98 protein-coding genes and 2 pseudogenes (2 of these 100 cut by a window edge) are annotated in these 115,343 nt (G+C 39.0%); 40 read left to right on the forward strand and 60 right to left on the reverse strand.

Going from position 1 to position 115,343, the window contains the following annotated elements; genetic code table 11:
• The 5 genes from PALI_RS08600 to PALI_RS08620 form a co-directional block, all read right to left on the reverse strand.
• Positions 1 to 168, reverse strand: the beginning of a protein-coding gene (locus PALI_RS08600; RefSeq protein ID WP_226894524.1) for an alpha-2-macroglobulin family protein. Its footprint begins 5,730 nt before the window's first position; the window shows 168 of its 5,898 coding nt (coding positions 1–168); it begins with the start codon at positions 166 to 168; its stop codon lies off the left edge, out of view.
• Between the two features lie 34 nt (positions 169 to 202).
• Positions 203 to 802 (reverse strand): DUF1287 domain-containing protein, encoded by a 600-nt coding sequence (locus tag PALI_RS08605; RefSeq protein ID WP_193155582.1) that lies wholly within the window; start codon positions 800 to 802, stop codon positions 203 to 205.
• A 45-nt stretch (positions 803 to 847) separates the two neighbouring features.
• Positions 848 to 1,321 (reverse strand): hypothetical protein, encoded by a 474-nt coding sequence (locus PALI_RS08610; RefSeq protein WP_193155583.1) that lies wholly within the window; start codon positions 1,319 to 1,321, stop codon positions 848 to 850.
• Between the two features lie 181 nt (positions 1,322 to 1,502).
• Positions 1,503 to 1,931, reverse strand: a complete 429-nt coding sequence (locus PALI_RS08615; protein ID WP_193155584.1) for a tetratricopeptide repeat protein — start codon at positions 1,929 to 1,931, stop codon at positions 1,503 to 1,505.
• Positions 1,932 to 2,145: 214 nt separating this feature from the next.
• On the reverse strand, positions 2,146 to 2,325 hold the full coding sequence (locus PALI_RS08620) for a hypothetical protein (protein ID WP_193155585.1): 180 nt from the start codon (positions 2,323 to 2,325) through the stop codon (positions 2,146 to 2,148).
• A 708-nt stretch (positions 2,326 to 3,033) separates the two neighbouring features.
• Here PALI_RS08620 and PALI_RS08625 point away from each other — a divergent pair.
• The 5 genes from PALI_RS08625 (at position 3,034) to PALI_RS08645 (ending at position 9,564) form a co-directional block, all read left to right on the forward strand.
• Positions 3,034 to 3,423 carry a YkgJ family cysteine cluster protein gene (locus PALI_RS08625; RefSeq protein ID WP_077538214.1) on the forward strand — a complete coding sequence of 130 codons (390 nt, stop codon included), beginning with the start codon at positions 3,034 to 3,036 and terminating at the stop codon, positions 3,421 to 3,423.
• 148 nt (positions 3,424 to 3,571) lie between these two features.
• Positions 3,572 to 5,062 (forward strand): SulP family inorganic anion transporter, encoded by a 1,491-nt coding sequence (locus PALI_RS08630; RefSeq protein WP_193155586.1) that lies wholly within the window; start codon positions 3,572 to 3,574, stop codon positions 5,060 to 5,062.
• A gap of 10 nt (positions 5,063 to 5,072) precedes the next feature.
• The gene (locus PALI_RS08635; RefSeq protein ID WP_193155587.1) at positions 5,073 to 5,924 is read left to right on the forward strand and encodes a universal stress protein; all 852 of its coding nucleotides are present in this window, start codon (positions 5,073 to 5,075) and stop codon (positions 5,922 to 5,924) included.
• A 430-nt stretch (positions 5,925 to 6,354) separates the two neighbouring features.
• Entirely contained in the window at positions 6,355 to 7,833 is a 1,479-nt protein-coding gene (locus tag PALI_RS08640) for a PAS domain-containing sensor histidine kinase (protein WP_193155588.1), read from the forward strand.
• Between the two features lie 27 nt (positions 7,834 to 7,860).
• Positions 7,861 to 9,564 carry a two-component system response regulator gene (locus PALI_RS08645; protein ID WP_193155589.1) on the forward strand — a complete coding sequence of 568 codons (1,704 nt, stop codon included), beginning with the start codon at positions 7,861 to 7,863 and terminating at the stop codon, positions 9,562 to 9,564.
• 55 nt (positions 9,565 to 9,619) lie between these two features.
• Here PALI_RS08645 and PALI_RS08650 read toward each other — a convergent pair whose 3' ends face one another.
• The 7 genes from PALI_RS08650 to PALI_RS08680 form a co-directional block, all read right to left on the reverse strand.
• Positions 9,620 to 10,060, reverse strand: a complete 441-nt coding sequence (locus tag PALI_RS08650; protein ID WP_193155590.1) for a response regulator — start codon at positions 10,058 to 10,060, stop codon at positions 9,620 to 9,622.
• Positions 10,057 to 11,511: a sensor histidine kinase gene (locus PALI_RS08655; RefSeq protein ID WP_193155591.1), complete on the reverse strand. Its 1,455-nt coding sequence runs from the start codon at positions 11,509 to 11,511 to the stop codon at positions 10,057 to 10,059. The genes PALI_RS08650 and PALI_RS08655 overlap by 4 nt, the downstream gene beginning before the upstream one ends.
• 492 nt (positions 11,512 to 12,003) lie before the next feature.
• On the reverse strand, positions 12,004 to 13,170 hold the full coding sequence (gene prpF, locus PALI_RS08660; RefSeq protein ID WP_193155592.1) for a 2-methylaconitate cis-trans isomerase PrpF: 1,167 nt from the start codon (positions 13,168 to 13,170) through the stop codon (positions 12,004 to 12,006).
• Positions 13,171 to 13,181: 11 nt separating this feature from the next.
• Positions 13,182 to 15,791, reverse strand: a complete 2,610-nt coding sequence (gene acnD, locus PALI_RS08665) for a Fe/S-dependent 2-methylisocitrate dehydratase AcnD (protein WP_193155593.1) — start codon at positions 15,789 to 15,791, stop codon at positions 13,182 to 13,184.
• A gap of 126 nt (positions 15,792 to 15,917) precedes the next feature.
• Positions 15,918 to 17,042: a bifunctional 2-methylcitrate synthase/citrate synthase gene (prpC, locus tag PALI_RS08670; RefSeq protein WP_193155594.1), complete on the reverse strand. Its 1,125-nt coding sequence runs from the start codon at positions 17,040 to 17,042 to the stop codon at positions 15,918 to 15,920.
• 48 nt (positions 17,043 to 17,090) lie between these two features.
• A complete protein-coding gene (prpB, locus tag PALI_RS08675) occupies positions 17,091 to 17,969 on the reverse strand; it encodes a methylisocitrate lyase (RefSeq protein ID WP_193155595.1) in 879 nt (292 codons plus the stop codon).
• 95 nt (positions 17,970 to 18,064) lie between these two features.
• Entirely contained in the window at positions 18,065 to 18,757 is a 693-nt protein-coding gene (locus tag PALI_RS08680; RefSeq protein ID WP_193155596.1) for a GntR family transcriptional regulator, read from the reverse strand.
• A 264-nt stretch (positions 18,758 to 19,021) separates the two neighbouring features.
• Here PALI_RS08680 and rsmF point away from each other — a divergent pair, with 264 nt between their 5' ends.
• Positions 19,022 to 20,473, forward strand: a complete 1,452-nt coding sequence (rsmF, locus tag PALI_RS08685) for a 16S rRNA (cytosine(1407)-C(5))-methyltransferase RsmF (protein WP_193155597.1) — start codon at positions 19,022 to 19,024, stop codon at positions 20,471 to 20,473.
• Between the two features lie 193 nt (positions 20,474 to 20,666).
• Here rsmF and PALI_RS08690 read toward each other — a convergent pair whose 3' ends face one another.
• From PALI_RS08690 to galU, 22 genes are all read right to left on the reverse strand, one after another.
• Positions 20,667 to 21,356 (reverse strand): VpsP family polysaccharide biosynthesis protein, encoded by a 690-nt coding sequence (locus tag PALI_RS08690; protein WP_193155907.1) that lies wholly within the window; start codon positions 21,354 to 21,356, stop codon positions 20,667 to 20,669.
• 19 nt (positions 21,357 to 21,375) lie between these two features.
• Positions 21,376 to 22,104 (reverse strand): tyrosine-protein phosphatase, encoded by a 729-nt coding sequence (locus PALI_RS08695; RefSeq protein ID WP_193155598.1) that lies wholly within the window; start codon positions 22,102 to 22,104, stop codon positions 21,376 to 21,378.
• A 3-nt stretch (positions 22,105 to 22,107) separates the two neighbouring features.
• Positions 22,108 to 24,321, reverse strand: coding sequence for a GumC family protein (locus PALI_RS08700; protein WP_193155599.1), 2,214 nt, complete (start codon positions 24,319 to 24,321; stop codon positions 22,108 to 22,110).
• Between the two features lie 23 nt (positions 24,322 to 24,344).
• Complete coding sequence (locus PALI_RS08705) at positions 24,345 to 24,866, reverse strand: polysaccharide biosynthesis/export family protein (protein WP_077538234.1); 522 nt, start codon at positions 24,864 to 24,866, stop codon at positions 24,345 to 24,347.
• On the reverse strand, positions 24,863 to 26,080 hold the full coding sequence (locus tag PALI_RS08710) for an outer membrane beta-barrel protein (RefSeq protein ID WP_193155600.1): 1,218 nt from the start codon (positions 26,078 to 26,080) through the stop codon (positions 24,863 to 24,865). Before PALI_RS08710 ends, PALI_RS08705 begins: the two co-directional genes overlap by 4 nt.
• Positions 26,064 to 27,467: an undecaprenyl-phosphate glucose phosphotransferase gene (locus PALI_RS08715; RefSeq protein ID WP_193155601.1), complete on the reverse strand. Its 1,404-nt coding sequence runs from the start codon at positions 27,465 to 27,467 to the stop codon at positions 26,064 to 26,066. The genes PALI_RS08710 and PALI_RS08715 overlap by 17 nt, the downstream gene beginning before the upstream one ends.
• A 161-nt stretch (positions 27,468 to 27,628) precedes the next feature.
• Complete coding sequence (locus PALI_RS08720; protein WP_193155602.1) at positions 27,629 to 28,027, reverse strand: 3-phosphoshikimate 1-carboxyvinyltransferase; 399 nt, start codon at positions 28,025 to 28,027, stop codon at positions 27,629 to 27,631.
• A gap of 103 nt (positions 28,028 to 28,130) precedes the next feature.
• The gene (locus PALI_RS08725; protein ID WP_193155603.1) at positions 28,131 to 30,332 is read right to left on the reverse strand and encodes a choice-of-anchor A family protein; all 2,202 of its coding nucleotides are present in this window, start codon (positions 30,330 to 30,332) and stop codon (positions 28,131 to 28,133) included.
• A gap of 535 nt (positions 30,333 to 30,867) precedes the next feature.
• Entirely contained in the window at positions 30,868 to 31,860 is a 993-nt protein-coding gene (locus PALI_RS08730; RefSeq protein ID WP_193155604.1) for an acyltransferase family protein, read from the reverse strand.
• Positions 31,861 to 31,971: 111 nt separating this feature from the next.
• Positions 31,972 to 33,114: a sugar-transfer associated ATP-grasp domain-containing protein gene (locus tag PALI_RS08735; protein WP_193155605.1), complete on the reverse strand. Its 1,143-nt coding sequence runs from the start codon at positions 33,112 to 33,114 to the stop codon at positions 31,972 to 31,974.
• Position 33,115: 1 nt separating this feature from the next.
• A complete protein-coding gene (locus tag PALI_RS08740) occupies positions 33,116 to 33,853 on the reverse strand; it encodes a WecB/TagA/CpsF family glycosyltransferase (RefSeq protein WP_193155606.1) in 738 nt (245 codons plus the stop codon).
• Positions 33,854 to 33,899: 46 nt separating this feature from the next.
• Complete coding sequence (locus tag PALI_RS08745) at positions 33,900 to 35,069, reverse strand: glycoside hydrolase family protein (RefSeq protein WP_193155607.1); 1,170 nt, start codon at positions 35,067 to 35,069, stop codon at positions 33,900 to 33,902.
• Positions 35,066 to 36,118, reverse strand: a complete 1,053-nt coding sequence (locus tag PALI_RS08750; protein WP_193155608.1) for a glycosyltransferase family 4 protein — start codon at positions 36,116 to 36,118, stop codon at positions 35,066 to 35,068. The genes PALI_RS08745 and PALI_RS08750 overlap by 4 nt, the downstream gene beginning before the upstream one ends.
• Before the next feature lies 1 nt (position 36,119).
• Positions 36,120 to 37,259: a sugar-transfer associated ATP-grasp domain-containing protein gene (locus tag PALI_RS08755; RefSeq protein ID WP_193155609.1), complete on the reverse strand. Its 1,140-nt coding sequence runs from the start codon at positions 37,257 to 37,259 to the stop codon at positions 36,120 to 36,122.
• An 11-nt stretch (positions 37,260 to 37,270) separates the two neighbouring features.
• Complete coding sequence (locus PALI_RS08760) at positions 37,271 to 38,605, reverse strand: phenylacetate--CoA ligase family protein (RefSeq protein ID WP_193155610.1); 1,335 nt, start codon at positions 38,603 to 38,605, stop codon at positions 37,271 to 37,273.
• Positions 38,605 to 39,036, reverse strand: coding sequence for a serine O-acetyltransferase (locus tag PALI_RS08765; protein WP_077538244.1), 432 nt, complete (start codon positions 39,034 to 39,036; stop codon positions 38,605 to 38,607). The genes PALI_RS08760 and PALI_RS08765 overlap by 1 nt, the downstream gene beginning before the upstream one ends.
• Complete coding sequence (locus PALI_RS08770; RefSeq protein WP_226894525.1) at positions 39,033 to 40,235, reverse strand: VpsF family polysaccharide biosynthesis protein; 1,203 nt, start codon at positions 40,233 to 40,235, stop codon at positions 39,033 to 39,035. The genes PALI_RS08765 and PALI_RS08770 overlap by 4 nt, the downstream gene beginning before the upstream one ends.
• Positions 40,232 to 41,644: a lipopolysaccharide biosynthesis protein gene (locus PALI_RS08775; RefSeq protein WP_193155611.1), complete on the reverse strand. Its 1,413-nt coding sequence runs from the start codon at positions 41,642 to 41,644 to the stop codon at positions 40,232 to 40,234. The genes PALI_RS08770 and PALI_RS08775 overlap by 4 nt, the downstream gene beginning before the upstream one ends.
• Positions 41,637 to 42,794, reverse strand: coding sequence for a VpsD family glycosyltransferase (locus PALI_RS08780; protein WP_193155612.1), 1,158 nt, complete (start codon positions 42,792 to 42,794; stop codon positions 41,637 to 41,639). The genes PALI_RS08775 and PALI_RS08780 overlap by 8 nt, the downstream gene beginning before the upstream one ends.
• A 118-nt stretch (positions 42,795 to 42,912) precedes the next feature.
• Positions 42,913 to 44,163, reverse strand: coding sequence for a UDP-N-acetyl-D-mannosamine dehydrogenase (wecC, locus tag PALI_RS08785; protein ID WP_138584086.1), 1,251 nt, complete (start codon positions 44,161 to 44,163; stop codon positions 42,913 to 42,915).
• A 36-nt stretch (positions 44,164 to 44,199) separates the two neighbouring features.
• Positions 44,200 to 45,333, reverse strand: a complete 1,134-nt coding sequence (gene wecB / locus PALI_RS08790; protein WP_182701338.1) for a non-hydrolyzing UDP-N-acetylglucosamine 2-epimerase — start codon at positions 45,331 to 45,333, stop codon at positions 44,200 to 44,202.
• Positions 45,334 to 45,367: 34 nt separating this feature from the next.
• The gene (gene galU / locus PALI_RS08795; RefSeq protein ID WP_193155613.1) at positions 45,368 to 46,270 is read right to left on the reverse strand and encodes a UTP--glucose-1-phosphate uridylyltransferase GalU; all 903 of its coding nucleotides are present in this window, start codon (positions 46,268 to 46,270) and stop codon (positions 45,368 to 45,370) included.
• 259 nt (positions 46,271 to 46,529) lie between these two features.
• On the opposite strand from galU, the gene PALI_RS08800 reads away from it, so the two are divergent.
• The 4 genes from PALI_RS08800 (at position 46,530) to PALI_RS08815 (ending at position 51,161) form a co-directional block, all read left to right on the forward strand.
• On the forward strand, positions 46,530 to 47,228 hold the full coding sequence (locus PALI_RS08800) for a transglutaminase-like cysteine peptidase (protein ID WP_077538252.1): 699 nt from the start codon (positions 46,530 to 46,532) through the stop codon (positions 47,226 to 47,228).
• Positions 47,212 to 49,218 carry a bifunctional diguanylate cyclase/phosphodiesterase gene (locus PALI_RS08805; protein WP_193155614.1) on the forward strand — a complete coding sequence of 669 codons (2,007 nt, stop codon included), beginning with the start codon at positions 47,212 to 47,214 and terminating at the stop codon, positions 49,216 to 49,218. The genes PALI_RS08800 and PALI_RS08805 overlap by 17 nt, the downstream gene beginning before the upstream one ends.
• 22 nt (positions 49,219 to 49,240) lie before the next feature.
• Positions 49,241 to 49,783 carry a hypothetical protein gene (locus tag PALI_RS08810; protein ID WP_193155615.1) on the forward strand — a complete coding sequence of 181 codons (543 nt, stop codon included), beginning with the start codon at positions 49,241 to 49,243 and terminating at the stop codon, positions 49,781 to 49,783.
• 61 nt (positions 49,784 to 49,844) lie between these two features.
• Positions 49,845 to 51,161: an O-antigen ligase family protein gene (locus PALI_RS08815; RefSeq protein WP_193155616.1), complete on the forward strand. Its 1,317-nt coding sequence runs from the start codon at positions 49,845 to 49,847 to the stop codon at positions 51,159 to 51,161.
• A gap of 677 nt (positions 51,162 to 51,838) precedes the next feature.
• Here PALI_RS08815 and PALI_RS08820 read toward each other — a convergent pair.
• From PALI_RS08820 to yceD, 14 genes are all read right to left on the reverse strand, one after another.
• Positions 51,839 to 53,698, reverse strand: coding sequence for an alkaline phosphatase D family protein (locus PALI_RS08820; RefSeq protein ID WP_193155617.1), 1,860 nt, complete (start codon positions 53,696 to 53,698; stop codon positions 51,839 to 51,841).
• A gap of 4 nt (positions 53,699 to 53,702) precedes the next feature.
• Positions 53,703 to 54,482 carry a TatD family hydrolase gene (locus PALI_RS08825; protein WP_193155618.1) on the reverse strand — a complete coding sequence of 260 codons (780 nt, stop codon included), beginning with the start codon at positions 54,480 to 54,482 and terminating at the stop codon, positions 53,703 to 53,705.
• Between the two features lie 17 nt (positions 54,483 to 54,499).
• The gene (locus PALI_RS08830; RefSeq protein ID WP_077538258.1) at positions 54,500 to 54,826 is read right to left on the reverse strand and encodes a PilZ domain-containing protein; all 327 of its coding nucleotides are present in this window, start codon (positions 54,824 to 54,826) and stop codon (positions 54,500 to 54,502) included.
• 12 nt (positions 54,827 to 54,838) lie between these two features.
• Positions 54,839 to 55,753, reverse strand: coding sequence for a DNA polymerase III subunit (locus PALI_RS08835; RefSeq protein WP_193155619.1), 915 nt, complete (start codon positions 55,751 to 55,753; stop codon positions 54,839 to 54,841).
• 1 nt (position 55,754) lies between these two features.
• Positions 55,755 to 56,381, reverse strand: a complete 627-nt coding sequence (tmk, locus tag PALI_RS08840; RefSeq protein WP_077538260.1) for a dTMP kinase — start codon at positions 56,379 to 56,381, stop codon at positions 55,755 to 55,757.
• 6 nt (positions 56,382 to 56,387) lie between these two features.
• Positions 56,388 to 57,374 carry an endolytic transglycosylase MltG gene (gene mltG, locus PALI_RS08845; protein WP_193155620.1) on the reverse strand — a complete coding sequence of 329 codons (987 nt, stop codon included), beginning with the start codon at positions 57,372 to 57,374 and terminating at the stop codon, positions 56,388 to 56,390.
• Positions 57,368 to 58,192, reverse strand: coding sequence for an aminodeoxychorismate lyase (pabC, locus tag PALI_RS08850; protein ID WP_193155621.1), 825 nt, complete (start codon positions 58,190 to 58,192; stop codon positions 57,368 to 57,370). The genes mltG and pabC overlap by 7 nt, the downstream gene beginning before the upstream one ends.
• A 58-nt stretch (positions 58,193 to 58,250) precedes the next feature.
• The gene (fabF, locus tag PALI_RS08855; protein WP_077538262.1) at positions 58,251 to 59,489 is read right to left on the reverse strand and encodes a beta-ketoacyl-ACP synthase II; all 1,239 of its coding nucleotides are present in this window, start codon (positions 59,487 to 59,489) and stop codon (positions 58,251 to 58,253) included.
• A 216-nt stretch (positions 59,490 to 59,705) separates the two neighbouring features.
• Positions 59,706 to 59,942, reverse strand: a complete 237-nt coding sequence (gene acpP / locus PALI_RS08860; protein ID WP_002962377.1) for an acyl carrier protein — start codon at positions 59,940 to 59,942, stop codon at positions 59,706 to 59,708.
• Between the two features lie 250 nt (positions 59,943 to 60,192).
• The gene (gene fabG / locus PALI_RS08865) at positions 60,193 to 60,939 is read right to left on the reverse strand and encodes a 3-oxoacyl-ACP reductase FabG (RefSeq protein WP_077538263.1); all 747 of its coding nucleotides are present in this window, start codon (positions 60,937 to 60,939) and stop codon (positions 60,193 to 60,195) included.
• Positions 60,940 to 60,950: 11 nt separating this feature from the next.
• Positions 60,951 to 61,877 carry an ACP S-malonyltransferase gene (gene fabD, locus PALI_RS08870; RefSeq protein WP_193155622.1) on the reverse strand — a complete coding sequence of 309 codons (927 nt, stop codon included), beginning with the start codon at positions 61,875 to 61,877 and terminating at the stop codon, positions 60,951 to 60,953.
• Between the two features lie 52 nt (positions 61,878 to 61,929).
• Positions 61,930 to 62,970 carry a phosphate acyltransferase PlsX gene (gene plsX, locus PALI_RS08875; RefSeq protein WP_077538265.1) on the reverse strand — a complete coding sequence of 347 codons (1,041 nt, stop codon included), beginning with the start codon at positions 62,968 to 62,970 and terminating at the stop codon, positions 61,930 to 61,932.
• A gap of 12 nt (positions 62,971 to 62,982) precedes the next feature.
• The gene (gene rpmF, locus PALI_RS08880) at positions 62,983 to 63,153 is read right to left on the reverse strand and encodes a 50S ribosomal protein L32 (protein WP_002962381.1); all 171 of its coding nucleotides are present in this window, start codon (positions 63,151 to 63,153) and stop codon (positions 62,983 to 62,985) included.
• A gap of 9 nt (positions 63,154 to 63,162) precedes the next feature.
• Complete coding sequence (gene yceD, locus PALI_RS08885; protein WP_077538266.1) at positions 63,163 to 63,687, reverse strand: 23S rRNA accumulation protein YceD; 525 nt, start codon at positions 63,685 to 63,687, stop codon at positions 63,163 to 63,165.
• Positions 63,688 to 63,818: 131 nt separating this feature from the next.
• Here yceD and PALI_RS08890 point away from each other — a divergent pair, with 131 nt between their 5' ends.
• The gene (locus PALI_RS08890; RefSeq protein WP_319025370.1) at positions 63,819 to 64,418 is read left to right on the forward strand and encodes a Maf family protein; all 600 of its coding nucleotides are present in this window, start codon (positions 63,819 to 63,821) and stop codon (positions 64,416 to 64,418) included.
• A 209-nt stretch (positions 64,419 to 64,627) separates the two neighbouring features.
• On the opposite strand, the pseudogene PALI_RS08895 reads toward PALI_RS08890, so the two are convergent.
• The 3 genes and pseudogenes from PALI_RS08895 to rluC all read right to left on the reverse strand — a co-directional run.
• A pseudogene (locus PALI_RS08895) lies at positions 64,628 to 64,991 on the reverse strand (HAD family hydrolase); the annotation flags it as partial.
• Positions 64,992 to 65,308: 317 nt separating this feature from the next.
• Positions 65,309 to 65,596, reverse strand: a pseudogene (locus PALI_RS08900) (HAD hydrolase-like protein); the annotation flags it as partial.
• Positions 65,593 to 66,552, reverse strand: coding sequence for a 23S rRNA pseudouridine(955/2504/2580) synthase RluC (rluC, locus tag PALI_RS08905; protein ID WP_077538268.1), 960 nt, complete (start codon positions 66,550 to 66,552; stop codon positions 65,593 to 65,595). The pseudogene PALI_RS08900 and the gene rluC, both read right to left, overlap by 4 nt.
• A gap of 768 nt (positions 66,553 to 67,320) precedes the next feature.
• On the opposite strand from rluC, the gene rne reads away from it, so the two are divergent.
• A complete protein-coding gene (gene rne / locus PALI_RS08910; protein WP_193155624.1) occupies positions 67,321 to 70,557 on the forward strand; it encodes a ribonuclease E in 3,237 nt (1,078 codons plus the stop codon).
• Between the two features lie 317 nt (positions 70,558 to 70,874).
• Here the strand turns inward: rne and yejK are convergent, their stop codons facing one another.
• Positions 70,875 to 71,891 (reverse strand): nucleoid-associated protein YejK, encoded by a 1,017-nt coding sequence (gene yejK / locus PALI_RS08915; protein WP_077538271.1) that lies wholly within the window; start codon positions 71,889 to 71,891, stop codon positions 70,875 to 70,877.
• Between the two features lie 62 nt (positions 71,892 to 71,953).
• Between yejK and PALI_RS08920 the strand changes: the two genes are divergently transcribed.
• From PALI_RS08920 to PALI_RS08975, 12 genes are all read left to right on the forward strand, one after another.
• Complete coding sequence (locus PALI_RS08920; protein WP_007375276.1) at positions 71,954 to 72,166, forward strand: YejL family protein; 213 nt, start codon at positions 71,954 to 71,956, stop codon at positions 72,164 to 72,166.
• A gap of 5 nt (positions 72,167 to 72,171) precedes the next feature.
• On the forward strand, positions 72,172 to 73,665 hold the full coding sequence (locus tag PALI_RS08925) for a DUF3413 domain-containing protein (protein WP_193155625.1): 1,494 nt from the start codon (positions 72,172 to 72,174) through the stop codon (positions 73,663 to 73,665).
• 100 nt (positions 73,666 to 73,765) lie between these two features.
• Positions 73,766 to 74,251, forward strand: coding sequence for a DUF4124 domain-containing protein (locus PALI_RS08930; protein ID WP_138586401.1), 486 nt, complete (start codon positions 73,766 to 73,768; stop codon positions 74,249 to 74,251).
• 105 nt (positions 74,252 to 74,356) lie between these two features.
• Positions 74,357 to 76,075, forward strand: a complete 1,719-nt coding sequence (aceK, locus tag PALI_RS08935; protein WP_077538274.1) for a bifunctional isocitrate dehydrogenase kinase/phosphatase — start codon at positions 74,357 to 74,359, stop codon at positions 76,073 to 76,075.
• A gap of 16 nt (positions 76,076 to 76,091) precedes the next feature.
• The gene (locus tag PALI_RS08940) at positions 76,092 to 77,030 is read left to right on the forward strand and encodes a LysR family transcriptional regulator (RefSeq protein ID WP_138586400.1); all 939 of its coding nucleotides are present in this window, start codon (positions 76,092 to 76,094) and stop codon (positions 77,028 to 77,030) included.
• Positions 77,031 to 77,204: 174 nt separating this feature from the next.
• Positions 77,205 to 77,648: a ferritin-like domain-containing protein gene (locus PALI_RS08945; RefSeq protein WP_193155626.1), complete on the forward strand. Its 444-nt coding sequence runs from the start codon at positions 77,205 to 77,207 to the stop codon at positions 77,646 to 77,648.
• Positions 77,649 to 78,199: 551 nt separating this feature from the next.
• A complete protein-coding gene (locus PALI_RS08950) occupies positions 78,200 to 81,019 on the forward strand; it encodes a TonB-dependent receptor (protein WP_193155627.1) in 2,820 nt (939 codons plus the stop codon).
• 45 nt (positions 81,020 to 81,064) lie between these two features.
• The gene (locus PALI_RS08955) at positions 81,065 to 82,375 is read left to right on the forward strand and encodes a DUF5690 family protein (protein ID WP_077538277.1); all 1,311 of its coding nucleotides are present in this window, start codon (positions 81,065 to 81,067) and stop codon (positions 82,373 to 82,375) included.
• Positions 82,376 to 82,383: 8 nt separating this feature from the next.
• Positions 82,384 to 83,193 (forward strand): phosphonoacetaldehyde hydrolase, encoded by an 810-nt coding sequence (gene phnX, locus PALI_RS08960; RefSeq protein WP_193155628.1) that lies wholly within the window; start codon positions 82,384 to 82,386, stop codon positions 83,191 to 83,193.
• Complete coding sequence (locus PALI_RS08965; protein WP_193155629.1) at positions 83,193 to 84,593, forward strand: FAD-dependent oxidoreductase; 1,401 nt, start codon at positions 83,193 to 83,195, stop codon at positions 84,591 to 84,593. The genes phnX and PALI_RS08965 overlap by 1 nt, the downstream gene beginning before the upstream one ends.
• A 6-nt stretch (positions 84,594 to 84,599) precedes the next feature.
• Positions 84,600 to 85,211 carry an HD domain-containing protein gene (locus PALI_RS08970; protein ID WP_193155630.1) on the forward strand — a complete coding sequence of 204 codons (612 nt, stop codon included), beginning with the start codon at positions 84,600 to 84,602 and terminating at the stop codon, positions 85,209 to 85,211.
• A 166-nt stretch (positions 85,212 to 85,377) separates the two neighbouring features.
• Positions 85,378 to 86,064 (forward strand): GntR family transcriptional regulator, encoded by a 687-nt coding sequence (locus PALI_RS08975; RefSeq protein WP_193155631.1) that lies wholly within the window; start codon positions 85,378 to 85,380, stop codon positions 86,062 to 86,064.
• 35 nt (positions 86,065 to 86,099) lie between these two features.
• Here PALI_RS08975 and phnW read toward each other — a convergent pair whose 3' ends face one another.
• The 4 genes from phnW to PALI_RS08995 form a co-directional block, all read right to left on the reverse strand.
• A complete protein-coding gene (gene phnW / locus PALI_RS08980) occupies positions 86,100 to 87,203 on the reverse strand; it encodes a 2-aminoethylphosphonate--pyruvate transaminase (RefSeq protein ID WP_193155632.1) in 1,104 nt (367 codons plus the stop codon).
• Positions 87,204 to 87,345: 142 nt separating this feature from the next.
• On the reverse strand, positions 87,346 to 90,381 hold the full coding sequence (locus tag PALI_RS08985; protein ID WP_193155633.1) for a TonB-dependent receptor plug domain-containing protein: 3,036 nt from the start codon (positions 90,379 to 90,381) through the stop codon (positions 87,346 to 87,348).
• A gap of 9 nt (positions 90,382 to 90,390) precedes the next feature.
• Complete coding sequence (locus tag PALI_RS08990; RefSeq protein WP_193155634.1) at positions 90,391 to 91,470, reverse strand: FecR family protein; 1,080 nt, start codon at positions 91,468 to 91,470, stop codon at positions 90,391 to 90,393.
• Positions 91,467 to 92,042, reverse strand: a complete 576-nt coding sequence (locus PALI_RS08995) for a sigma-70 family RNA polymerase sigma factor (protein WP_193155635.1) — start codon at positions 92,040 to 92,042, stop codon at positions 91,467 to 91,469. Before PALI_RS08995 ends, PALI_RS08990 begins: the two co-directional genes overlap by 4 nt.
• A gap of 107 nt (positions 92,043 to 92,149) precedes the next feature.
• Here PALI_RS08995 and PALI_RS09000 point away from each other — a divergent pair, with 107 nt between their 5' ends.
• Positions 92,150 to 92,659, forward strand: a complete 510-nt coding sequence (locus PALI_RS09000; RefSeq protein ID WP_138584892.1) for a DUF2937 family protein — start codon at positions 92,150 to 92,152, stop codon at positions 92,657 to 92,659.
• On the opposite strand, the gene PALI_RS09005 is transcribed toward PALI_RS09000, so the two are convergent.
• Positions 92,645 to 93,532, reverse strand: a complete 888-nt coding sequence (locus tag PALI_RS09005; protein WP_138584891.1) for a LysR family transcriptional regulator — start codon at positions 93,530 to 93,532, stop codon at positions 92,645 to 92,647. The genes PALI_RS09000 and PALI_RS09005 overlap by 15 nt on opposite strands.
• A 122-nt stretch (positions 93,533 to 93,654) precedes the next feature.
• Here PALI_RS09005 and PALI_RS09010 point away from each other — a divergent pair, with 122 nt between their 5' ends.
• From PALI_RS09010 to PALI_RS09050, 9 genes are all read left to right on the forward strand, one after another.
• Positions 93,655 to 94,305 (forward strand): peroxiredoxin-like family protein, encoded by a 651-nt coding sequence (locus tag PALI_RS09010; protein WP_193155636.1) that lies wholly within the window; start codon positions 93,655 to 93,657, stop codon positions 94,303 to 94,305.
• Positions 94,305 to 95,072, forward strand: a complete 768-nt coding sequence (locus PALI_RS09015; RefSeq protein WP_193155637.1) for a haloacid dehalogenase type II — start codon at positions 94,305 to 94,307, stop codon at positions 95,070 to 95,072. Before PALI_RS09010 ends, PALI_RS09015 begins: the two co-directional genes overlap by 1 nt.
• A gap of 220 nt (positions 95,073 to 95,292) precedes the next feature.
• Positions 95,293 to 95,901, forward strand: a complete 609-nt coding sequence (locus PALI_RS09020; protein WP_138586393.1) for a PilZ domain-containing protein — start codon at positions 95,293 to 95,295, stop codon at positions 95,899 to 95,901.
• A gap of 57 nt (positions 95,902 to 95,958) precedes the next feature.
• Positions 95,959 to 97,014: an agmatine deiminase family protein gene (locus PALI_RS09025; RefSeq protein WP_193155638.1), complete on the forward strand. Its 1,056-nt coding sequence runs from the start codon at positions 95,959 to 95,961 to the stop codon at positions 97,012 to 97,014.
• Complete coding sequence (locus PALI_RS09030) at positions 97,011 to 97,904, forward strand: carbon-nitrogen hydrolase (protein WP_138586395.1); 894 nt, start codon at positions 97,011 to 97,013, stop codon at positions 97,902 to 97,904. Before PALI_RS09025 ends, PALI_RS09030 begins: the two co-directional genes overlap by 4 nt.
• A gap of 71 nt (positions 97,905 to 97,975) precedes the next feature.
• Complete coding sequence (gene mfd / locus PALI_RS09035) at positions 97,976 to 101,449, forward strand: transcription-repair coupling factor (RefSeq protein WP_193155639.1); 3,474 nt, start codon at positions 97,976 to 97,978, stop codon at positions 101,447 to 101,449.
• Entirely contained in the window at positions 101,449 to 102,285 is an 837-nt protein-coding gene (locus PALI_RS09040) for a peptidoglycan binding protein CsiV (RefSeq protein WP_138586397.1), read from the forward strand. Before mfd ends, PALI_RS09040 begins: the two co-directional genes overlap by 1 nt.
• A 133-nt stretch (positions 102,286 to 102,418) precedes the next feature.
• Positions 102,419 to 102,670, forward strand: a complete 252-nt coding sequence (locus PALI_RS09045) for a DUF3862 domain-containing protein (RefSeq protein WP_193155640.1) — start codon at positions 102,419 to 102,421, stop codon at positions 102,668 to 102,670.
• A gap of 89 nt (positions 102,671 to 102,759) precedes the next feature.
• A complete protein-coding gene (locus PALI_RS09050; protein ID WP_077538070.1) occupies positions 102,760 to 103,644 on the forward strand; it encodes an IS982 family transposase in 885 nt (294 codons plus the stop codon).
• Between the two features lie 70 nt (positions 103,645 to 103,714).
• On the opposite strand, the gene PALI_RS09055 is transcribed toward PALI_RS09050, so the two are convergent.
• The 3 genes from PALI_RS09055 to PALI_RS09065 form a co-directional block, all read right to left on the reverse strand.
• Entirely contained in the window at positions 103,715 to 105,067 is a 1,353-nt protein-coding gene (locus tag PALI_RS09055) for a hypothetical protein (protein WP_077538295.1), read from the reverse strand.
• Positions 105,068 to 105,223: 156 nt separating this feature from the next.
• Positions 105,224 to 107,911, reverse strand: a complete 2,688-nt coding sequence (locus tag PALI_RS09060) for a TonB-dependent receptor (protein WP_193155641.1) — start codon at positions 107,909 to 107,911, stop codon at positions 105,224 to 105,226.
• A 988-nt stretch (positions 107,912 to 108,899) separates the two neighbouring features.
• Positions 108,900 to 109,325 carry a hypothetical protein gene (locus PALI_RS09065; protein ID WP_193155642.1) on the reverse strand — a complete coding sequence of 142 codons (426 nt, stop codon included), beginning with the start codon at positions 109,323 to 109,325 and terminating at the stop codon, positions 108,900 to 108,902.
• 342 nt (positions 109,326 to 109,667) lie between these two features.
• Between PALI_RS09065 and ccoN the strand changes: the two genes are divergently transcribed.
• The 6 genes from ccoN to PALI_RS09095 form a co-directional block, all read left to right on the forward strand.
• Positions 109,668 to 111,101 carry a cytochrome-c oxidase, cbb3-type subunit I gene (ccoN, locus tag PALI_RS09070; RefSeq protein WP_077538298.1) on the forward strand — a complete coding sequence of 478 codons (1,434 nt, stop codon included), beginning with the start codon at positions 109,668 to 109,670 and terminating at the stop codon, positions 111,099 to 111,101.
• A 12-nt stretch (positions 111,102 to 111,113) separates the two neighbouring features.
• A complete protein-coding gene (gene ccoO, locus PALI_RS09075; protein ID WP_077538299.1) occupies positions 111,114 to 111,788 on the forward strand; it encodes a cytochrome-c oxidase, cbb3-type subunit II in 675 nt (224 codons plus the stop codon).
• A gap of 6 nt (positions 111,789 to 111,794) precedes the next feature.
• Positions 111,795 to 111,980: a cbb3-type cytochrome oxidase subunit 3 gene (locus PALI_RS09080; protein WP_010554061.1), complete on the forward strand. Its 186-nt coding sequence runs from the start codon at positions 111,795 to 111,797 to the stop codon at positions 111,978 to 111,980.
• A complete protein-coding gene (gene ccoP / locus PALI_RS09085) occupies positions 111,977 to 113,011 on the forward strand; it encodes a cytochrome-c oxidase, cbb3-type subunit III (RefSeq protein ID WP_193155643.1) in 1,035 nt (344 codons plus the stop codon). Before PALI_RS09080 ends, ccoP begins: the two co-directional genes overlap by 4 nt.
• Positions 113,012 to 113,160: 149 nt before the next feature.
• A complete protein-coding gene (locus PALI_RS09090) occupies positions 113,161 to 113,652 on the forward strand; it encodes a FixH family protein (protein WP_182701394.1) in 492 nt (163 codons plus the stop codon).
• 8 nt (positions 113,653 to 113,660) lie between these two features.
• Positions 113,661 to 115,343, forward strand: the 5' portion of a protein-coding gene (locus PALI_RS09095; RefSeq protein WP_193155644.1) for a heavy metal translocating P-type ATPase. It continues 693 nt past the right edge of the window; only the first 1,683 of its 2,376 coding nucleotides appear in the window; its start codon is at positions 113,661 to 113,663; its stop codon lies beyond the right edge, outside the window.

Consider the following 115,343-nt stretch of genomic DNA (forward strand, 5'->3'; position numbering starts at 1 on the left):
TAAACTCGCATACGCTTTTACTTCAATATTTGTGCTATTTAGCCACCATGCTATTGCGCTAAACAGTCCCGCACCAAAGGTTCCAAAAAAGATGCTCATTAATACATTAGCTATTTTTGATGCGAAGTGACTCTTTTTTAAATAAGTCCCTTTATTGCTTTTATCCACTTGTTTATCCTTTGCTTTTGGGGCTGTAATCGCTTTAATCTTGTTTATATTGTTGTGGCACAAACCGATAATGACCGGTAATTTCATAATCAAAAAGCACATCGCTTTTTTCAGGGCCTCGCCCTATATTATGAACAATTAATGAGTTACCCGTGCCCTGCGCTTTGTCATTAACAACCATACCAATATGCGGTAGATTACCCGCTAACATCCACGTGACTATGTCGCCTGCTTTATAGTCCTGTGCCTTGTTTGAGTTACTTAAAACGTCTCCGTGGCGCTTAAAGTAAACTTGTAAATTTGGTACACGCCGATGATCGATATTTTTATCGGGCTTAGTTAAGCCCCAAATACGTTTTGAGGGATACAACGTAAAGTTTTTTATCATATCTTCATGAACAAGCTTTTGTAAATCAACACCTAATTGGCGATAAGCACGAATTATAACATCGGTACACACACCAATATTATCGGGTACATCACCGCCTGGGTAAGCGATTGAACGATAAGCCCCATCATACTTTACTTGATGCGTTGTTCTCTCTAGCAAAGCCGTCACTATATCATCATTAAATGAGGCTGCTTTAGCATTTACGCAAAATAAGGCAATTGAACACGCAATAAACCGTATCATATAAAAATCCTTTTGATATTAATTTACCGAACGGTGGATAATTAGCTAAAGAGTGCGAGCAACGTACTCAACCACGTTTAATTTTTCACGGCCATCAGTAAAATGCTCATCTAAGCTATATGCCATAATCTCAAGTGGTGCATCATAATAACCAGCACACTGAATTTCTGTAATATAACGGAGTATAAGCGCCTCTGCACCAAGATTATTCCACTGAGCCACATGAACAAGCTCATGAAAGTGCACCCTTAAGTTGTCGGCAACGTGTGAAAGCATATAATAAGTATTTTTATACGTTACGCCTGCTGCATCCATATCGATAAAGTCACCCAATCCCATTTCACGCAGTTCAGGAAAATCTGGTTTAGGTATTTTATCAACCACAACATAAAACGCATTTTTTAAAAATTCGGTAGGATAAAAACCTGCAAACTCACTGGCAAATTTGTCACAGCTAATTCTTTGGTCTTTATATTCTAGGTTTGTCTTATCAATCCATTGATCTATTTGATTTAACACGTTTAATCTCCATAATATTAACGTTATTCGTCTGCTGTATGGGAATTCTAGATTAAAACATACCTGATCTAGAAAACACCTTAGATACTTATCACTGCCATGCATACGTTGTTATTGCTAATTAGTTTAGAGCAACCACAACGCACACTGCTGCAACCTAAGCGCTAAAGCTAAACACGCCCTAGCCTTCTTCTTCAACCAATGATTCTAGTAAATCATGTATTTCAGCTTTGAGCTCTTTATCAGCAATTTTGTTCGCACTGACTTTAGCATCTTGCAAATTCTTAATTGCTTCGTCTTTTTGACCTAATTCAAGCTGTAACGTCGCCATTGAAAAAGCAACTGACGACATATGATCTTTATCGTTAATCGCAATCGACTTCTCTAGTGCCTTTTCGTAGCCTACGATGGCTTCTTCTAGCTCTTCGGTAAAATCAGCAAGGGTTTCCCATTGTACTGGGTGGTCTTTTGAGGTGTTTTCGTTTTCAATACAAATTGCTTTTAATTGCCCATAAAGTAGCTCGAATTTTTTTGTATCGTTTTTATTAGCTGCAGCCATTAACTCTTCAGCTAGGTCGTGTACCGCTTTGTAAACTTTAGTATTCATCATTACTCATCATCCTTTTTTGCCACTAAATAATGTACTCATACCATTTAGCACCAATGTGTTATGTCAGCCGTTATCAATATTTTAAACAACTGTTTTAAATAGTGTATCACTTAGCCCAATAATACATTAATAATGAGTAGCACGTAGAAGTTAAACACGACGCAGGCGAAATATTTATACATGAAATAGAATATTAGGACCTGTTAAGACTGAGCTATGCGTTAAATAAACTCGTAAGCCAATCAACCGTAAAAATAGTCGTAAAAATTTTTAGTCCAACCACCGCTAAAAACAGTAAAATAAGCAGAGCTTTAACCTTGTTACTTTTTAGATTATTCCAATACAACATTCTTGTATTAAACTCTGTTTTTAATTTACTTATTGCGTCTTTCATGTTTACTCCCAGTACTGTAAATTCGACATGCATTTTCTTTTAGAGTAAACCATCGACTAAAAATCGTCCCTACAAAATAACGAATAAAGCGTAACAGCGTGTTTCGAACTCTCCATCATAACTAACCTGAACTCTGAATAATAAATCTATCTTGAGCAGCTATTTTCAGCGCTAACTGCGTTGAATTTATTTGCAATAGGCCCGCTATTGACGCGTAAATTCGCCTTGTTTTCACTGAAAATCTCTAGGGTCTGTTGACCTTTCAGGATTGAAATTTGTTCAATCTAGGGGCTATTTAATCGCGGCGCGAGGTTTGTAACCTAGTGGGCTAAGTAAAAACCGAGCCACAAAGAGTAAATAGTCCCTGGGCAGAACCCTTCGGGCAGCGCATGTTTGGCATTTGTGCTACGTTATCGCCTATTTATGGGGAATAACCACACTACATAGGCTCTGCCTTGCCAAAATACCAAACAGTCTGCTGCAAATTTAACCTCGAAAGATAAACAGGACCTAGCTAAAGAAAATAAATTTAAATATCATCATGATTTAATACGTTAGTAAATCTCTTAACCAGAGCTCAGGTTAACTAAATTGCGGCTCCTGTAAGTTTACAGAGTAATTATATACTCAACTAACATCTAAAAATAAATTCAATGCTACACTCATAGCTATTCTAAGCCCGTTAACAGCCAACTAAATTAGTCAATTATGAAACAATGTAATCAATGTGGTAAATGCTGTACTAAATACGGCGGTGGTGATTTAAGTGCATCAAAAGAAGAAATTGATTTATGGGAGCTTTTTAATCCTGAAATTTTTGAATACGTTAAAAACAACGAGATTTGGTTCGATCCAAAATCAGGGGTAAGATTAACCACATGCCCTTTTTTAGAACTTGCGCCTAAAAAAGACCCTCTCGCTAAAAATATGTACACATGCAGCATCTATCTCGACAGACCAGAAGATTGCCGTCATTACCCTAGCCTAATTTCCGAAATGATTCGCGATGAGTGCGAAATGATTGAGCCCATTGATATAAAAAACCAAACTAGAGCACAAATTAAACTCGATGTGCTAATGATCGACAGCCGTTCATAAAAATAGATAGCACCTATCTATAATACTATAAATCCAATCACTCCTGCTTCATTCAAGTAAGCATGATACGGTATCGCCCGCTACACTATATTTGCTCTGATTCTATACACACTCCCTTTATTTGGGGGAAACTAAGTAGGTTATTTATATGCTCGAACACATAAAAAGAGACTGGCTTTGTAATATTCGTGGCGATGTACTCGCTGGTATTGTTGTGGCGCTAGCCTTAATACCTGAAGCAATTGCCTTTTCTATTATTGCAGGCGTTGATCCAAAAGTTGGCTTATACGCCTCATTTTGCATCGCGGTCATTATTGCCTTTGTAGGCGGACGACCAGGCATGATATCGGCCGCAACCGGCGCAATGGCGCTATTAATGGTGACGCTGGTGAAAGATCATGGCCTGGAATACTTACTTGTTGCTACCTTACTCACCGGCGTACTACAAATATTTGCAGGCTTTTTAAAGCTCGGTGAATTAATGCGGTTTGTATCGCGATCTGTTGTAACAGGTTTTGTAAACGCATTGGCTATTTTAATATTTATGGCGCAATTACCTGAGCTTACTAATGTTACGTGGCATGTGTATGCAATGACGGCGGCGGGCTTAGGTATTATTTACCTCTTCCCACACATTCCAGCTATTGGTAAAATTATCCCCTCTCCTTTGGTCTGTATTGTTGTTATTACATTGGTTTCACTGTTTTTAGGGCTTGATATAAGAACCGTGGGCGACATGGGCGATTTACCCGACACTCTCCCTATATTTTTATGGCCAGATGTACCGCTAACACTTGAAACGCTGCAAATTGTTTTACCTTATTCAATTGGTCTTGCCGTTGTGGGCTTACTTGAGTCGATGATGACCGCAACTATTGTCGATGATTTAACCGATACAACGAGCGATCGTAATAAAGAGTGTAAAGGTCAAGGTATTGCAAACATTGGTGCCGGTTTATTTGGCGGTATGGCCGGTTGCGCTATGATTGGTCAATCAATTATTAATGTTAAGTCCGGCGGACGTGGGCGACTCTCAACTTTTATTGCCGGTTTGTTTTTAATTATCATGGTGGTATTTTTAGATGAATGGCTGCGCTTAATCCCTATGGCAGCATTAGTTGCGGTAATGATTATGGTATCGATTGGTACATTCTCGTGGGCATCGGTTAAAGATTTAAAAAAGACCCCCCTTTCGTCAAATGTCGTGATGATTTCCACCGTTATTGTGGTTGTTGCTACGCATAATTTAGCGATGGGTGTTTTAGTTGGCGTGTTGTTAGCTACGTTGTTTTTTGCCAATAAAATTGGCCGCTTTATGCTCGTTAAAACCAAGCATGATGAAAGCAGCGATCAAATAATCTATGAAGTCGTTGGCCAAGTGTTTTTTGCCTCCGCTGAGCAATTCATTGCGTCGTTCGATTTTAAAAATGCGGTTACTAACGTGATTATTGATTTAACCCATGCCCACTTTTGGGACATAACGGGGGTATCGTCTCTTGATAAAGTGGTTATTAAGTTTAGACGAGAAGGTGCAACGGTTAACATTATTGGGATGAATAGCGCAACCGAAACCGTTATCGATAAATTTGGTGTACATAACAACCCTGAAGAAGTTGAAAAACTACTTGGCGGACATTAAGGAACATGTAATGACTAAAATAATTACCTACGTGGATGGCTCAGCCGTAACTAAAAATGTAACTGAAGCCGCTATTTGGGCTTCAAAAAAGTTAAATAAACCCATTAGTTTTGTTCATACAATTGAAAAAAAACAGCAAACTAATATTGGCGACTACTCTGGTAGCATTGGCTTAGGTGCCCATTCAATTTTACTTGAAGAAATGACCAAGCTTGACGAGCAGCGCTGCAAAGTGAGTTTAAAAATGGCTGACGAATTATTGCACTTTGTAAGCGAGCATGCAAAATCGGCAGGTATCACCGATTTTGAATTAATTAAGCGCCACGGTGATTTACTCGATACCGTTATAGACTTTAAAGATGATACGCGCCTTATTGTTATTGGCCAAAATGGTGCGGGGCATAGTAATAGCCTAGCGGTACTTGGCTCACACATAGAAACTTTAGTGCGCAATGCAACCCACCCTATTTTGCTTATTCCTGAAACGTTTAAACAGCCTACGTCATTTATGATTGCTTACGATGGCCGTGAAACTGCCGATAAAGCGCTACAACAAGTAATTGATGGCGGCTTATTGCATGGCTTACATTGTCATTTAGTGAGTATTAAAAACAACGAAAAAGACCTTGAAGAAAAGTTTGTTAACGCGCAGTACACACTCACCAACATGGGTTTTAAGGTGTCTGCCAGCTTTTTAGAAGGCAATATTTTTGACTCGTTAATAAAGTACAAAGAGCAAAATAATGTAGGTTTAATTGTAATGGGCGCATTTGGACATTCTAAACTAAGGCAGTTTTTTGTAGGCAGTAACACCACCAAAATGCTTGAAAATAGCGATGTACCCATCGTAATTTTAAAATAATACATAAAGGGGGTTATCGTGTGCGGTTAAACTTGCAGTGCTGCCCCCCCCTGTACCAAAAAATATAACGAATAACCTGTAAAACAGATCGCTAATTTGATACCCAAATTACTATCTAAACGTTAATTTACGAAAAGTGAATTATTTCTGCATTATAAAAATAATCAACTACAATCAGTTAATGACTTGTTATGTGAAGTTTGGCGTAAGAAGATGATTTAACCGAAGTTATACTAAGGCCTGTTGACCTTTGAGGATTAAAATTTGCTCTATATAGGCTAAGTCTTACCTAAAGGCAAAGCAGACGGCTGCAAATGCAACCCCGAAAGATAAACAGGCACGAATGTAAAAATTATCCTTTGGTGCCGCAATTAGCTTTAAGCTTGAATGCTAAAAATCAATACGCCTTATTACATTTAAAGGAATTTAGATGCCTAATACAAAAAGCTATATTGAAATAACGCCATTATTAAATGACATGCAAAAGAGTCTTTTTTTTGATAGTGAGATTCAAAAAAGCTTAGATAATTTCATAGAGCTAGCTATTAAAATTTTTGACGCTACGGCATGCTCTATCCTAGCAAGCTCACTTCAGACCCCAATAGAATTATGCCAACATGGCCCAAAAATAACGTTAACGAAAGACGACTTTAAAAACAGTTCAAATACCACAGTAAATATAAACTCCAATATATTAAGAGTTGTTACGCCTATTAATTTGCCCTCACATGTTCAATTTGGCTGGATAGTATTTGAGCGTCACAGTGATATCGCCTTCACAGAAAAAGAAAAATCAATATTCTCTACGTTAAAAAATGGCTTAATAAATCAATTAGCTCAGCGACGTCGCCTACTTGAGGCAACGGATAATGTCGAACTTCAATTAATGATTTCCGAGCTAAATAAAGATTTAGTCTGCATAAAAGATGAACATTTTAAAATAGTGTATGCGAATGATGCATTTAAGAATATGTACCCTGAGAATATGCAAAACAACATCATCGACTGCACTACTGTTGAAAATTATGAAGATGAAAAAGCTAAAAATTTTTTAGCCCAAGACAAAATAGCTCTGCATTGCGGTTTTAGCCAAATAGTCGAAAACCTCTGTAGGCCAAACGGTTCAAGCTTTACCGCTGACACAGTCAAGCAGCGTTTTGAGAATAGATTAGGCAATTTATATATTCTTACGGTCAGTAAAGACATAACTGAGAAAGAGCAGTTAATCAATAAAATAGAAGCAGCACAGAGTGAACTCGATGAATTTACAAGTATTACTTCACATGACTTAAGATCGCCATTAAATGCAATAAAACGTTTACTAGAGTGGATTTCAGATGATTGCAAAGACTTGCTTCCCAAAGAGCACCTTGAGAACTTTCAGTTAGTCATAAATCGTACTAATAGAATGCAGGTGTTATTAGAAGATCTACTGAGCTATTCGCGGATAAATAGTTGTGATGGTACGCTGGCAAGTATATCTTTAGACGCTATCTACCTTGATATCAAAGAGCTATTGGACCTCCCAAAAACACTCACCGTTAATATTAACGCGAATAATCAATTAATAACCATACCTGTTATCCCTTTTAAAATCGTAATTTCAAATCTTATAAGTAATGCCGTTAAGCATAATGATAAAAAAAATCCTATTATTGATATTGCGTTACTCCCCGATGAAAATTACTACGTTATTGAAATAAAGGATAATGGTCCAGGAATAGAACCTAAATATTTTTCTCTCATTTTTAAATTATTTCAAACTTTACAATCTCGTGATGACGTAGAGGGCAGCGGTATTGGGCTGTGTATCGCAAAAAAGCATATTATGAATTACGGCGGCAAAATAGAAGTAACTTCTGATGGAAAACTTGGCAGTACATTTACTGTTTACTGGCCTAAAAAATGATTTCATTTAGGCCGTATTGAGGAATATATGTATATATTAATTGTTGATGACGACTTAGTAGATCGAAAATTAATAAAAAAAATGCTGATATCTGATGGTGCTCAACTTCATGACATTACTGAGGTAACGTGTGTGCTTGATGGCTTTCAAGCCATTGAAAAAACTTATTTTGATGTAATACTACTCGACTACAATATGCCTAAAGAAGACGGTATTGAAATGCTTATCGAAATGCGAGCAAAACCTAAACTTGGCAATACTGCAATTATTATGATCAGCTCCTCTGAAAACTCAAGCGTAGCAATTGAATGTATAGAGGCCGGAGCTCAAGACTTTTTACCAAAAGGTGATATAACGCGAAGTAGCTTAAATAAAGCACTTATATACGCAAAAAAACGTTTTGAGGCAGAGCAACGTATGCACGACAGCTACCTGGCTGTGAAACATATGGCAGAAAGAGATCAGCTTACGGGACTGTCTAACCGATACCATTTTGAAGAAGTTTTAAAAGTAATGATCGCGAATAATAAACGGACTAAAAACTGTGTTGCGCTGTTAGCTTTGGATTTAGATAACTTCAAAAATATAAACGACACGTTAGGGCACAACGTTGGCGATGAAATATTAGTACAAACGGTAACAAGAATAAATAATTGCCTACGACGCGATGAAGGTTTTGCTAGGCTCGGGGGAGATGAATTTGCCGTTATCATTGGCGGCATTTGTAACATCAATCAAATTGGTATGATCGCAAACAGAATACTAGCTAAAGTCTCTGAGCCTTTTGTATACAATGGTATAACTATTAACTGCAGTGTCAGTATTGGCAGCGCCGTATACCCAAATGACGCAATTGAATCACATGAATTACTAAAGTGTGCTGATATTGCTATGTATCGTTCAAAACAAAGCGGCAAAGGCAAAATCAGTTTTTACAAAGCGCAATATCAATACGAATTTAGCCGCCGCGTCGATATTCAAAATAGTATTAAACATAATCTAGAGAACAAGAGTTTTCGGCTATTCTATCAACCTGTTTTTTGTTCAAAAACTCAGAGAATATCAGGGGTTGAAGCGTTGATCCGTTGGCCCGACACCGAGATTAGTTATACCCCTGACGAGTTTATTCCTATCGCTGAAGAATGCCGACTTATAGAGCCCCTTGGCGAATGGATCATTTCTACGGCATTACAGCAGCTCTCAGATTGGCAACAAAATTTCCAAATACCATTAACGCTATCAATCAACATATCACCAGTGCAGTTACAAAAAAGCACGCTCTTAACGTATTTATTAACCACTATTGAAAAGAGCAATGTAAAATCAAGTAATGTAATACTTGAAATAACTGAAACCGCCTTTATGGAAGACAGCAAAGAGGTTATTGATATATTAACCACGCTTTCGAATAATGGCTTTAGAATTGCTTTGGATGATTTTGGCATGGGGTACTCATCTATATCTCACCTGATGTCCTACCCAATTGACATAGTAAAATTAGATAAAAGCATACAACCATTGGATGATAATAATGATAAACGATTAAAAATAATTGAAGGATTATCGCTCATGCTCAAAGCACTGGATTTTTCTGTTGTGGCTGAAGGTATTGAAACCCCAACGCAACATGCACTTTGCAACACATTGGGAATTGATTACTTACAAGGGTTTTTATTTGCAAGGCCGATGCCTGCACACGAAATCAGTCAGTTACTTAAAAAAGAAAAATAAATAAAACTTGGCAAGATTCGTTCCTAAACAGCTGAGTATTAAAGAAAATCCAACTTCAGATTAAATATTTACCAATAACAGCCTGTACTTTTTCTTTTAGATCTTCAGCTTGGAAATCCCCTTTGACTAAATAACCTTTAACAAAGTCATATGCCATGATGATCTCTTTTTCTTCTTTTCTTTCAGATGAGCTAAACATCATAACCACACAGGAGCTTATTTCTATTATTTTTCTCAGTTCAGCAAACTCTTCTAAAAATTGCATTCCGTTAACTCTTGGCATATTGATATCTAAAAAAATTAAAATAGGAGGAAAATCGCCTGGATATTCTTGTCTGTTAGCTTCATAATTTTCTAAAAATTCTAACGCTTCTTGTCCATCATTTTTCTCAAAAATAGTGAGTTCTAAATTAGCTTCTTTTAGTAGTCTTTTAAGGATATAGCGATCCACTTCGTTATCATCAATAATTAATATAGGTGGTTTCGGTTTTTTCATTTTAGTGTATCCATCGGTATTATTATTTTAAATGTAGTCCCTTTATCAGAACTTTGTAATGAAATTTCTCCGCCTAAGTACTCTACATGTTTTTTTACAAGTGCCATCCCAAGCCCTGATCCACTACTAGTTTCAACATGAAATCGTTTAAACATATCAAACACTTCACTCTGATGCTTCTTTGGTATTCCGATCCCGTTATCAGTTACAATAATAATAAGCTGTTGCAGCTCATCGTGTATATCACAGTTAACGAAGGGTGAAGCGTTATCTTTGTCGTAATATTTCAACCCGTTTGATATTAAGTTTTCAATAATTTGGGCAAAGCGCGCCTTTTCTGAGCTAATTGGTGTTGATAGATTAACACTGGTATTTAGAGTACATGGATTATCCTTCATCAACCAAGTTAACCGCTCTTTCATATCAATAAATATTTGCTCAAAATCAATAAAATCTTTTTCCTCATTGCCTATTTCGGCCTTGGCTAATAATAAAATATCAACAACCAGAGTTTCTAATTTTTCCATCTGCTGATAAATAATGCGTGCGTTATTGCTTGCTTCCTCAGTGTCCCCTGCTTTGATATCTTGAATTACAAATTGAGCCAACGATTTAGCGCCCGATAACGGTGATTTAAGATCATGAGATGCCCGATAAGCAAACTGTGCAAGCTCATCATTTGCTTGTTGGAGTGAGGCTGTCTGGCTATTTACAATCGCTTTTAGCTCAAGACTGCTCTCGATGTTTAAAATCTCACTTTTGATTCGGTGCCTTGCCGCAATGACTAGTGCTTTTAATTCTCCACTCGTCTTCCTATCAAGCTCATCATCCAAATTAGTATTATCTTCGGATTTGTTTAATAAAAGCTTGGTTAAATTGCGAATAGAGCTTGATATGGTACGCGATAAATAACTTATAAAAATAATATTAAAAAGAGATATGATTAAAACCAGTGGTATTAAAGTCATTAATATAAACGACACCGTCTTTCTGATTGGTTCCTCAAACACCTCCGAATGTTGATTAAAACCATCAAGTGCCGCACTCATACCGATTAAAAAATCGTCTTTATTAAGCCTGTCGTTTTTATACTGCTGAACAAGCAGTAATGCGCTATCAGCAATTTTAATGTCATCTTCGCAAATCGTTATTGCTTGATCGGTTTTAATTACTTTCATTATAATGCGATTCAAATGATTTATTTCATTTAAGCAATCAATAGGTTGCTGCTTAATTGCTAATATATCTGATTCTATGGCTTGTATATCTACAGGTAGATCGCTTTTTATTCTTTCAACTGATTTTGTTAACTGATTAACATACTTTAAATGAAGAAAATTAAGCTGATGAAACTTAGCCCCTTTCGCTATTTCAAAAGCAGAAAAAACCGTAATGCTTATTTCAAACGTAGTCAACAGCACAATTAGCATCAGCTTGTTAGAAATATTCATGAATTACTAAACCTATTTTAATTATTAGTCGATGGTTTACTGCTATGACATCATATTTATCATCGCTTTTTGGGGTCTGTTGGCCTTTACGGATTAAAACTTGTTCTGTCTAGGGTGAACCCAAAAAGCAGTACATGTTTGGCATATGTGCTGCGCTATCGCCAATTTATGGAAATCACACACCATAGGCGCTACTTTGTCTAAAAACTAAACATTTTGCTGTAAATTCAACACAGAAAGATAAACAGGCTCGAGTATTAGTTATAGCAGGCATTACTTTTTTTGCTAGGCGGGGTATTAATTTTAATACCATTCAAAATTAATACTTGTTCTATTCAAGGGCAATTTAATTGCGATGTGAAATGTGTAACCGAATAAACTCAGTTACTATTTCAGTACTATGCTAATGACTTATATATTCTTGTATGAATAAAGCAAGGCTTCAGCTGTTGCCTACATCCCTGTTAGCAACAAAAAGTAATGGCGTCTATATTATTCGGGTACTCTTGCAACTCCTTCCATTAATACCCGTGCACTGCGGCTCATACTTGCTTTAGTGACAAGCCAATTACCTGCACTGTTTTTAGCCTCAGCCCCTACTTTTAGCGTGCCCGACGGATGACCAAAGTTAACCTCACTTAATGCGCCGCCACCAGCGGCTATATTAACGAGTGTGCCTTCAATTGCTGCAGCTGTGCCAATAGCAACAGCAGCTGTGCCCATCATGGCATGGTGCAGTTTACCCATCGACATTGCGCGCACGAGTAAGTTAATGTTGGCAGCCTCAATAACTTTACCGCTAGACGCAGTGTAATCTAAAGGCGCTGCAACAAACGCAACTTTTGGCGTATGTTGGCGAGCTTGCGCTTCATTAATATCGGTGATTAAACCCATTTTAACGGCGCCATAAGCGCGAATGGTTTCGAGCTTTTCAAGCGCTGCAACATCGTTATTTATATCGTCTTGCAGCTCTGTGCCGGTATAGCCAATATCTGCGGCGTTAATAAATACAGTAGGAATACCTGCGTTTATCATCGTGGCTTTTAAAGTACCAACACCCGGTACTTTTAAGTCATCAACTACGTTACCTGTTGGAAATAGCGCGCCATCGCCATCAGCAGGGTCAATAAATTCAAGTTTTACTTCAGCTGCTGCAAAGGTAACGCCATCGAGCTCAAAGTCGCCGGTTTCTTGCACTTCGCCATTGGTTATAGGGACATGCACTAATATGCTTTTTTTAATATTAGCCTGCCACACGCGCACAATAGCAACACCGTTATTAGGTACTCTGCTTTTATCGACCAAACCATTACTAATGGCAAAAGCACCGACTGCTGACGTTAAATTACCGCAGTTACCGCTCCAATCTACAAAAGGTTTATCTATCGCCACTTGACCAAACAAGTAATCAACATCGTGATCGGCTTGCTCACTTTTACTTAAAATGACGGTTTTACTGGTACTTGATGTCGCACCGCCCATGCCATCTGTTTGCTTAGCATACGGATCGGGGCTGCCAATAACGCGCAGTAATAAATTATCGCGCGCCTCGCCTGCTACTTGAGCAGGCTTTGGCAAATCAGTTAAATTAAAAAATACACCTTTACTGGTGCCGCCACGCATATAGGTTGCAGGCACTTTAATTTGCGGTTTAAACATAATGCTTGCCCTTATGCAGATTGTGTTGCTTCTAAAAAGTCTTGTGCAAAGCGTTGTAACACACCACCAGCTGCGTAAATAGAAAGCTCTTCTTGGGTGTCGATACGGCACTTCATAGGTACGGTGAGTACTTCACCCTCTTTACGGGTAATACTTAAATTAACGGTGGCACCTGGTTTTAAATCACCCGCTACATCGTACGTTTCACTGCCATCTAGCTTGAGCGTTTTACGCGTTGTGCCCGCTTTAAATTCAAGCGGTAACACACCCATACCAATTAAGTTAGTACGGTGAATACGCTCAAAACCTTCAGCTGCTATTACTTCAACGCCTGCAAGTCTTACCCCTTTTGCCGCCCAATCACGCGACGAACCTTGACCGTAATCGGCACCGGCTACGATAATAAGCGGTTGCTTACGCTCCATGTAAGTTTCGATTGCTTCCCACATACGAGTATTAGTGCCTTGTGGCTCTATTCGCGCGTAAGAACCTTGTTTGACCTCACCGTTTTCATCAAGCACCATTTCATTAAGTAGTTTTGGGTTTGCAAAGGTTGCACGCTGCGCTGTTAAATGATCGCCTCGATGCGTTGCGTACGAGTTGTAATCTTCTTCTGGCACGTTCATTTTGGTCAGGTACTCGCCAGCAGCACTGCTTGCCATAATTGCGTTTGATGGCGATAAATGATCCGTTGTAATGTTATCACCAAGCACTGCAAGCGCACGCATACCGGTCATTGTGCGCTCACCCGCAAGTGCACCTTCCCAATAAGGCGGGCGACGAATGTACGTACTTTCTGGACGCCAGTCGTAGAGAGGATCGTTATCTTCACCGTAATCTACGGTTAAATTAAACATCGGCTCGTATACTTTTCTAAATTGCTCTGGCTTAACGCTTTGCTTAATTACTGCATCAATCTCTTCGTCAGACGGCCATAAATCTTTAAGCGTAATATCGTTGCCTTGTTGATCTTGCCCTAGTATCCCTTTTTCAATATCAAAGCGAATAGTACCTGCAATGGCGTACGCAACAACTAAAGGAGGTGACGCTAAAAATGCTTGCTTAGCATAAGGATGAATACGCCCATCAAAGTTACGATTGCCCGAAAGCACCGCTGTCGTGTATAAATCGCGATCGATGACTTCTTTTTGAATAACAGGGTCAAGGGCACCGCTCATGCCGTTACACGTTGTACACGCAAAACCAACAATGCCAAAGCCCAGTTGCTCAAGCTCTGTTAATAGGTTTGCATCTTCAAGGTATGATTGCACCGCTTTTGAGCCCGGTGCTAATGAAGTTTTAACCCAAGGTTTACGCATTAACCCCTTAGCATTTGCGTTACGGGCAAGCAGTGCTGCGGCAATTACATTGCGTGGATTACTGGTATTAGTACAGCTAGTAATAGCGGCAATAATACATGAGCCGTCTGGCATTAAGCCTTCTTCATTTTCAACAACGCCCGAAATACCTTCTTTAGCTAAATCGCTTGTCGACACACGGCGGTGCGGATTAGATGGACCGGCAATATTGCGCCCTACGCTTGATAAGTCAAACTTAAGTACACGCTCATATTTTGCGGTTTTTAAGCTATCGCTCCAAAGGCCTGCTGTTTTAGCGTAGTTTTCTACAAGGGCAATTTGTTCTTCTTCGCGACCGGTTAAACGCAAGTAATCTATTGTTTTATCATCGATATAAAACATAGCTGCAGTTGCGCCAAATTCAGGCGTCATGTTCGAAATAGTTGCTCTGTCACCAAGTGTAAGCGCGTCAGCACCTTCACCGTAAAACTCTAAATAAGTAGATACAACACGTTGCTCGCGTAAAAATTCAGTAATAGCCAACACAATATCGGTTGCGGTAATACCTGGTTGGCGCTTACCTGTTAGTTCAACACCGACAATATCAGGTAAGCGAATATAAGAAGCGCGGCCAAGCATTACGCTTTCAGCTTCAAGCCCACCTACGCCAACAGCAATAACGCCCAGCGCATCAACATGTGGCGTGTGGCTGTCGGTACCGACTAGTGTATCTGGGAAGGCAATGCCATCTCGGTTTTGAATAACCGGCGACATTTTTTCAAGATTAATTTGATGCATAATGCCGTTACCCGGTGGAATAACGTCAATATTTTTAAACGCAGTTTTTGTCCAGTTGATAAAGTGAAAGCGGTCGTCATTGCGTCTGTCTTCAATAGCGCGGTTTTTTTCAAATGCGTCAGGATCAAAACCGGCATGCTCTACCGCTAGTGAATGATCAACTATTAACTGTGTGGGTACCACTGGGTTCACTTTTGCCGGGTCGCCGCCTTTGGCTGCAATTGCATCACGAAGCCCTGCTAAATCAACAAGTGCTGTTTGCCCTAAAATATCGTGGCAGACCACACGCGCTGGATACCACGGAAAATCTAAGTCTTGTTTGCGCTCAATCAGCTGATTAAGTGCATCGGTTAACATGGCAGGATCGCATCGGCGTACTAGATTCTCGGCAAATACACGTGATGAATAAGGTAGCGTGGCGTATGCACCTGGCTTAATTGCATCTACGGCTTCTTGCGTATCGTAATAGTCGACGTTTGAGCCCGGTAGAGGTTTACGGTATTGGGTATTATTAATTATGGTCATAATAAATTCGCTAATTGGTGACGGTGTTTGCTCACAGCTAGCGTGTTTAATGAAAAGTTTGAGAAAAACTGCTCGCTAGTGGCTATGTGCAATAAAAAAGTGAGCACATGCGTGCTCACCCATTTTTTAACGTGACTCTATTGGTGTGTAACTACGTGCATCGGGCCCTGTATAATCGGCACTTGGGCGAATAATACGGTTGTTAGCACGTTGCTCTTTAACATGGGCAGTCCAACCCGTAACACGGCTCATTACAAATATTGGCGTAAATAATTTAGTTGGAATATCCATAAAATGATAAGCAGATGCATGAAAAAAATCGGCGTTACAAAACAGTTTTTTCTCGCGCCACATAATCTCTTCACAACGAACAGACACAGGATAAAGTACGGTATCGCCTACTTCATCGGCTAGTTTTTCAGACCATTTTTTAATGATCACATTACGTGGATCAGACTCACGATAAATAGCATGGCCAAAGCCCATAATTTTGTCTTTACGTGCAAGCATGCCCATGACTTCTTGTTCGGCATGTTCAGCGCTTGTGAAACCTTGGATCATATCCATAGCCGCTTCGTTAGCACCACCATGAAGTGGACCACGCAGCGTACCAATCGCACCAGTTACACAAGAGTGAATATCAGAGAGTGTTGATGCACACACACGACCCGTAAAGGTAGAGGCGTTAAATTCATGCTCTGCGTATAAAATTAGTGATACGTTCATCACTTGCGCAAATAACTCGCTAGGTGCTTTATCGTGTAACAGTGTTAAAAAGTGTGCGCCAACAGAGTCGTCATCTGTTTGTGTTTCTATGCGTACGCCGTCGTGTGTAAAGCGATACCAGTAGCAAATAATACTTGGGAACACAGCAACCATACGATCAATTGCATCGTTGGCTTGGCTAAAATCATTTTCCATTTCTAGGTTACCCAACATTGAGCAACCTGTGCGCATTACATCCATTGGATGCGCGTCTTTAGGAATATTTTCAAGCACTGTTTTAAGCGCATCTGGTAAGCCGCGTAAACTTTTTAGCTTTGCTTTATACTCGGCCAATTCGCTAGTTGTTGGTAACTCACCGCGTGAGAGTAAAAACGATACTTCTTCAAACTGCGCTTTTTCGGCAAGTTCGCTAATATCGTAACCACAATACGTTAAACCAGAACCACTTTGTCCAACAGTACACAATGCTGTTTGACCAGCCACTTGTCCGCGTAAACCCGCGCCGCCTAATGCTTTATCTACCATGATCTTCTCCTGTCTATAATTTGTGTGTGGTATCTATTTTAATAATTATTATTTGTCAGATTTTGATGAAAAAAGGGTATCGAGTGTGTTCTCGTACGTGTGGTAATCTAAAAAGTCGTAAAGCTCTGCGCGCGTTTGCATATTTTCAATTTGGCTTTGTTGCGAGCCTTCATTTAAAATTGCTGAATACACGTTTAGTGCCGCCTTGTTCATAGCTCTAAATGCACTGAGTGGGTAAAGCACCATTTCAACGCCTACATCGCTTAACTGCTCTTTGGTGTAAATAGGTGTTTGGCCAAACTCAGTAATATTTGCCAAAATTGGTACATTAATCGCTTTTGCAAATGCTTGATAATCAGCAAGATCGTGCACGGCTTCTGCAAAAATAGCATCAGCACCGGCTTCAACACAGGCAGCTGCACGGTCAATAGCGGCATTTAAACCTTCTTTTTGAAACGCATCGGTACGGGCCATAATGTAAAAATCGCTGTCGGTTTTTGCATCAACCGCCGCTTTAATGCGGTCAACCATCTCACCTTGGCTGACAATTTCTTTATTTGGGCGATGCCCGCAACGCTTTTGCGCTACTTGATCTTCTATATGAAACCCCGCCGCACCGGCTTTAGTCATTTCTTTTACTGTGCGTGCAATGTTAAACGCCCCACCCCAACCGGTATCGGCATCAACAAGTAGCGGTAAGTCGCTAGCCCCCGTAATACGACGAATATCTTCAAGCACGTTATCAAGGCTTGTCATACCTAAGTCAGGCATACCAAACGAGGCGTTTGCAACACCCGCACCTGAGAGGTAAATAGCTTGGTGGCCCATTTTTTCTGCCATCATCGCTGTGTAGGCATTAATAGTACCTACCACTTGTAACGGGCGATTATTAGTAATAGCGTGTTTAAATTTTAATCCTGCTGACATTACTTTCTCCTCACTTTGAACGGTTGCTACGTGGAGTAACTTATAGTTTTAATCTGTAATTATGACTGTTTAACTGTTTTACTTATTTTTTCGGCTTATGCTTTTTGCTTAGCTAATAAGTCGAATTTGGTTTGAATATTGGCTTGCGATGCACTGATGTGGCGCTTCATTAGCATTTCAGCGAGTTCGCCGTCGTGGTTTTCAATAGCGTTAATAATAGCTAAATGTTCATCAAACGCTTTTGATACACGCGGCCCCACCATGCCCATTTGTACGCGGTACATTCTTATTAGTTGATAAAGCTCATTACACAGTAAATGAATTAAATGCGCGTTTTTGCTGCCTTTAATAATACGGTAATGAAAATCTAAATCGCCGGCTTCTTGATAGTAAGACTCGCCCTCTTTAACACGTTGTGTTTGCAAGTGCTGATTAAGTAATTGCTTTAAGCCTTTTATCTCTTCGGGTTCCATATTGTCGGCAGCCAGCCTACATGCCAAACCTTCAAGTGAGCTGCGAACTTGATAAACTTCAATCAAACGCTCAGCGGTAAGGGCAACTACTCGGCAACCTACGTTAGCTTTACGCTCAACAAGGTAGCAACTCTCTAAGCGATTTAACGCTTCTCTAAGCGTTGCACGGCTTACACCATAACGCTTTGCAAGTTCAGGCTCTGATATTTTACTGCCTTGAACTATACTGCCTTCAACAATCTCACGGCGCATATCTACAAATACCTGATCTGATGCGGTAGTAATAGGCGCTTCGTTTAAAAATGTGTGTGTCATAAGTTATTTTTAGATTGTCGACAATTAATGCCGTTACTATGTGCTTATTAAAAAACCATGTCAACCCTTGAACCCAACAAAAAGACTAAAAAGCGCAACCATTGTCGACACTATTAATCTAAAGTCGTATAAAAATGCTTTTAAAATAGACTAAACCAGTAAAGTGTCGACACTGCAATAAAACTGATGTTACGTTTTTTAGCGCTGAAAATGCGTTATATAAATGCTATTATCGCCCTTTATTTTTATAGTATGAGCCAACGCGTGAACGCCAACACTTTTATTCCTGAGCACTTTATTGATGACGTAAAAACCTATTTACCAGCGCATCTAAACTTAGATGACTTTTTAAATGCGTGTCGCAGGCCACTCAGAAAATCTATCCGCGTTAATACATTAAAAATTAGCATTGAAGAATTTGTAGAACGTGCAACTGAAAAAAATTGGCTGCTAACCCCTATCCCTTGGTGCAGTAAAGGCTTTTGGTTAGAACGCCCAAGCGATGAAGAGCAAAATCTGGCCCTTGGTAATACTGACTTACATTTAAGTGGTGCAATGTACGTACAAGAAGCAAGTTCAATGTTGCCGCCTATTGCCTTAAAACAAAGTATTGAACTCACAGGCACTCAAAATAACACTGTACTTGATATGGCATCAGCACCAGGCTCTAAAACCTCACAGTTAGCTGCGCTTATGAATAACCAAGGCGTGCTTGTTGCAAACGAGCTTTCGTCATCTCGTTTAAAGGTACTTAGCGCAACACTCAAACGTATGGGGGTTGGTAACTGTGCGCTCTCGCACTTTGATGGCGTTATATTTGGCAACTACATGTTTGAATGCTTTGATAGCATATTGCTAGACGCACCCTGCTCTGGTGAAGGTACTGTGCGTAAAGACGCCGACGCACTTAAAAATTGGTCAATCGAATCAAATATCGAAATAGCCCAAGTACAAAAAGACTTAATCAAAAGCGCATTTTACGCATTAAAGCCAGGTGGCACCTTAGTGTACTCAACTTGTACACTTACTCCACTTGAAAACCAACAAGTGTGTGATTATTTACTCAGTGAATTTGGCGACTATATAGCGCCTGAGTCCCTAAGTGATTTATTTGAAGGTGCAAGTAAAGCAACAACAAGTGAAGGCTATTTGCATGTTTGGCCGCAAACCTTCGATAGCGAAGGCTTTTTTATTGCTAAATTTAAAAAGCACGCAAGTTGCGATAACCCAAATCAAACTGTTAAAAAAGGCGCGTTTCCGTTTAACGAGTTTGATAAAAAACAAAGCGTCGCGTTTATGCAGTCGCTTAAAAAACACTTTGGGTTAACTAATCTACCTGGCAACTTAATGCAGCGCGACAAAGAACTGTGGTTATTTCCACAAGGGTTTGAAGCCCTGCAAAATAAAATTAAGTACGCACGTTTAGGCATTCAGATTGGCATTATTCATAAAAATGGGGTGAGGCTAACACATGAGTTTGCAACTGTATTTGGCAATGAATGCAAAACTAATATTTACGCGTTAAATAACGAGCAAGCAAATGATTATTTTCAAGGTAAAGATATACGCTTAACTGAAGCAACTCAAACAATAGGTGAGGTGGTATTAACACTGTGCGGCTGCCCTATTGGGCTGGGTAAATGGCAAAAAAATAAGATTAAAAATTCATTACCACGAGATCTGGTACAAAATACACAATTAATCAGCTGGATTTAAAGTAATACTTTTTAATTAAATACAGTTATATCGAAAAATTAGTTATGCTTTATTGAGCAGCTTTACTACACTTTTAAGTACTTTCTTCTTCTCCCTAAAGAATCTAGAAAGTTTTTTTAGTTAACGCTAGACTCAAATTTGAGTCACTTTAAAGCCCAGAGTGCTTATAAGTCTCTGGGCATTTTTTTTGCTTTTATTTACAGTGTACTTTATACAGGTGGGCCGCTCTAACGTCTTCAAACGCATTACCAAATTGAAGTGACAAGCACAATGTAGGGAGTCTATTAACTTGTTTAGCTAAATTAAACACTTCAAAAAAATGGTATCCGTGTTTAACTGCCAAATTTAATTCAGCAACGTATAGCGCTTTAAACTTAGGCGATAAATTTGGCCAATTTATTAAAGCAAGTTGAATGATCCCTAAATGAACACTTAATTTATTTGGCCCAACGGACTTTGCTTGTTGAATATATTCATAAACACGTTCACTGGCCCCTTCTTGATAACTAACAACTTGCGCTAATGCAATCCATGTTTCAGCCCAGCTTTGCCTTAACTCAACTGACTTTAAAAGCGCTTGCTCAGCCTCTTTATAAATTTGCATATTATTGGCTTGCGTAGCTTCAGTTGAATCTTTAAAGGCATTAATAGTTAACATATTTATATGCGCACTTAACTGCCAATAATGTGGGTGCGAAGGTTCTAACTGAGTTGCCAAGGCAATAGCATGTTTTGCATCAGATAGCCGCGAGTAATCGGCTGGATCAGCAGTCATATGCTGCACAGTATTACGTGCACTGAAGTACCAAGAATTAGCACGCATACTCTGAACACTAAGATAAATGATGCATAAAGTAACCATAGCCAAAATAGCGGCTTGCATCGTCCGATTAAATTTAAAGTTAATCACTAAATAAAGACTCAGTTAAATGCCAAGGATTTGTTAAAAATAACTTAGTTGCTTTTTCAGAGCCAATTAAATCACTAACAATTTGCTTTGCATTACTTAATATTGGTGGCCTGCGCTTTACTGAATGTGCATCGGTTGCCACATATCTGACTAAATCGGCTTTAAGCATATCTTCGCAAATTTGCTTAGCTTTATCGCCCCAGTGCCCTTCTAGGCTTGATGCCGTTAATTGAAACTCACAACCGAGTTGTTTTAAATGTTCTATATAAAACGGTTTTTCTTGAATATCACGGTTACGCTCAGGATGAGGAATTATTACTTTAATATTTTGTTTTGCTAACCACGAAATAAACTTATCGTAACCTTGAGGTACATGCGAATGGGGTAACTCTAATAATAAATAGTTCACACCTTCAATGTGGCCAATAAAAGGGAGTTTATTCGCCATTATTAATGCCATAAGCTCTACATCTAAACGAACCTCAGCAGCGACTGCTAACTTAATCGTGATCCCCGCATTTATAGCATGCGTTTTTAAATTAGCGAGATCATCATATATATGAGAACTCGCATTATTAAAGCGCCCTAGATGAATGTGCGGGGTAGCTACCATATGCGTTATACCATCGCTTTGCGCTATTTTTAATAACGCTAAAGCTTCATCTAAATCTTTAGCGCCATCATCAATTCCTGGCAAAATATGAGAGTGTATATCAATCATAAGTTAGCTATCTTTTTGCTGTTGCTCTGGTTGTTGAGAGTAGTCATAGTAATCGTAGTAACCGTGGCTATGTTCATCTTTACTTTTGCTCATATCAACCTTGTTAAGAACAACGCCAGCAACGTGGGCTTTTACTTCAAACAAACGCTCAAGCCCTGCCGTAATAGGCTTAATACGTGTTATATCTGATTTAACAACATAGACTACCGAATCGACACTTTGTGCAATAACCAAAGCGTCACTTACTGCTTGAGTAGGCGGTGTATCGATAATAATATGATCGTACTTCGCTTTTAATACCGTTAATAAATCATCAAACCGTGAGTTAGAGAGTAATTCCAACGGATTACTCGGAATCTGACCACTTGGCATAATAGCAACACCTGACTTTTCATCCATGTGCACACACTCTGCAAACTGCTCTGTACCCATCATTAAATTACTTAAACCAGGATGAAAAACAGGAATATCAAAACGTTTTGCTAAGCTTGGTTTGCGTAAATCAGCATCAATCAATAATACTTTGCCCATCTGGGCAAGCGACATTGCTAAATTAGCAGATGTTGTTGTTTTACCTTCCCCTGGCGACGTTGAAGTAACAGCAATTACTTTATGCGCACGGTCTAAATGAGTAAGTAACAAGCTAGTACGGAATGTGCGTACCGATTCAGCGAAGCGTCTATAGTGATCTTCTAAATACGCATGGATCGGAAAGTAACTATTTTTAGGGATATTGACATGCGGAAGCAGTCCCAGCATGCGCTGCGCTAACTTACTTTCAACATCACTTTTTGTTTTAATCGTATCGTTGAGTGCATCAAATATAAAACTCATTACTACTGCAAAGCCAAAACTTGCAACAAATGCTAATATAACAATTAGTTTTTTATTTGGTTTACTGGGATCTTTAGGTGCATAAGCACGGTCAGTAAAACGGGCTGCCGCTGAACTAAAGTCACTCGTTACTTCCGTTTCTTTAGAGCGCGATAAAAAAGTATTGAAAATATTACGATTCGTTTCTACTTCACGCTTAAGCTGATTGTACTGCGTTTCTTTGCGGGTAATATCTTGATATTCGGCACGAATTTTTGCTAAATCGCGTTCAAGCGCGTTTACTGTGCGGGTAGTCCTGTTAAGCTCTTTTTCAATGCCCGTAATAAGGCCTTTAATTTGCTTATTTAAATTAGCTTTAACCGTCGCAAGCTCAGCCTTTGCTGATATCATTTTAGGGTGTTTTACACCATAAACTTCAGCAAGCTCACTTACTTTTCGCTCAACTAAAACAACCTCACGTTTTACATCTTGTACTACGCGGTGTGATGTAATTTCAGGCATACTACCTAAAAGCTCAATATTATCGTTACCGTATTCATTGATAACGCGATTAATACTTTCTAAGTTATTTTTTGTGGCACGTGTTTCTACCAACTGCTTAGACATTTGTTCAAGTTCTTGCGTTACCAGCCCCGCAATACCTTCAATATCAACAAGTTTTTGTTCTTCTCGATAAGCTTGTAAGCGCACTTCAGAGCTATCTAATTGAATACGCAGCTCTGATAAGCGCGTATTTAACCAGCTCGATGCCTGCTGAGTAATGCCCATTTTAGCGCGCATTTGGCTTTCAATATAAACTTCACCCACGGTATTGGCGACAAGTGCTGCAAGTTTAGGATCGCTCGACTCAAAACTAACTCTAACTAGCTGAGTTTTATTTATTGGCGACACACTGAGTCTTGACTTAAAGCTAGCAAGCAAATCAAGCATCTTTCTTTGAGCTTGTTCCTCAGGTGAAAGAAGCACTGTTTCTTTTTTATTTAAAAAAGGTAGGACACTTTTAAGCGAACTTTTAAGCTCACCTAACACAGAGGGTTTTGCAATAAAGTCTGTGTGTGACTGTAAGTCCAACTTAGTTATTACTTCACGTGCAATACTATTTGATTTAATAACCTCAAATTGCGTTAGGTAATATTCTTTTTTTGTGGAGTCTAAGCCGTAAATTTCATCAAAGCTAACTGCTTTGGTCTGCTCTGCCTCAATTAATAATGTAGCAGTTGCCGTATACTTAGGTATTAAAGTTAAAGTAACCATAATAGTCAAAAGCGTAACAACTGTCGCAAAACCTAAAATACGCCATTTAGCGCGTTTAATAACATTAAGGTATGCACCTAAATCAATAACTTCATCGTTATTGCTAGGCTTATCGGATATATGATTCATTTTGTAATTGCCTTTAAACTGCTTTAAAACAAGCGTTGTTCTATTTTTATGGTATCGCCCGCTGCAATTTGGCTATTCAAGCTGCCTTTTTGTTGCTGCTCTTTCGTTTGTTCTTTAAAAATGTATATTTTATCAACCGAAGCACGCTCAGTTAAGCCTCCGGCTAACGCAATTGCTTGGTTAACCGTCATAGCAGGTTGATAAGGGTAGGCACCAGGTTCTTTTACTTCGCCATGAATATAAAAAGGTCGATACTCTATTACCTGTGCGTATACATTAGGGGTAACTAAATAATCAGGATGTAAACCGTCACTTATTACGTTTTCAACTTGCGAAGGATTCAAGCCAACCAGTTTAACTTTACCCAAAAATGGGTAGTTAATTTCACCGCTATTACCTAACAAAGCCGTTACATCTAAATCGGGTTGACCAAATACTTTAATTTCTACTTTATCGCCAGGGCCAATAATGTAACTTTGTGAGTTTTGCGCGTAACAACTAAAGCTAAAAATTAAAAGACTAAAAATCAGTAATTTAAAATTCATTTATTAGCCTTCAACGCAAAGGTAAAGTTAATACCTACAACAACACGATCAAACTCGATTGTGCTTTGTGTTGAATTACGGTCTATAAAATCAACATAACTAGAAACCATACCAAAACTGCTCACTAAATAGTTTAATCCTAAACGTGCATTTTTAGTTTTGTCTTTACGGTTAATACTGCCTGTGTATTGCTCATCAATATAGCTTAAACCCACTAACGAACTAAGGTGTTCACTCCAGTTGTGATTCCAGTTAGCACCGTAAACACTTTCTCTAATGTAATCGCCTTGAACAAGAGGATCTTTAGCAGCACGGCTAGTCGCAAGTTGTAGTGTAGAATAAGTTAATGGCTGCCAAGTAAGCGCGGCTTCCCAGCTTAAACCACTAAAGTTTTGACGACGGTTAGATGCGAAATCTTTATTTTGGTAACCTACTTTAAACGATCCCATAGTCACCGCTGTGGCATCCCATTCCATACCCAACAATACTTTTACATCATTAGAATCACGTGATATACCATTTATTTGTATTGCATCGTATCGGTAGTTTTCTTGTTTTACTTCTAGAAAAGCGCGCGTTGCAGCTTTAGTATCATAATAGCCAATAACACCAATTAAAGATTTATCGTAATCACGAAACTGCGATACAGATCTAAAATTTTGATATTTTTTATTGTAAAAGCCAGTAATTAAAGCAATTTGTGCTTTAGAACTCATTGCGCCGTATTCATAACGCATTGCAATATCTTGCTGCTGATAATTCACTAACTCATTAACAGTATTACCTAAGCCTTCGGTTAAGCCACTGCCTCGTGGTTCGTACAACCAATCAGCGTTACCGGTAACATCTAAACGATGCTTACTTGTGAATTCTTTATGTACCAAAGCACCTACATTAACTTGAGTAAAGTTATCAATTGTATCTTTATTATGGAACGACGTACTGCTGCCTAAATCAAGCTTATAGCTATCAGGGCCATCATCAATTAAAGCACTTATTTTAGGTGCAATACTCCAAATCAATCTTGATTCTGAGTTATCTGGGGTACTAAAAAAGTTGTCGTTACTGCGTAAACCCGTTTGTAGTGTAGGCGTAATTTCTGCACCGTCTTTTGTCATAAAGCTGCCTGGCTTTATATTTGCTAAAGCGGGTGTTGATACAACCACACTTAAAGCAACAAGTAATGGAGTAATTGTATTAGTAGGCATTTTCATTCTTAAATCCCTTAAAAATTGTCATAAATATTATTTTAATATCAAACCATAACGACCAGTGCTTAATATAATGCAAATCAAACTCTACTCGTTTAGTCATTTTATCTAATGTATCTGTTTCACCACGCCAGCCATTAATTTGCGCCCAGCCTGTAATCCCAGGTTTAGTTTTATGTCTAAACATATAAAATTCGACCTTTTTTCGATACTCTTCGTTGTGTGCGACAGCATGAGGCCGAGGGCCTACAATCGACATATCGCCTTTAATCACGTTTATAAACTGTGGTAATTCATCAAGGCTAGTCCGGCGTAAAAAAGCACCTAACTTAGTTATTCGCACATCGTTTTTTGTCGCTTGCGTAACAACATCGCTATTTTCGGTCACCGTCATGGAGCGAAATTTCCAAACTTTTATCTTTCTACCATCAAGCCCATAGCGATCTTGCTTAAAGATAATAGGCCCTTTTGATGTTAGTTTTATTGCGGCTGCTATTGCGAGCAAAACGGGTGTAATTAACGTCAATATAATAGCCGATACAACCACATCCTCAGTGCGCTTAATAAACTCGTGAGCACCAATACACGGTGACTCAAACACACTTAACGTATCTACCGCACCTACATGTTCAATACGCGCATGAATAAGGTTCGACAATAAAAAATCGGGGATAACATGGACGTCAACCGTTGTATCGCCTAACTGTAATAATATGTCAGCGATGCGCCTTTCAGCTTTTAGTGGCAAGGCAATGTATAAAATATCAATTTTACCTTCACGTGCTGCATCAACCGCTTGTTGTATAGCGCCCTCAACGTCATGCGATGCTAATTTACTAAATAAGCGCTCAGGTTTACGATCATCAAAAAAGCCTAAAAATTTAAAACCTAGTTCTTCATTTTTAATGATTTCTTCATGTAAATAAGCGGCTGACTCAGTTGCCCCTACAATTGCTACATTGCGTAAATTAAGTCCTAGCTTGCGGCGATTTCGCTTGTATAAATGCACCGTAAGACGCCACGCATATAAAAAAGTGAAGCTCAATAAAAACCATATCCCTAACCCTAAACGAGAAAGCGAATCGGTAAATTTAAATATAAACGATATAAAAAACAGCACAGCAAAAGCAATAAGCAATGAAGCCCAAGCGCACATTACCATGGTTTTAAACTTACCCGCACGCCAAGAGCGATACGTGGCAAACAGCTCTGCGCTGTATAAAAAACTCAGGGCAACACATAATACCGAGATAATATAAAAAGGAGACAACTGAAAACCGTATATTAAAGCAGCGCATTGAAAAGCTAAAAACAGCGCAAAAATATCAAATAGCCTGTAAAAATTGGCATCAGAAGAGCCCGAAGGTTTAAATGTCCTTGAAGATGTCATTTTGCTAATCCTTGTAGCGATCTAATTGAAGTTAATTCAGCTAACTAAATTTCAGGGCATAATATAGTATTAGTGACTTTTATACAACACTCCATAGACAAGTGTCCTAACAAATAAGTACTACAAAATACATTAACAATTGCAAAAAACAGGATTGTTATTTATTTAAATAAATTTTTAAACCAATCCCATACCCCAAACGAATATCCTTCAAATATATCAATCCCTAAAGCCGACTTAATCAGATACAGCGCCAAAATCACGGTTAAACTCGCGATTAAAATAAAAAAAGTAACAATTGATGCTTGTGCAATTTTTGCCATTTTTTGCTCTTTAGCACTGAGTCCTCGCCTATTTCTGCCAGCGAGTACAACAAAATAATATCTATACTTTAAAATTTTTATTACACCACGACAGTCAAGCGCGTGATTTCCCCATTGCCTTGCACCTATAGCCACTTTTAAATGAGTGAGTTGTTCATCAGAAAAACTATCTTGTATCGTTTCGGGCATACGCTCTAATAAACTTCTTACTGCGGGGTCAGATCTTAAATCAGACAAATACACACTCCATTAAATAACCTCTATAAAAATAAACATATGTTTTAGTTAAACAATAAAAAAGCCAATTATAAATAATTGGCTTTTTTCAACAACGCTTAGCTTATTTTATTGTGCTTGAGCGATAAGTATTGTTATTTAACCAACTTTGTTTTTCAACCGTTGGTATTTTACCATCTTGAGTCACATTCGTTTGATGGAATGAATGTTGATTCCAAATGCGCGTTGCATTTTTCCATGGTTTACTACTATCAGCAGCACCATAAACAGTTACACCATTATTAATGCTATAACGAGAATCATAATTGTTTGATACAACAACTAATTCTGCATTATCATCGCCCTCTAGGTCAACAACAATTGGGTATTCCCAAAGCGTGCCTGATGAGTTGTCTACAGATGATAAAACTGAACCATCAAGTCCGTTAAGTACTCTCACCTTGAAATGATCTTGCACTAATACTTCATCAATACCGTCACCATTAAAGTCAAAAGCACTTACTCCTACCTTACCACTCCAATCATCGTTATTAGAAACTGACCAAACAAGTTGACCCGTCTTATCATACATATCAACAGCTGTATATCCGGCGTGTACAATACCAATGTTGTCTTTACCTAAAAAGCTAGATACCGCTTGTGCACCACCGCCAGAATTTGATCCATTGCTTACTTGCCATTTAACATTACCATTATGTTCAAGTACTGCGAGCACTCCACCATTACTAATACTGCTAGGGTTACTAATAACTATTTCAGGGTCTAAATCATCATCTAAGTTAGCAATGGCACTAAACCACGTACTCCCTGGCGTGCCATATTGCCATAGCAGCGCTCCATTAGAATCATACAAACCGCCACCGGCTAGCACTTCTTGGGAATTATTATTATCAGCATCAAATGCTGTAGAAGCCGCAGACCAGTTAGTTGTATAAAGCAAACCCGTATCGTAATTAAACACATTTGAACCAGTTATAATTTCAACAATACCGTCATTATTTATATCACTTAGAGTGACAGCCCCTAAAGGCTTGCCAGACTTGTTAAGCTCTTTTTTAACTAGTCCGTTATTATCGATAATTTGCACTACTGCAGATGAATAATCGTTTAGAACCAGCTCAACAACACCGTCATTGTCTAAATCAGCGGCTGCAATTGAGTTACGTGAATCAGCAAACACCCCCCCTTTTTCATATGTCCACAGCTCAGAGCCATCAACACCACTTAGTGCACGTACTAAGCCTGGTTTGTTTGTATTATTTTTAAACGACGTAACCACCACATCAGCTATATCGCTCTCATTGATTAAACCGTCGTTATTATCATCATTAAGTTGAACAACAACCGGAGTCGCTATTACTTGGTTATATTCAGGCATAAACTCGCTTGAATTCCACTGCCATTTTTGCTGCATCGCAAATGGTTTAATTGTTTTTGCCATATCTGGCAGGTCACCAGTAAACTCATTACCTAACAGCGTCATTGAACCTTGAAAGCTTTTACCTATAACAGGCATAACGGCTGCACCGTAAAGAGCACTGATATCAGCATGAGGGGCTAAAACTACGCCTTCCCAGCGATTTCCTTTTATATTCAGGTCGTGCGCGTCAACAAAGTTAAAAACGGTTTTAGTTACATGGCTTTTAAGGCGAGCAAAACTTTTGCCTCTTACTAATAATGTTGAGTCACCACTTATATTAAAAATCATAGTAGCGCCAGCTGGCATACCTTGAACTTTAAATGTATGTGCTCTAGCAAATTGCTGTGCATCAATATTAAACACTTGCGTTGCAGAGGTACTATCGCCCTGTAGATACAGTCCGCCCCACTTCCATTGAACTGTGCCGGTTGAATCAAGCTGCGCAAGTTCAGTGCTTAAGTCTTTATAAAATGTTTCTTGTTCATCAAAGTTAAACGGGAGTGTAGCTTGATCTTGATTTGCATAAATACTTGAGCCACGTTCCATACCCCAGCGTACGCTCCAGTGTACATCTGTGCCACCGCCGGCAATCATGCTACCCACATATTGACGACCGATTCTAAATTCAATCCCCGTCTCACTAATTAAATAGTATTCACTCGGGTTAGAACGGCGATTGTAACCTACGCTATAGCCACCTTTAATACTTATGTCACCCGCTGCAATTGCACCATCAGCACGCCCTAAATACGACTTAAATTCTTCAAATACAAATGCAGAAAAATTATTAGCAACACCTAAGTCACCAGCCAACGTTGATGTACTCGCTAAAGTTAGTGCAATCATTGCACTCAATTTTTTATATTTTCTTAATGATTTAGTCATTTCTTCCCTCGAAAATGAAAAAGTGCATTATCCGGCACTAAAATTTTTAACCCTGCGCTTAATAAAAATTAAAAAGCCGCTTAACCTGTGCTGAAGATTATATATACAAATAAAATCAAAAGAAACACGAAATACAACAAAAGTACTGACTTTGTGTTAATAAAATGTTTATTTAATTTAAAATCAACTAGTTATAAAGTTTTAAATTCAAATTTAAATTTAAATAAAAAACAATGATAATTTCATCTCTGGGAACAAAGCACGAGTTAAAAACCAGCATCAAATAAAAAAGGATTATGTGGTTCAGTCGTAATAGTAAATTATATTAATGTAAATAATACGTAGAATGAGGCTACTTACTGATTTAATAATGCAGCACTATCTGAGGGGAATTGGATTAATAATAACTTGGAATATATTTTTTATTACGGCCTTTAAACTAAAGCTTATTTACGAATTTATAAATGGCAATACGTTGACAGAGTAAATATACAGAACGGTTCTACGCCATATAATAGATTAAACATTTTAGCTTCTACAAACCAATAGCGCTAGGGGCTCTTTTTTTCAAAAAATTAAAAACAAAAATGCAAATAACAATTGCAAGCAATGAATTAAAATAAGGTAAAACACTAAACATAACGGAAGTTGAGTCTAAGATCATTAGCTGAAATTTATTCAAAAATCGAAAAATAATTAAATGCAGTGGAAAAATAGCAATTGAAGATAAGGCTAAAAGCCGAGACGTAGGCGATGCTTTTAAAAGGCTACAAATTAAAAATAGTATAAAAATTCCCAAGCAAGAAATAAGCGGATATAAAAAAGGAATAACACCAAAGCTCAATTCACGCATATCAACACGACCATTCTGTAATGCGGCGATATAAAAAATAGGTAAAAGTATAAGTAAAAGAATCCAGACAAAGTATTTTTTACTCAACACAGTAGAATTTAATAAACCAGACTCTTTTGCTACTCTCCCCATCTGGAAAAAGAACAATCCTACCAATGCAGAATCAAAACACCAATAAAACCTTGTTTTTATAAGCCCTACATTAACTAACAAAAAAGACAGAATAACAGCTGAAATAATAAAGGCCGTTATTGGTTTCATCTTCGAAAAAATAATTATTTGCAAAACAGAGATAACTATTAAGCAAGGAAAAAACCACAACACCCCATTAATATGAAAACTATCAGCTTGGGCCGTTATTAAACGAGATAATGGATCAAACCAAGGCATATTACTCGCCTGCCCGCTACCGAAAAAGTGTAATGGTAGCCAAAAACAAAATGAAACAAAAAAGAAAAAACCAAATGGTATAATTAACCTGTGATTTAATTTAATTAATGCTTCTTTTATCGAGTACTGTCGAGAAGCTAAATAACCAGACATGAAAAAAAATAAAGGCATATGAAAAGAGTAGATAAGTATATAAATATTCTCATTTAACCAAGCTGCGTGGCCTAAAACAACAAGAATAATTCCTAGTGCTTTCATATGATCAATATAGTTTATACGTAACATTTCAGTATTCCTCAGAGCGGAGAGTGTAAATATTTGTTTTTAGATATAACCACTCTCGTCCTATATTATTCAAATATAAAATAAAACCACATTTATGGTTATCCTATAGCGCTATAGGTGTTGGTGGTTTATTGCATAATGTTTAAAATATTCAGTATTTTCAGAGTAACTAATTAACTCAGAGTAAAATAAATTGTTTTTACCAAAGGCTTGTGTACATGTTTGCTGAGCTAAAATATCGTAATCACCATTAACCTCTAATATTAGAGGACCATTTTCGATTAAAACAATATCCCAACCTAATGACCTAACATTTGGAAATTGCAAAGCTGCTTCTTTAACCATATTAATGATCTCGTCCCAATATGGAATCTCTAGGCCAGAAAAAGAAACACCTGTGTCAGGATGCTCTGAATATAAATTCTTACAATAGTCGATACCCTGTGAGCTTAAGGCTCCAGTTTGAATATTAACATTAACTCCTATTCCGCCTTGTTTACCAGACCAATTATCAACCTTACGACCATTTCTTCCAATTCGTAAATACGCTGAATTTATAATTACTTCGCCAGATTTTGCAAGCAGTGAATCTACTCTAATCGTATTTACAGCTTCAGGGTATAAACGGTGATTAAATGAATGCTGTTGTATTTTTTCTTCAATTAAATAACTGCCAGAATATTCAGAGAATAGCTTTTTAAGTAACTCTGTTGAGTCATAGGTATCTCCTGACACTTCAAACTTTTTGGCAATATTTGTATTTACATTTATTACATTTACTCCAGCACCCTGTTGCGAATCGATTACCGGTTTAATCACTATAGCATCAGCTGTAATGGCATTTAATATAACTTCAGCGTTCACGCTATTAAGCCCTTTATACTCATTTGTAAAAGCATTATGCGAAATAACATTAATTAACTTTGCAGTCGGTATGCCGGCATCGGCCATCAACTTATGAAATAAAAATTTATCATCTGCAAACACTGTATACCTACAATCGTTTATATAATCTTGTCTAAATTGAGCAAAAAGCAAACCAGTTGAATATAGCTTGACTTCATCTAAGCTTTTATTTTTTTTGTAGCCATCATATTTAAAATAGTTATGGGGCCAATATTTTATTGCTCGCGCTAATAAATAGAGCTCTTTAATTTGTTGTAATAGTGGTTTTCTTTCCTTGTCACGGAACATTTTAATTATAAATTCATTATAAAAATAAGTGACTCTACTTTTGTTAATAATATTGAACACATCAACTTCCTTTTTTAAATTTTTCACTTAGTAATAATATTATAAATTTAGTGTTCGTCACTAAATAACGTTTCCACATCCGACCTGGTTCTTGTATAACTCTGTATAGCCACTCTAAGCCTGCTTTTTGCATCCATAGCGGTGCGCGTTTAACTTTACCAGCGACTACATCAAACGTGCCACCTACGCCCATTACAAAGTCAACACCTAGTTTATCTTGCCATTTATTAATAAAATTTTCTTTTTTAGGGGATGTGATAGCAACAAACAACAACTTCGCGCCCGATTCTCTTATTTTAGTGACTACAGCCTCTTCATCTTCCCAAAAGTACCCGTCGTTATAACCTGCTATGGTTAAATCAGGATTGTGTGCTTTCACTTTACTTACTGTTTCACTTACAACCTCTTGTGTTGCGCCCAGTAAAAAAACAGGGAAGTTTCGTTTTGCGCTCATCGCTAATAGCTCATGAAATAAGTCAACGCCTGCAACGCGTTCTGGCACATCATGCCCTAAAAAACGTGCGCCAAAAACAACGCCCATACCATCAATATTAATTAAATCACACGCTTTAACCGACTCAGCTAAAACAGGATCTTTTTGCATGTTTACTATTTTTGCAACATTTACCACAACGTGTTGTAAAAACTCTTTTTTTTCTATTCTATTTTCGATAAAAGACACTGTTTCTTGCATTGTAGCAATGTCCATCGGGGCCTTTAAAAATTCGATGCGTTTCATTAATATAATCCATTCTTAAATAGTGCTTAGCTTAAACAGTTACGTGCTACTTGTTAGATTTATTGCGATTAAAAAAGGCAAATGAATAATATACCCATGCCTGAGTCCAACGCACATAATCTACTTTATTGGTGAAGTGTTTGTTTTTTTGATAAATAAAGCGCTGGTGTGTTGGTAAATACAAAGTTTCAATAGAGCGATTAATTATCTTTTCTGCCATTGCGAAATCTTCTGCTGTTTTACCTACTTTTAAAAGGGTAAAAATAGCTTGCGACACGCAGTGCATGTCTAGTGGATAGCGATTATTGTTGTAGTATTTAGCCGTACCATCTTCTTCAAAAAGATGCACTTTATAGTATTGTAAACCAAGGTCGATAGCCGTTTTAAATTCGTCTGTAACTAAAGCATCACTTAATAAAGTCAAGGCTTCTAGATTATATCCAGTATGAAAACCATCAATAAATTGGTGGTGGTGTCTTGCGCCGTAAACCCAAGACCCATCAGTGCCTTGTTCTGATACTGTTTGTCTAGCCGCACTAAGTGCTAGCTTTTTATACTCTTGATTATCTGTAAGTGCAGCGACTTTAGCCACCCAAGCAGCTCCCCAAAGATTAGCATTATGAACAAATGCAGTTTCACCCGGTATATAACCAAAAAACTGCCTCCCATCAAGCTCGGTGTATAAAGTTTTAACAATAAAATGCGCGCTATCGAGTGCCGGCTCGCTATATTTGGTTTTCCCTGTTATTTCACTTAATGCATATAGAGCCTGCGCTACATAAATAGTGGTAATAACATTTGGTTTACCTTTGGGAACAAAGAATGCGCGTGCATTCCAATCAAAATGATAACCCCAGCAGCTATGCTGCCATAATTCTCGATCACTTTGTTGAGTTAACAACCAGTCGGCTAGCTGTATTGCTTCATCTAAATATACTTGCTCATTCGTTGCTTTATAGTCTTCTAATAAGCCTAAAATAAATAAGCCAATCCCCTTCGGATTACGCTTTTTAGGTATACCAAATAAAGGACGTAAATTGATGGCTAAACGCTTATGTAATTGAATCCATGCAAGACCAAAAATGCCTTTTTTAAAACCTGGAAACCAATTGAAAAAGCGACTGTTTAATCCATCAAATGGATCTTGCCCTGCGTAGTCATGCTTTTTTGCTGCAGAAATTATTTTTTCAGCGATCAAATCAACTTGGTTATTCACTTTACGTTCTCGTTTATTAATTTTTGATAATAATTAGATAATGTTTCAGCCACTACGTCGTCTTTAAAGCATGCTAAAAATTTTAGCTTGGCCATTTCACCTAGTTGCTGTCGTTTATCTGTATTTTGTGCAAGTTCGCTAAGTGCTATAGCTATTTGCTCTATATTACCTGGTTGCACCAATAAACCTTGTACATCATCCGTTATAGCATCCTCTACAGCCCCAACCGGCGTAGTTACAACAGGTAAACCTACCGACATAGCTTCAAGAATGCTCATAGGTAATCCTTCTGCGTAGCTTGGTAAGACAACAACGTCAGTACGAGCTAATAAATCAAGCTTTTGCGTTTTGTTTATCCAACCTAAAAACTCTACTTTATTCAACACATCTAACTCTTCGCACAAACTAATTAAGCTATCCACATCACCATTACCTGCAATTAATAACCGTGCATTTTCATTTTTAGATATTGCAAAAGCGTGGATTAAATCTTTGATTCCTTTTCGTTCACTAAGCTCCCCCATAAACGTAAAGTTGCATGTAGTATGCTGTAATTTATTGAGCACTAATTCGGGAACAGGGTTATGTAAAATATCCCACTTTTCTCCTGTAGCGTTTTGCAATACATCTGTCCAATGGTTACCCAGACATAACCTGAGATCATAAAAGCTAAAAATATAATCTATATACCTTTTTTTTATACCGGATGCATTTTTATAATACGAATCTAAATTTGCTGCATGATTTTGGTAGATTATTGGTATTCTGAAGAGCTTTAACCAAAGTGCATAGTAACTTTTACGTAATACACTACCACCATGAATGTGAGCCACTTTATAATTATCAAAAATAAGTAAAAAAGGGAACGAAATAAAAGCGCACAGTGTGCTAACAAGCTTTTTAAATTTATTGCCAGGCTTATTTGTATAAAAATAATTTATATTATATTTTGAGTTTAAAAAATCATTCTTCATAAACGTGCTCACAACTGAGGCAACTCCCCCCTGCCCTTTACAACTAACACTTATGACTAATACTTTTTCTTTCATCCTACTTCCCTTTAAAATTATGAATGTTTTTTAAAAATTTTGGTTCACCACTTACAAAATAATCTTTTAACCCACCTACGCCAGCTTGCGTATGGTCAATGCCAAAAAGTGTGTTTGCTTCAATAATTTTAATACCATCTTCCGTTAGAGCAATATCCCAACCAACAAGGTTTATTTGCGTTAACTTTTGTGCTGTAATCAAAATTTGTTGCTTAACAACTTGCCAGTTAGGTATTTCTAAAAGGGAAAAGTCAAAGTAAGAATCGGGGTGTTTGTTATACCTTTCAATACCAAACTCATATGTGGCAAAAGGCCTGAGCCCTTTTCCTGTATTTAAATCAATCCCTATTAATAGTCCACCTGCAGAGCTATTATCTATTTCTCTTCCTGCTGTGCCCATTCTTAAAGTTGCGGCAATAAAATCAACACTACCATCATCATTTCTTACGGTAATTGCCCTTAAGGTATTCACACTATTGGAATAAACCGCATCTAAGTAAGAATGCTGCTCAATCGCTGCTTCAACTACATAGTCGCCACTTAAGGCCTGCAAATAGTTATAAGTTATCTTTTTATCGTTATATTCATAACCTTCACTTGTACGTTTCGCAATAATTATCCCTTTGCCACCTCTTCCCATAACCGGCTTGATAAACAATTTTTTGCAAGTCAAGGTATTAAACATTTGTCCAATTTTTTCTGAAGTTAGCTCTTCATTTTTAAATGAAGTCAGCTTGCCATCACTTTTCACCACTACAATATTTGATTGCTGTAAGCCGATATTATTGAACAATTTATTCATTGAAATTTTGTTTTCGATGAGGGGAATTACAGCCTTTACATTATCGTATTGAGGAAAAATCACTTTATAAAAATAATATGAAGGTATATATTTTTTCATTTCATCTAAAGTTAAATGACAATCTAAAGAGTAAAAATCATGGGTATAATATTGGGTTGGTATATAATCCCAATACTCTTTTAATTGCTTTAACTCATTTTTTATAACAGAGTCAGGCTTTTTATTTAATGCTGTTTTAAAACGTTTAAAATGCTGCTTCATACGATCATTTGTTAAATAATGATAATAAAAACGAATGTGATCTAAAACTTTGTGCTTTGTGTAAGAAATTAGGTTCATGGTTATCCCTATTATAATAAACAGATTGCTTGTCGTATTTTTCCATTTTTCGTTCTCGGGATAGACTTAACCTCTTGAATTTTAAATGAAATAGATTTACCAAGCCTTTCTTTAGCATTTTTAGTTAAAATTGAGCATTGCTCGTTATTAAATTTATTTTTGTCTGTAACTACCAAAATTGTAATTTCATTTTTCTTATCTTGAATAAACTGTGAGGCAATTAAACCATCAACACCTTTAGGTATGTGATTTAATATATGAACTTTCTGACCATCTTCAGCAATTAAATAATCTCCCATTCGCCCTTCAATAGAATCAATGATGGGAAATACACGCCCGCATGGACACGATGTTTCATCTGATAATAAAACGTGGTCGCCTGTTTTATAGCGTACTAAGGGGTAAAGAGAATTGTTAAAATTAGTACCGACAATTTCAGCTCTATCTCGTCCATTTTCAGCTTTCCCTGCAGGCAATAATTCTACGTGAGCGTAGTCTGTTAATATGTGATATCGGCCATGTTCACAACTGGCAATTGCAGCTACACGCTCAAATAACCCATACCAATCAAATACGGTGCATTTAAATCTTCTCTCGACTAATGCTTTGTCTTCTTTGCTAAGAGACTCTGACGAGGTAATGATTGACTTTAAAGTACCTTGATAATAGGTGTCATTACTCTCTAAATGCTTTGCCAGCGTAACAATAGACGATGGATACGCTTGAATCGCTTTGACCCCATAGTTTTGCATTGCATTTAAATAGCCATCTAGGTTTTTTTGTGCGAGATGAAATGAAGATAATAAAATCATATTTTCAAAATACGAGTAACGCCAAAAAGGGCCTTTTTTTTGCTCTTGTGGGACAATCATATCGCCGCGCAACCACGCTCGTTTGTCGTTATGCTCAATTCCAGCCCAGTGCATCATTCTATTTATAAAGGCTTGCTCAGTAATTACCGATTGCATATTTTGTGGAATAGATAATGGAGCGCCAGTCGTGCCACTGGTTGACCCTTTAACAACCACACCTGATTTATTAGGCGATAAAAACCTATCTTTATTGCTATTTACCTCAGCCTTATCAATGTAAGGAAACGTATTTATATCATCGGCAAAGCGTTGATAAAAAGCGATGTTACGTTGCGCTTCTGTTAGTACGTTTTTAAGGGTTTTACTTTGATATTGCTTTAGCGCCTCTGAGTCATAGTCATGGGCAATTAGCTCTTTGGTGAGCTGCTCACACTCTTTATTTTCTCTCAGTTTTTTGCGTATAAATGCTCTTGAACTTAATAAAATATTTTGAATAAAAACTGGGCTCAACTTATATACTTTGCTGGTAAACATTAATAATAATCCTTTGGATCAATGTCTGATTTGATGATTTTCCCGGGGATCCCAGCAACTACGCTATTATCTGGAACATTCTTAACTACAACGCAGTTGGCACCTATGACGCAGTTATTCCCTATTGTTATTTCACCTAAAATCTTTGCGCCTGTCGCAATAAAGCAATTATCGCCAATGACGGGGACATTTATCGATTTAGATTTCCCACCAATAGTAACATTTGAACCTATTACACAGTTTTTGCCGATCGTAGATCTTTTATGTATTACTACCCCAATTCCACCGTATGCGAATACAGTATTCGTGCCGATGCTAGTCTCAGAAAAAATAGCCGAGTTATGTATAAGCCGAATTAAAATATTGAAAACCTTGGGAAGCAAAGGGATCTTATGTCTGTGTAAATAATTACCTATGTGATAAAGCTTCATCTTTTATTCCCTATTGAATTATGAAGATACATTGCGCTAAATAAAAAAAGTAAGGCGGGAGTTTTAGTTGTTAGTGCATTATTTGTTAGTGACACCATAAAAAATATAATCAATGCTGCACATAAACTTATATTATCTTTACTTGCTAGCTTAAAAGGAAGCCTATAACAGCTCACTATGAGTAACAGCGTACTTATCAATCCAAAGCTGACAACCCAACCTATTAAATAATTTTCGATAACATCTATTTCAATATAAAACGCGATATTACTAATTAGCTCTTGTGATGCACCAAATATCCATTCTAGTGGGCTTAATTGCTCCAATATAATAAACACATCAAACCGCGCTTGTGCACTGCCATCAACGTGTAACTTACTTAAAATACGTGACCCTATAGGTGTAAAAATAATAATCAGCGAAGTAAAAATGACCGCGCAAAAAGTGAGAGCTTGTAACGCGGCAAATCGCATTTTTGTCATTTTAATACCCTTCGTTAAAAATGCAGGTATTTTGGGAGCGACGAGTATAAATGTGCCTAAAAGAAAAACCCCGACCGCGGCCCTGCCGCCAAAAGCAAACAAGGCTAAAAAAATCACTGTAAAATATAGCAAGGTAGGAAAACGAGTTTGGTTCATTAAAAGTGGCGCTAAAGCAGCCGTAATTAATGCATTATTTAATGGATGCGTTAACAGCGCCGTTGAACGAAAATGACTAAAGCTTGAAAAGCTTACATCAACTAAAGTTTTACCCAAAATAAACTCTAAAATAGCAATCACTGCGTTAATAAATAATAAGTACGCCAATAGTCGCAATAACTTTTTTTTATGTTCTGACTTTAGCTGACTTAGCAAATAAACGGCTAATAACGCAGCGACAATTGTATCAATTAAATAAGCCATTCCTGAGGTGCCAAATCTAAATAATCCATAAAATATCACCACAGAAATACTCAAGGTACTTACTAGCCAAGCACCTCTTAGCTCTTTGAGGTTTGCAAGCGGCTTATTGAGCCCTTTTTTAAGCGTTAACAGTCCAATACAAAAAAATAGAATATAGCTCGTGATATGTATTTTCCCTAAAGGGCTACCGCCATCAGAAACATACTGAATACCTAAATTTTCAAGTACATAACCACCAAAAATGAATGACAATAAAAAAACGCAAAACATTATTTTATAAATATTTTCACTTCTCATTTATTTAAAATCCATGTTTTACATTTTTTATAATTTAGTAGGGTAAGCACCAGTATAAATATGCATGCACCTATCATTACATCAAAAATAATATTTAAAATGGGTAAGTCAATTGAGATAAAATTATAAACACGAAGCTCAGGTAGCAAAATAGCCATACATACTGTTGAAAAAATAATTTTATATACTTGATTTGGTATAGGGTATTTATATCCTTTTTTAATAGACAACCATAACGCTACCCCGAATGAGACCAGACTTGCGCTTAAAAAAGCACTTGCTGCGCCTATCAAGCCATAAAGAGGGATCAAGGTAAGTAATAAGGAAAGATTAATTATTAAAGAAAAAACACTGATTCTTGGCAGATATTTAGTATTTAAAGAAAACTGTAAACCATGGTCGATATAATGCGCCTTTAAATTTATAACAAATACACCAGCGCACAAAATATAAATAATTGTAGGGCCTTGCGCCAAATACTCGTCACTTAATAATAGCTGAGTGATGGGCTCTGCCAAAATACAAAAACCAACTAAAGCAGGCATTGCAACACAAGTAAGTAAGGTTAAGTACTCGCCATGTGCTTTATAGAGCGCTGTTTTGTCGTTTATTTTCTTTGTTAGCTCAGGGTAACTTGGCAGTGCGACAACCATAAAAATAAGCGCACCAATACCAAGAAGAATATTTGATATAGCGGCGTAAATACCTGTTTGTGCTAAATCTAGGTAATCTGCGATAAAATATCGGTCTAAACGGCTTGATATTGCAGCAACTAAGCCGCTTGCCATTAGCGGTAAACCGTAAGCAAAAATAGCTTTAGCATCCACTGTTTTAAGCTTAGAGAAGCCTACACTTAAACGTTTAAAAACGCTGATACCCGCAACAACATAGCTAAAAGATAATGCGTATAGTGCAAGTAAAATATCAGTATGTATAAACAACAAAGCACCGGTGAATACAATCGACATTATCGATTGAGTTAGTACCGCTATCCTATATTGATTTAAACGTTCCATAACACGCGCTAATTCAAGATAAAATAAATACAATGCTTTAGTTAAAAAAAGCAAAAATGTCGCTATTGATGTATTAATACTTAATAGCTCTGTTAAGTGTAAACCTACAATAACTAACGCAAATGCAGGTAGTGTGCAACACAGTATTATTGAACACGCGATAGCAGCAAAATACGAATGTTGATCGCTACTTTTACTTGGGAGTAAACGCAGCATGCTTAAATTAATCCACTGAGCAGCAACGGCTCTGACAATTTCGACGGTAAGCAGCATTAATGCCAACATACCGTATTCTGTAGTGGTTAATAGCTTAGTGTGAATACTTATTAAAGCAAAAACACTGATTGCAGCAAAAACTTGCACTGGTGCATATTTTAGTAGTGCTTTAAACATCGGTTTGCTTATCTAAAATACTTGTATACAAATCTATATATTTTTGAGTAATACAGGCTGTGTTAAATTTACTCTCAAGTGTGGATTTAGAGGTAATTATATTGTGGCTGGTAAGCATATCTTGAATATCTTTAACAGTCAGCGAATCTGATAAATATAAAACGCCCATTCTTTCGAAAAAAACTTTTTCATCTTCAAGTATACCTACTTCAGTTGTAATAAGAGGTAGACCAACAGCTAACATTTCTAGAGGAACCAGCCCAAAAGTTTCTTCACTAGACGTGAAAATACCTAGATTAGCACTCTGGTACTGTTTAACTATTTCTACTTTATTCAACTTACCTAAAAAGTTTACCTTATTTTCTAGACCAAGAGTGCTAACCTGCTTTTTTAGCTGCTCTGTATAGACATTATCTGCAGCAGGCCCAATCACAGTAAGTGTGGCGTTAAAGCCAGCATCAACGAACCTACTCAATAGATTAATTGAATGCTCAACCTTTTTCCTAGGAGTTAATAGTGCACATGTAACAAGCTTTATGCTTTTTTGCTCATTTCTAATATAGTGAGCATTAAAATACGCTTGATCTATCGGGTTATGAATCACTTCAGACTCAAAGCCATCTTTTAGTAATGCGCGTTGTAATTGTTTGCCTACAACAACTACGTGATCGTTTCGTTTTTTTATGATTTGCGGAATAACTTTTTCATATAAAAAGTTATTAATTAAACCTACATTACGGCGGGCTATTTTTTTATAGCTATGAACTGTGACAATTGTGTTGCCATTGTAACCACTACCGATTAAAAGACTCCAAAGATGCGTATGAACTAAATTTGGTTTTAGCTTTTTTAACAGCTTTCGAATATGCCAATTTTGCCATACTATCCCAGGTATTTTAAAGCCTGTATGCTTGCTAGAACAAGGCAGCCAAATAAAATCGACATGCTCAGCTAGGCTAATAACTTCGCCTGTGTAAGGCGTTTTACTTTGCGGATCTAAACCAATAATAGTGTATTTAAACTCGGGGTTTACTTGGCTAACTAAATATTCTCCAAACATTTGACAAACACTGTCTACCCCACCGCAGTTTTCAGTGCCCCACTCATAAGCTGAGAGAGGCATAATTAGTACTATATGTTGCTTAGGCATAATAGTTATTCTTAATAAAACATACGGCTAAATTATTTAATAATGCTAAATGTAAGGTGTATAAAGCACCTTTACATACATCATTTTTAATCGATTTAAAGGTAATCATCTGAATCTCTTAAATTATACCGCGAGTATCAATGACAACTTTTGAAGCAAATTGCGTTTTATCCGCTGCTTTAAATTGTTTATGATCAACAAGCACGACAATAATATTTGCTTGCTCTAACGCTGAATCAAGAGAGGTAAGTTCGACACCTTTTGACGCTAATTTTTCAGGAAGCTCATGTATATTAGGCTCTACCGCTAATATTTTGCCAACATTTTTTGAAGCTAACTCTTGTACGATTTGAAGTGCTGGACTTTCGCGAAGATCGTCTATATCTGCTTTAAATGCTAAACCTAAGCATGCAATAACAGGACGTTTAAACTCATCGGCCGCTTTAGTTATTTTGCTAATAACATAATACGGTTTAGCGTCATTAGTCAGGCGCGCTTGCTTTATAATGTTGGCTTCATCTGGGCAACTGGCAACAATAAACCAAGGATCAACAGCGATGCAATGCCCGCCTACACCAGGACCTGGGTTTAAAATATTTACGCGAGGATGACGATTAGCTAACTTTACCAGTTCCCAAACATTAATTTTAAGTTTGTCACATATTACAGATAGCTCATTAGCAAATGCGATGTTTACATCACGAAATGAGTTTTCAGTTAGTTTTGCCATTTCGGCTGTTCTTGCATTAGTAACAATGCATTCACCACGTACAAAAAGTTCGTATAATTTTACGGCTTTTTCACTACATGCTTTGCTCATTCCACCAATTACACGGTCGTTTGAAACAAGCTCTTGTAATACATAACCTGGTAATACACGTTCAGGGCAATGTGCAATATTAATATCGGCGGCATCGCCTTTGTCTTGTGGGAATGTTAGATCTGGACGGGCTTCGCTTAACCACTGAGCTAGTTGTTCGGTTGCGCCTACTGGCGAAGTCGATTCTAAAATAACTAAATTGCCTTTTTCGAGCACTGGTGCAATAGTTTTTGCTGCTGACTCGATATAACTTAAGTCAGCTTTATGATCGCCACTTTCGCTATGTATAAATGGTGTAGGTACCGCCACCATAAACACATCTGCTTTTTCTGGTGTGGTCGTTGCACGTAAATTACCGGTAGACACAACCCCTCTTACGATTATATCTAGATCAGGTTCTACAATATGGATTTCACCTGCATTTATTGTGTCAACTGCTTTTTGGTTTACATCTAAACCAATAACGTTAACCCCTCTTGATGCAATTACGGCTGCTGTTGGTAATCCTATATATCCTAAACCGACTACTGATACTGTTTTAATCGTCATAATAAATCCTATATAAATAAGTCTGTAAAACGTCTATTACACGTTAAAGTGCTGTTTAATTTTTGAAATGATACGTTCACACGCTTTACCATCACCGTAAGGATTATGTGCGCGACTCATCGTTTCATAATCAGCTTGGTTTGTTAGTAAGTTTTTAACCTCATTAATAATGCGGTTTTTATCTGTTCCAACAAGTTTAACAGTGCCAGCAGCTACGGCCTCTGGGCGTTCGGTTGTGTCACGCATTACTAATACAGGTTTGCCTAAGCTTGGCGCTTCTTCTTGAACACCGCCGGAATCGGTTACAATTATGTGTGCTTTGCTCATAAGGTACACAAATGGTAAGTAGTCTTGAGGCTCGATAAGTTGTACGTTTTTAACATTTTTTAAGATACGGTTTACCGGTTCACGTACATTTGGGTTTAAATGCATTGGATAGAGAACTTGCGCTTCTGGGTGAGCTGTGGCTATTTCAGCAAGGGCTTCACAAATACGCTCAAATCCACCACCAAAACTTTCACGTCGGTGTCCGGTTACTAGAATTAGTTTTTTACTTTCATCTAATTCTGGAAATTTAGCTTGAAGAGTCTGAATTAATGTTTCGTCCGTTTTTACTTTATCAACTACTTGTAATAATGCGTCTATAACCGTGTTTCCGGTGACAATGATGTCATCAGCGTTTACGCCTTCGTTTAATAAATTTTGCTCGGAGGTATCTGTAGGCGCAAAGTGTAGTTTGGTAATTGCTCCCGTTAATTTACGGTTGCCTTCTTCAGGCCACGGAGATGCTAAATTGCCTGTACGTAATCCTGCTTCTACATGCCCGACAGGAATTTGTTGATAAAAGGCAGCTAGGCTTGCCGAAAGTGTTGTACTTGTATCGCCATGAACGAGAATTAAATCAGGCTTAAACTCTTCAAGTATTGGCTTTAAGCCTAAAAGAATATTTGTTGTTACGTCGTACAGGCTTTGCCCCGGTTTCATGATGTCTAAATCATATTCAGGGGTAATTTCAAATAAGTCTAACACCTGATCAAGCATTTCTCTGTGCTGCGCTGTTACGCATACTTTTGCTTCGATGCCTTCAGCTAATTTTAATGCTTTAACCAATGGTGCCATTTTAATAGCTTCAGGACGTGTACCAAAAATACTTAATACTTTAATAGCCATGTTATTCCTTAATTTTAACGAATTCATTGTTGTTTTAACTAATGCTTGCAGCCATTAAGCTTTTAACTTGTTTGGTAAATTCTTCACCCATAACGCTCGATTGCATTGCATACTCAACATTTGCAAGCATATAACCCAATTTTGAACCACAATCATGTGACTTACCTTTTAAGTGGTAAGCTTCTAATGGTTCTAGGTGGCGAAGTTGAAGTAGCGCATCAGTAAGTTGTATCTCATTACCAGCACCTGGGGGAGTATATTCGAGTAAATCCCAAATAGCTGGAGAGACTACGTAGCGACCTGTAATAGCTAAATTGCTAGGGGCATCGTCGCCAGTAGGTTTCTCTATCATATTTTTAATTATTGCGTTTTCACCAGGCATTATTGTTTTGCCAGCTAGATCAACAACACCATAATTATGGACTTGTTCAGTAGGCACTTTTTCAACCATTATTTGGTTATGGCCTGTTGTTTCAAAGCGAGTGATCATTTGCGCTAAATTATCAGTTTTTAGGTTCGACTTATATTGGTCTATAATCACGTCGGGTAATAAAATTGCGAATGGATTATTACCAACTATAGGACGAGCTTCTAAAATTGCGTGGCCTAATCCTAATGGAGCTGATTGACGAACAGATATAATAGTAACGCCCCTAGGGACTATTGATCGCACTTCATCTAATAAGCTTCGTTTTACACGCGCTTCTAACGTGGCCTCTAGTTCAAAACTAGTATCAAAGTGGTTCTCTATTGAATTTTTTGAAGCATGTGTAACAAGTATTATTTCTTTAATTCCAGCTTGTACGGCTTCATTTACAACATATTGAATTAAAGGTTTATCAACGAGGGGAAGCATTTCTTTAGGCGTTGCTTTTGTTGCTGGTAACATTCTTGTACCTAGGCCTGCAACTGGCAATACTGCTTTTAATACACTCACTTTAATTCCTTTTTAGTTACTTTAGGCAGTAAATAACTTAGGCCGCGTAAAAAGATAAATACTACCTACTTTACGAGCACCACAACCTTGTGGGCGTGCATTATACACAACACACTAATTCGCTCAATAAAAATAACACCCTTTACGATTGTTTTATGTTGCAAAAATGTTTCAGTGTTGAGTTTTAGCGCTTTTATGAACTACCTTTCTAAAACTAATGCTACTATAATGGCATCGTTTGCTTATTAGGGATTTGCTTGTGCGCTTTGGACTTTGCATTTTTATATTAGTGTCATTTTTGGCTTGCGCACAAGATATGCTTTTGTATTTACGCAACAGTGATATAATCGCCCTTGCTAAGCAACACTATGGTGAACAAGGCCATCGTCGTATACAACAATGGCTCGCTTTTATTGATGAATCGAAAACTGAAAGCGAGTGGCAAAAAATTCATTTAGTTAATGACTTTTTTAATGAAAATATTAAATATAAAACCGATGATGAACTTTGGTTGCAAAAGGATTATTGGGCAACACCACTTGAGAGTTTAGGTGTGGGTATGGGCGATTGCGAAGATTATGTTATTGCAAAGTACTTTACTTTAATTGCCTTGGGAATACCTGAAGATAAAATCAGGTTTATGTACGTGCGTCAACGTACAGTGAATCAGCCTCATATGGTGCTTATCTATTTTGAAAAGCCAAATCAAATTCCTTATGTATTAGGCAATTTCAACACAAAATTATTACCCGCAAATAAGCGCAACGATTTAACCCCTATTTATAGTTTTAATGGTCAAGGGTTATGGTTAGCTAAATCAAAAGGGTTGGGGAATAAGGTTAAGAATAGTCGTGGCGTATCGGCTTGGAACACTATGCTAGAGAGAATTGAGCAAGGCCAGCTTTCTCCTGTTAAAAATAACTATAAAGGAACTACCAGTTATGTCTCTGCTTACTAAAAATGGATTAAGCTTAAAAACCCAAGTTTATGGGCTTATAGTAGCGATCTCGTTTATTTCATTTTTTATACGTATTATTACAGACGTTGATACCACCCGTAATTATTTACAAACTCAAATGGCAAGCCATGCTCAAGATACCGCAACGAGCTTAGGGCTTTCTATATCACCCTACTTAGAAGAAGATAGCATCATGATTGCCCAAACAATGGCAACGGCTATTTTTGACTCTGGGTATTATAATCATATTAAATTTACTGACGCGCAAAGCAATATTGTTTTTGAGCTTGCTAATCCTAAACGGGTCGAATCAGTGCCTGATTGGTTTATAGCTATGTGTAAATTAAATGCCCCGACTATGCAGTCTGAAATCAATAATGGTTGGCTAATGGCAGGTGTGCTTGAAGTAACAAGCCATACGGGGCAATCTTACTTAACACTTTGGCAGCACACTAAACGTAGCTTATACGGCTCATTTTTATTGTTAATGGCATCACTTGCCATCGCATTTTTAATCTTACGGGCTGTGTTCAAACCTTTAAAAGCGGTAGAAGACCAAGCAAAGTTAGTTACTCGCAAACGTTTTACATTAAATAACGAAATACCAGTTGCCAGAGAACTTCGTACAGTAACTAAAGCCATTAATAACATGGTTATTAATTTACAAAGTACATTTGACTCTTTAACAAAACAAACCCAAGCGCTTACTGAAGAGGTCTACATTGATCAGTTAACTGGTTTTGGTAATCGAAAGTCGTTTGAAAATCACTTTAACTCTGTTGTTGGGAGTATTAGTGAAGACACGCCAATTACAGCGATGATGCTTACACTACCCTCGCTGGCTAATATAAATCAAGCTGTAAGCTATCAAGACGGTGATGAACATGTACTTGATGCAGCCGCAACGCTTAAAACTCTTGTTACTGACTTATCGAATACACGAGTATTTAGGTTAAACGGAAGTACCTTTATTGTACTCGCTCCCTACGACACTTTATTCTTAAATAAAGCCCGTTTAGAGTTAACCGATGCATTTGGTCAAAAAGAAAATAGCTTACACATTAATGGATTTGCTAATTTAGCACTTATTCAAGTTGATAATGGCTCTTCTATGGGTGACGTTTTATCGTCACTCGATACTGGCTGCACGATTGGTGAAGGCACTAACGTCAATAAAATCGATAAAGATACTTTATTAAGCGTAAATCAATGGCGCGCACTTATTAAATCTATTATCAATTCTGGCGAAGTCAGTTTTTCAGTACAACCTGTTAAGCAAGCAAACTCGAATGACAAGCAATGTTACTTTGAAGTGTTTGCTCACTTTACGCACAAGGGTGAGAAAGTAAATAATGGTCATTTATTCGCTATGGCTGAAAAATTGAATCTCACTGAAGAACTAGATAAAAAAATAATCCGTAACTTTGTTAATGTTAAAGAGCAACACCCTGATGATATATTTGCCCTGAATATCAGCAAGGCATCATTGTACTCCACAGATTTTATTCAGTGGCTAACACTGTATGCGCAAACCAAAGCTGTACTCAAAAACAACCTATTATTTGAACTGCATGAAATTAGTTTACTTTACAATGTACACGTCGCGTCTTTGCACATTGATGCTATAAAAGAAATTGGTATCAATGTATGTATTGAGCACTTTGGCACTAGTTTAACCTCGTTTAGGTATCTACAAGGTCTTGATGTTGAATATGTGAAAATTGACGGCAGTTATATACAAGACTTAATTACGAATACCCAGAGCCAGTTTTTTATTCAGACCGTTAATAACATTTGTCATGGTTTTGGTATCAAAGTAATAACCTGTTTAATCGAAAAGCCAGAAACCTTAAAAATATTAGAAAGCTTGGGTTGTGACGGGTTGCAAGGTAATTTAATTATGCCCCCGTCAAAAATCATTAAATTAAATGGCGAAAGTGAAAATAAAAAGTTTACTTTCTGTTCGGATGCGATAAAATTTTGCAATTAGTCAGTAAATCAATGGATGAGAAATGAAATCAATTATTTTAGCCGGCCTAGTTGCCAGTGCTTCGGCACTTATAAGCTTACCTACCTATGCCCAAACGGATACTGCTGCAAAGGTTCAAAATGAAAGTATGAATAGCTTAATAAACATTTTAAGCAACGTTACGGCGCAAACGTCTCCTGAACAATTAGAAAAAGACTTACTAGAAGCCATTACACGTATTTGTAAAAACAACGAAAAAAATCAGCTAGATGAAACAATCCCTTACGGAAGCTGTTCTCCTGCAAATATTGACGGAATGATTTCGGCTGTTATTGCCTCATTTGGTGTGGATAGCCCATTAATTTCTAACTTTTTAGCTGCACTGTCTGCCTATGGTGTTGACTCTGACACTATTACCATAGCAGCAATAACAGCGGGTATAGATGCAACCGTAGCCTCTGAAGCAACTGCTGCTGGTCCTGTAGGCACTCAACCTCCAGTGATTGTAGCCTTACCAACATTACCTGTGTCTCCTGGCGCAGGCGGTACCGGTGGTGATGCTGGTATATCTGAAACGGGTAATTAATTTACTGTTGAATATAATATAAACGCAGCCTTGAGGCTGCGTTTTTGCTTTTGAGTTTATTTTGAATCGTTTCATATTCTTTTGTATCTGCACCATACTATTTTTACTTCCCCTCCCTTTAGGCAGTTATAGGCCTTGGGCTATTTTAGCTATGGGCATTTTAATTGCTGCTACGTTTTGTACTCACTTAGTTAATAGTGTTATAAACGACAAGCAAGCGCTTTATCCTCCGTTATACTCTTGGCCTTTATTTAGTGTGCTTGGCGTTGTTGTTTTGGTGTGTGGCATACAGTTATTAGGCACCAGTGTAGATGCTTTTCAAACAAAGCAAATGCTTCTTAAAACTGGCTTTATGATACTGTTTTGCTGGTTAATATTTATCTACTGTAATAATGCTCTTCGAATCAGAAAACTCATTTATGCCATTATTTGTGCGGGTGTATTCCAAGCCTTATATGCCAGTTACTTAAATCTGTCACCCGATATCGTTAGCCCTTTGTTTAGTTATAAGCATACTGATCGTGCAATTGGGACATTTACATACTCTAACTTTTTAGCAAACTATTTATCTCTGTGCTTATGTTTAGGTATTGGTGTTTTGATCAGCGAGTTAAAAAGAAGTAATAGTGATTATAAACAAACTTTTGAGCAAACCATGCGAGCTTGGGCTGAAATATTATTAAGTTCCAAAATTATATTACGAGTGTCTTTAATTATAATTATTGTTGCACTTATTTTAACCCGCAGCCGCATGGGTAACTCGGCCTTTTTTATTGCTCTGATGATAATAAGTGCCCTCGCTTTATTTATATACAAACAAAAGCCTCGATCATTCAAATTACTCATTGTTAGTTTTTTTATTATTGATTTAATTATCATTGGTGCCATATTTGATGTAGAAAAAGTAAAGCAGAGGATCACTGAAACTAGCTTACATTCAGAAACTCGTGACGAAGTAGTTCGCGACTCAATTCCGCTTATATTAGATCATCCGTTTTTAGGCGCCGGCGGTGGTACGTTTTATACCGCGTTCCCTCAGTATCAATCTGAGCCCTACTCTGGCTACTATGATAACGCTCACAATGATTATGTTCAGTTTGCAGCCGAACTTGGCATACCCGCTACATCACTACTTGGTTTGCTTGTGCTTTATTGTTTATGGTTGAGTATTTCGACGATGCGAAAGCGTAAAACGGCGCTATTTCAGGGAGTGGCCTTTGCTTGTGCCACAGCCATAGTCGCGATGCTACTACACTCATCGGTTGACTACTCACTGCAGGCCGGCGCAAATTCAATGCTATTTATCACTATTTTATGCTTAGCAATATTAACCAATAAATTACCTGCGCCCAAGCGAAACCGAAAAGAGCATGGTTAAATACAAAGGCAAGTAATTACTTAACATAGAGTGATTAGAAGCTGCGCTTTTAACGCGGGCAAGCTCTGCGTCTACCGCTAAGGTTCAATTTACTTGCGTCTAAAAGCAACGCTATCGAACTTGCTAGTATATCAATAATAAATTAACCACCGAGGACACGGAGAAGAAAAAGAGAAGTAATTTTAGGAGCTAGGGCGTGTTGACCTTTCGTGATTGATTTTGCAGCAGACTGTTTGGTATTTAGGCAAGGCAGAGTCTATGTAGTGTGGTTATTCCCCATAAATAGGCGATAACGCAGCATAAATGCCAAACATGCGCTGCCCTTTGGGTTCTTTCTAGGGGCAATTTACTCTTTGTTGCTCGGTTTTTACTTAGCCCACTAGGTTACAAACCTCGCGCCGCGATTAAATCGTCCCTAGATTGAACAAATTTCAATCCACAAAGGTCAACACGCCCTAGTAACTGCAAACAAATTTAACTTAGCTTTTCTCTGTGTAACGCAAGGCGCCTCTGCACTCTCGGTGGTGAGACCAATTTTTTAAGTAATGAGAAGCTTCACTTCTAACGTGAGCAAGCTCAACGTCTACCGGTAAAGTTTAACACTGTGGTTAAACTCACTTGTAGACGCACAGCTTGCTGGCGTTTAAAATCTACGCTTTTATGTTCATGAATACTTATTAGTTATGCTCTAAATCAAACTCAGTTAAATGCCCGTCGCCATGGATAAGCTGGTAGCGGGATAAATTCCCCTGCTCTAAGGTTATTAAACTAATAGCCGAATCACTCACTAAATATTTTTGCCCTTCATCTATAGTTTGGTGTTTATCTACTTCCATATGCCAGCGCTTTGTAAAAAAGTTTAATGGACTTTTTGGACCGTATAAAATGGAGTCGAGCTTATCAAGTACGTTTATAAGTTTACGAGGGAATTCGTTTTTAATGCCACTGGCAGTGAGTTGCCAAATTCGGTTGGGGTGATCACCAAAACGCTTTTGCACCGAAAAACAGAACGAGTAATGTACGTCTCCAGATAGAATAAGTGTTTCGTTAGGTGTGTCTGTGCGTCTAAACGTATCAAGTAATTTTTTAGCCGAGCCTTCGTGTGCCATCCAATTTTCTACGTCAACCATAAGCGGTTGCCCACAAATATTAAACATGGCTTGAATCGCTTCTATTGATTTAACACCAAACACGGGGGCCGGCGATACAATAATAACTTGTTCGTGACTTAACAGGCTTTCTTCAAGATCAGTTAAACGCGCCCAATCCAGTAAACCAGACGGTTCGTTAAAGTTTGACTCGTTACGCCAGCGGTGTGTACGAGTGTCTAGCACAACAACTTTAGGTGTTGTAGTTAGTTCGTAATGCCAGTAGTTAAACTCATGTAAGGACTTGTCAAATGCTTTAAATTGCCAAACATCCTCATCAACTAAGCTATCTTTGAACGGTTGTATTAATGCGCTTGTTTTAGTGAGTGCATCATTACCTATTCCTTGAAACAACCAATAACTGGCTAAGCCATTGCTCACAATACGTTTACTACTTTTATTTTGACTTATTGCTTGCTCCCACCCAGCAGTAAGATTCCAATCATCCGTGACATCGTGATCGTCAAACATCATCAACGTAGATACATTGGCAAATAACCGCTCTACCTCACTCAAACCTTCTGCATAATCAATTAGAGCCGTTTTTTCAGCATTGAAAATAGTCTGATTTTTATTATTTTGCTCTGTATATTGCGTCTTCTCTAGATCAACACATGCCCAAGCTACCGCACTAAAATTCAGCAAATAGAGCGCGATATATTCTTCAAAATAAATAAGGTGATTGTAAGCCTTGACGCTTGAAAAGTGCGGTTCGTCTTTTTTTAACCAATAACCTACGCCTAACTTAGAACGATTTTGCCAAGGCGTTTTAGGTAGAAAATGATGCCTATTATAAAGCTGCTCGTTTATATCGCTGGGTAAAGCAAGCTCAAGTGGTTGCTCTTTATATATGCCAAGCTGATCTATTAATTGATAAATAACCAACAACATAGGCCCTGCTACATCATCGGCATACACCTGATCGCCGCTGAGCAAAAGTAGCTGCGCGCCTTGTTCATTCTTACTGCGCTGAGTATTTTGCCATTTACTTGCCGATACTAAACTATCTTTTGCTGGGTGATGTGCGTTACGACACGAACCATGCAAAATATCAGTCAGTTTATTGGGAATTACAAACGCGGGAGTTGGCTGATTTTCAAAACACCAAGGAGATGAATCAATGCTCTTACCATCGATAAAAAGCGCATAAGGGAGCTGTGTATCGAGAGGAAACTGCTCGTTTATAGGTTTTATAACAACAAAGTGTAAAAATAAGTGTTCGCCTAGCGCAATACTTTGCTGTTCACTGTAACTTTCGTTATTTATAAGATCTATACGACAATTTGCAGGCTTGGATGTAGCAAACTGAATGCACACACCCGCTTGCTCTGCACGGCGCACCATTGGCCCCATTAGTAAAATAGGAAGTTGCCCCGTTTTAGTCATCATAGGGTTAGCCTTTAGCTGCTAATTTAAATAAAGAGTAAAAATTGTCAGTCGTCGCTTTAGCTAACTCGTTAAAACTAATACCATTTAATTCACTTATATAATAAGCGACATCTTCTACGTACGCTGGCTGATTAGTTTGCCCGCGATGGGGTACTGGCGCTAAATAAGGCGAGTCGGTCTCTATTAATAAACGATCGAGTGGAATTTTTTTAACAACGTCTTTTAGCTCTACCGCATTTTTAAACGTAACAATGCCTGAAATAGAGATATAAAAACCCATGTCTATGGCTTTTTTAGCCATATCCCAATCTTCTGTAAAACAATGTAATACACCGCCGCAATTTTCAGCTTTATGCTCACGCATTAAGTTAATAGTGTCGTCGCGTGCATCACGAGTATGAATAATTAACGGCTTTTGCAATTCGTTAGCCACTTCAATATGCCCAACAAAACTAGCTTGTTGCACTGCGTGTGTGTCTTTTGCGTAGTAGTAATCTAGGCCTGTTTCGCCAATCGCAACTACTTTTTCATGCGATGCGAGTTCGGTTAATAATTGTTTATTGAGCGCGTCTTTTTGATCAAGCGGATGAACACCACAAGAGGCTGATACATCAGCATAATGCTTAATTTTATCGAGCATACTTGGAAACTGATCAAGTGTTACGCTTACACATAAAAAATGTTCAATCTTTTTTGCGCGTGCTTTATCAAGCACTTGGTCAAGGTTTAAATCGAGTTTATCAAAATCAAGACGGTCTAAATGGCAATGTGAATCTACTATCAAAATTGGGCCTGTTATTACTACATGGTGTAAGTTGGATTACCGGAGTTTAACATAGTCCCCAGTAGTTTTTCGATCTTGGCATTTAGGTTTGTTTTATCATCTAAAAAGCTAATACCTATGCCAGGCGGGTTTGAACTTTGTGCGCCTTGAGGAGTGATCCACGATACTTTACCGGTGACTACGTCATCCTCTAGTGCATCGGGTAATGTGACTCTAAGCGCCAATGAATGACCCGCTTCGTAGCGCATATTCGTTCGCACAAACAAGCCCCCTTTGTTTAGATAAGGCATATAACAGCGATATAACTCATCGAGGTCATCTATATCAACTAATAGCTCTTGCATGTTTAGTCCTGTTTATTGATTACGTAATATGTACGCTAATCGCGATACTGCCAGCGATAAATTAAGGCCAAGGATCTTTGTATTATTTTGCAAAAACTCGCTCAGTGCTTGTTGCGCAACTTGATACGCTTCAAAGTTCATACCTTGCAACAGCTGCTGCTTTAATTGCTCACTTAAGAACAAAGTAAATATACGAACAAGCTCAGGCTGTTTATTTATAATATCGACTAACGCTTTGAAATTATGACTTTGTTTAAACTCAGTTGCAAATTTATAGAGCATATCAATACTTTGTAGCTGATTTTGTTCTTGCCAGTGCTTTATTTGTAACGGCTGGTTGTAAAAAAGAGGTAACCAGCTATAACCGGTAATTTGCAATGCTTCAAGCCATTGCTGGGCAAGCTGTGTGTTTGTTACTTTTACATCGGTTTTAGCACAACGGCTCAATATAGTCGCTGGAAGTTGCGCAGCTTGGCTTGTGGTCAGTATTAAAAATCGGCTATTACTTGGCTCTTCTAATGTTTTTAATAATGCATTTGCTGCGGCTGTTGTCATTTTTTCACAGTTTTCGATGACAACAACTTTGTTGCCATTTTGCGCTGCAGAGTGATGCATAAAATCACTAATACCCCGAATATCATCTACGCCTATACTTTGTCCATCTACCTGCGTTAAACGTTTATCGGGATGTGTACCCGCGAGCGTTAACGAACAACTCTTACAATGTCCGCACGGGGCTAAAATGCTGTTAGGAGCCGCTGATTGCGCCACTACATTTTGGCACAATAGTGCATTAGCTAACTGATCACTTAACTCAAATTTACCAACACCAATAGGCCCGCAAAATAATTGCGCATGATGAAAGCGATGGCCACGAAAGCTTTGCGCTAAGCGTTGCTCTGTATCGTGTAACCAAGGCAATGCCATGTTATTTTAACCCTTCAAAAAATGTACGTAATACGTTGGTGATATCACGATGCACTTTGTCAATATCTTGATTTGCATCAACTGTTTGAATTGAACTATCGTCACTAGCAAGCTCAAGGTAACGCATACGTGTACGTTGAAAAAACTCAATCGCTTCTTGTTCTATACGATCTAACTCACCTCGCCCTTTCGCGCGTTCAAGGCCAATAACAGGGTCAATATCAAGGTAAATAGTTAAATCAGGTTTTAGCCCTTTTAATACCATTGACGATAACGACGCGAGTGTATTTGAGCTAATACCACGCCCGCCACCTTGATAGGCTTGAGACGATAAATCATGACGATCCGCAAGTATCCATTTGCCTTGTTCAAGCGCTGGATTAATTACGTTATGCATCAACTGCGAACGTGCCGCATACATAATTAACAGCTCGGTCTCGAATGCAATTTCTTCAGTGTGTTCTGCTTTTACAAGGGTGCGTAGTGACTCGGCTAGCGGTGTACCACCTGGTTCGCGTACGTTTATAAAGTCGATCTGTTTTTTGTTTAAGAAATCTTGGCATAATGAAATTGCCGTAGATTTACCAGCGCCTTCTAGGCCTTCAATAACGATAAATTTTGGTTTCATAAAAAATTAATTCTTTTTATTTAATATATACGTTTTAACTGCTGCATTGTGCTGTTTTAACGTGGTTGAAAATTGATGACTGCCATCACCTTTTGCGACAAAGTAAACGTATTCACTGTGAGGTGGATTAACAGCGGCTAAAATAGCGGCTTTGGATGGCATGGCTATCGGTGTAGGCGGCAACCCCTTAATACGATACGTATTGTAGGGTGTGTAGTCGCGTAAGTCTTTGCGTTTAATATCACCATCAAAATTCTCTCCTAACCCATATATTACGGTTGGATCGGTTTGAAGGCGCATATTGGTATTTAATCTATTTACAAACGCTGAGGCAATTAACGGACGCTCGCTGGCAAGCCCCGTTTCTTTTTCAATAATTGAAGCCATTATTAATACTTCATAAGCTGAGTTATAAGGTAAATTTTGTGCCCGTTGCTGCCATGCATCATCGAGTGTTTGCTGCATTTTTTGCGCTGCACGTTTTAGCACACTGCTTGCGGTATCGTTATTATGATAATGGTACGTATCGGGAAATAACCACCCTTCAAGGTGTATATCGCTACTCAATATTTGCTGACTTAGTTGCTCAATGTTTAAATCATTTTTTAAGTTAGTGGTATTTTTAATCGCCGCTAACACATCGCGCAGTGCTTGGCCTTCAATAATAGTAAAACTAAAGCTAACTTGTTGCCCTTGATTTATTTTTTTTATGTTACTGATAACGCTCGTATTTGAAAGCACGTAAAGTCCCGCTTTTAAATCGGTGAGTGTTGGATCTAGTTTTGCGATTATTTGATAACGCCAGCAGCTATCGACCCAATTATTAGCTTGCCACTGCTTACAGAGCTTATTAAAGCCAGTGCCGCGTTTGACTTCAAACTGGGTGTTATTTGTTACCATTAAAGGGGTATTTATTGTCGCTTGTAATTGCTGATAACCAATAGCAGTCGTTATAACAGCTAAAAAAAGCACTGATAAAATAACTTTTAACACTTAGCCTCCTTGGCTAATAATTTAGTGAGTAATGCATGGCTGTTGGCTGTATTAAACACCTGTTGCTCAATACTTTTTACAGGCACTGCTCCCATTAAGCTATTGCACACAAATACGGCGTCGGCTTGGGTTAAGTCTTCTACTTGCACGCGTTTAAATTCAACAGGCAATTTATCACATAACGATTGCAGATAAACGCCCTTTATTCCGCACTCATCAACCAATGGTGAAAATACTTTATGATTTTTAATCGCAAAAATATTGGCGGCAGATGCTTCAATTACATTGTTATTGTGATCAAGGACTAATACATCGTCGCAGTTTTGCGTTTGCATCGCTTTTTTTATAAGTACTTGCTCAAGGCGGTTTAGTGTTTTAAGTCCAGCTAAATAAGGCTGAGCTGCTAATTTAATGGGGCTTATTTCAAGCCTGACTCCTTTTTTAGCAAGTGCACTATAATTGCGGGGGTAATCGAGCACACTCAATAAAATAGTAATATTACATTCACTTGGCAAGCTATAACCACGCCCACCTTCACCTCGGGTTATCAGTATTTTGAGCACACTGAGCTGCAGATCGGTTATATGCGGTGTGATTTTATTTTCAAGGCTATAAAAGTCTAACTCAGGAAACCCCAGACGCTCTGCACATTCAATCAAACGCGCTTTATGATGAGGCCAATACTGTACTTGCCCATCAACAACTTTAGCCGTTGTAAAAAAGCCATCACCATAGTTTAAGCCACGATCGCTTATGCTGATGGTGCTGCTATCACGTGCTGTAATAATTGTTTGTGTATGGTTTATTATTTTTTGCATAAAAAAAAGCTCAGTTAAACAACTGAGCTCTTATAAGTTAGTTCGTTGTTAAAAAAGATTATACCTTTTTAAACAGCAACGAGCCATTAGTACCACCAAAGCCGAACGAGTTACACAGTGCAAAGTCTAATTTGGCATCACGTGCAGTGTGCGCAATGTAATCTAAATCACAGCCTTCGTCTGGGTTATCAAGGTTGATTGTAGGAGACACTTTTTGATCTGTAAGCGATAAAATCGAAATAATTGACTCAACAGAGCCCGCTGCACCCAGTAAGTGTCCCATCATTGACTTAGACGAACCAACCATTACATCTTTAGCTGCATTACCAAAAATAGACTTAACAGCCGCAGTTTCAGCTTTATCACCAGCATGCGTTGATGTACCGTGTGCGTTAATATAACCCACTTGCTGTGCGTTTACTTGCGCATCGTTTAACGCGTTTTCCATCGCCAGTGCGGCCCCAGCACCGTCTTCTGGCGGTGAAGTCATGTGGTGCGCATCACCACTCATACCAAAGCCAACCAGCTCGGCATAAATTTTAGCGCCACGTGCTTTAGCGTGTTCGTATTCTTCAACGACAACAACACCTGCCCCATCAGATAATACAAAGCCGTCACGGTCTTTGTCCCAAGGACGAGAAGCCGCTTGTGGATCATCGTTACGGGTTGATAATGCGCGCGCCGCATTAAAGCCGCCCATACCAATTGGTGTGCTTGCTTTTTCTGCACCACCGGCCACCATTGCATCTGCATCACCGTATGCAATCATACGCGCTGCATGACCAATATTATGCAAACCTGTTGTACAGGCTGTCACAATAGAAATATTTGGCCCACGAAGTCCATGCATTATTGATAAATGACCAGAAATCATATTAATAATGGTAGAGGGTACGTAAAATGGTGAGAGCTTACGTGGACCGCTATTTAATAGTTTAACGTGGTTTTCTTCTATAAGCGTTAATCCACCAATGCCAGAGCCCACAGCAACACCTATACGTGTTGCATTTTGCTCTGTTACTTCTAGACCAGAATCTTTAAAGGCTTGAACACCCGCTGCAATACCGTACTGGATAAATAAATCCATCTTTTTAGCATCTTTTGCTGGCATGTAAGCCGATGCATCAAAGTCATTAATTAAACCAGCGAACTTTGTACCAAATTTTGATGTGTCAAAGTGAGTTATTGTTTGAATACCACTTTTACCATCTAATAAGCCTTGCCAGGTTGATTGAACATCATTACCTAACGGCGTCAACATTCCTAAGCCAGTTACGACGACTCGACGTTTAGCCACGGTTTGCCTCCAATAAGGGATATTTTTATAAGGTGGATGATCATACCCAAGCTACCTCAAAGTACTAGTCTCAAAATAGATTAAAAATGCATAACACAAACAAAAATAATTTTTAATTAAGATTGGCGGTTAAGGCTAGGTTTTGAATCATGAACTTTGAGGTGGTTTGGATATATAGATTAAGGGCAGCGAATGCTGCCCTTAATGTGCGATAAATTACTCAGCGTGAGCTGTAACGTAATCGATTGCAGTTTGTACTGTAGTGATCTTTTCAGCTTCTTCGTCTGGGATCTCAGTATCAAACTCTTCTTCAAGAGCCATAACTAGTTCAACAGTATCAAGAGAATCTGCACCTAGGTCATCTACGAAAGAAGATTCATTTTTAACTTCTTCTTCTTTAACACCTAGTTGTTCAATAATAATTTTCTTTACGCGTTCTTGGATATCGCTCATTCTTCTTTCCTTTATTAAAAACGCCAATGCGTTATTTTCAGATTGCCGCGTAGTTTACGCCGCATAATTCTCTGATTCAATGATTTGACCATAAATAATTATCTGGTCAAACCTCTGAGAGTAAGTTTTGTCTTTTATCGCTTATTTTCGCAGCGATTTCAAGTATGTTTAAAGCAAGTTCACAAAAAATTCAATGTTTTTGAGTTACTCTACTTAACTTAAATTAGTTTTAGTACAGGTAAAATAACGATTAAACCATGTACATCGCACCATTTACATGCAAAGTTTCGCCTGATACATACGCCGCAGCATCAGATGCTAAGTAACAAACTGCAGCGGCTATTTCGTCTGGTTGGCCTAAACGCCCTGCCGGTACATTAGCAAGTGTAGCTGCTTTTTGATCGTCACTGAGTTCATCGGTCATATCCGTTTGAATAAAACCAGGCGCTACTACATTTACTGTAATACCACGAGAAGCCACTTCGCGTGCAAGCGATTTAGAAAAACCAATTACACCGGCTTTAGCTGCCGCATAATTAGCTTGCCCTGCATTGCCCATAGTACCGACTACTGAGCCTATGTTAATAATACGACCGTTCTTTTTCTTCATCATTGGACGTAATACCGCTTTAGATAAACGGAAGATTGAGCTTAGGTTGGTATCGATAATATCATCCCACTCAGACTCTTTCATACGCATTAATAAGTTGTCACGTGTAATACCTGCGTTATTTACAAGTACATCGATGTCACCTAAGTCCGCTTTTATTGCCGCAAGTGTTGTCTCTATTGATGCAGGATCAGTGACGTTTAGCGCATAGCCCTTACCATTGTCACCTAAATATTCACTGATTTTAGCAGCGCCTGACTCACTGGTCGCAGTACCCGCAACTTTTGCACCTTGTGCAACTAAGGTTGTTGCGATTGCTTTACCAATACCACGGCTAGCGCCGGTGATGAGGACAACTTTGCCCTCTAAAGAAAATAAATTAGACATTATATATACTCTTATTTAGCTGCATCAATTGAAGCGGCATCGTTTACTGAGCCACAGATCATTGCTTTATCGATTCGTTTTGCCAGCCCTGTTAGTACTTTACCAGGACCAAATTCGTAGCTTTGCGTTACACCTTGTGCAACTAATGCTTGTACTGTTTCAGTCCAGCGAACTGGGCTATAAAGCTGGCGTACTAGTGCATTTTTGATTGCATCAGCACAACACTCTGCTTTTACATCAACATTATTAATTACATCACACTTAGGTGTATTAAATGTTAAAGCGGCTAAATCAACAGCTAATTTATCAGCTGCTGGTTTCATTAATTCACAATGCGAAGGGACACTTACAGAAAGTGGTAGTGCACGTTTAGCACCAGCATCTTTACATGCTTGCGATGCTCTATCTACTGCTGCTTTATGGCCTGCAATAACAACTTGGCCTGGGGAGTTGTAATTTACTGGAGAAACAACGTCGCCTTGGGCTGACGCGGCGCAAGCTGCTTTAATTTCTTCATCGCTTAAGCCAATTATTGCCGCCATTGAACCTATGCCAGCAGGGACTGCTTCTTGCATATACAAACCACGGTTTTCAACTAGTTTAACCGCTTCGCTCAAGCTAATAACATCACTACATACCAGTGCTGAGTACTCTCCTAAGCTGTGGCCTGCCATAACAACGTCAGTATCAGGGTTTGCTGCTAACCAATCACGATAAATAGCAACACTCGCTGTAAGTAAGGCTGGTTGAGTTCGATGAGTTTGATTTAGTTTTTCTTCTGGTCCATTAAGGACTAACTCTGCTAAGTCGTAACCCAGTGCATCAGATGCCTCAGCAAATGTTGCTTTAGCACTCTCTGAACTCTCTAGTAGCGCGTGTAACATGCCAACGCTTTGCGAGCCTTGACCTGGGAATAGAAGTGCAATTTTTTGTGCCATACTTTGCTCTTTTTAATTAAACAAATAAATAATGAATTACACGGCACATCAATTATTGATTGACCGCCGTGTCTTTAGAATGTGTTTTTTCGAAAATAGCAGCTATTTTATCAGGAAGTTGACGTTCAACTTCCTTAACTGCTTCATCGATTGCAGCTTGAAATGCTTTAGCGGAGGCATTTCCATGGCTTTTAACGACAATACCGCGCAATCCTACCAGAGAAGCACCGTTATACTGGTCGGGGTTCACCCTTTTATAGAGTTTTTTTATTATTGGACGCAACATAAACGCCAAACATTTGTATAAAATGTGTTTTTCGAGTGCTGCTGTAAACTTATTCATAATAAGCTTAGCAATACCTTCACATGTTTTAAGCGCAACATTACCAACAAATCCTTCGCATACAATTACATCAGCTTTACCTGTAAAAATATCGCTACCTTCACTGTAACCAATATAATTAATGTAGGGGCTTTGCTGCATTAATTGTGCGGCCTGTTTAATATCATCATGGCCTTTAATGTCTTCAGCGCCGATATTTAATAAACTAACACGAGGGTTATCAGTGCCCAGAGCTTGCCCTGCCACTACAGAGCCCATAATGCCAAACTGATACAGCATTTCGGCGTCGCAATGTACATTAGCGCCCAAATCGAGCAAATATACTGGGTTTTTACGCTCTGTGGGTACCGCTGAAATGAGTGCAGCACGTTTAACGCCTGGCAGCATTTTTAATACGTAGTGAGCCATAAAGAATAGCGCGCCCGTGTTACCAGAGCTGACACATGCTTGAGCCTCACCCGATTTAACTAAATCAAGGGCGACACGCATAGAAGAATCTTTTTTTGAACGCACAGCAATTGCAGGTTCGCATGCATTTGTGACAATTTCACTGCAATGACGAATTATAAGTCTTGGGTGAGATAAAGAATCGAGGGATTCGAGTTCTTTAGATATAACCTGTTCGTTACCACACAAAATGAGTGTTAAATTGGCATGAACATTTACCGCATGAACGGCAGCAGGAATAGATGAACGGGGGCCGTAATCGCCCCCCATCATATCTAACGCTATGGTTAGATGATTCAGCATATAAGTAATCTCTTATTTAGAAATTACTTGAACGCCTTTGTAGTAACCATCTGCAGTCACATGGTGACGACGATGAGTCTCACCAGATGTTTGATCTACAGTTAAAGTTGGACCACTGATCGCATCGTGTGAACGGCGCATGCCGCGTCTTGCACGAGACTTTTTGCTTTTTTGTACAGCCATAGTCTTCTCCTAAGAATCTTTCTTAAGTTGTTTCAAAATATCAAATGGATTAGGTTTATCATCTTCCGCCTTTAAAACACCAAAGCTGGCAGGCTTTGCTGAATAACTGCATGAAGCTTCGTTGTGGGTAGCCACTAATGGAATTGCTAAAATCAGTTCATCTTCAATTAAATTAAAGATGTTAACTTCACCATTTTCATCAAGTGCTACTTCATCGTAGTCTTCTGGAAAAATATCTAACTCAGTATCTTCACCTACTGGTGAATATACAAAGTCTTGAACCAAATCCAACCCTAAATCACCATTACAACGTTGACAAATCACAGTTACGTGTGTGGACAAATTGCCTCTAATCACAGCGAAACCTTGATCGTCGTTTTTGCAATGAATTTTTACCGCTATTTCACCTACTTCTTCCTGCACAACTTTCTCTAAACGAGTAAGTTTTTCAAGCGGTACAATTCCGTCATACTTTAAACGGTGCTGCGCTGCTTTGCCTGGATGAAGAGTGATGGGAATTTTCACCTTTTGCATAGGGGCTGCATCATATAGATAGTTAGTTTGTTAGTCAAAGTAAAAAACCATTTTTACTTGGTTTTTAACGTGTTTTACTCACGGATCTGATTTATCCTAACTCAATCTTATTTATCGCAGGAAAACAATCCGTGATGCACCCACTTATATTAGCGTCAAGCTCGCCTTTTAGGCAGTCTTTATTACAAAAATTTAATTTACCATTTGAAACATTTTCACCAGACGTTGACGAGTCTGCGCACAAAGGCGAAACCCCCACAGAACTAGTTAAACGTTTAAGTGAATTAAAAGCATCTGCTGCTAATAAATACTTTAACAAAGGCTTAGCTATTGGGTCAGACCAAGTCGCAGTGTTTAATAATCAAATTTTAGGTAAACCACACAATAAGCAAAATGCCATAAAACAACTAAATTTATTTAGCGGTCATACTGTAACATTTTTAACAGGGCTTTGTGTTTACGATATTGTAACTGGCGCCAAAAAAACCTGTGTTGAACCTTTTGATGTTACATTTAAAACACTCAATGACGCACAAATTAGTGCTTATTGTGATGCAGAGCAGCCATATAACTGTGCTGGCAGCTTTAAAAGTGAAGGGTTGGGGATCTGTTTGTTTGAAAGGTTAAGCGGAGACGATCCTAACAGCCTAATCGGTTTACCATTAATTAAACTCAGCCAATTACTGGCTGAGTTTGGTGTTGATGTACTAACCGCTCAAAACAAGTTCTAGTTAACCTGAACTCTGGTTAAGATATTTACTAATATATTGAATCATAGTGATATTTAAATTTATTTTTCTCTAGCCAGAAATTTTCAGTGAAAACAAGGCGAGCTTACGCGTCAATAGCGGACCTATTACAAATAAATTCAACGTAGTTAGCGCTGAAAATAGCAGCTTGAGATAGATTTATTATCCAGAGCTCAGGTTAGTTAAATAAATTAGCCAAGTAATACCTGTTGCAGCTGCAGATAGTTATCTACGGTTGCAATAGGGTCAAGCTCATTTAGCTGCTGAGCGCTGTGTACGCCCATCGTTACACCAATTCTATCCATGCCAGCAGCTTTTGCCATTGTCATGTCTATTTGAGTGTCACCAATCATTACAGCATCTTGGGCGCTTAAGCCAAGCTCTTCAAGCAACTGATGCAGCATATCTGGAGAGGGCTTTGACTATGCTTGTTCGCGTTGCACTAAAAAAATGGCGTAACTGGCTTTGGTCAAGTAAACGATCTAACCCACCTCGACCTTTACCTGTTGCAACCGCTAAAACAGTGCCCTGCTCTTTTAAAGCGCTTAATACACTAGGGCGTGTTGACCTTTCGTGATTAATTTTGCAGCAGACTGTTTGGTATTTAGGCAAGGCAGAGCCTATGTCGTGTGGTTATTCCCCATAAATAGGTGATAACACAGCATAAATGCCAAACATGCGCTGCCCTTTGGGTTCTTTCTAGGGACGATTAACTCTTTGTTGCTCGGTTTTTACTTATTCTTACAGGGATGTAAGCCATTAGAGTAACGCAGGAGCAGTTACCGAGCCCACTAGGTTACAAACCTCGCGCCGCGATTTAATCGCCCCTAGATTGAACAAATTTCAATCCACAAAGGTCAACACGCCCTAGCAACATCGTCAAATACAGGAGTAGGAGTGATATCCACACTGTATTGGTGTTTATACCCTGTAATTAACGCTTCATGTTGTGCTGTATGCGCTGGAAATAAAACATCTATTGCTTTATCAAGCGACAGGCCAATAATGTTTTTGATTGCGTCATCACCTGGTGGTGTGATGCTAAGCAATTCGGCACTATTGCGGATACAGTTCACTATTTTAGTGACCGAATCCATAATAGTGCCGTCCCAATCAAAAATAACAAGCTTATATTTTTTAACGGGAGTTATCGCAATCACAGTTTTGCATCTCGTAATTTTAGTAATGTATTTTTAAGCGTTTTGTCTAGTGGTGCCTCAATACGCATGGTTGTTTCGTTTTTAGGGTGATAAAAACTTAAATCATGGGCGTGTAAAAACAAGCGATTTAAACCGACTTTACGCATAGATTCATCAAACCCCTGATCGCCATACTTATCATCGCACGCTATTGGGTGACCTTTACATTGCGTATGCACACGAATTTGGTGCGTGCGCCCTGTAACCGGCGATGCTTGTACTAATGAGCAATCATTAAAACGCTCAAGTACTTTAAAGCGAGTATGCGAAGGTTTACCTTCAGTGTTATCTACGCGTACTACGCGCTCACCCGATTTAAGTGTATTTTTACGCAGCCCTTCGGTTACATTCTTCGTTTTAGAGTCCCACTGCCCTTCTACAAGCGCCCAATAGTTTTTTTCCATAGTTTTTTCACGAAGTTGCTCATGCAATGCTGTTAACACTGAACGACGCTTCGCTATCAGTAAACAACCCGATGTATCACGGTCAAGCCTATGAACTAGCTCAAGGCTACGCTCCTCTGGGCGAAGTGCGCGCAAAGCTTCTATTAAGCCATAACTTAAACCACTGCCGCCATGGACGGCCATACCTGATGGTTTATTAATAACAATAAGGTATTTATCCTCAAATAATATATCGTTTTCTAAGCGCGTTACTTTATCGAGTTTTGAAGGTACAAACTCTTCGCGTTCAGCCACTCTAATCGGCGCAATACGCAGTACATCATCAAGTTGCAGCTTATACACAGGCTTAATGCGTTTTTTATTAACTCGCACCTCGCCTTTACGCAATAGTTTATAAATAGCGCTTTTAGGCACCCCTTTTAAATGGGTAATAAGAAAGTTATCAATTCGTTGACCTAAATGGTCCTCATTGATTGTGACATAAGTTACTTGTAAGTCGTTTTTTTCTGACATTGCCTAATCACTAATTTAAGTAAAATAATTTAGTTGCTAACACTGTAATAATAGTGGGATAATCAGCAGCGCAAATATTTAGTATTTGCAAATAACAACGGTGCTTTTTAACACATTAAAACATTCGTGATGCACATTCTGGGTAGCCGATCATACAGATCCGAGTTAAGTTTTCCAAAGCTTTTATACATACCTAGTAAACACGTGCGATCAATTAACAGCAATGCGCGTAATATATTGCTGGTTAAGTTTGAACATGAAGCGACTTTTAACGTGATAGAAAAAGCAATGAACAGATAATTTGTCTGATAGTGACGACGTGACAACACGTCGTTCAGAATCTGCTCAATTATTGTAGTGCCGTATAGCAGCTTATTTAGAACTAAAAAAATCTAATAAATAAGCGTTCATTAACATTGGCAGTGACTTTGCTTATAAAATAACGATTAACACTACATGAAATGTGTATTGTTAAACTATTTAATGAGCCCAACACGCCTAATATGAATGATATTTAGTAAGATTAATATGACAGGCCGACTTCTGGGTAAAATGTAAAGCAGCTGAAAAGCCGACATTTTTACACCATTAAGAATTTAATAGCGTGACTACGCACTATTGTTTGCCACCATTAAAATACTGCATACGAAAATACAGAGCCGTTCCGTTAAAGACCCAGTCGTGAGGCTGCATATTCTAAAAACCGGAACAACTGAACAGGCGAGAAAACATCGTCATGTCAGCGACATAAACTAGTAGAGTAATAATATGAAACGTATGCTAATCAATGCAACGCAGCAAGAAGAAATGCGTGTAGCACTGGTTGACGGCCAGCGCCTATATGATTTAGATATAGAGAGCCCAGGTCACGAACAGAAAAAAGCGAATATTTACAAAGGTAAAATTACTCGCATTGAACCATCTCTTGAAGCCGCATTTGTTGATTACGGTGCTGATCGTCATGGTTTCCTTCCGCTAAAAGAAATTGCCCGTACTTATTTTCCTGCAGGTTACACTTTCCATGGTCGCCCGAATATTCGTGACGTGATCAAAGAAGGTCAAGAAGTAATCGTACAAGTAGATAAAGAAGAGCGTGGCCAAAAAGGCGCTGCGTTAACAACCTTTATCAGTGTTGCCGGTAGCTATTTAGTACTTATGCCAAACAACCCTCGTGCTGGCGGTATTTCACGTCGTATTGAAGGGGATGAACGTACTGAGCTTAAAGAAGCGCTTAATCGTTTAGAACTCCCTAAAGGAATGGGCTTAATTGTTCGTACCGCTGGTGTTGGTAAATCGTTTGAAGAACTAAATTACGATTTGAAAGCACTATTAGTCCACTGGGAAGCAATTAGACTTGCTGCTGAAAGTGCTAAAGCGCCGTTTTTGATCCATCAAGAAAGTAACGTTATATTCCGTGCAATTCGCGATTATCTACGCCGTGACATTGGTGAGATTTTAATTGATAAACCACGTGTTTTTGAAGAAGCGCAAGCGCACATTGAACGTTTCCGTCCTGATTTTATGAGCCGCGTTAAGCTTTATCAAGGTGACACACCATTATTCACCCATTACCAGATTGAAAGCCAAATAGAATCTGCGTTTCAACGTGAAGTACGCTTACCATCAGGTGGTTCTATTGTAATTGACCCTACCGAAGCGCTAACGTCTATCGATATTAACTCGTCTAAAGCAACAAAAGGCGGCGATATCGAAGAAACAGCTCTTAACACTAACTTAGAAGCTGCTGACGAAATTGCGCGCCAATTACGTCTGCGTGATTTAGGGGGTTTAATTGTAATCGACTTTATCGATATGACGCCTCCACGCCATCAGCGTGAAGTAGAAAATCGTTTAAAAGATGCTGTTCGCCCAGACCGTGCTCGCGTTCAAATTGGTAAAATATCTCGCTTTGGTTTACTTGAAATGTCGCGTCAACGCTTACGCCCTTCATTGGGTGAAGCGAGTCAAGGACCATGCCCTCGTTGTAGTGGTCAAGGAACGATTCGTTCTAACGAGTCAATCGCACTATCTATCCTTCGTTTAATTGAAGAAGAAGCGATTAAAGACAATACCACACAAGTAAATGCACAAGTGCCTGTTGCTGTTGCCGCTTATTTATTAAATGAGCAACGCCGTAGCGTTCACCGCATCGAAAAGCAACATAACTGTGACGTAGTGATTATTCCTAATCAACATATGGAAACACCACACTACGAAGTAATGCGTTTACGCAAAGACGAAACGATTGAAACTGTTAGCTATGGACAAGTTGTTGCTCCAGAAGCTGAAACGTTTGAAATGTCGAGAACACCCATTGCAGCTGTGCGTGAAGAACCAATGTTAAAAGGCGTTGTTATGCCTTCTACACCAGCGCCTCAAGCAGCACCAGCCGCAATAGCTACTCCAACTGTCGCTAGTTCAAAAGCGCAAAGTGGGTTATTAGACACTATCGCGAAATGGTTTAAATCACTCTTTGCTAGCGAAAGCGAAGAAGAGAAAAAAGAAGCCGCTGAAAAGTTACAGCAAGAAGAAGCGCGTAACAATAAGAACCGTGGTAATGATAATCGTCGTCGTAATAATAACCAACGTCGTCGTAATAACCCGCGTTCAAAGCCTCGTGCAGAACGTGCAACGAATGAAGAAGACGTTAAAACAGACTCTGTGGCTGCAACTAACGAGAATCAGGAAAGAAGCGAAAATCGCAATAAGCGTCGTCGTAATCCTAATTCACGCAAACGACCAGAGCACAAAACTGAAGATAAAGACCAAGTAAAAACTGATGCTCCAGTAAAAGTTACGGAGAAAGTTGAAGTAGAGTCTAAGTCAGCGCCAGCGCAAGAAACTAAGGAACAAAAACCTAAGGTTCGTCGTCAACGTCGTAATTTACGTAAGAAAGTACGCTTAGAAGACGAAAATGCTGAGCAAGTGCAGTCAACTGTTCAAGCTCCTGAGCAAGTACTAGAGAAAGAAGAAAAAACACAAGTTCAACCGCAAGCACCTGCTGTAGAAAAGCAACAACAGGCACCAGCTGAAAAAGCGGCGCACATTAAAGAAGAAATAGTAGAGATTGAATCTAACGATGACACTGTATCTACTGACGAAGAGCAAGAGCCAACACGTACGCGTTCGCGCCGCTCTCCTCGTCATCTTCGTGCATCAGGTCAGCGTCGCCGTCGCCCTGAAGGTGAAAACTCTGAAAACAAATCAGACGAAGCGCCTGCATTTGTGCCAGTAGCAGATCAAGCTGCAGCCGAATATGAAGCCGAACTTAAAGCTAAAGCGCAAGAAACAGCTGTTGATGCTTCTGAAAAAGTTGAACAAGCAATTGCCGTAGAAGACTTAGCGAAAGTGGAAACTCCAGTAGTGACTGAAGAACCAGCTAAAGTTGAAACGCCAGTAGTGACTGAAGAGCCAGCTAAAGTTGAAACGCCAGTAGTAACTGAAGAGCCAGCTAAAGTTGAAGCATCTGTAGTAACTGAACAGCCAGCTAAAGTTGAAACACCAGTAACAACTGAACAGCCAGCTAAAGTTGAAGCACCTGTAGTAACTGAACAGCCAGCTAAAGTTGAAACCCCAGTAGTAACTGAGCAGCCAGCTAAAGTTGAAACGCCAGTAGTAACTGAACAGCCAGCTAAAGTTGAAATGCCAGTGGTAACTGAACAGCCAGCTAAAGTTGAAACGCCAGTAGTAACTGAACAGCCAGCTAAAGTTGAAACGCCAGTAGTAACTGAGCAGCCAGCTAAAGTTGAAACGCCAGTAGTAACTGAGCAGCCAGCTAAAGCTGAGAAATCAGCACCGCATGTTAAAACAGTTGTTACTCAAGGATCAGCAAGTGCGCCAATGGTACAGCCAACTCCAGTGACTGATAGCGAAGTAAAGCATATCTCTGTTGCTATGGCTCATGACAAACGTGAACTAGTGCCAGATAGTGGGTTACGTGCAGGTTCCATCAAGCCTGCTGGTCGTGCAAGCGCTGCAATGACTAAAACAATGAGTGTTGATTAGTAATTAGTACTCATTAAAAAGCCCCGCTATTTAATAAATAGCGGGGCTTTTTTGTTTAAATACCTAAAAGTTTCACTTACAAAATATTAAACACATAGAAGCGATGCTTTACGCCTACAGCCACAATTTAACACCCTGCATAATCCCAACTTATGAACACACACTTGTAGACACGCAACTTGTTGGCGTGACGGGCAACGCCCGTAATCACTAATAATACCAACCAGCATAAAATGATAAACCAGAACAAGTACAGCGTATAAAAAACGCGATATAAATATCGCGTTCTTAAATCAACTTTCTGCTAAATCAAAAAATTATTCGCTTTCATTTTCCATAAAACGTTGTAGCTGATCTTTTAAGTTTGGCGGAATACCTTTAATCACTAACGTATCAGTTGCTTCGTTATACGTTACACGTTCACCTAAATGCTTACGCTCAAAACTTACACTTACTCCTCCACCAAGCCCTGAAAATTTAACCATACTGGTTACGGTTTTTTTATCCACAGGGAAAGTTTCTTCCAAGTCGTAACTTTGTTCTTTGCAAAAGCTGTCAAACGGGCTGTCATCGCCTTTTGTAAGCGTTGCAGAAAGCTCACTTACGCTGGCATCTTCACCAGTAGTTACGCAGTCGTTACAGTAATCAAACACTTGTTTACGTAAATCATCCTTTTCTGATTTATCAAATTGTTGCTCAGATAAATAATCTTCGACTGCGCTAAGCATTACTTGGCTTTGCTGTTTTGAATCAATCCCCTCTTCACAGCCTAAAAAGTCTAAGAAAAAGTCAGCAACTTTACGACCCGCACGCCCTTTAATAAACGAAATATAACGATTATCTTCTGCCTGTGTATCCCACGCTGTTAAATCGATACGCGCTGCAAGTTGCATACGAGATATATCTAAATGACGAGAAGCCGCTAAATCGAGCTCTGAAGTCATTGAGTAGTGCTCTTTAATGTTAATCATCGCAATTAACATGTAATCGGTAGCGACATACTGATAATGACAAAATACTAAATAGCCTGTTTCGCTAAATGCATACTTATCAAGTTCTTCTTTTAAAACTGTTGAGGCTTGCTCTGTCATGTGCCAAAAGCCAAGCTCGTCATTGCGGTAACTTTGCATTGCTGACGCAACAACACTGTTTTTATCGCCACTAAACGCACAGTAGCCTTTACCAGGCTTGCCATTGTATGCATGATGCAATTGCTCAATAAACACGGCCACTTTGTCATTAATGATCATTTCATCATTTCGAAGGTGAATTTGCGTATCATCGTCTTTTTTGTCTACATAATGAACGACTAATTTTTTAACGTCTGTTGTCATCTTTGTTTTTCACGCCTCTAGTGTTAAAATACGGGAATATAACTATTTTATTGAACCAACTGATGCCAATCTTATCAAAATACTCTAACGAAGAAGTAGAACAAATCGTCGATCAGCTTATTGATGTGCTAACTAAGCACAATGCGCCGGTTGATTTAAGTCTAATGTGTTTAGGAAATTCTATCACGCATATCCTAAAAGAGCATGTACCAACAGGGAAAAGACAAGCCGTCACTGAGAACTTTGCAAAAGCTCTTTCACAGTCGGTTAAATAGACTCTATGAATTTATCGCAGCACAATCAGTTTTCATCAAAAGCGAGTCAGTTGTTAAGCTGGGGGCATTGGTTTACCTTTGCCAATATCGGTTTAGCGCTCTTAATTAGTTTAAGCTATTTATTTGCCGACTCGCCGCCAACAAGCTTTATGGGCATCACTTATATGCTAGTGACATGGTTAAGCCACACTAGTTTTATTGCCTTTATAGCGTTTGTGCTGACGGTATTCCCGCTTAGTTTAGTTTTCCCCTACCCCAGACATATTCGCGGCATGGCTGCTGTCATTGCTACGTGTGGGGCTTCGTTACTGACGCTTGATGCTTATGTCTATTTTAATTTAGGGTATCATTTAAGCACATCGGCCTTACCAGAAATTTTATCGCTTTTATGGCATCGCTTAACTAGCTCTCCGGCGTTAACAACAATACTTGCAAGCGCTGTTGTTCTGCTCATATTAGGATTTCAATTAATTGTCAGTAACTTTACGTGGCAACGTTTAGAACAACTAAAACAATTGAAATTTGCTCGATATGCAATTTCATTTTTAATTATGTGTTTTGCACTTAGCCATAGCATTCATATTTGGGCCGATGCAAATTTAAAATTTGATATTACTAAGCAAGATAACGTCCTACCACTTTCGTATCCTACGACAGCTAAAAGCTTATTAGCTAAAAACGATTTGCTTGATATAGAGAGCTACAACCAAGCACATAACGTTAAAATTAATAACCAAAATATTAATTACCAAATACCGACACCTTTGGCAAAGTGTGACGATTATGCACAAAAGAATATTGATATATTTGTTTTTGAAACAGATAAACAACTTGCAGATTTTATTGCAAATAAAACAGTTTATAAAACAAAGCAATTTTTGCAGCCAACAGATCATGACGATATGCTATTTAGCTTAGTATATGGTTTGCCCGCTTTTTATAAAATGGCAATTTTAAAAGATAAAACGCTACCCGCTTGGCAAAGTCAGCGTCGAAGCATAGAAATAAAAGGGATAGACGAGCTAAGCTTTATTAACGATCAAGCCCACACTAATAGCGTTATTAGAGTTATTAAAGGGTCTGACACGCTGATCTCTCATGATGAAACTAGCCAGTTTTTCGCCTTCAGCTTAGCAAGTGATAGCCAAGAAGTTGTGACGACTTCTGTTTTATATAGCTCTGATAAGCGAATTTCAAAAGTAGATGGACTAATTCAGCCAAGCGATTTAATGGCAACAAGTGTGGGTCAGTATCTAAATTGCAAAGCTATTGCAAAACAAACTATGCTGGGTGTTAATTTATACAAGAAAAAAGACGACATGGGCGTAAATTACTCCCAAGGCGTGGTGATAGCTTATAAGAAAGATAGAATTACACTTATTGATTCAGATGGAAACTTTAAAAATATCTCTGCCGCTGAGGGGTTTTCTATAGAGCAAGGGCTAGATATTCCATTTTTAGTTCAAAGCATTAAAAAATTAAAAACATTTACGCAGTAATTGCCGCGCATAACCTAGCTTGCTAAACCGCCATGCTAGGTTATAGTTTTACTTTCACGTGCACTATTAGCAAAGTAAAACAAATCCAAGGAGGGCAGTTATGTGTAAACATTCTCGTTACTTTTTATATGTATTTTGCTTCTCAATTAGTCTATGCAGTAACGCCACAACCTACTACAAATGTGTCACAGCAAAAGGGACTATATTTTCTCAATTCCCTTGTGATGATCAAGCAACTACGTACAAAGTAAATACCACCAACGTACTCCAAACAGCTCCTAAAACAGATTACAACAAACAGTTAAACGATATTGAGCGTGAAAGAATACTAAGCATGTTACAAGCTCAGCTTCGAAGTAATAACCATAAATTAGCTATACTCGACCGTGAAAAACAGCGCGACGAATATAAACAACAGCAACGGCTCAGTCATATTCTAAGTGATGATGACAAAAAGCGTATTGCTAAAGATATTACTAAACAGATCAAGTTAATAAATAAAACACATAAAAAAGAAGCCTTTGTTATTTCTAAAAAAATTAAAAAGCTCGAAAAAGAAATAACCCTATACCAGCAAACAAAATAAAACTCGCATAAAGGCGTAAGGCGTAATTTAGCTTGGTTTTAAATCCAAAATAACATACCCTTAACACAATAGAGTATAAACTCTAACATGTATTAAGGAGTGCTTATGCAGCCACGTAATATTGCTGAATTAATTTTAACCGGCTTTAAAAAGCACTATAAACTATTTCAAAAAATCACCGCTAAAGCCCCGCTCGCTTTCGCTAATAAAAACTGGCAAGCAATTAATGATATTAGCCGCCTGCGGATTAGTTATTATGATGATCGTGTTAACGAAACCACCCAGTCTTTAAAAAAAGCCCATCCTACAGATACCCTCGACGAAGTTTTTTGGCTTGAAGTAAAAAAAGTATATCAACACTTTTTATGCTTTCACCCTCAAGCCGAGCTTGCTGAAACATTTTATAATTCAGTATTTTGTCGTTTGTATCACAGGCGCTACTTTCACAACGACTTTATATTTGTACAGGCGACATTAAAAGATGCGCCATCGGTACCGGTAGAGTCTGAGTACCGGAGTTATTTCCCGGTAGTTGATGGCTTAAAACCAACAATTAAGCGCATTATTAACCATTTTGATTTTAAAGCCCCGTTTGTCGATTTAGAGCGTGATATTCGCCTGCTTGTTAAGGCATTTTATAAACAAGCGCCCGACACACACCATCAGCCATGGCAAATGCGTTTTGATATACTCCATACTGCATTTTATCGTAACAAAGCCGCGTATATCGTTGGCCGAGTAGTTTCTCAAAGCGGTGTGCAGCCATTTATTATTGCAGTCCTTCACCATGAAGATAAAGGCCTATATTTAGACGCCCTACTCACTAAATCATCACAAATGCGTGTTATTTTTGGCTTTGCGCGTGCTTATTTTATGGTAGAAACGCATGCCCCTTCGGCGCTAGTTCGGTTTTTAAATCAATTAATGCCCAATAAAACTATTGCTGAGCTTTACAATGCTATTGGTTTTCATAAACAAGGTAAAACAGAGTTTTATCGTGAGTTTTTAAATCACTTAACGCACTCGAATGACGAGTTTACCATAGCACCTGGCACCCCAGGTATGGTGATGATGGTATTTACACTGCCCTCATTTGGTTACGTATTTAAAGTAATAAAAGATAAATTTGGTGAAAGCAAGCCATTTGGCCGCGACACTGTTTTAAAACGCTACCAACTAGTAAAAAGCCATGACCGTGTAGGCCGTATGGCCGATACCATAGAGTATTCCAATGTTGTATTTCCTTTGTCGCGTTTTGATAGTAACTTGCTTGAGCAGTTACATAAAACAATTGGCTCATCTATGGTTATTGAAGGAGACTGGTTGATAATAAAACACCTTTACATTGAACGGCGTATGACACCTCTGAACCTGTTTTTAGAAAATGCAGATGACGAAAGCGCAGCAGATGCCATTGAAGAATACGGCCAAGCACTCAAAGAAATGATTGCCGTTAATATATTTCCAGGTGATATGCTCTTAAAAAACTTTGGGGTAAGTAAACACAAGCGCATTATTTTCTATGATTACGACGAAGTACAATATTTAACAGACATGAACTTTAGAGAACTACCGAAACCAAAAAGTTACGACGACTATTTAACCGACGAACAGAGCTACTCGGTCGCACCCCAAGATGTTTTTCCTGAGCAGTTATGTACCTTTGTTACACCTAACCCGACTTACAAACAGTTTTTGATAAGCACGCACCCTGAATTGCTTGATGTTAGTTTTTGGAAGCAAGCACAGCAGAATGTAAAGGATGGGCAAGTGAGTCACATTTATCCATATCCGACAGCACAGCGTTTTATCCACCACTGGTAAACGCAAGGACAGATACATGAATATAAGTAAAATAGATTTAAATTTACTCGTTTACCTCGACACACTACTGCGAGAATGTAACGTAACACGCGCTGCAAACCAATTAAGTATCACACAACCGGCGATGAGTAACGGCCTGAAACGATTGCGTAACCTATTCAACGATCCGATTTTAGTGCGTACCAGCGATGGTATGGTCCCTACAGAGCGCGCATTAGAGCTGCAACCTGTGATACGCGGCATCTTAATGACGCTTGAAGAGACTCTCGCCCCTAATAGAGAGTTTGAAGCAAGCCAGAGTAAGCGTGTATTTAGAATAATGGCCAGCGATTACGCTGCCAGCACCCTTGCCCCTAAGCTGCTAAGTAAATTGCACGAAGAAGCGCCTGATACAACCTTAGACATACTCACGCCAAGTGATGTTACCTTTCATGACGTTGAAAATGGTAAAGTAGATATGGCAATCAACCGCTTTGAAAATCTACCGCAATCGTTTCATCACAAACGTATTTGGAAAGATAGCTTTTGCTGCTTAGTAAAAGCCGATAATCCAATAATTGAAAACTTCAGTCTTGATAGCTATTTAAAAGCACGTCATATATGGGTGAGTAAAACTGGTTTTGGCGTCGGTGTGGGTATGGATCCAAAAGACGTACAAAAATTAGGTTGGGTTGACGAAGCACTCGCACACTTTGGTAAGCACCGTAATATTGCTACGTTTACACGTAATTACCATGTAGCAATTCATTTAGCAAAAGAGAAAAACCTGATTGCGACTCTACCATCTAAAGCCGCAAATATTTACCTAGACGATGCTGGTCTTAAAATTTTAGAACCTCCTTTTCCTATTCCGCCCTTTGAGCTTGACATGATCTGGAGCCCACTTTTACACAGAGATGCTAGCCATATTTGGCTACGTCAAAAAGTAGCCGAGGTGGCAGAAGAGCTAAAATAACTTTATTACACGATCCCTTGTAAAAATTGCTAGGCTAATTTAAAAAACAATTAGCCTTTTTACTAAAAAATAAAAATAAACATTTAAAATCATTAAGTTAAAAAACAAACTTTATGGAACGGCCTTTGCTTCAGTTAAATAGAAGTTTACATTCATTTAATTAAAGAGGTCATTATGAACACCCATCAAGGAACAGAAGTAAATCATATTACAGACATCATCCAAGTAATGAACAGTGGCATCGACTTTTATGCAAAGGCTCAAGAAAAAATTGAAGACCCGGCAATTGGTGCACTTTTTCAGCGTATGATTGACGCACGAAAAGTAAGCGTTGAACGCCTGCAACCTTATGCTATTAACGAAAAAGGTGAGCGTGAGGATGGTTCTTCATTTGCTATTGAGGCACGCCGTGCTTATACCGCGTTACTCACTACATTTAGCTCAAACAACGACAGCATATATGTAAAAGAGCTTGAGGAGGTTGAAGATAAAACACTCGCAGAAATTAAATCAGCAATGGATAAACCACAACCTGCTGATTGTGAAGCGGCACTAGCTAAAACCTTGCTAACAATGCAAAGCTGTCATGCAGAAATGAGTCGCATGCAAAAAAATTAGTCATTGCTAAAATATAATTAAACCTAGGCCGTGTTGACCTTTCGTGATTAATTTTGCAGCAGACTGTTTGGTATTTAGGCAAGGCAGCGCCTATGTAGTGTGGTTATTCCCCATAAATAGGCGATAACGCAGCATAAATGCCAAACATGCGCTGCCCTTTGGGTTCTTTCTAGGGACGATTAACTCTTTGTTGCTCGGTTTTTACTTAGCCCACTAGGTTACAAACCTCGCGCCGCGATTTAATCGCCCCTAGATTGAACAAATTTCAATCCACAAAGATCAACACGCCCTAGTACGATTGGGTTTAATTATTCAATCTAAGCCTAACGTTAGATAAATTTATTATCTAACATTCAGATTATTTATCCTCGGTGGTAAAACATCAACTGTTTTGCCACTTTCCCGCCAATTTTCATCTCACTTAATAGCCTTAAAATACTTTTTTTTCATTTTTTTTGATTTAAATTTTTTTCGTCACATCTTTGTAAAAATAGCGTTCTATTATTAACCCCACCAATCTGGACTAGACCAGAAAACATGAGGTTCATTTAATGATAAAACGACACGCAATAGCAACGGCAGTATTACTGTGTACCAGCCCGTTATTCATCACTTGTAATGCCATAGCTCAAAACGCAACATTTGTAGGTACGGTAAAAGATAACAAAACACATTTATCAGGTGCGTTAATTAGCATTGTAGGCACTGATAAAAGTACGGTTACCAACTATCAAGGCCAATTTGAACTACCTAAGCTTGATGCGGGTAGTTATCAATTAAAAGTATCTTACTTAGGGTATCAACCTTATTTAATTGATATAAATATCGCAGAAGATGAGGTAAAAAAACTAAAACCAATCACCCTCTTCGCAGTAACGAACGACAATGCTATTGAAGAAATTATTGCCGTAGGACAAATTCAACGTGGTGAAATGGCCGCTGCAAATAACCAAAAAAATGCTAAAAGCATTAAAAATATAATCTCTGCAGATGGGATTGGTAAACTCCCCGACAGAAATGCTGCCGAAGCTGTGCAACGTATTCCTGGTGTATCAATTGAGCGAGATCAAGGCGAAGGTCGCTTTGTTGCCGTTCGCGGTTTACCAGCACAGTGGAGCTCTGCAAGTATAAATGGCGATCGTTTGCCCACCGCCGAGGAAGAAACCACCAGCCGCGCCACTGCATTTGACTTTTTCCCCAGCGAACTGATTGAATTTGTTGAGGTATCTAAAGCACTTACACCTGATATTGAAGGCGATGCGATTGGCGGCAACGTAAACTTTGTAACCAAAAAAGCACCCGATGATTTTGTATTTAATACCAATCTTGCTATTGGCCAAAATGAATTAGCTGATGGTACAAATTACTCCGCTAATGTACTTTACGGAGACAGACTCCTTGATGACAAGTTAGGGTTCTTAATTAATGCGACCGCTTGGCAACGAGATTGGGCTACTGATAACTATGAACCTCGTCGTGGTAATGACGGCTTAGGTATTTATCGATTAGAGCTACGAGATTACACGGGTACACGTGAAACCTATGGCCTCAATGGTGCTATTGAATATCAGCTCGAACAAGGAACGTTAAGTGCTACAGCTATGTATGGCACACTAATAGATGATGAAACGCATTACAAACACCGCATGCGTTTTGATAAAAACCGCGCAGAAGTACAACATATTCGAAATGAATTAATCACTGAAATGACCGGTTTCGAGATTGCCGGTGAGCACTACTTCGGTTACGACAAAACCCTTTCATGGAAACTCTCTAGTTACGAAAACGAGTTTCGTTATGGTGATACGCCTAATACCGATGACAACAGCTATTTTGTCGTGCGATTTGATCAAAAAGATGTCGGCTATCAAGGGCTAGAAGACCGTGGAACGGGTAAAAATTATGCCTATAACACGGTTGATAACGGCAGCGATCCTTGGAATGCAATCAGTAATCACTTACCCAATGGGTTTTCATTCGATCCCAGTAAAGCAAAGCTCTCTTGGGTAGAGCTTTATAAAGTATTCGTTAACGAAAAAGATAAAATTGTCGCCAGCACAGATTTTGAATGGCAACTAGACAGCGATTTAATATTAAAAGTAGGTGCTAAATATCGTGATAAAGAACGCGTAGCGCGTTTTAGTGATGAGTTTTACGCATGGGATGAAGCTCAGTATGGCGTAGCACCTACGTTAAGTGACTTTAGTTTGTCAGACCAACCAGGCAGAAATGACTACTTAAATGAGCTAAATGTTGACTATCAAAGTCAATTTTCGCAGGTTGCCGCAACTGATGCTTTGGCACAATTTTGGAATAAAAATAAAGAAAAATTTGTACTCGATAAGAGTGAGTCTGCTTTAATCGAAAATGGCGGTGCACTTGGTCGTAATTTTGATGTGAGTGAACAGCACGCATCGTTATACGCAATGGCAACTTATACCTTTAATAGCCAGTGGGAAATGTTAGGTGGATTACGATTAACACAAACCGATACGAAAGTTGACGGTTACCTGTATTTAGCCGACGAGGATAAAGTCATCCCTAGCAGCGCAAGTAACGATTATCTCTCTGTGTTACCAGCATTGCACCTTACCTATCATTTTGATGAGCAAACAAACTATCGCTTAGCGTTAACTCGCTCATTTTCTCGTCCTGATTTTGGCTCCCTTACCCCTGGCGCAACTTATTTAGAAGCAGAAAACGAACTTGTTACTGGTAATCCAGAGCTTGATCCTACTTATTCAAATAATCTCGACTTTATGGCTGAGTACTTTTTTGAAAGAGTCGGTTTAATTTCTGCAGGGGTGTTCTACAAAGATATCAGCGACCCTATTTTTAAAAGTAGCTCAATGGGTAAGTTTGGCAACAAAAGTAGCGTCAATATTATTCGCCCAGAAAATGGGGATAGTGCATGGCTTGCTGGAGTTGAAATGGCTTTTAATCGTGACTTAGCCTTTATTAATCCTGCTTTGGAAAGTGTGGGCGTTATGGTCAATGCTACATTTATGGATTCACAAATGAGCATCCCAGGCAGAGCCGACAAGGTCGCAATTTCACGCCAAGCCGATAACTTATATAACTTTACCTTGTACTACGATGATTCATTTTTTGCTGCGCGAATTGCGCTTAACTATAAAGGCGAATATATCGAAGAGCATGGCAGCAACTCACAGTCTGATAGCTATTATGGCGATAACACCAGTGTTGATTTTACTACGTCATATCAGCTTAACGATAATGCATTAGTCTATTTAGAGTTAAACAATCTAACTAACGAGCCACTTAAATATTACTTAGGCGATGAGAGTCGCCCTTTGCAAGTCGAATATTACGGTGTGCGTGGCATGATTGGCATTAATTACCAATTCTGATCACTTTTATGTTGTGCGGGGCTATGCTCCGCAAAGGACTGCTTTATGTTTACTCAACCACAATGGCTAAAACGTGCTCACGGTATTGGCTTTGTTTTATTCGCCGCCAGCTCTGCGTTTATGACTTACTTTTGTATGTACGCTTTTCGAAAGCCCTTTACTGCAAATAGTTACACCGAGTTTGACGATCCTAGCTGGCAAGTCAGCTTTAAAATAGCTTTAATTCTTTCACAAGTTTTAGGCTATCTATGCGCTAAGTTTATAGGCGTTAAGGTCATTGCAGAAATGCGTCACCAACAACGCGGTCTAGCGATCATTGCCATGATCGCGGGTGCCGAATTATCGCTGATTTTATTTGCCATCACACCGGTTGGTTTTAATATTGTCTGGCTGTTTTTTAACGGTTTATCGCTTGGCATGATTTGGGGAATAGTGTTTAGTTTTTTAGAAGGCAGACGCACCTCTGAAATTCTTGGTGCGGTGCTCAGTGTTACCTTTATTCTCGCCTCTGGTTTAGTCAGAAGTGTTGGTAAATGGCTAATTGACACTTTAAATGTGCCTGAACTGTGGATGCCTGCTGCAACCGGCGCGCTTTTTTTGCCGATACTATTACTGAGTGTTAAATGTTTAACATTATTACCTGATCCAACCTTGGCAGATCAGCAAGCCCGTCAACAGCGCTTACCTATGGATGCCAAAGCACGCTGGCAGTTTTTTAAACGTTATTGGTTTGGTATCAGCGCTTTGATATTGAGCTTTTTACTCTTTACAGGCTTTCGTGATTTTCGTGACAACTTTGCAGCAGAAATATGGCAAGCACTGGGGTACGGGCAAGAGCCTGCTATTTTTGCTTATGCGGGGATCCGTATGGCACTCATCGTACTAATCGCTTTGGGCGCAATGGTACTGGTGAAAAATAATAAAACCGCATTTTACGTTAATCATGCATTTATATTATTTGGCGCTTGCTTACTTATAAGCAGCACTTTGGCTTTTGAAAGTCAATTACTTAGCGCCAAAGCCTGGATGGTGTTACTCGGTGCAGGCCTTTATATTAGCTACATTCCCTATAACTGCTTCTTATTTGATCGAATGATTTCGGCCGTTGGTTCAACAGCTAACGCAGGGTTTTTAATATATCTAGCCGACTCTGCTGGCTATTTAGGCTCTGTGGGCATTTTACTCTATCGCACCTTTGTAATGCCTGAAATCAGTTGGCTGAACTTCTTTATTACGGCCAGTTATTGGGTCGGCACTGTGGCTGGGTTTTTAGTTCTGTGCTCGTTAAGTTACTTTTCAATTCGTTTATCTACACAAAAAACACCTGCGCCAACATTGGCCTCTATAAATATTTAAGGAACATTATGACAAAGTTAGAAGCACTCATTTTAGATTGGGCCGGCACGGTTGTTGATCATGGCTCAGTTGCTCCAACCACCATTTTTGTTGAAGCATTTAAAACCGCGTTTAATTTCGAAATCAGTTTACAAGAAGCGCGCATTCCAATGGGTATGGGTAAATGGGATCACATCGCAACATTAGGATCACTTGCCGATATTAAAGCGCGTTGGCAAACACAGTTTGGTGCGCCTATGAGTAATGACCAAATTGATCATATTTACGAGACTTTTATGCCATTACAAAAAGCCAAAGTCGCTGAGCGAGCAATGCCAATTGCAGGGGTATTACCGGTGTTAAATCGCTTAAAGCAACAAGGTTTGAAAATAGGCAGTTGCTCAGGTTATCCTCGCCAAGTTATGGATATATTAGAAGTTGCGGCGGCTGAATATGGTTATAAACCCGATCACAGCGTAGGCAGCGATGAATTATCAGCGGGATCTCGCCCTGGTCCTTGGATGGCTCTTGAAAATGTAAATGTATTGGGGATCAGCAATGTCGCACATTGCGTTAAAGTCGACGACTCAGCACCTGGTATTGCAGAAGGCTTAAACGCCGGAATGTGGACAGTCGGCGTTGCATTAACAGGCAATGCAGTGGGCCTAACAGAGTCACAATGGCAAGCATGTTCACAAACCGAACAAGATGAACTTATTCGTACAGCCTACCAACAACTTTATTACAGTGGCGCACATTACGTGATTGATTCACTCGCTGATATTGAGCCTATTCTTATGCAAATTGAAGCAAGACTTGCACGTGGAGAGCGCCCTTAATGACATATCAACCTTTTTGGTTTGATAGCGCTATAAATGAGGAGGCCGCTGCGCCTTTTCATTTATTACCCCAAGGGCATCACACTGATGTGTGCATTATTGGTGGCGGGTTCACCGGCCTTTGGACTGCAATCAATATTAAACAGCAACATCCTACAAAAAAAGTAACCATTATTGAGCAAGGATTATGCGGCCAAGGCGCATCTGGGCGAAATGGCGGCGCAATGCTAACCTGGTCAACAAAGCTTCCTAGCCTAATTAAGCTTGTTGGTTTAGATAACGCGCTATTTTTAGTTAAGCAATCTGAACTAGCCGTGCATGAAATAAGCGCATTCACAAAAGAACAAGGTATTGACTGTGACTGCAGAATCGACGGATGTTTTTATACCGCCTCTAACCGTGCACAACTGGGCTTGCTTGATAACGCTTTGGATTGTTTAGATCAATTTAAACTCAATTCTTGGCAAAAGTGCACTGCTGAGCAACTGTTACAAACAGGCTCAAAACAAAATTTGCATGCTCATTTTTCTGCTCATGGCGGCAGTATCCAACCAGCAAAATTAGTCAGAGGGCTTAAGCGTGTTGCTCAACAAATGGGGGTTGATGTTATTGAGCATTGTCGTTATAAACAGCATCATGGGCATGAGCCAATAAATGTCACCACCAATCAAGGGGCATTAGTTTGTAATACCCTTATCTTTGCTGTTAATGCGTGGCTACCCACTTTACAAAGCCAGTTTTCCCGCTCAGTAGTCTTGGTTTCAAGTGACATGATCATCACCAAACCAATACCTGATGTGCTTGAGCAGCTCAAGTTAAACCATGGTAGTGCAATTATTGATTCTCGCACTTTTGTTAACTATTACCGCAGCACCTCAGATGGGCGTTTAATGCTTGGCAAAGGTGGAAATTTTTTCAGTTATGGTAATAAAGTACACCCCAAATTTGACCAACCAAGTCACTATAAAAAATTACTTAATAGCTCATTGGCTCATTTTTTCAAAGGGCATGAACTGCCTATCGAACGCACATGGACTGGGCCATCTGACAGAAGTGCCACTGGCTTTCCTTTTTTCGGGCATTTAAACGCACATCCGCACGTGCTTTATGCAGGTGGTTATTCTGGTAATGGTATTGTTCAGTCTTATTTAGGCGCAAAAATACTCTCAGCTATGGTGCTTAATAATAATCCACAATGGCAACACTGCGGATTAGTAAATCAGCCACTTAAGCAATTCCCAATAGAGCCTATTCGTACCGCTGGCGCCTATATTGTGCGTAATGCTATTCGCCGTAAAGAGTTGGCTGAAGATTTAAACTTGCAACCGCATAAAATAGACTGCTACTTAGATAAACTCAGCGGCAGTGCAGCAAAAGTTGACACGCAATCACTCAGGTAATATACAATGTCTAAACAAGATTTTCCTGCCATTGCTTCAGCAGTAGCAGAAATTAGTTTTTTATATCTCACTTACGGTAATATTCACTACGATGAAGCCTGTTCGCAGTTTGCTCACGGTGCACAATGTGCCTCATTAGCGCAACGCCAAGGTCACAAGGATGATATTGTGATTGCCGCATTTTTACATGATATTGGCCACTTAATTGCACAGCACCAGCAAAAATCAGATATGAATCAACAAGGCTATATTCATCATAGCCAGCTTGGAGCTGATTTTTTAAAAGCTCACAATTTTAGTCATGCAGTGGTCCGGATGGTGCAATATCATGTGCAGGCCAAGCGTTATTTGGTGTCAACTTCAAAGTGCTATCGTGCTTTACTGTCAACCGCAAGTCGAAAAACACTACAGCAACAAGGAGATGGATTAACAAAACATCAGCAACAGGTTTTTGAAAACCAACCTGACTTTGAAGATTTACTTACATTACGTCATCTCGATGATGCAGGTAAAGATCCAGATATGGTTACATCAGCTCTGTCATACTGGTTACAAAAAATTGAGCTGTACTTACAGCACGTTAGTGCATACGCAAAAAAATTTAACCTAGAAAGATAAACTGACCCTAAACTAAGCTGGCAAATAATTAACCTAAATTTTGGTTAAGATATTTATTAACATACTGATTTAATAATATAAACTGAATGCTATAAGCGTTAACAGTGGTCGTTTGAGATGGGTTAATTATTCACACCTCAAGTCAATGAACGGTAAACATAAAACTATGCTTTTATTTCAAGAAATTCGCAATTATATCCTCACCCTACTCCAGCAAGACGAAATTGCTACGGGCAGTAAGCTGCCCTCAGAGCGGGCTTTACAAGAGCACTTTAATTCTACACGTATTACTGTGCGTGAAGCATTGATCAGATTAGAAGCAGAAGGATTAATTTATAGTCAAAAACGAAAAGGCTGGTTTGTCACTCCACATAAACTAAAATGGCATCCCGCAACAAAAGTTAACTTCTACGAACTTGCTAAGCAGCAAGGCTTCACAGCACAAACACGTTTAGTGAGTGTGAACAAAATTGATAACATTAATTTTACCGATATCTTTAGCGCACAGAGTCTATATCATCTACAGCGTGTGCGTAGCTTGGACAATCGTGCAGTTATGTTTGAAGACATTTTTTGTGATGCACAGCGCTTTGACGGTCTTAATAAGCATTCGTTAAATAGCTCAATTACCGAGATCATGGCCAAACAATATGCAACAAATGTAGTAAAAGAACAGAGCATTATTAGCGTAACGGTGCTTCCTGACAATGTCTGCGAGATGCTTGAAAAAAACAGTGGTACACCATGCTTAAAAGTAGTGCGTCAACGTTTTGATGAGCAACAAAAATTGGTTGATCATAATATTGAATATTGGTTACACAATGCGATTGAAATGATTGTCGAAGGCCAATAAAAGCGATACTTCTAGTATCGCTTTTATTGCTCAATTTATACTGTATCTTGCCAATAAAGATTACTTGCTACGGCGTCAAGCAAGCGATGCATATCAGCTGCAAATACGTGGCCAATGTTACCAATACGAAAACAATCCGCATCCGACACTTTACCCGGATAAATCACAAATCCTTGGTTTTTTAGTGCATTATAAAACGTTTTAAAGTCGTAATCCTGTCCTGTTGGCGATAAAAACGAGGTAATAATCGGTGAATGCACTGACGTATTTAATAAAGGAGAAAAACCAAGCTTTTTCATTCCCGTGACAAGAATGTGCTGGTTTTCCTTGTAACGTTTATAACGCTCTGTGATCCCTCCCTCTTCTTCAAGTTCGACTAATGCCTGATAAAAAGCCCGTACGACATGAGTTGGTGAAGTAAAACGCCACTTACCATTGTTTTTCTCCATACAGTGCCACTGTGCAAAGAGATCTAAAGAAAGGGAACGTGAAACGCCTTCGCTTTGCGCTATAAGATGGTGTTTGCAAATCACAAAACCAAAACCTGGTACACCTTGAATACATTTATTTGCCGAGCTAATCATCACATCAACATGCCAATCAGCCAAATCGAAAGGGATCCCGCCAAAACTGCTCATTGCATCTAAAACAAACACCTTGTTATACGTTTTGGCCAACTGCCCCACTGCTTCGGCTGGATTTAACATACCCGTGGTTGTTTCGCAGTGAACCATTGCTATATGCGTAATGTCAGAGTCGTTTAGTAAAACAGCTTCAATATCAGCTACATTCGGTAGTTGGGTTTCGGTGTAATTGATAATGTGTGTGTTAATATTCAAATAGGCAGCAATTTCGCCTATTCGCTCACCATATGCCCCATTATTAATAACCAACAATTTATCACTGCTTTTTATTAAGCTACCAAGAGCAGACTCTACACTCGCTGTTCCGCTGCCTTGCATTAGCACACTGGTGTAACCTGGATGTGCCGTAGCAAGTGCCACCAACTTAGCTCTAATTGCCTGAACTACACCTTGGTTATATTCATCGTCCCATGTACACCAATCCTTTAGCATCGCTTTTTTTACTGTATCAGAAGTACTTAGCGGCCCTGGGGTTAGTAATAAATAATCATTCATAGTTATTCCACTCAATCTGGTCTAGTCCAGACAGTATTGAAGATTTTAACTTGAAAAAACAGTGAAATTTTTATGACAGATCAAAGCAAAAAAAGGGCCTTTCGGCCCTTAGGTTGTTAAATAACAAAGGGAGAGTTATTTATTAAAAACGGTATTCTGCGCCGATATAGTAATAAGCACCATTAAAGCCAAATGGCGCTGAACGGCGTGAGTACTCAAATACACCAGGGCTACTTACAATAGTATTACCATTTGCATCGACAATGGTGCCTGAGCGTGAATTACCAATTTTGTTTTTGTCAGGATAGACATCAAACAAATTGTTAGCACCAATGTTGACAGATAGGTCTTCTGTAACAAAGTAATTCACTTTAATATCAGTCAAAATTTCTGCTGAATACGTTTGACTGCCGCCATCTTCAACCGTGTATTCACCAAAGCGATTAAGCGATAAATTAACCGTCCAGTCATCGCGTTGATAAAGCGCACTTAAGTTAATACGATCCTCTGGTTGCCATTCTTCGATGATTGAAATTTCTTGATCTGAGAATACATCTTCAACCGGCACAGTTTCTAAACCTGAACCTGCTGGTGTAAATAACGACACAACGTCAGTTTTAGTAAAGTTAGCAGCAAGTGTAAAATCAAGTGTGCCGCCTAAACCTTCTGTATTCCATGTTGCTACAAAATCGATACCACGCGTTTCAGTATCAGCACCATTTAAGAAAAACTGACCCGCACCTGCACCAGAGCTAACTAGTGCGGCATCTAAGCTAGAAGAAAGCCCTTTGCCTAGACGATTACTGATAACAATACGATCGTCAATATCTATCGAGTAGTAATCAACCGTCACGTTAATGTTATCTGTTACGTTATACACAATACCTAAACTGCGATTTTGAGATTTTTCTTCTGTCAGTTTTGGAATACCTAAACTTTGCGCAAGTGTTGAATCATTTCTGAATGTCCCCACTTCTTCAGCAACCAATGTACCATTTGGACCGACAACAAACTGCGTGCTAATATTATTAAAGTATAACTGTTGCATAGACGGGGCTCTAAAGCCTGAGCTTAATGCACCGCGTAATGAAATATCCTCAGTAACTGACCAGTTACCCGCTAGTTTAAAGTTAACAGTATCACCAAAGCCTTTGTAGTTATCGTAGCGAAGTGCGCCCGATAAAATGACATCGTCTATTACATATGCCTCAGCGTCTATGTAGAATGAAATGACATCACGCGACTCATCAACAGATGAAGCGGGAGATGAACCACCAAAACCTTGCGTGCCGCCAGATGCGTTTTCGCTCCCTACACCACCACTTAACCCGTCGTAAATACTTACCCCGTTATTTGTATCGTAATCGCGGTATGCGTATTCATTACCTTCTAAAATACGGTATTCGTCAGTTCGAATTTCAGCACCCATCGCTAAAGAGTAATCATCAAAGTTTTGCGTAAAATCAAGATTGATGGTTTGCAGTGATAATTCCATACCATAGGCATATGCTTCACGAGGGATTGTTGTACGAATATCTGCAGCACTTAACCCTTGGTCATAACGTAAAAAGTTAGCGTATGAAGCATTGATTGTGTCACTTGTTGTGTAATCAATACTGTTTTCACCGTACGTGTAAGATAAGTCTAGGCTTGCATCATTATCAAATTGTGTTTTGTAACCAAAGTTATAGGAAATATCATCGATAGTGGTGTTTATTTTTGGTAAGAAACCTAACGGAATTGTCGCATCGTTATCTTGTAGTACTGGGTTACCACCCGCATTTGCATTATGACGGAAAAACGCAGCCGATTCGTTATCACGCGTCGAGTAAGTAATAAAACCATAAAGCTCGCCATCACCTAACTCATAACCTGTATTAATTGTTAAACCAAACTGTTGAGAGTCGGCATCACCAATTCTAAATGTATCTCTGTCTGCGCTCACTTCACGCGGATCACCAGCCAATAAAGTACCGTCACTTAGCTCTGTACAACCGTAGAATTGGCAAGAGCCATGTAAACCAGCACGATTAGTGGGCGAACGGTCGCGGTAATTAATTGTTGCATTTAAATAACCGTCATCGCCAAGCGCAAAGCCTTTATTAAAATCAACATTAATCGTTTCGCCATCACCTTCTGAATACTGACCATAATTGATAGCCGCTTTACCGCCTTCGCTACCATCTTTAAGAACAATATTAATAACACCGGCAATTGCATCAGAGCCATATTGAGCCGCAGCGCCATCACGCAGTACTTCAATGCGTTTAATAGCAGAGGCTGGAATTGCATTCATATCAGTCCCCGCAGTACCACGTCCTACTGATGTATTGATATGAATAATACTTGCTTGGTGGCGACGTTTACCGTTGATCAACACGAGTGTTTGATCTGGACCCAAACCACGCAGTGTGGCAGGTCTTAATGCATCGGTACCATCACTAATTGACGAGCTTGAAAAGTTAAATGAAGGGGCAATAGACTGTAACATACGGCCAACTTCGGTTTGGCCTGTGTTTTCAAGCGCTTCAGCACTTAAAATATCTACTGGAACGGGTAAATCTTCAACTGAACGCCCTGCTACGCGGCTACCGACAATAGCAATTTTTTCAATTTTTTCTTGAGCAACTTCTTGTGCTGCATTGACACCTTGTGAATTTACCGCAAGTAACGCGGGTAATATGGCTGCACTGACCGCTGAAAGCTTCATCATGTTGTTATCATTCCTGTTGATTTGTTTGAGTTTTATACTCAGTAATCCATTTTGATCAACAACCGCATCGAGCTCAGTTCCACCTAGCAATGCTGCTAATGCATCTAGCTGGGTATAAAATCCATATACTGAATTTGCATCATATTGCTTTGCCAACTCATAAGAAAACACCACGGTTTGCTCGGTTTGCTTAGCAAATTCAATTAAGGCTTTGTCTGCTCGCTGCGCTTTTATATCAAATTGCACCATTTGCCCAGTGGTTTGAGTTGTGGCTTGCACACTGATACTAAAAATCGCGGGGGCAAGCACACTTAAACCACCCAATAAATGCGTATGGTTACTGCGCAACTTATATAAACAACTGACAAACAAAAATCCTCTATGGCTTTGTTTCTTTTTTTTAATATTTTTTTTACGTGTGATCTCTATAGATGCAACTTTATCTAACATATGTTTGATTTGCATAGCTGCTACTTATGATTTTGTCTGGTATTTAAGACTTACCACATGCTCGCCTAAACGTTCATGGTCAATTGAAAAGTTAGTTTGTAAGCTCTCAAGTAAGCCGGCTACGTCGCCAGCTCTAAATACGCCTGCCACTTTAATTTTAGCAAGCTCTGCAGACGATAATTCAAAGCGCGTAGCGGTATAGCGACTCACCTCGTTTAAAGCGTCACCTAATTGCTCCCCGTTAAAAATTAACATCCCATTTTGCCATGCTAAGTCACGTTGTACATCATCTACAGAAAGCTGCGTTATTGGTTTTGTTATACTTTGTTCAATAACCGCTTTTTCGCCAGAAGTAACAATATTTGCATTAATTTGACGAATTTTTTGTGTGCTGTTGTCAGCAAGTTGGTACGCTTTAAAGTCGTTAGCATCAACCGCGACACTTGGATCGGTGATCATCACTTTGCCTTCGGTAACCACGAGCTCTAAATCTGATGAAGTATTGCGTTGTACATTAAATACCGTGCCTAACGCAGTAAAGCTCTTATCACCCGCCATAACACTAAATGGACGCGATGCATCTTTTGCCACGTTAAAACGCCCTTCCCCCTTATTGAGTAATAATTGCCTGCGCCCTTTGCTATAAGCAACTTCTAACATACTGTTCGTATTTAACTGCACAATAGTCCCATCGGGTAAGACATAGGTTGCTTGTTCGCCCACTTTAGTTTGATAAATTTTAGTGTAATTGACTTTAGCTAACTCTTTACCAAAGTCATTTTCTAAATTAACCAATAAATAGCTGCAAACCATTAACGCTGCAAATAAACTTGCCGCAATAGAATATGGAACAACCCACTTGCTTTTAGAGTGGTTAGCACTGTTGTGTTGAGGGAATAAAATGCTTAATTCATTTAACACAGAAAGTTCATCCCACAATTGGGCAATTTCGTATACTGCGTCTTGATGCGCGGCACTTTGCAGCATCCACAGCTTAAATTGTTCTTTTTCTTCATTGCTAAGCCCACGATCAATAGCACTTACCCATGTACAGGCATTTTCTAAAATTACGTTTTTTGAAGTAAATGGATGCACATTGCTCATTTTGCAACTCTCTGTGTTGACAACGGTTGCAATGAAGCTGGCGTAGTGTTGTTTTGTGGATTAATATTTTGGTCATGCTCTCGCATATACAATAGGGTTTGTAATAATCCCTTTGCTATATGCTTTTCCACCGTACTTTGGCTTAGCTGCATGTTTTCTGCTATTTCTTTTTGGCTCATACCGTATACTTTTTTTAATATAAAGCATTTACGAATCGAGGCACTAAGCTGTTCTGTGGCTCTACAAAAAAGTAAAAAGCGCTCTTTAGAGGTGTATTCATCCTCAAGCTGCATTGATTTAAGCAACATGGGCAATTCGCTGTTTTGCTCTAAAGATTCGTTAAATTTGTTATCCCACTTAGCAATATGATTAAGTGCTAAATGCTTTGCTGTTTTAAGCATGTAACTGCGGGTAAATTGAATATCTTGTTTTAAATCGGCTTCGTAGCTTTTTATAAACGTTTCTTGCACAATGTCTTCTACGTCATCGGGCTGAACTATGCGAGAAACAAAACGCTTAAGTTGACTTGAAATATCAACAAATGTTGACGTAAACGTTACTTTTTTCGTCATCCTTAACATCCACCTGTTGTTATTTTTATTACTAGTAGATTACGAGTTTTGAGCATAAAAACAAGCAAAATGTTAACTTTGGGTTATTTATATGGATAGAAAGATAAATGAGTAAATTTTTAGATTATATTCGATTAAGCTTTTTTGCCTGCGGCTTGCTTTTAGGTGTGCAAATTCCTGCATTTGTAAGCGACTTTGGACAGGCCCTAAATGCACAACTCATTGAAGCCAATAAAGCAATTGCACCATTTAAAAATGATGCCGCACAGTACTTTAACAATGACTTAGAGAAACTAATCAAGCACTATCAAAATTTAGATGATGATATTGTCGGTAAAGGTGCAAACAATATTGATGCACTCAATACTCGCCAGCAAACATTGCAAACTGCCGTTAATGCATTTTCAAAGTCGCCCTATTTATTTACACTCACCAGTAATTTAAGTGATATAAAACAACAAGTATGGCAACGTTTTGAAGGACAAATTATTTTAAAGCAGGACTCAATTACAGCCGCTGTTATTGCAGCCATTATTATAGCCCTACTCGCAGAGCTTAGTGGTTATCTAGTTTTAACAGGAATAAAACGCGCGTACCTGCGATTATTTACAGCTTAAAAATAGCGATTTCATAAAATCATAAAATACATCGGTTTTGCGAGTGGTTAAACTATTTTGCGGCCGTAAAAACCACACTGGCGCGTCACTTTGCGCCATCACACCCGCCATTATTTCAACTAAAGTGCCATTTTTAAGCTCCTCGTTAATGGCTATTTTTGATTTAATTGCAATGCCATGTCCTGCAATAGCAGCTTGAGTCATGTTGTCTGAGTTTGAAATAGTAAAACGAGTTTTAGCATTAAAAGTATGTATTTTTTTGTGTTCGTCAAACAGTTTTAATTGCCGTTGCCACGGCAAACATACCCAATAATGTTCGCTCAACTGCATTAAATTTTTAGGCATACCGTGTTTTTCTATATAACTCGGCGCTGCGCAAAGTATTCGGCTATTATTTACTATTTTTCGCGACAGCAATCCTGAGTCATTTAACTGCCCTACTCGAATCGCCACGTCTTGCGCGTCATCAACCACATTTACAAAATGATCGGTTATTAAAAAATCAAGTTTTAGCTCAGGATAAGCCTGCTCTAACTCATTAAGTTTAGGCATTACATATTTTGAAAAAACCCAAGGTGGCATAGTCACGCGTAATAAACCGCTCACTGATGAACTTCGTGCACCGATACTATGCTCTGCGTCCTGCAGTGCTTCTATTATGGCGCCAACTCGGGTATAAAATATTTCTCCTGCGGGAGATAATCGTATTCGTCGGCTATCTCTAAAAACAAGCACGGTAGCAAGTTCGCGCTCTAATTTACTCAAGCGATGGCTTACCGTTGCAGGTGATAAACGTTGCTCGCGCGCAGCAGCAAGTACCCCTTTGTTTTCAACCACAGCTATAAATGTTTCTAAATCACTTAAGTTATACATAAAGGTGCCATTGAGCATTTTTCAATGTTTAATATTTTCGAATGAAGCTTTCACTTTTGCAATGTTTATTTAAATAACTAAAACACTATACTGTCATACAGTTTAATTATTGAGGTTCAATCATGAGTTTAAAAGCGCAAATAGATGCCTACAACATCCAAAAAGAGGCCAAATTACCGGCTGATGTTTTGGCATTAATGAACACCACAAACGAAGAGCTTATCGCACAGCATATTAAAGACAATGCGTTGCAAACTGGCCAAAAAGTAGAGAACTTCAGCTTAGTAAATCATAAAGGCGAAAACGTTAAACTTGCGGATTTACTACAAAAAGGCCCTGTCATTATTAGCTTTTATCGAGGTGGTTGGTGTCCGTATTGTAATTTAGAGCTAAAGGCACTTAACGATTACTTACCGCAATTTAAAACTCAAAGCGCTCAATTAGTGGCTATATCACCACAGTTGCCTGATGAAACTCTCTCTACGGCTCAAAAAAACGATCTCGAATTTGATGTACTTTCAGATGTTAGTAATGAAGTAGCTGAGCAATTTGGTTTGTTGTTTACACTCGATGAGCGTATTCAAAGGTTATATACCGAATTTGGCATTGATTTTGAACACTACTATGGCGATAAAAGCTTTAAATTGCCGCTACCTGCCACTTATGTAATTAATCAAGCGGGTATTATTACTTATGCCTTTTTAAATGAAGATTACACATTACGTGCAGAACCTATTGATGTTATGGCAGCACTTGAATCGGAGGATAATTAATGTCTATTTTAAAATCGTTAAAAACATTCACTCTTTCACTACTTGTGGGCACAAGCCTTGTATCTGGTTACGCCGTAGCTGATGAACCAAAAGAACAAGCAAAACCTAAAGTGCTTATTTTTGATGTAAACGAAACCCTACTTGATTTGACGTCAATGCGTACATCAATAGGTAAAGCACTAGGCGGACGTGAAGATTTATTACCACTGTGGTTCTCTACCATGCTACACCATTCACTGGTAGACACAGTAAGCGGTAACTATCACGACTTTGGAAAAATCGGGGTAGCGTCGCTACTTATGGTTGCCCAAAACAACAATATTGATATTACCAGTGAACAAGCTAAAACAGCCATTGTTACGCCACTTTTGACCCTTCCTCCCCATAGCGATGTTAAAGAAGGACTGACGAAACTCAAAGCACAGGGCTATAAATTAGTAAGTCTTACAAATTCTTCAAACAAAGGTGTTAAGGCACAGTTTGAAAGCGCTGGTTTAATATCGTACTTTGACGCACGTTACAGTATCGAAGATATTAAAATTTATAAACCAGACTTACGTGCTTATGAGTGGGTGCTTAAAAAGCTAAATGTAGCACCCAATGAAGCAATGATGATAGCAGCGCACGGCTGGGATGTTGCTGGTGCAAAAGAAGCTGGCTTACAAACCACGTTCATTGCACGCCCTGGCAAAGCCCTTTATCCATTAGCTAAAAAACCTGACCACGTTGTGAAAGATTTACATGAATTAGCCGCTCTACTTAAATAAGTATGCGCTAATAAATCAATACCCAAGCGGTCAATGTCAGGATGATATTGGCCGCTTTTTTATAACTAACCCTAAATATGTCTTAGCGTATTTATTTCATAATCAGTATGTTAAAAAATTGAATGCAAACAAAGTATTTAGCTCGTTAAGCGTTACTTTATCTGCTAGCAATTTAGTACTCACAACGCTACTATTAAATAAATACGTGGTGGAGAAGATAATGAATAGTGAAAGATTAGGTGAATTTGAGCAGTACTTTCAAATAAATGAAAGTATAAGAGTGAATCTATTCGCTGTATCGAATGATGAAGTGCCTCAATCGCAACTTGAATTAGAAGACGACATACCCCCACTATTTAGACTCGCTAACGAAGTCAGTGAACTTGAACAAAGCTCTTTACGCCCACTGCGTAACTTAGGCGATATAGCACAAGAGCTAGCTACTTTTTTGCAGGCGCAGTCACGTAAAATTGATTTAATAATGAGCCATATTTTAGCCTCAGAGCAAGCACAAGATAACGCTATACAATGTGATAGCTACGGCGGTGGCGGTATTCGTTTTACCTCACCAGATGTACACCCTATTGGTCAAGCATTTAGAACTAAGCTCTTTTTACATCACGAAGCCTCGGCTGTTTATTGTTACACCGAAGTGGTTGCCATAGAAAAGCAAGAGAGTGAGCATTATCAATACACCATGCTATTTACTGCCATTAGAGCAACCGATCAAGAGCTTATTGTTAGAGCGAGTTTACATGCGCAGACTCGTCAGCTTAAAAAACGCCAAGAACCCGAACCAAACCAAGCCGACCTAAACAGTGATAATTAGCTGACATCTTTATGTAAAATGCTAAACTAGCGTCATCTTAATTAGTATATAAAATTCATGAACTTTAGACTTTTACCAGAATGGGCCGAGCAAGACGCCGTTATGCTCACGTGGCCTCACAAAAACACCGATTGGGCCGACAACTTAGCAGGTGTAGAACCTGTTTATACTGAACTTGCTAAGCACATAACAACGCAGCAACAGCTTGTTATTGTGGCGCATGACAGCGCCTTAAAAATGCATATTACAGCACTGCTAAATAGCGCTAATATCGCTCTAAATCGTGTTCATTTTGTAGTAACGCCTACCAATGATACGTGGGCACGCGATCATGGTCCGCTCACTTGTGGCGCTATTGATACGCCAGGGCAACTAAAAGTATATGATTTTACTTTTAATGGTTGGGGCAATAAGTTTGAAAGCACATTAGACAATCAAATAAACCGTACATTGGTAAAAGAATTAAGTAGTTCAAAAAACCAATATCAAGCACTCGATATGGTACTTGAAGGCGGTGGTATTGAGATAAACGAACACGGTGTATTACTAACAACCAGTGAGTGTTTGCTCAATAAAAACCGTAACCCAGATTTAAACCCAAGTGATATTGAAGCACTTTTAAAAGAGCACTTGGGCGCGACACGTTTTTTATGGGTTGATCATGGCTATTTAGCGGGCGATGACACCGACAGCCACATTGATACGCTCGTGCGTTTTGCACCAAATAATACCCTTGTCTATGTGCAGTGCGATGATAAAACTGATGAACACTTTAGCGCACTTGATGCAATGGAAAAACAACTGCAAACCTTTAAAACGGCCGATAACACCCCATATAACTTAATTGAGTTACCGTGGCCAAAAGCCGCTTATGACGATGAGCAAACACGTTTACCGGCTACCTACGCTAACTACTTAATTATTAATAATGCGGTACTTGTGCCAACGTATAATGATGCCAATGATGAACGTGCTCTTGCTCAAGTTCAAAAAGCATACCCTGAGCACATTATTATTGGCGTAAATTGCCAACCTATTATTGAGCAATTTGGCAGCCTGCACTGTATTACAATGCAATTACCTCGTGGATTTTTAGCTGGAGCAGCACAATGACAAGCCCTGCAAAGTTAACCGTTGCGTTAGTGCAACAAAGCAATACCGATAACGCTCAGCACAATATGGCAAAATCAATGAATGCCATTCGTGAAGCCGCTCAAAAAGGTGCAAAACTGGTTGTACTTCAAGAGCTACACCGAAGCCTCTATTTTTGCCAAACCGAAAATGTTGACGTATTTGATTTAGCCGAAACTATTCCAGGTCCTAGCAGTAATGCCTTAGGTGAGCTTGCTAAAGAGCTAAGTATTGTAATTGTCGCTTCTTTATTTGAAAAACGTGCAACGGGCCTTTATCACAACACCGCAGTTGTATTAGAGCAAGACGGCAGCATTGCGGGTAAATACCGAAAAATGCATATTCCTGATGACCCTGGTTTTTACGAAAAATTTTACTTTACCCCAGGTGATATCGGTTTTGAGCCTATTCAAACCTCGGTCGGTAAATTAGGCGTGCTAGTATGTTGGGATCAATGGTTTCCTGAAGCGGCACGTTTAATGGCAATGGCTGGCGCTGAGATATTAATTTACCCAACCGCTATTGGTTGGGATCCTAACGACGACATTGCTGAGCAAACCCGTCAAAAAGATGCGTGGGTTATTAGCCAGCGTGCCCATGCGGTTGCCAACGGTGTACCGGTAATTAGCTGTAACCGCGTTGGCCATGAAAGTGACCCAAGCGCGCAAAGCGATGGTATTGCGTTTTGGGGCAATTCGTTCATTGCAGGCCCACAAGGTGAATTATTAGCAGAGGCTAATAATACTGATGAGCAAATTTTAGTAGTAGAAATTGATCAAAAACGCTCAGAAAACGTAAGACGTATCTGGCCGTTCTTGCGTGACCGACGAATTGATCACTATAAAGACCTAACAAAAATATACCGAGACTAAGTCACCTGAACTCTGGGTAACAAATATAATGGCTCTTACTTGCTAAGAGCCAACTATAAATGGAGTAATAAATGGCGTTTGAGCAATGGGCAGCCTTGCCTTGGGTAAAATCTCAAAAAGATAAAATTCAATGGGGCCAGCTAAGCGGAAGTGGTTTAAGTATTGCCATTGCTGAAGGCGTTAAACAGCAAGACAACTTAGTCTTGATTGTTACGCCTGATACACCAAGCGCACTGCGCCTTGAAACAGAGTTAGAATATTTATTACCCGATAACCCAGTAATGGTATTTCCTGATTGGGAAACTCTGCCATACGATCATTTCTCTCCCCATCAAGATATTATTTCAGCCCGGTTAGCCACTTTAAATACCTTAAAAAAAGAACAACAAAGTGTGTTAATTGTGCCTGTATCTACCTTAATGTTGCGCACAGCCCCGGCCTCGTTTATTTACGGCTCAACAATAAATTTTAAAGTGGGCGACAAGCTAGACACACATAACTTTCGTGACAACTTAGAGCAAGCTGGTTATTTAAATGTTCAACAAGTAATGGAGCACGGCGAATACGCTATACGCGGCTCTATTGTTGATTTGTACCCTATGGGTAGCCCGCACCCATTTAGACTCGATTTTTTTGATGACGAACTCGACACCATTCGTTTATTTGATGTAGAAACGCAGCGTTCTGATGAAAAAGTAGATAAAATTGAGCTACTTCCAGCACATGAGTTTCCAACTAACGACGCTGATATTGAACGTTTTAGAATAAGCTACCGTGAAAAATTTGGCGCAAGTTCGCAGCAAGATTCTGTATACATGCAAGTGAGTAAAGGTAACTGGCCTGCCGGTATTGAATACTACATGCCGTTGTTTTTTGAAAAACTAGCGACTATTTTTGACTATCTTCCAGATACGACAACTGTTATGCAACTAGGTGATTTAGAGCATGCGGCAGATAACTTTTGGCACGATGTAAATGTACGTTATGAAAACCGCAGAGTTGACCCACTTCGTCCATTACTAGAGCCTAATGCGCTTTATCAGCCTATTGAAGAGTTGTTTTCTAATTTAGGAAATTTTGCACGTATCCGCTTATCGCTTGCAAAGCTTGGCACTAAAGCAGGGAATAAAAACTTAAGTGTTAGCGAGCTGCCTGCCATTCGAATCGATCATAAACAGCATGAACCTTATGGCGCGTTCATAAATTATGTAGCAGAGCAAAAAAAGAAAAAAGGCCGTATATTACTCAGTGTTGAATCCGATGGTCGTCGTGAATCATTACTGAGCATTCTAAAACCAAGCGGTTTAAAATTTAAAGAATTCGAAACACTCGAACAATTTACAAAAAGCCCGAGTGATGTAGGTTTAATAGTAAGCCCACTTGAGCAAAGTGTGGTACTTGGCACTAAACCAAGCCTATCAATTATTACCGAGCAAGAACTGCTGGGTATAAAAGTATCTCAGCGCAGACGCCGCAAACATAAATACGAAGCCAGCCAAGATGCGCTAATTCGTAACTTAGCAGAACTAAAAGAAGGCCAACCTGTTGTGCATCTCGATCATGGTGTTGGCCGTTATCAAGGTTTGCAAACAATTGACGCTGCAGGTGTAGTTACTGAGTTTGTTACGATTACTTACGCAAGTGAAGCTAAATTGTACGTGCCAGTATCTGCATTGCATATGCTTAGTCGTTACTCTGGCGGTGAAGAAGCCAGCGCCCCGCTGCATAAGCTTGGCTCAGATGCTTGGGAAAAAGCAAAAAAACGTGCGGCTGAAAAAGTTCGCGATGTAGCCGCAGAATTACTTGATATTTATGCTCAACGCCAAGCAAAGCCAGGTAATAAATTCACCCTAGATGCCCCTGCATATCGCCAATTTAGCGATAGCTTCCCGTTTGAAGAAACTGACGATCAGCGCAACGCCATAGAAGCCGTATTAGGTGATATGCAATCAAAACAAGCCATGGATCGCTTAGTGTGTGGTGACGTAGGCTTTGGTAAAACAGAAGTGGCCATGCGTGCTGCTTTTGTAGCGGTTAACGATGACAAACAGGTCGCCATTTTAGTACCAACTACCCTGCTAGCTCAACAGCATTATGAAAACTTTAAAGACCGTTTTGCTGATTTTCCTATTGAAGTTGGTGTGCTTTCACGCTTTAACTCCACCAAAGAGCAAAAAGACACGCTTGAAAAAATGGCCAACGGTAAACTCGATATAGTTATTGGCACACATAAACTGATTCAGCAAGACATTAAATTTCACGATTTAGGCTTACTTATTGTTGATGAAGAACATCGCTTTGGGGTGCGTCAAAAAGAGAAAATTAAAGCACTGCGCGCCGATGTAGACATACTTACACTGACTGCAACGCCAATACCGCGTACACTCAACATGGCCATGAGCGGCATGCGCGATTTATCAATTATCGCAACGCCACCGGCTAAACGCTTAGCGGTAAAAACCTTTGTTCGCCAACGTGATGTAGAACTAATACGCGAAGCGGTACTGCGTGAAATTAAACGCGGTGGCCAAGTTTACTTTTTGCATAACAATGTAGAAACTATTGACCGTGTTGCACAAGAAATTAGTGAATGGGTCCCTGAAGCGAGTGTAACATCAGCCCATGGTCAAATGCGCGAGCAAGAGCTTGAGCAAATAATGACTGACTTTTATCATCAAAAATACAACGTGTTGGTGTGTACCACGATTATCGAAACCGGTATCGATGTACCTACAGCCAACACCATTATTATGGATAGAGCAGATAAACTCGGCCTTGCACAGTTACACCAATTACGTGGGCGAGTTGGCCGAAGTCATCACCAAGCGTATGCTTATTTACTGACGGGCGACCCAAAAGCGCTATCTAAAGATGCAAGTAAACGCTTACAAGCAATCGAATCGTTAGAAGATTTAGGCGCGGGTTTTGCCCTCGCTACACATGATTTAGAAATTCGTGGCGCGGGTGAGTTGCTTGGCGATGATCAATCAGGTCAAATGCAAACCATCGGCTTTAGTTTGTATATGGAAATGCTTGAACAAGCAGTAAATGCGCTACGCGAAGGTAAAGAACCAACACTTGAAAATCTACTAAAAAAACAAACTGAAGTAGATTTGAAACTAGCTGCATTATTACCTGACGACTACATACACGATGTTAATGCACGATTAGGTATGTACAAGCGCGTTGCTAGTTGTGCTAACCTTGACGATATGGATGAGTTACAGGTAGAGCTAATAGACCGCTTTGGTTTATTACCCGATGCCGCTAAAAACTTATTTAGCTTACAACAGCTTAAAATGCAGGCCAGCAATTTAGGGATAACAAAAATTGAAGCTAACCCTAAAGGCGGTTACTTTGAGTTCAGCCAAGATACTAAGGTTAACCCTAGCTTCATCATTGGTTTGATACAAAGTGCACCTAAGGTGTACAAAATGGATGGCGCAAATAAACTGCGCTTTGCAATTAGTGAGGCAAATGCCCGCGAACGCTTAAAAATGGTCACTGCAATGATTGCAGATTTCGAAAAAAAGGTTAGCCATTAATGTTGCTAAAAAAATCGCTGGTTATTTTATGCTGCTTATTTAGCAGCACTGCATTTGCAGAGCGTTGGTTTGAGGTTGAAGTGCTCATATTTAAACAGCGCCCCGCCCCCTACTTGCAAGAAGACTTTAGCCTTAAACATAAAGCTATTGCAGATAAAAATACCCTAGACCTGTTGACTCCACTTTATACAGAGCAAGCTAAACAAGCGTGCATAGATGGTGATGAGCGCTTTCAAACACGTTCATTTACCGATTCATTAGTTGGCATTAATCCACAGTCAAGTGTGTGTGATGAGAGCATTGATTATTTACAAAGTTACGATGAACTCCCTGTGACTCCCCTTGTTGAAACACAAGAAGCAATGGAGCAAACTTACCTTTTATCATCTGAGCAATTGCAATTTAAAACTCAATATGCACAGCTCTCTCGTAAAGGGCTAACACCTTTACTGCATACAGGCTGGCGCTTTGAAGGAGCAAGTAAATCACGCTCGCCGAGCATGCATTTAATTGCAGGTCAGCACTTTAAAAATGATCTTAATACAATACCTAGCTATGCTAACCCTGATTTTATTAGCTTGTTAAACGCTCAACCTGCACTGTTTAACGCTCCAGATAAGCCAAACGTTAAATGGGAACTCGATGGTTTATTTAAGATTCATTTACGTCATTATCTCTTTATAACAGCCGATTTTGATATCAGCCAAAAACTAGAAAATGGTGATATAGAATCAGCCCGCTTTTCACAATTTAGACGTGTGATCAGTGGCGAAGTGCACTATCTAGATCACCCTCGTATGGGAGTAATAGTGCAAATAAGAAAGTTTAACCATTAACCTTATACCAATTGCATTAAATTAGTGATTTATTATAGGGATAAGAAAATAGCTCAATAACAAAGCTAAGATTATGATCTAGAATGATCATGTTTTTAATAAAATTGGTATTATTCATCTTTAGGAAATAAAAATGAAAAAACTTCTAATTATCGCAACCTTACTTAGCCTTGCAGCGTGTTCAAAAGTAAGTCAAGAAAACTACGAAAAAATTAAAATAGGCATGGATAAAGCCGACGTTGAAACACTATTAGGCAGTGCTGATAACTGCGTAGAAAAAACACTCCATACTAACTGTGTTTGGGGCGACGAAACTAAAAATATAGAAATCACGTTAGTATCCGATAAGGTAACTTTATACAGCAAGCACGGTTTAACTAAATAAACCTGAATCTCGTTTAAGAAATTGAACTAAATGCCTGTTCCGAGATCCGATCTTTCGACCAAGAACGATTGGATAAACAAGGAACAGGCATGATTAAATTAGTTGAATTGTTTTGCGATGTCGATGATTTTTGCAAAGTATTTATACCCCAATGGAAAAAACAATTACTCGAAGATGGCACCCAAAAACGTCAGCGAGCAGGGCGTATGACGACCAGTGAAATTATGACTATTGTTATTAGTTTTCACATGTCACATCATCGTGATTTCAAAAACTACTACCTTGGTTATGTATCACTTATGTACAAAAGTGAATTTCCTAACTTACTCAGTTACACACGATTTCTAGCCGTTATGCCGAGAGTAATTGTGCCAATGTGTGCCTATTTCACTTCACTTAAAGGTAAACCCACAGGCGTTGAATTCATTGACTCTACATCTATTAAGGTCTGCCACAATATTCGTATTCCAAGACACAAAACCTTTGATGGAATAGCCCAGCGAGGTAAAGGAACGATGGGATGGTTTTACGGCTTCAAGCTGCATTTAGTCGTTAATCATCATGGTGAAATTGTTGCTGCGAAAGTGACAACAGGAAATGTACATGATACTCAACCAGTCCGCGAATTAGCGAGCTGCCTGACGGATAAATTATACGGTGACAAAGGATATTTAAGTAAGGCTTTAGAAGCGGATTTGCTCGATAAAGGGGTAAAGCTCATTACGACGGTTCGCAAAAATATGAAGGCAAAAGCGATGTCATTATGGGATAGAGCGATGCTTTCAAAGCGTTTTATAATCGAAACAATTAATGACCAACTCAAGAATATATCCTTCATTGAACATTCGAGACATCGGAGTATGAACGGCTTTATGTTGAATTTAGTGGCTGGATTGGTGGCTTATTGCTTTAAAGAAAATAAGCCACACCTTAATTTAACTGACGTAGAGCTTAATGCATTAGTTATCGCTTAAGCAGATCTCAGGTTAAATAAGTGTATGCTTATACAAAAAAAGGAGGACAGACTTACATCTGCCCTCCTTTTTATTTTGTAGAATAGATAAGTTCTATATTCACTATTTTACTGCGATTTAGCGTTATTTTATACCGTTGGTAGAGCTTTTTATCTTCTTCAGTTAATATCAGCACCATGTTCAATTGGTAACGCCTTTCTACCGCCTGTTTAGATATTTTATTACTGTCTAAATGATAGAGCTTACCCTCGCCTCGCTTTAAATAACGGGCAAACGGTGCAAGGTTAAAATGTAATGTTTGTTGTAGTGTATCGTAACCTGGTAAAAATTCTTTAGCGCTAACACGCGTTTCACTTGCAAAGTGCAACCACTGCGCGGCTTGTTTATTTTGCTGACGACGTTTTGAAAAAATAGCTTTCACTTCTTTTGGGATTTTTTTAAAGCGCGTATATTCAAGCCAGATAAACTGGCTCGCCACCTTATCTTTAGTAATACTGTTTTTAAAGCTAAATCGCCATTTGGGACGCCCTTGCACGATTGCTCGCCAAATCACCCGTGTAATGTCTTCTTTAAATATTTCCCGTAATCCATAAATAACCCCTAGAATCAAAATAAGTGTTGCGGTTACTTCGGTAAAACTAGAACGTGCATTTAATATCACCACCATCACAAAAGCCATTATAACCGCTGTGACAGTGCCTTTGACCAAACGTTTTAGGTAGCTATTCAGAAAACGAGTTTGTCGCTGTAATATAACGCCATGCTCAATTAAGCGTTGTAGCAAGCGCATCTTATTCGTTATTCTATTAGCATCTTGCATGGTTGTTTCTGAGTTGTAGTTTTTTTCAGCGCGGTACGTATTTTCATTTTTACAAAACTGCAGTAAATCATTACGTTCTTTTGCATAATCGCTGCTACGTGGGCCTTCATCTAAAAGCTTTAAAAAAGATTGCTCAACATGCCAACTTAAATAGTTATCTGCATTGGTAAAAAATGGCAGTAACTTTTCATCATCTGGCGTATACCGACGCAGCTTTTTTAAAAGCCCCTCACTTTGTTCATACACTTCGTTAGCACGTTTATAAAAGTCTTCTGCTTCGTCAATTTTTAAGGCATCTTTTATATCAGCATCGAGTGCTAAACGCACTTGGTAGCAAAATAAATTAAGGTTTTGCCGATAATCTTGCTGCTCGCCTTTGTTTTTACTCACAAAACGGCTTCGTACTAACGGCAAATGTATATTATTGGCGTTATAGGCTAAATGCGATTTAAAGTGGTTATTAAAATAAGATTCTTCAGAAAGCGTCTGCGGGTTGATCCCCATTTCATTCGGGATCGAAAAGTACAGATCAATACGCTGCTCAGCGCGAGGATTTAGCTCTGGTTCAATGACAAAAGATAAGTTTTCGTCTTGTTTTAACAATCAGTTCTCCTTAGCCGATTTGGTTAATTTTGGGGACTACTCTAACGCTGGAGAAATTGCGCTATATTTTAGAAACTTAAGTGTACTTGCCTACTCAGCTTTGTTCAATAAAAAAGGCCCAGTAAATACTGAGCCTCAATAAGATTAATCTGCTAATTAAAGCTTAATGTTTACACCAGCAAATAAACGACGGCCAAGTACATCATATGTATATGGGTCAGTATTTGCAGAGTAATTACCAGTGTAGTAAGGAGGTTGCTTATCAAACATATTGTTGATACCAGCAGACACAGTAACTACATCGTTAATCATGTAAGAACCACTAATATCATGATACACAACTGATGGTGTAGTCGGTGCAATACATTCGCTTTGATCAAGTCGACAAGTAAAGCTATCCATACCAGCAACATAACGTGCTTCGTATGTTGCATCCCACGTGTCACCACTGACAGTTACGTGAAGGTTAGACTTAAGATCAGCATAGCCACCTTTACCGTTTGTAATATAACCTTGATAGTCAATTACCGCACCAGTATCAACAACATATTCATCTAAATAGGTTGTATCAAGGCCTGTTTTCCATGCTAAACCTAACGCATCAAATGAATACTTTAAGTTTAAATCTATGCCTGATGTTTTTTCTGAGCCTATGTTACGCAACTGGTTGTTGAATACGATACGGCCATCAGTACGTATCAACGCACCAGTGTTTTCACACAATGTAGTCCCAGTACCATTAGGGTTAATACACTGATCGACAACAAATTGACTTGTGTAAGTACTGATAGCATTTTCAATTTCAATATCGTAGTAATCTAACGTCATTGAAAAACCGTCAAGCCATTGTGGCTCATAAACAACACCAAATGTTAACGTATCTGCTTCTTCAGGTGTTAAAGCAGCATTGCCACCCACAGTTACTTCAGCTTGATCGTCTGCACCTGGGAAAGTTACGCCATCATAAGAAATAGCTTTGCCTGAGTATAACTCATCAACTGTTGGAGCACGGAAAGCTGTTGAGCGCACTGCACGCATCATTAACTCATCGGTAGCGCGCCAAGTTAAGCCCAATTTCCACGTATTATCTGAACCAAATGTACTGTAATCAAAGGCACGGATTGCAGCGCTTAACTCAACACTGTCAGCGAATGGTGCATTTGCTAGCAATGGTATTGCAAACTCAACGTACGCTTCATCTACATTAAAACCACCACTTGTTGGATCTACGCGAGGGTCGTTCCCTAATCCTTGAGCAGCAATTGAATCAGGATCTTGCCATGCTTTTTCTTGGCGATGCTCAATACCGGCAGCAAATGCAGCATAACCTGCTGGTAGTTCAAACATTTCACCAGAAAGAGAACCTGAAACGATAAACAACTGGCTTCCACCAGACTCTTGCTCTTTATAAATGTATTCGCTTACGTTTGATTGAACCCAGTCAGCTTCATCTAAAGGGTTAAAGTTACCTGCCTCAACATCCGCTTTTAAAGCTGAAACGTTATGCAGGTTACTTGTTTTACTTACAGAGTCATTTCGACCAAAGTTAGCAGAAAGATCCCACGAGTAATCGTTAATAACACCTTCTGCACCTACAACGATACGCACTGTATCCACTGTTTGAGTGTAGTTACGTGTACCACTTTCGCTCATACGACGACGGTAGCTGATTGGATCGCCAGCTGCATAATTTGTTGCAGTTGTTACGTAATCACCATTTGCATCTTTTACAAATGCATTATTAGCAACTTGACGTTTATCAAAAGTTTGACCTAAAAGGCTGTTGCCCATAGTGCTTGGATCATAAGCAAACTTAAAATTAATTGGTTGTGGTGCTAACTGTTGCTCTGACCAGCGTTTTGTATAGGTAAACTCACTAAAAAAACTTGTGTCGTCAGATAACTCATAAGTACCAAGTCCTGTAATATTTAATCGGTTCATCGGCGTATACAAGTAACTACTGCGAGCATAGTTGTATGAATCATTTTCAGCTGAATAACGGTGTAACCCGCCTAAACCGCTCAAACCACTATCGTCAGCTATACCGGTTTGTTCAATTTCACCTTTTTTATTTAAAATACCAGCAGTTAAACTGTTTTGAATATGGCCGCCTTCACTGAATGAAGAACCTCCACAATAAAAACCGTTACTCCCCTCTTCAATTGGGCAATCTGAAAAACCTCTGTTAGCTTGGCTTGCTTCGCCACGATTTGTGTACTGCGCACCAAAAACAATATTACCTTTATCGAATGAAGTACCTACTGTGAAGTCAATAGAGTTCTCAGTCGCATCATGCTTTGATGTCATTGCAGAATTGACGTTTAAATCAAGGCCTTCAAAATCATTTTTTAGAATAATATTTACAACACCAGCAACGGCATCTGTACCGTATACAGCTGAAGCGCCATCTTTAAGTACTTCAATTTGCTTGATCATAGAAACTGGAATTGTATTTAAATCAACAGTAGACGCTGCACCAGTTCCTGAGTTGATCATACGACGTCCATTCACAAGTACTAATGTACGCTGTGAACCTAAACCACGTAAATTGATAGATGCGTTACCACCAGAGCCGTTATTTACGCCGGGGTTGGTCATTGCGCCACCAGTAGCGGTCATTTGTTGAAGTACGCTATCAACAGATGTTGCACCAGATGCTCTTATTTCATCTGCGCCAATGAGTGTTACTGGGCTAGCAGTTTCCATATCTGAACGCTTAATACGAGAACCCGTAACTTGAATTTTTTCGATTGATTTTACAGCTTCATCAGCAGCTAAAACTTGCACACTTGAGAACATTGGAATTGCTGCAATTACAGCTAAGCCAAGAGTTGATTTTTTCATGAAAGAACCCTACTTGTTGGAAATTTACCAATATTGGTAACACTCACTTTTATAAGATTGGTGAGCTGGGCAGGCAACTTAGGCCCAGTTAACTGAACGAAAACTTAATAGCAGGTTGATTTTTGACAGTGGATAATAGGAATGAAACATTCAAGGTACAAAGGTTATAACTTGTTTCATTGTAAACTAAAAAATACAGATAAAAATCAATAAATTAAACAAACTTTGATACAATTAAAAAACAGGTGAAACCAATGTGATGTAGTTTGTAATTATATGTAATCATACAAGAAATAAGCTTAGCAAATGCAAATTAACAAGTTAATCACAGCACATTATTAAAAGCGCAAAACTAAATGTTAATTACTAACTATATTTATGCGGTTATTGTCAGCAATTTTAACGGTTTAACTCACTTTACATATTTACTTGGGCCTGTTGACCTTTCAGAATTAAAATTTGTTTAATCTAGGGGCGATTTAATCGCGGCGCGAGATTTGTAACCTAGTGGGCTAAGTAAAAACCGAGCAACAAAGAGTAAATTGCCCCTGGGCAGAACCCAAGGACAGCGCATGTTTGGCATTTATGCTGCGTTATCGCCAATTTATGGGGAATAACCACACATCATAGGCTCTGCCTTGCCTAAATACCAAGCAGCCTGATGTAAATTCAACCTCGAAAGATAAGCAGGCCCTAGAGAAGCCTCTGATGTGTTTACTGAATAACTCGAATACCCAACAGCAAAGCGCACTTCATAAAAAGACTGGAAAGTGTATAGTGATCGAACGCAATAATCGCTCGTATCAATTTAGGGTATAGAGTGGTGTTATACCAAACTGCATAAATCTTTGATCAATTTAACGAATTAAATTGCACTATAACGTCGTTAAAAATTTTTTATTTAGAACAACTAGATACAAAAATTTTTGCCTAGTTCTAGCGTAATTTTTTTAACGTTAAATAGACCCCATATATAAGCAGATTGGTATTAGTAATTTACATAAAAAGGGTAATGGAGTGTTTTTTCAACTGAGGTGGTTTTATTTACTAAGGTAAGTTCTAAGTTCCAAAGCATGTTTTTTTCAGCGCATATACCCACCATAGTTTCGCTTTGCCAACTATCGCCGTATTGCTTAAATTGTTGGGGTATATAGCCCATATACATAGTAATACCTTTTAGTTTGGCATTTGTAATGTGTAGCCCGCTAGGCAGTTTGCTAAAAATTGTAAAGGGGGTTTCGGGCGAAGGAGAGGAGTCACTTAGCCATATTTTAACACCACTTGGGAAAGTACAGGGTAAATTAGCATCGCATGCCTCTGTATTTTCGAGCAAAACCTCATTGTTTTCAGAAAAATCGCATGCTGTTAATAACAAAGTCAGTACTAAAAATACGGGTAATCTGTATCCAAGCATAATAATCTCGCTGTAAATAAAAGCGAATCTTAATAATCGGGTCTATAAATAACAAGTAGTAATGTTACGCTTAGTCGAAATATGGCACAAACTGTATCAAAAAATAAACAACAAACTCACAAAGTTTGATTGATGTCATAATATTACGTAATTGAACTATCTTTTTTAGGTCAAAAAATTTATCATTTCACCCGCAAAAATTAAGGGTTTCTCGAGTTTGTTTTCTGAAGCATTCATGCTTTGAACGTTTTAGGTAACATGCTTGTGAAGTAATAGTAGGCCCCACTTTTTATCGGTGGGTAATTCATTTCTAAACGCATTTATTGCAGCGGAAGCCAGAAAATGAGCCAAACAGTAGCATCACAAACTGAGTATAACTATAAAGTTGTACGCCAATTCGCTATTATGACAGTGATTTGGGGCATCGTTGGCATGAGTATTGGGGTTCTGATTGCTGCCCAATTAGCTTGGCCAGCACTTAACTTTGATACACCATGGTTAACTTACTCTCGACTACGTCCGTTACACACGAACGCAGTAATTTTCGCATTTGGTACCAGTGCACTTTTTGCGACATCTTATTATGTCGTTCAACGTACTTGTCAAACGCGTCTTTTCTCAGACAAACTCGCCGCCATTTCATTTTGGGGCTGGCAGCTCGTTATTGTATTAGCTGTAATAACGCTACCACTAGGTATTACTAGCTCTAAAGAATATGCAGAACTTGAATGGCCAATCGATATTTTAATCGCTGTGGTTTGGATTATTTATGCGATTGTATTCTTTGGTACTTTAATCAAGCGTAAAGTGTCGCATATCTATGTTGCTAACTGGTTCTACGCTGGCTTTATTATCACTGTTGCTGTGCTTCACATTGTAAACAGCATGGCAGTGCCAGTATCGTTAACTAAATCGTACTCAATCTATGCAGGTGCGGTAGATGCGATGGTTCAGTGGTGGTACGGACATAATGCGGTAGGTTTCCTACTAACGGCTGGTTTCTTGGGTATGATGTATTACTTTGTACCAAAGCAAGCAGGTCGTCCAGTTTACTCATACCGTTTATCGGTTGTTCACTTTTGGGCGTTAATTTCATTATACATCTGGGCAGGTCCTCATCACCTTCACTACACTGCACTTCCTGATTGGACGCAAAGTTTAGGTATGGTTATGTCTATTATCTTATTCGTACCGTCTTGGGGTGGTATGATCAACGGTATTATGACACTGTCTGGTGCGTGGCATAAACTACGTACTGACCCTGTATTACGTTTCTTAGTTGTTTCATTATCTTTCTACGGTATGTCTACGTTTGAAGGTCCAATGATGGCAATTAAATCTGTAAATGCATTATCTCACTACACAGATTGGACAATCGGCCACGTACACTCAGGTGCACTAGGTTGGGTTGCGATGATTTCAATTGGTGCTATTTACCATCTGATCCCTGCGTTATTCGCACAAGGTCGTATGTATAGCGTTAAATTGGTTAATACTCATTTTTGGTTACACACTGTCGGTGTTGTTTTATACATTGTTGCAATGTGGATCTCTGGTGTAATGCAAGGTCTAATGTGGCGTGCAGTAAATGCTGACGGTACATTAATGTACAGCTTTGTGCAGTCTTTAGAAGCGTCGCATCCTTTCTATATCATGCGTTTTGTAGGCGGTGTATTCATCGTAGCAGGCATGTTAGTTATGGCTTATAACGTTTTCCGTACAATTTCAGCTGAGAAAGAATCACTGAAATTAGACGCGCAAGCACAATTAGCATAACGGAGTGAGATGATGAGCAATAAAAATTCACAAAACAAACATGAAATAGTAGAAAAGAACGTTGGCCTTATGGCTATTCTGACTGTTTTTGCTATCAGTTTTGGTGCATTAGTTGAAATTACTCCGCTAATGTTCCAAGACGATACGACTAAGCCAGTAGAAGGCCTACGCCCTCTTAATGCTTTAGAAATGGAAGGCCGTGATCTTTATGTGCGTGAGGGTTGTTCTAACTGTCATTCACAAATGATTCGCCCTTTTCGTGATGAAGTTGAACGTTACGGGCACTACTCTGTAGCCGGTGAATCAGTATGGGACCATCCATTTTTATGGGGTTCTAAACGAACTGGTCCTGATTTAGCACGCGTTGGTAAACGTTACTCGGACGATTGGCATTATGCTCATTTAGTGGACCCACGGGCTGTGGTTCCTGAGTCAAACATGCCAGGCTTTCCTTGGTTAGCAGAGAATACGGTTGATACCAGCCTGACTCTGAAAAAACTACAAATTTTCCGTGATACTTTTGCTATCAACCCAGAAAACCCTAAACATCCGGGCCTGGGCTATGGCAGCGATGAAGAGCTTCAAGCTGATGTTGAAAAGGTTAACGCTATGAATAACGGCGAAGGCGCAACTGAAATGCAAGCCCTAATCGCGTATTTACAGCAACTTGGCACCCACTTGAAGTAAAAAATTATGGATTACGGAACATACAGAGGCATTTTGACTCTGGTAATTTTAGTATTGTTTATTGTGATTGTTGCATGGGCATACAGCAAGCGTAGCAAAACTCGTTTTGATAGCGCTGCTAATGCCATTTTTGAAGATGAAAAAAAACATGACAACACACTCTCTAACGAGGAAAAGGAGTCTGAAAAATGACTAGCTTTTGGAGTATTTGGGTTATTGTATTAACCCTTGCATGCTTATTCATCATCTTTGGCTTACTAGTTTGGAATTTAAAAAACTATACTGGCGTAAAAGAAGGTGAAAGCTGTGGACATGAATTTGACGGCATTGAAGAGCTAAATAACCCACTACCAAAATGGTGGACTTACATGTTCTTCGCTACTTTTATTTGGTCTGTATATTACCTTGCAGCTTACCCTGGTTTAGGTAACTGGGAAGGGTTAGGTAAATGGACTAGCTCTAATCAAGGTATTACTACTTTAGCGGAATCTAAAGAAGCAATAGCGAAAGCGAAAGAAGAAGGTCGTTTTGTAAAGCTTGATAAAGAATATGAAATTGCAGAAGAGCGCTTTGGTCCTATTTTCAATCGACTTGCACAAGTGCCGGTTTTAGATTTAGTTAATTCTAAATTTGAAGGTGATGCGGCTCAACAAGTTGCACTTGAAAACGGTGACAAACATGAGCAAACAGATGGTCAATTAGCCATCGAAATTGGTCAGCGTTTATTCTCACAAAACTGTGCTCAATGTCATGGTTCTGATGCGCGTGGTGGAACTGGCTTTCCTAACCTAACTGATAAAGATTGGTTATATGGCGGTACACCAGACAAAATTAGAGAAACACTCTTACTTGGTCGTATTGCAGCAATGCCAGCTTGGGGCCCAGCCCTTGGCGAGCAAGGTGTTAAAGAAATGACAGCACATGTGCTGAGCCTTTCTGGTCGTACAGTTAACCAAAAAGATGCAGCAGCAGGCGAAGCAAAATTTGCAATGTGCGCTGCATGTCACGGTGCTGACGGTAAAGGGTCGGTTGCACATAACCTGCCATTTGGCGCGCCAAACCTGACTGATAACATTTGGTTATATGGTGGCTCTCAACGCGCTGTTGAAGAAACACTCAACCACGGCCGTGCCGGTGTAATGCCAGCATGGAAAGACATCTTAGGTGAAGATAAAATTCACTTATTAACTGCCTATGTTTACAGTTTATCGCAAGATAAATAAGCACGCGGTTAATAAAATGTTTATAAATTAATTTATTTAATTCAATAGATTAATCCAGATCAAAAAAGCCTCCTCTGTGAGGCTTTTTTTTAGTCTTTTACGTATAATTCCTATAAAATAGCCTTTCCTAAACTAATTTTAGAGACACTATGCAACCTACTCCGTGGTATAAAAATTTTTGGCCTTGGTTTTTAATCTTTTTCCCATTAGCAGCCATTATTGGCTGTATTAGCTTATTTATTACTGCAATAGGTAACGGCCCAGACATGGTTGTTGATGACTACTACAAAAAAGGTAAAGCAATAAACTTAGAACTTAGTAAGTTTGAAAAAGCAAAAGCGCTTTACCTACATGGCGAATTAAATGTGACTAACGAGCGCGTAAGTTTCAAATTTACAAAAGGCGACAGCAGTAATGTGCATGCATTAAAACTTTCGTTTTATCATCGCACTATAAAAGCACATGACTTTGAAGCCATGCTTACTCCAAATGCAAACCAAGAATTCACGGCATTACTGAATGATTTTACACAAGGTGCCTACTCAGTATTTATTGAGCCCGTAGACGGTAGCTGGAAACTAAAAGAAAATATTATTTTACCAACTGAACAAACCGTTTTAGTTACTCCTAACTATAAGTAGTCCTAACTATGTCTAACTCTTGCTTTCATTGCCTTGAGAGTGTGCCAAACGGATTTAGTGCAAGCGTTATCATTGATGATAAAGCACAGCCAATGTGTTGCATTGGCTGTCAAGCCGTTGCGCAAAATATCGTTGATCAAGGTATGACTGATTATTATAAGTACCGTACAGTTCGTGCTGGTAAGGTCGAACAGCTAGTGCCTGAGCAACTCGCATTTATAAAAAGTTATGACAACGAAGACATTCAAGATGAGTTTATAGCCACAAACGATAGTATTTCAGAGGTATTATTAAGTGTTGAAGGCATAACTTGTGCAGCCTGTGCATGGCTCATCGAAAAACAATTGTTAAATTTAAAAACAGTAAAACGGGTTGATGTAAATACCTCAACAAATCGCGCGATGATCCAGTGGGATAAAACCCGTACACCTCTTAGTGAAATAATCACTGCACTTGCTAAAATTGGCTACAAAGCGTACCCGTTCCAATCAGATATTGAAGCGCAGCAAAAGCAACAAACTGCCAAAGCCTATATTCGCCGTTTAGGTGTTGCAGGTTTGATGACCATGCAAGTCATGATGTTTGCATTCGCCATGTACTTTGGCATGTTCTCAGGCATGGATAGTAACTTTGAGCAATATTTTAGGTGGATCAGCTTAGTACTGGCCTCGCCAGTTATTTTATATAGTGCACTTCCCTTTTTAACTAATGCCATCAATGGATTAAAGTCTAAACAGCTCAACATGGACTTACCCGTGTCGCTCGCTATTTTTGGTGCGTATGGCGCCAGTTGCTACGCCACATTTATGGAAGTGGGCGAAGTCTATTTTGAATCGGTATGCATGTTTACCTTTTTACTATTACTTGGGAAATACCTTGAATTTAGAGCGCGTTTAAAAGCCAGTGAATTTACTGCTAACCTACAAAAATTATTGCCATTAACAGCGCGCACAATGAATGATAACGGTGAAGAGCTTATAATTGCAGCCAAAAAACTAAAGCTCAATGACCTAGTGCTAATTAAAGCTGGTGAAACAATTCCTGCCGATGGTGAACTTGTTAAAGGTAAAACTACCGTTGATGAGTCAATGATGACAGGGGAGCATCAACCTGTGACTAAATTCATTGGTCACAATGTTTATGCTGGATGCGTTAATCACGACGGCGTTATTGAAATAAAAATCAATAAAATTGGTCAAAACACGCTGCTCAACCAAATTATACGCTTGCAACATAATGCACTCACTAAGCGCCCTAAATTAGTCGAAATTACTGATAAAGTAGCACAGTGGTTTATTGCCTCTTTACTTATATTTGCTTCAATTACTGCTATTGGTTGGTACCAAATAGCACCTGAGCATGCCTTTTGGATCACTATTTCTGTTTTAGTTGCTACCTGCCCATGTGCACTGAGTTTAGCCATACCAACAGCACTTACTTGCGCCGTAGCGACACTAACTCGAAAAGGCATATTAATAAAACAAGCACATGTGCTAGAAACGCTATCACAAATAACCTTATTTGCGTTTGATAAAACAGGCACTCTCACCCAAGGTAAATTTAGTCTTGATGCCGTGGACATACTCGATAAACAATACACAAAAGGCCAAATTTTAGAAATAGCGGCTATGTTAGAAAGCTACTCGGAGCACCCTATTGCCAGTGCTTTTAATGAATTTACACCCGCTCAA

The sequence above is a fragment of the Pseudoalteromonas aliena SW19 genome, from assembly GCF_014905615.1.
In the GTDB taxonomy this organism is placed as follows: domain Bacteria; phylum Pseudomonadota; class Gammaproteobacteria; order Enterobacterales; family Alteromonadaceae; genus Pseudoalteromonas; species Pseudoalteromonas aliena.

Excerpts from the sequence above, each read along its gene's own strand:
- PALI_RS08605 (WP_193155582.1), bottom strand. The coding sequence starts at position 802 with ATGATACGGTTTATTGCGTGTTCAATTGCCTTATTTTGCGTAAATGCT.
- PALI_RS08615 (WP_193155584.1), bottom strand. The coding sequence starts at position 1,931 with ATGATGAATACTAAAGTTTACAAAGCGGTACACGACCTAGCTGAAGAG.
- PALI_RS08620 (WP_193155585.1), bottom strand. The coding sequence starts at position 2,325 with ATGAAAGACGCAATAAGTAAATTAAAAACAGAGTTTAATACAAGAATG.
- PALI_RS08625 (WP_077538214.1), top strand. The coding sequence starts at position 3,034 with ATGAAACAATGTAATCAATGTGGTAAATGCTGTACTAAATACGGCGGT.
- PALI_RS08630 (WP_193155586.1), top strand. The coding sequence starts at position 3,572 with ATGCTCGAACACATAAAAAGAGACTGGCTTTGTAATATTCGTGGCGAT.
- PALI_RS08635 (WP_193155587.1), top strand. The coding sequence starts at position 5,073 with ATGACTAAAATAATTACCTACGTGGATGGCTCAGCCGTAACTAAAAAT.
- PALI_RS08640 (WP_193155588.1), top strand. The coding sequence starts at position 6,355 with ATGCCTAATACAAAAAGCTATATTGAAATAACGCCATTATTAAATGAC.
- PALI_RS08645 (WP_193155589.1), top strand. The coding sequence starts at position 7,861 with ATGTATATATTAATTGTTGATGACGACTTAGTAGATCGAAAATTAATA.
- PALI_RS08650 (WP_193155590.1), bottom strand. The coding sequence starts at position 10,060 with ATGAAAAAACCGAAACCACCTATATTAATTATTGATGATAACGAAGTG.
- PALI_RS08655 (WP_193155591.1), bottom strand. The coding sequence starts at position 11,511 with ATGAATATTTCTAACAAGCTGATGCTAATTGTGCTGTTGACTACGTTT.
- prpF (WP_193155592.1), bottom strand. The coding sequence starts at position 13,170 with ATGTTTAAACCGCAAATTAAAGTGCCTGCAACCTATATGCGTGGCGGC.
- acnD (WP_193155593.1), bottom strand. The coding sequence starts at position 15,791 with ATGACCATAATTAATAATACCCAATACCGTAAACCTCTACCGGGCTCA.
- prpC (WP_193155594.1), bottom strand. The coding sequence starts at position 17,042 with ATGGTAGATAAAGCATTAGGCGGCGCGGGTTTACGCGGACAAGTGGCT.
- prpB (WP_193155595.1), bottom strand. The coding sequence starts at position 17,969 with ATGTCAGCAGGATTAAAATTTAAACACGCTATTACTAATAATCGCCCG.
- PALI_RS08680 (WP_193155596.1), bottom strand. The coding sequence starts at position 18,757 with ATGACACACACATTTTTAAACGAAGCGCCTATTACTACCGCATCAGAT.
- PALI_RS08690 (WP_193155907.1), bottom strand. The coding sequence starts at position 21,356 with ATGCAAGCCGCTATTTTGGCTATGGTTACTTTATGCATCATTTATCTT.
- PALI_RS08695 (WP_193155598.1), bottom strand. The coding sequence starts at position 22,104 with ATGATTGATATACACTCTCATATTTTGCCAGGAATTGATGATGGCGCT.
- PALI_RS08700 (WP_193155599.1), bottom strand. The coding sequence starts at position 24,321 with ATGAATCATATATCCGATAAGCCTAGCAATAACGATGAAGTTATTGAT.
- PALI_RS08705 (WP_077538234.1), bottom strand. The coding sequence starts at position 24,866 with ATGAATTTTAAATTACTGATTTTTAGTCTTTTAATTTTTAGCTTTAGT.
- PALI_RS08710 (WP_193155600.1), bottom strand. The coding sequence starts at position 26,080 with ATGAAAATGCCTACTAATACAATTACTCCATTACTTGTTGCTTTAAGT.
- PALI_RS08715 (WP_193155601.1), bottom strand. The coding sequence starts at position 27,467 with ATGACATCTTCAAGGACATTTAAACCTTCGGGCTCTTCTGATGCCAAT.
- PALI_RS08725 (WP_193155603.1), bottom strand. The coding sequence starts at position 30,332 with ATGACTAAATCATTAAGAAAATATAAAAAATTGAGTGCAATGATTGCA.
- PALI_RS08730 (WP_193155604.1), bottom strand. The coding sequence starts at position 31,860 with ATGTTACGTATAAACTATATTGATCATATGAAAGCACTAGGAATTATT.
- PALI_RS08740 (WP_193155606.1), bottom strand. The coding sequence starts at position 33,853 with ATGAAACGCATCGAATTTTTAAAGGCCCCGATGGACATTGCTACAATG.
- PALI_RS08750 (WP_193155608.1), bottom strand. The coding sequence starts at position 36,118 with ATGAAAGAAAAAGTATTAGTCATAAGTGTTAGTTGTAAAGGGCAGGGG.
- PALI_RS08755 (WP_193155609.1), bottom strand. The coding sequence starts at position 37,259 with ATGAACCTAATTTCTTACACAAAGCACAAAGTTTTAGATCACATTCGT.
- PALI_RS08760 (WP_193155610.1), bottom strand. The coding sequence starts at position 38,605 with ATGTTTACCAGCAAAGTATATAAGTTGAGCCCAGTTTTTATTCAAAAT.
- PALI_RS08765 (WP_077538244.1), bottom strand. The coding sequence starts at position 39,036 with ATGAAGCTTTATCACATAGGTAATTATTTACACAGACATAAGATCCCT.
- PALI_RS08770 (WP_226894525.1), bottom strand. The coding sequence starts at position 40,235 with ATGAGAAGTGAAAATATTTATAAAATAATGTTTTGCGTTTTTTTATTG.
- PALI_RS08775 (WP_193155611.1), bottom strand. The coding sequence starts at position 41,644 with ATGTTTAAAGCACTACTAAAATATGCACCAGTGCAAGTTTTTGCTGCA.
- PALI_RS08780 (WP_193155612.1), bottom strand. The coding sequence starts at position 42,794 with ATGCCTAAGCAACATATAGTACTAATTATGCCTCTCTCAGCTTATGAG.
- wecC (WP_138584086.1), bottom strand. The coding sequence starts at position 44,163 with ATGACGATTAAAACAGTATCAGTAGTCGGTTTAGGATATATAGGATTA.
- wecB (WP_182701338.1), bottom strand. The coding sequence starts at position 45,333 with ATGGCTATTAAAGTATTAAGTATTTTTGGTACACGTCCTGAAGCTATT.
- PALI_RS08805 (WP_193155614.1), top strand. The coding sequence starts at position 47,212 with ATGTCTCTGCTTACTAAAAATGGATTAAGCTTAAAAACCCAAGTTTAT.
- PALI_RS08810 (WP_193155615.1), top strand. The coding sequence starts at position 49,241 with ATGAAATCAATTATTTTAGCCGGCCTAGTTGCCAGTGCTTCGGCACTT.
- PALI_RS08820 (WP_193155617.1), bottom strand. The coding sequence starts at position 53,698 with ATGATGACTAAAACGGGGCAACTTCCTATTTTACTAATGGGGCCAATG.
- PALI_RS08830 (WP_077538258.1), bottom strand. The coding sequence starts at position 54,826 with ATGCAAGAGCTATTAGTTGATATAGATGACCTCGATGAGTTATATCGC.
- PALI_RS08835 (WP_193155619.1), bottom strand. The coding sequence starts at position 55,753 with ATGGCATTGCCTTGGTTACACGATACAGAGCAACGCTTAGCGCAAAGC.
- tmk (WP_077538260.1), bottom strand. The coding sequence starts at position 56,381 with ATGAAACCAAAATTTATCGTTATTGAAGGCCTAGAAGGCGCTGGTAAA.
- pabC (WP_193155621.1), bottom strand. The coding sequence starts at position 58,192 with ATGCAAAAAATAATAAACCATACACAAACAATTATTACAGCACGTGAT.
- acpP (WP_002962377.1), bottom strand. The coding sequence starts at position 59,942 with ATGAGCGATATCCAAGAACGCGTAAAGAAAATTATTATTGAACAACTA.
- fabG (WP_077538263.1), bottom strand. The coding sequence starts at position 60,939 with ATGTCTAATTTATTTTCTTTAGAGGGCAAAGTTGTCCTCATCACCGGC.
- fabD (WP_193155622.1), bottom strand. The coding sequence starts at position 61,877 with ATGGCACAAAAAATTGCACTTCTATTCCCAGGTCAAGGCTCGCAAAGC.
- plsX (WP_077538265.1), bottom strand. The coding sequence starts at position 62,970 with ATGCTGAATCATCTAACCATAGCGTTAGATATGATGGGGGGCGATTAC.
- rpmF (WP_002962381.1), bottom strand. The coding sequence starts at position 63,153 with ATGGCTGTACAAAAAAGCAAAAAGTCTCGTGCAAGACGCGGCATGCGC.
- yceD (WP_077538266.1), bottom strand. The coding sequence starts at position 63,687 with ATGCAAAAGGTGAAAATTCCCATCACTCTTCATCCAGGCAAAGCAGCG.
- rluC (WP_077538268.1), bottom strand. The coding sequence starts at position 66,552 with ATGTCAGAAAAAAACGACTTACAAGTAACTTATGTCACAATCAATGAG.
- rne (WP_193155624.1), top strand. The coding sequence starts at position 67,321 with ATGAAACGTATGCTAATCAATGCAACGCAGCAAGAAGAAATGCGTGTA.
- yejK (WP_077538271.1), bottom strand. The coding sequence starts at position 71,891 with ATGACAACAGACGTTAAAAAATTAGTCGTTCATTATGTAGACAAAAAA.
- PALI_RS08920 (WP_007375276.1), top strand. The coding sequence starts at position 71,954 with ATGCCAATCTTATCAAAATACTCTAACGAAGAAGTAGAACAAATCGTC.
- PALI_RS08925 (WP_193155625.1), top strand. The coding sequence starts at position 72,172 with ATGAATTTATCGCAGCACAATCAGTTTTCATCAAAAGCGAGTCAGTTG.
- PALI_RS08930 (WP_138586401.1), top strand. The coding sequence starts at position 73,766 with ATGTGTAAACATTCTCGTTACTTTTTATATGTATTTTGCTTCTCAATT.
- aceK (WP_077538274.1), top strand. The coding sequence starts at position 74,357 with ATGCAGCCACGTAATATTGCTGAATTAATTTTAACCGGCTTTAAAAAG.
- PALI_RS08940 (WP_138586400.1), top strand. The coding sequence starts at position 76,092 with ATGAATATAAGTAAAATAGATTTAAATTTACTCGTTTACCTCGACACA.
- PALI_RS08945 (WP_193155626.1), top strand. The coding sequence starts at position 77,205 with ATGAACACCCATCAAGGAACAGAAGTAAATCATATTACAGACATCATC.
- PALI_RS08950 (WP_193155627.1), top strand. The coding sequence starts at position 78,200 with ATGATAAAACGACACGCAATAGCAACGGCAGTATTACTGTGTACCAGC.
- PALI_RS08955 (WP_077538277.1), top strand. The coding sequence starts at position 81,065 with ATGTTTACTCAACCACAATGGCTAAAACGTGCTCACGGTATTGGCTTT.
- phnX (WP_193155628.1), top strand. The coding sequence starts at position 82,384 with ATGACAAAGTTAGAAGCACTCATTTTAGATTGGGCCGGCACGGTTGTT.
- PALI_RS08965 (WP_193155629.1), top strand. The coding sequence starts at position 83,193 with ATGACATATCAACCTTTTTGGTTTGATAGCGCTATAAATGAGGAGGCC.
- PALI_RS08970 (WP_193155630.1), top strand. The coding sequence starts at position 84,600 with ATGTCTAAACAAGATTTTCCTGCCATTGCTTCAGCAGTAGCAGAAATT.
- PALI_RS08975 (WP_193155631.1), top strand. The coding sequence starts at position 85,378 with ATGCTTTTATTTCAAGAAATTCGCAATTATATCCTCACCCTACTCCAG.
- phnW (WP_193155632.1), bottom strand. The coding sequence starts at position 87,203 with ATGAATGATTATTTATTACTAACCCCAGGGCCGCTAAGTACTTCTGAT.
- PALI_RS08985 (WP_193155633.1), bottom strand. The coding sequence starts at position 90,381 with ATGCAAATCAAACATATGTTAGATAAAGTTGCATCTATAGAGATCACA.
- PALI_RS08990 (WP_193155634.1), bottom strand. The coding sequence starts at position 91,470 with ATGAGCAATGTGCATCCATTTACTTCAAAAAACGTAATTTTAGAAAAT.
- PALI_RS08995 (WP_193155635.1), bottom strand. The coding sequence starts at position 92,042 with ATGACGAAAAAAGTAACGTTTACGTCAACATTTGTTGATATTTCAAGT.
- PALI_RS09000 (WP_138584892.1), top strand. The coding sequence starts at position 92,150 with ATGAGTAAATTTTTAGATTATATTCGATTAAGCTTTTTTGCCTGCGGC.
- PALI_RS09005 (WP_138584891.1), bottom strand. The coding sequence starts at position 93,532 with ATGTATAACTTAAGTGATTTAGAAACATTTATAGCTGTGGTTGAAAAC.
- PALI_RS09010 (WP_193155636.1), top strand. The coding sequence starts at position 93,655 with ATGAGTTTAAAAGCGCAAATAGATGCCTACAACATCCAAAAAGAGGCC.
- PALI_RS09015 (WP_193155637.1), top strand. The coding sequence starts at position 94,305 with ATGTCTATTTTAAAATCGTTAAAAACATTCACTCTTTCACTACTTGTG.
- PALI_RS09020 (WP_138586393.1), top strand. The coding sequence starts at position 95,293 with ATGAATAGTGAAAGATTAGGTGAATTTGAGCAGTACTTTCAAATAAAT.
- PALI_RS09025 (WP_193155638.1), top strand. The coding sequence starts at position 95,959 with ATGAACTTTAGACTTTTACCAGAATGGGCCGAGCAAGACGCCGTTATG.
- PALI_RS09030 (WP_138586395.1), top strand. The coding sequence starts at position 97,011 with ATGACAAGCCCTGCAAAGTTAACCGTTGCGTTAGTGCAACAAAGCAAT.
- mfd (WP_193155639.1), top strand. The coding sequence starts at position 97,976 with ATGGCGTTTGAGCAATGGGCAGCCTTGCCTTGGGTAAAATCTCAAAAA.
- PALI_RS09040 (WP_138586397.1), top strand. The coding sequence starts at position 101,449 with ATGTTGCTAAAAAAATCGCTGGTTATTTTATGCTGCTTATTTAGCAGC.
- PALI_RS09045 (WP_193155640.1), top strand. The coding sequence starts at position 102,419 with ATGAAAAAACTTCTAATTATCGCAACCTTACTTAGCCTTGCAGCGTGT.
- PALI_RS09050 (WP_077538070.1), top strand. The coding sequence starts at position 102,760 with ATGATTAAATTAGTTGAATTGTTTTGCGATGTCGATGATTTTTGCAAA.
- PALI_RS09060 (WP_193155641.1), bottom strand. The coding sequence starts at position 107,911 with ATGAAAAAATCAACTCTTGGCTTAGCTGTAATTGCAGCAATTCCAATG.
- PALI_RS09065 (WP_193155642.1), bottom strand. The coding sequence starts at position 109,325 with ATGCTTGGATACAGATTACCCGTATTTTTAGTACTGACTTTGTTATTA.
- ccoN (WP_077538298.1), top strand. The coding sequence starts at position 109,668 with ATGAGCCAAACAGTAGCATCACAAACTGAGTATAACTATAAAGTTGTA.
- ccoO (WP_077538299.1), top strand. The coding sequence starts at position 111,114 with ATGAGCAATAAAAATTCACAAAACAAACATGAAATAGTAGAAAAGAAC.
- PALI_RS09080 (WP_010554061.1), top strand. The coding sequence starts at position 111,795 with ATGGATTACGGAACATACAGAGGCATTTTGACTCTGGTAATTTTAGTA.
- ccoP (WP_193155643.1), top strand. The coding sequence starts at position 111,977 with ATGACTAGCTTTTGGAGTATTTGGGTTATTGTATTAACCCTTGCATGC.
- PALI_RS09090 (WP_182701394.1), top strand. The coding sequence starts at position 113,161 with ATGCAACCTACTCCGTGGTATAAAAATTTTTGGCCTTGGTTTTTAATC.